The organism is Streptomyces sp. WMMC500 (assembly GCF_027497195.1).
Lineage (GTDB): Bacteria > Actinomycetota > Actinomycetes > Streptomycetales > Streptomycetaceae > Streptomyces.
On sequence record NZ_CP114905.1, the window covers coordinates 1,382,117 to 1,497,459 of the forward strand.

Genomic DNA, 115,343 nt, shown 5'->3' on the forward strand with positions numbered 1-115,343 from the left:
CGACGCCACAAACCGATGCCCGCCGATCCCCCGCGCCTCATGCGTAAGCCGGCCCTCACCATCGACCACCACCGGATCCCGGCCCGGAACACTCACCAGATACCGGTCATCAAACTGCGCCAACCGCACCGCCGCACCACCGGGCACCGGCTCCCCATCCACCGCCCGCACCACCAGCGGCAGATCATCCACATCCTCCGGAATCACCAGCCGTACATCACCCCACCCCTCATCCAGCCGACCACCCGACAACACCCACGACTCCCCCACCAACAACCCGTCGCCCGCATAGAAACGCACACCCCCGCCCGCACCCTCCAACCGCAACCACGCATCCGCCAACCACACCCCATCCCCCGGCCCACCCACCCCAGAACCCACCAGCCGGGCGAAGACCCGCCTCCCATCCGCCATCGTGGTCAGCTCGTGCGTAACGGTCGGCGAAACACCGGCGAAGTCCACCACCCCGCTCCGGCCATCCACGTCCACCACAAACCTGCTCTCGAACGGCTCACCCCCCAGCGGAATCACTTGCGCCTCGGCGGTACTGCCGTCCGCACCGACCACCACCGACGGGTACGCGTCGTTCTCCGCGAACACCAGCCGGTTGCCGCCGCCGATCAGGCCGTCCAGCCCTCCGCCGTCAAGGACACGGCCGACGCTGGAGACGGCGGCACCAGCGCCGGAGGCGGTTGCGAGGCTCGCCGCGTCGATGGAGGTCAGGCGGGTGTCGAAGTCCGGCCTCTCCACGGCGATCAGGTCGCCGCCGATCGTGGCCCGGCCCGGCATGTGCTCGCCGGTCCACCGGTACAGTTCTCCGTACCCCCTGCCCGACTCCCCCGGGATCAGGACGAGCAGGCTCTCGCCATCGCCTTCGACCAGGTCGTAGGCGACGTGCGTGTGGAGTCCGTGGCCACGGACGACGACCGACGGCTTGTCCAGCACCATCAGTACGTAGCCCAATCCCGGCAGCGGTCTCGCGCTGATCGACATCCAAAGCCCGGCTGGATCCTGCGCCTCGGCGTGCACGAGGTGCGTTGTGCGCAGGTGGATGCGCCACCCGTTCAACGGCCCGTCCGTCATCGTGAACTCGCGGCTGACCAGCCTGCCCGTCAAGTCATACGTCGAGATACGGCCGCCGGCGTTGACGACGAGCGCGAACTCGCTGAGCCGGACGGTGCGCCCGCCGTCGACGACGGGACTCTGGGCCGACTGGCCGGTGAAGTGATACAGCGTGGGTGCTCCGTTGCCGGGGGGCACGGTGAGGATCGCGTTCTCGTACTGTCCGTACTCGTCCGTGAGCCGGATCACGTCGTGCGTGTGTTGTTCTGCCCTGTTCACCACCAGCGGGCTGCGGTCGGGCAAGTCCAGCACCAGGAAGGAGTCGTCCGCCAACCGGTATGCGTGAGCTCCGGCGAGGCGTTCTCCGTCCACCGTCGTGACGAAGGGCTGTGACCCGTCGAACCGCAGGTGGTGGCCGGCGAGCGGGCCACCGGAGGGGGCGGGCTCCGAGGCCAGGGTCTCGCCGCTCCTGTCGTAGACGGTGACCGTATCCTCCTCCCGCACGACGAACCGCCTGTGCTCCAAAGTCGCCGTCACCTGGTCCGTCACAAGCTCGCCGTCGCGCCTCAGCACTCCTGCCGAGGCGGCCCCCTGCTGGCTCTGGGGCACGTAGAGGATTCTGTCGGTCTCACGCCCGTCGGCCCGTATCAGGACGACGAACACGTCTGTGTCTTCGAACCCGCGGCCGAGCAAGATCGGATCGGCATCGGGTGGCTCTACGAGGTAGCCGCGGTGCCCCAGGTCTGTCATCCGTGCCTCATGAACGCGCCCGTCAGGGTGTTCAAGGCGAGCCGGCCCGTCTCCACGCGGCTCGTAGAGCCAGACCGAGGCCGGGTCGCCCCCATCCGACAACAGCCGTGCGGTGCCCACCTGATACCCACGCTCGTCGTAGGCCGTGGCGTGGCGATCGACTAGGTGGTCCGCGTGCCAGGGGCGGACTCGGTGGGTGCCGTCGGGGGCGACCCACACGTCCGCCCGACGGATTGACACACCGGTCGGCGAGATCTCCACCACATGCCCGGTGCCTTCACCGACCGGGGCACCGACGGCCAGGGTGACGGTGCCGTCAGCGCTCTCGACCTCCCGCAGACCAGGCCCGGTCCGCAGCCTGCCGGCCGCGTCGACAAGCCCGGCACGCCCCCCGGCGTAGATCACGAAGAGATCCGCGTCCAGCTCGACCACCGACGCATCCGCCAGGGGCCTGCCACCCGTGTCCACCGGCACCGGCCGGCCACCACCACCTCCCCGGATCACCACCGACTCCGAGAAGTAGTGCAGATCGGCCAGCAACCGGCCATCCAAGCCGTGGAACACCACCTGACCGTTCCCCACAGCGATCCACCCCGCCTGCCGGTAGACCCTCACCTCCTCCGCCAGCAACTCACCATGGCTCGCAGCAACCCGCGGATCGTCCTGCCGCGACACCGGCGCCACCGCCAGCCGCCCCTCAGACCCCAGCCACGCCTCCTCACCCACCCGGTACAGACCCGCCGCCTGCCCACCACCCACCGGCAACACGACCACCCGGTCCGTCACCGCCCCACCCTCATCCCACAACCGGATGACGTGATCGCCGCTCGACACGTCGCGCCAGTGCATCATGGTCTGCCCGTCAGCGGCCCAGTAATTGTCGACGGCGTTGCCGTCGACGGACGTCAGATGGAGGAACTCACCCTCGCGCACCACCTGTTCCGGCAGCACCTCACCGTCCTCACGGAACGCCACCGCACGCCCCTCCGCACCCCGCGGCACCGCCACCGACACACCCGTATCGACCGCGTCGTGACGGGGGCCGAACGACAGCCCAACCACGGAGTGGGTACGCATCCCCGACCCGTCCAGCACGATACGGTGACGGGCCGACTCCACCAGGAACATCCCGTCACCCAGATCCCTGACGACGACATTCGGGAATCGCTGCCCGTTGCCGTCCACCAGCCGGTGGTCCCCGTCCCGAGCTACGATCAGACGATTCCCGTCGAACGGGCCGCCGCCCCGGACGCGGGAGGCATCGTGCAGCCAGGCGCCGTCCAACTCGTGGACCGCCGCGGTGTGGGGCGTCTCGGCCCGGCGGATCTGGAAGGTGTCCCCGACGCGCTCGACTTCCGCTCCCGGGCGAACCTCGCCGCTGCCGTCCCGCAGTGTGGGGACGCCGGCGCCGGTTGGCTCGAAGATGAAGTCCCACGTGTCCGGCTCCGGCGCGCCCGCACGCGGCTCCGCGTCGACGACCCGATGGGTGAACTGTCCGGTGTCATCGACCGCGATGTGCCTGCCGTACAGCGAGACCCGGAAGCCGGCCTCGTCCACCAGCGGTGTGACAGCGTGCGGCGCGGTGTCGGTGCGACCGCCGGGTCCCGTGCGTACCAGGCTGGGAGCGGCCGTCGGGCGGCTCTCGTCGAAGCGAAGATGCATTCCGGCGAAACCCTCGGCCGTGAGCAGGACCCAGCGCTCGTTGCCCGCGTCGTGCTCGGCGGTGCGGCCACCGGCGGCAGACTCCGCCGCGCCACCCTCACCATCGGGGTCGAAGTGCCAGTCGATCCGGTCGGCCATGAACACCACGGGGTTGTACGCGCCGTCCCCGGCATCATCCGGCGCGGCCCTGACCACCGCACCCTCGCCCGCACCCACCACGAACCGATGCCCACCCGCCTCAAGAAGGAACTCCCCCCCACCCCCACGCCGCGACACCGCAACCCCCTCCACCACCCCCCCGTTCCCGTCGACCAGATACGCCCCACGCCCACCCTCACCAGCCACCACATACCAGCCATGCAACGCCTCACCCACCACCACAGAGCCATCCGCCCCGTGCACCGCCGCACTCTCACCCTCCACCACCGGCGACGCCACAAACCGATGCCCGCCAATGCCCCGCACCTCATGCGTAAGCCGGCCCTCACCATCGACCACCACCGGATCCCGGCCCGGAACACTCACCAGATACCGATCATCAAACTGCGCCAACCGCACCGCCGCACCACCGGGCACCGGCTCCCCATCCACCGCCCGCACCACCAGCGGCAGATCATCCACATCCTCCGGAATCACCAGCCGTACATCACCCCACCCCTCATCCAGCCGACCACCCGACAACACCCACGACTCCCCCACCAACAACCCGTCGCCCGCATAGAAACGCACACCCCCGCCCACACCCTCCAACCGCAACCACGCATCCGCCAACCACACCCCATCCCCCGGCCCACCCACCCCAGAACCCACCAGCCGGGCGAAGACCCGCCTCCCATCCGCCATCGTGGTCAGCTCGTGCGTAACGGTCGGCGAAACACCGGCGAAGTCCACCACCCCACCACCCCGGCCACCCACCGCCATCACCAACCTGCCCTCCGATACGTTGTCCGCCAGCGGAATCACTGGCGCCTCGGAGGTACTGCCGTCCGCACCGACCACCACCGACGGGTACGCGTCGTTCTCCGCGAACACCAGCCGGTTGCCGCCGCCGATCAGGCCGTCCAGCCCTCCGCCGTCAAGGACACGGCCGGCGATGACGCCCTCGCCCAGCCCGGCGGCGAGGGAGTACACATGGGTGGCGAAAATCTGCTCCACGGCGAGCAGGCCGCCGCCGCTTGTGGCCCGTCCCGGCACCCGCTCCCCGGTCCACCCGAAAAGCTCTCCGTACCCGCTGCCCGACTCCCCCGGGATCAGGACGAGCACGCTCTCGCCATCGCCTTCGGCCAGCTCGTAGACGACGTGCGTGTGGGCCCCGTCGGGACGGACGACGACCGACGGCTGGTTCTGCACCCTCACCACGTAGCCCACGCCCGGCAGCGGTCTCGCGCTCGCCGCTGTCCAATAGCCTTGCCCGTCCGCGCCCTCGGCTCGCTGGAATACCCGGGCCGGCCGGTCCCCGTCCGTGGGAACGTAGATGCGCCGTCCGTCCAACGGCCCGCCCTGCACGGGGAACTCGCGGCTGACCAGCCTGCCCGTCAAGTCATATGCGGCGGATATGGCGACTTGGCCGTGCACGCGTTGAGCAAGCTGGATCCCCTGCCGTCCGACTCTGACCTGGGCGTCGTCGGGGGCGGATCCCCACGGCCGGCCCGATGTCTGGTACAGCCTGGCCTCACCGTTGTCGAGGGGCACAACAAGGATCGCGTTCTCGTACTGTCCGTACTCGTCCGTGAGCAGGATCACGTCGTGCGTGTGTTGTTCTGCCCTGTTCACTACCAGCGGGCTGCGGTCGGGCAAGTCCAGCACCAGGAAGGAGTCGTCCGCCAACTGGAGTGCCTCAGCTCCGGCGAGGCGCTGTCCGTCCGCCGTCGTGACAAAGGGCTCCGACCCGTCGAACCGCAGGTGGTGGCCGGCGAGCGGGCCACCGGCGGGGGCGGGCTCCGAGGTCAGGGCATCGCCGTTCGCGTCGTAGACGGTGACCGTATCCTCCCCCCGCACAACAAACCGCCTGTGGCCCAAGGTCACCGTCACCTGGTCGGTCACCAGCTCACCGCTGCGGCTGAACACCGCCGTGGGGACAGGGGCTTCCAGGTCGTTCAGCGGGGTGAGGATGAACCTGTCGGTCTCGCGCCCCTCGGCCCGGAGGGGAACGGCCAGGACGAGTTCCAGTTCGTGCGCGGGGCTCATCAAGAACGCAGGTTTGTTCCGTGTCTCCCAAATGAGCCAGCCATGGTGCCCCAGCCCTGTCACCGGCGCGTCATGAACCTCCCCGTCGAGGTACTCCAGGTGAGGCGGCCCGTCTCCACGCGGCTCGTAGAGCCAGAGCGAATCGAGTTCGTCAGCGGTCAGGTGCACCAGGCGTGTGCTGCCCACCTGACGTCCGCGCTCGTCGTAGGCCGTGGCCTCCGGCCCGATGCGGCCGTCCTGCCGGGGTTGCACCCGGGTGGTGCCGTCGGGGGCGACCCACACGTCCGCCTGACGAATGGACACACCGGTCGGCGAGATCTCCACCACATGCCCGACGTCCTCGATCCTCGCAGCGCCGACGGCCAGGGTGACGGTGCCGTCAGCGATCTCGACCTTCTGCAGACCAGGCCCGGTCCGCAGCCTGCCGGCCGCGTCGACAAGCCCGGCACGCCCCCCGGCGTAGATCACGAAGAGATCCGCGTCCAGCTCGACCACCGACGCATCCGCCAGGGGCCTGCCACCCGTGTCCACCGGCACCGGCCGGCCACCACCACCTCCCCGGATCACCACCGACTCCGAGAAGTAGTGCAGATCGGCCAGCAACCGGCCATCCAAGCCGTGGAACATCACCTGACCGTTCCCCACAGCGATCCACCCCGCCTGCTGGTAGACCCTCACCTCCTCCGCCAGCAACTCACCATGGCTCGCAGCAACCCGCGGATCGTCCTGCCGCGACACCGGCGCCACCGCCAGCCGCCCCTCAGACCCCAGCCACGCCTCCTCACCCACCCGGTACAGCCCAGCCGACTGCCCACCACCCACCGGCAACACGACCACCCGGTCCGTCACCGCCCCACCCTCATCCCACAACCGGATGACGTGATCGCCGCTCGACACGTCGCGCCAGTGCATCATGGTCTGCCCGTCAGCGGCCCAGTAATTGTCGACGGCGTTGCCGTCGACGGACGTCAGATGGAGGAACTCACCCTCGCGCACCACCTGTTCCGGCAGCACCTCACCGTCCTCACGGAACGCCACCGCACGCCCCTCCGCACCCCGCGGCACCGCCACCGACACACCCGTATCGACCGCGTCGTAACGCGGACCCCACCACAACCTCACCACGGAGTGGGTACGCATCCCCGACCCGTCCAGCACGATACGGTGACGGGCCGACTCCACCAGGAACATCCCGTCACCCAGATCCCTGACGACGACATTCGGCAAACGCTGCCCGTTGCCGTCCACCAGCCGGTGGTCCCCGTCCCGAGCTACGATCAGACGATTCCCGTCGAATCGGCTGCCGCCCCGGATCGTGTGCTCGTTGGTGGCGTTGTCTTCGGCGGTGCGGCCACCGGCGGCAGACTCCGCCGCGCCACCCTCACCATCGGGGTCGAAGTGCCAGTCGATCCGGTCGGCCATGAACACCACGGGGTTGTACGCGCCGTCCCCGGCATCATCCGGCGCGGCCCTGACCACCGCACCCTCGCCCGCACCCACCACGAACCGATGCCCACCCGCCTCAAGAAGGAACTCCCCCCCACCCCCACGCCGCGACATCGCAACCCCCTCCACCACCCCCCCGTTCCCGTCGACCAGATACGGCCCACGCCCACCCTCACCAGCCGTCACATACCAGCCATGCAACGCCTCACCCACCACCACAGAGCCATCCGCCCCGTGCACCGCCGCACTCTCACCCTCCACCACCGGCGACGCCACAAACCGATGCCCGCCGATCCCCCGCGCCTCATGCGTAAGCCGGCCCTCACCATCGACCACCACCGGATCCCGGCCCGGAACACTCACCAGATACCGGTCATCAGCCTGCAACAACCGCACCGCCGCACCACCGGGCACCGGCTCCCCATCCACCGCCCGCACCACCAGCGGCAGATCATCCACATCCTCCGGAATCACCAGCCGTACATCACCCCACCCCTCATCCAGCCGACCACCCGACAACACCCACGACTCCCCCACCAACAACCCGTCGCCCGCATAGAAACGCACACCCCCGCCCGCACCCTCCAACCGCAACCACGCATCCGCCAACCACACCCCATCCCCCGGCCCATCCGCCCCAGAACCCACCGGAAAGGCAGCCCAGCGCAGCCCATCGCCGTCCCCTTCCGGCAACACACTCACGCGATGCGTAACCGTCGGCAAAGCACCAGCGAAGTCCACCACCCCGCGCCGGCCATCCACCTCCACCACAAACCTGCTCTCGAACGGCTCATCCCCCAGCGCAACCACGATCGAGCGGGGCGGGACCCCGTCCAGACCTGCCACCAGCGGCCGACCGGTCGTGCCGTCGGGAAGCAGGGGAGTCACCAGACGGCGCGTGTTGCCGAGCAGGGTGTCGAGCCCGGTCGCGTTCAGGAAGCGCGCGTCCGCACGGAAGTCGCCGTTCAAGCCGTGGAACCTGACGCTGTTCACGCGTTCCACTACGAACCCGCCCGAGGTGGCGGCTATCCGGCCGGGAATCTGCTGGAGCGTCCCGTCGGTGTTCTCCTGGAACACACCCCCGCCAAGAGTGCCCCGGTCCGGCACGGGCGCTGCGAGCACGAGGGACTCACCCGCAGGTCCCGTAGCGCGGACGGCGATGTGGTTGTGGAGTCCGGTCGGGCCGATGACGGTCATGCCGTGGGAGGGCACCTCCACCAGGTCGCCCAGGCCGCCCAGGGGCCGCGCAGTGGCGCCGACCGTGGTTGCGTCCCCGTCCGGCAGAAGCACACCGCGCTGCGGGGTGTCGCCGTCGCCGGACGTCGCCACACGCCAGCCGGCCAGCGGGCCGTCGACGATAGTCAGCTCACGGCTGAGCCAGCCGCCGGCGAAGTCGTGCAGGGCCTCCGACTCCCCGTCCTGGACTCGGAATGCGGTCCCGTGCAGCACAGGTGTGTCCGCAAGACGAGTCGCTTCACCGGTATCGAGGTCCAACCGGTACAGCTCAAGATCACCGGAGCCCATCGGTACGACGATGACCCGGTCTCTGTACTCGCCGTTCGCCCCCCGCAGCCGTACCGCGTCATGAGTCGGGGTCCCGTTATGGTTCACCACCCCGGGGCGGTGGTCGGGCACACCGACCAGGAGGTAGGTGTTCTCCCGCAGTCGGATCGCGTGCGCACCGGCCACTCGTTCCACGGCACCCGAATCCAGCACCCGCCCGACGAAGGGCTGCGTGCCGGCGTCGACGAGGTGGTAGTCGCCGAGCGGGCCGCCGGGGCGGGCGGTTTCCGACGCTCGCCGGATGCCGTAGCTGTCGTAGATCGTGACCGTGTTCGCCTCCAGGACCAGGATCCGCCTGCGGCCCATGGTGTACAGCACCTGGTCCGTCACCAGCCTGCCGTCGTCTTCGAAAACCGCCGCCGGGCGCGCGTCCATGCCCGGCCTCGGGTCGGCCAGGATCCTGCCGGTCCGTTGGCCCCGCGAGTCGGTGAGCTGCAGGACACGGTGGGTCCAGAGGTCCAGCGTGGGGTTGAGGATCGTCTGTGGCATCACACCCAGTTCGACGAGGACTCCGTAGTCTCCCTCCAGATCCGTCGTGGACGCGGCGCGGAGGGGTTGTCCCGTACCGTCCTCCAGCCGTGGCGGGTCGCCCTGTGTGGACACGCGGCGCCAGACGGTCGGGCCGAAGCCGTCCTGCAGGCGGTGGGACCTGGCCACGAGGTAGCCTTCCCAGTCGTGGACGGCGGCGTGCGTCGGGAGTTCCCGTTCCCTCCCCGGCTGCACGACCCGGATCGTGCCTCCGGCCTCGAAGTAGACTTCTTCAGGCAACACAAAGTCCCGGTCCGCCCGCGCCGCGGCCACGTCCATGTGGAGCCCGTGTCGTTCGTCCCACACCAGACGGACGGCGACGGTCGTGCCCGGCGTGCCGTCCTCGCCCCGCAGTCGGACAGCATCGGCCGAGTACTTCCCGCTGTCCCGGATCAGCCCCGCGGCATGGCCCGTCGGTTCCACCAGGGTTCCGTGATGCCCCATGCCGGTCCAGGTCACGTCGCCAAGGACGTTCCCGTTCATGTCCATGAGTTCGAAGGTGCCGTCGTCCATGCGGCCGATCAGCAGCGAGTCGTCATCGACCGGCCCGTCACCGAAGTGGCGGAAGCCGGGCAGCGCACTTCCCTCCAGGGTATAGAACTCGGCCTCGGCACCATGCCCGACCGCCAGCCATCCTGACTCCTCGTTGACCGTCACCGGCGCGCTGAGCCGCTGCCCCCGGCCGTCCAGGAGGGCGGCGGGAGCGTGCTGGCCCAGCGATACGTACCGCTCGCGGCCGGTGTCCGTCTGGAGCCGGATAGTCGCCATGTTGGCGATCGCCGAAGACGTCTCGGCAAGCGGTGGTAGGGAGGGGCGCGCGGCGAGCCGTTCGCTCAACTGCCGCAGGATCACGGACCTGTCCACCAGATCCAGCCGCCACACCTCCACCTCATCGACAGAACCCAAACCCGCAGGAGCGCTGTCCCCGTCATCGATGAACCGGCCCGTGTCCGCCTCGAACCGCGCACGCCACCCGTCCGGCCCGTACACCGCAAACCACCGCTCACCCCCCGGCTCCCCCTCCAACCGCACCACACGGTCATACAACCGCGAACCATCCCCAGCCCGCACCAACGGATACGGCACACCATCCCCACCAACCAGCACCTCCACATCCACATGACCCACACGCCCCGTCAACGACAACACCCGATGCGTCAACTCAGGCCGCCCCACCACCCCCGCCCCCTCACCACCCACACCACCGGAACCCACCGACACCGAACCCGCCGACACCGAACCCGCCGACGCATCCCGGCCAACCCCGCGCACCATCAGGACCGTCGGATCATCGGAGAGGCCCGGCTCTCCGGGGCTGCGCTGGGCCGTCTCCAGTTCGGATTGGAAGAGCTCCCGGTACCCCGCGTCGTGGTGATTCCTCAACCACGGCACGGCCAACGCCCGCTCCTGAGCGGAGAACATCAAAAATTCCTCCACGCTGATGCGGTCGTCTCCGGCCATGCCGGGCGCCTCAGAGCGGAGTTCGCCGGACCCGGTGTCGTAAGTGATACGGCGGCCGGCGAGCTCTCCGTCGGCCTCAAACGTCGTTACCGTGTCACCTGTGGTCCGCCGCACGACCACACCGCCCACCGGTGACCCGTCCATCCGCCTCAGCAGCGGGTACAGCCCGCGGTCCGGCCGGAACGACGCCAGCACCTCCTCCCAGCCTCCCGGGCCTCGCAGAACCAGGACGCTGTGGCTGATCACGCCGTTGCCGTTGAGCACGACGGCCCGTCCGTCGTCCTGTCTGATCAGGTAATCCCCGTTGTAGTCCAGCCGGGAGACCCCGAAGCCCAGCACGGGGTCGCCGGCCTGGTTCACCAGACGCGGCCCACCGCCCCCGGCCGGATCCGATACCCGGAACCCGACCAGCCGCTCGCCGGCCACCAGTTCCCCCCAGCCCCTGGCGGTCACCGACCCGGCCGTAGAACTCTGGGGGAGGGAGTAGTGGAAGGTGATGGCGTCACGTCTCACCGACAGCCGACCGCCCACCGCCCTCACCTCGGCGGACAACCGCACCAGTTCACCGCCCCGGCCCTCCAGGAACAGACTTCCCGCGCCCATGCCCTCGCCCGGCCAAGCCGCCAGCAGCCTGTCCTCGCCGTCCGGCTCGCGAAGAGAAACGACGTTGGGGGCATACTCACCCGCCCGGTTCACCACACCGGGCTGCCGGCCAGGCACGCGGAGAAGGAACTCGTCCCCCCCCACCTTCCGCACCAGCGCACCGTTCACCCGCCCCCCGTCTGCGGCTACCAGCCACGGCATGCCCACCTCCGGGATCACCAGACGATTCCGGGAACCGATCACAGGCTCAAGCAGTCCTGCACCTCCCTCGTGGACATCGGCGCGCGATAGGTGGGATCCGTTGAAGTGGAAGAAGTCGGCGCCGTCCCCCTCCCACTCCACCAGGATCCGGTCGCCGCGGCGTATTGCCCGGCCGGGTACCTGCGCGGAGACGGTGTGGTCGAACAGCAGCCCGGCTTCCGCGCCGCTTGGTGGCAGGGCAGCGACTACGGATCCGTGTTCCGAGCCGGTGAAGACGAGCAGGTCGTGCGTAAGCTCTCCCAGCCTGTTCACCGCCACGTTGCCGTCGGAGCCGAGCACTATCACCATGCCCTGCCATTCTGAAACGAACGAGTCTTCCGGCGCCGGCCCGTTCCAGTCCATCAGCCTGGGTGGGCCGTGGTCGGGAATTATCAGGAATTCTCCGAAATGGAGCACTTCGGTGATGTCATCGGTCTCGACGACGAGGGCCCCGGAGACGAAGCGGCCGGTGCGATCGTGGAGAGTGGCGACTCCATCCCGCTCCACCAGGATCCGTTCCCCATCGAACGCGGCCCTGCCGGCGGCGGGGTGCGCGGTGCCGTGCTGGAGCAGATGAGCGGCGTCCTCGTTCTGCGGCACGCTGACGTCGACGACATCGTCCTCGCCCAGACGGACCGGGACGATGGCGTGCGCCCAGCGGCCACGGTCATCCACGATCGCACGCCCCACGCCGGGCACGTCGACGACGATCTGCTCCTCGCGCCACTGCGTCGTTCCCGTTGCATCGGTCCAATCCTCGCGCCACCATGTCGCGGTCGCGCCAGGCACCGGCTCCCCGGTGGCCGGGTCCAGCACCAGCAGCCGCTGGAGGTCGTCAGCGGCGGGAAAGATCCTGAGGGCGTACGAGGCCGCAGCGTCGTCGAATCGACCGCCCCGCAGGGTGTAGACCGTTGCTCGTACGAAGTTCGTGACGTCGCCGTCGGGTTGGGGGAAGAAGAAGGTTGCCCGGTTGCCCGCCGCGTCGTCCAGCCGCAGCTCGGCACCGAGTGGCCAGATGTTGTCGTTCGGCCTGACCCCAGCCTGCGGCAGGCCCGCCGTCTGCGCCATCCGCATCGGCATCGCGTACAGCCTGCCGTTCCACGGATATCTCTCGGTGGCGTCCAGCTCCACTACCCGGTGCGTGACCGTTCCGCTGCCGTCCACCACCAGGCTCCGGCCGTCCCTCTCGACCACCCAGATGCGCCGGCCGTCGCCTATCGGAAACACCGTGTAGTCCAGCTCAGTGAGGCTGTTGCCCTCCAGCCGCCAGATCTGGTGGCGGAGGTTCGGCGCCATCACGAGGCGGTTGTCCTGCCCGACCAGGTCGTCCAGCGAAGCATGCCGCACGACCCGGTACTGGTCGTAGTAGTGTCTGTTGAAGAGTCCGTACTCATCCCCGCGTCTCACCAGGAAGACGCCCTCCTCGCCGAACGGCACCGCCGAAGCAACCCAACGCCCATCCTCGAAGTCGAGCACTCGGCCGGCGCCCACGCCGTCCAGCGGCATGACCGCGATCTCGCCAGGAGTCAGTGCGAAAGCCAGGGCTGTGAGACGTCCGGCATTGTCGATCACTACGCCCCGCTCGCCGATCACGACGAGCACCCCGTCGGAGTTCCGGTCGACCTGCCTGTCGAACGTGTCACCGTGCCGGGCCAGCACGCGAGCATCGAAGGCCGGGTCACCCTGCGGATCCCGCACCTGGGTCTGCCGCTCAAGGGCACTCTCCGGGATGAACACCCTGTAGCCGTCCAGCGAACTGCCGCCTATGTCCTGCCACCGGCCGAGCGGCTGGCCGGCCACGTCCCATTCGCGGAGTCCGTGGGGGGGCGACCAGACCGCGATCGTCTCCGGCCCCAGACGGCTCGGCACCAACTCCGCTCCCGGAGGGCCGCCGTACAGGCGCAACCGGCCGTCCCACATGACAAGGACACCGCTCGTCGCGCCCTCCGAATCCGTCAGCCGCACCATGTCCTCGACCGGCACCCCCTCCCCGTCCGTCACGACCCACGGACGGTTCGGCGGGATCACCAGGACAGTGCCTTCGGGCATCGGCGTCACGACGGCATCCATCGGCTGCCCGTCTCCGCCCGCCAGGAACGGCGCGCCGTCCTCGGGGAAGACGAGGTGCTCGTTGTCCGCGAACGGCGAGCCGGACGGCGTCGCCTCCGTCCCCAACCAGCCACCGCGGTTGTCGAAGATCTGGTCCGTGCCCCCGTGCCGCAGCACGAGGCGCGCCCCGCCCAGCCTGACGAGCACCTCGAACGGCAGTGGCGCGCCACCCCCGAACGAGAACACCGCCGGAGCCCCGTCACCGTCGACCGGCCGGAGCAGGAACGCTCGGGCGAGGCTGTCCGGCCCAGATCTGAGCTGGACGACGGTGTCGGCGACCCGGCCCGACTCGCTCATCGCCATCAGGTGCCGACCGGGCGCCACCAGCGCATATCCCCGCCCCTCTAGGGGCCTCACACTCGGGTACTGGAGGTGCTGCCCGGCGGGGTGTTCCAGTGTGGGGCCCTCTGTTCCGCGGTAGAGCCACCACCCGCCCATCAGATCGCTCGCGTCCTCGGGCACGCGGGCAGCCGTCGCACCCAGCGGCGCACCATCCCGCCCGTACACCTCCAGGAAGCCGTCATCCCGCGCTCCCCCCGCACGGACGGTGTCACCGACAGCCCACGCCGCCTCCCCCGTCGGCCGCAGCTCCGAACCCTCCCACAACTCCCCCCGTCCCCCACCAAACGGCACCACCGCAACCCGCTCCGACCTCTCCTGCAACCACACCACACGGTCGGTACGAAGCCCCTCACCATCCACCACCGCGACCATGTCCCCCCGCACCCGCACCAGGAACACGCCACCGCCCAGCCCGTCTACCGACACACCCTCCGGCACCCGCCCATCCATCCCCAGCACCTCGGGATCACGCCCACCACCCAGCCGACGCACCACCAACGAGCCGGCATCCACCGGCCCCTCCCCCAGCAGACGCAACTCAGACCGCAACACCCCGTCCAGACCGCGGAACTCGACATCCGCACCCTCCGCCAGCGTGATCCACCCGGCCTCCCGGTACACCCCCACCGGAGTGGTCACCTGCCGGCCGTCGCTCTCCGGGAACAGCAGCCCCGCGTCGTCCCCGGTCCGCGGCAGCACGACGAACGACCCGACGGGCTCCCCCGCCTCGTCGAGCACCCGGACCGCATCCTCGGCGTACCTTCCCGCCGGATCGAGCACAACCCTCGACTCGTCGGGCCGCCGCACGAGGTACAGGTTCTCGGCCTCCACCTTCCAGGCGGTGAAATCGTCGGCCACCCAACCGCCCGGCCCCAGCACCAAAGGCGAGCCCGTATTGCCGAAGATCACGGAATGCCGACCCAGCGGCCCGCCCGCATCGGCGCCCTGCACCTCCACCGGCACACCACGCCGATACGTCCAGACCATGCCGCCAACCTGCAACGGCCCCGTCACCTTTGTGCCGTCGAGCCTGATCGCCATGGACTGGCCGCCGGGAATGACCTGGATGGCATAGAAGGCATCGGACTCGCTGCCTGTCCTGGCGCCGATCGCGTATGCCACATGGCTTGTCTCGACAAACCAGTTCATTATCCGCGCAGGCCGACCGGGCACCTCCACGAGGAGATTCCCAGTGGCCCGCATGGGCGTCACATTCACCTCTTCCACGCGCTGTCCATCGGCGCCGATCACGTGCGCATCGCGGCCTGACATGGGCACGTAGAGGAAGGTGTCGAAGCCAGGGCCGTCATCCATGAGGTACCCGCGCCCCAGCAGACTGCCGTCCTCGTGGTAGATCCTGTACTGGACGGTACTCCTGACGTGGATGGTGTCTCCGACGATCCTGGCGTGCGTACTGGTGCCGGCATCGCCTCGGACGTCTGGGGCGTTGAACACGTAGCGAGCCTCGCCCTGCCCGTGCGCCGGCACGACGACGATCTCACCGGTGGGTGTCCGGTTCTCGTGTAGCAACGTCACTTCCCGCTGTGCCCCCGCCGCCGGGGAGTCTGCGGTCGGGGAGGTGGCGCGCTCCATGAAGGCGACGGGATCGCCGGACCCGCCAAGGGCAACCGGCGGAAGGCCGGGGCGCGCGGCGAGCCGTTCGCTCAACTGCCGCAGGATCACGGACCTGTCCACCAGATCCAGCCGCCACACCTCCACCTCATCGACAGAACCCAAACCCGCAGGAGCGCTGTCCCCGTCATCGATGAACCGGCCCGTGTCCGCCTCGAACCGCGCACGCCACCCGTCCGGCCCGTACACCGCAAACCACCGCTCACCCCCCGGCTCCCCCTCCAACCGCACCACACGGTCATACAACCGCGAACCATCCCCAGCCCGCACCAACGGATACGGCACACCATCCCCACCAACCAGCACCTCCACATCCACATGACCCACACGCCCCGTCAACGACAACACCCGATGCGTCAACTCAGGCCGCCCCACCACCCCCGCCCCCTCACCACCCACACCACCGGAACCCACCGACACCGAACCCGCCGACGCACCCCGGCCAACCCCGCGCACCATGCCGACCCAGGGTTCGCCGAACCCGTCCCACTCCTCGCCGTCACGCAGGAGCGCCGCCTCCAGCGTGGCGAAACCCTCGGGGTCGACCTCCGCCTCACGGTCGAGCTGCGCCCTCTCCAGTTCGAACTCGAAGCGGTAGCGATACCCCCCGTTGGGGTACCCCTCGTCTGGGTACCGCTCAAGCCAGAGTCGAGCCAACGCCTGCTCCTCCACGGAGAACTGCAGGTACTCACTCACATTGATCCTGCTGCCGCCCGGCAGCTCGCGGGAATCCTCGGAGTGATAGCGACCGGAAACGAGGTCGTACCGGATCAGATGGCGATCGGCGGTGAACACCGTCACGGCTTCGTCCCGGAACGCCGCCGCGCCGGCCACCGGAGTCCCGTCCATGTGCCTCAGCACCGGGAACAGCGTGCCGTCCGGCCGGAACGACGCCAGCACGTCCTCGTGGCCTTCCCGGCCCCGCAGGACAAGGACGCCGTGGGTGACGTCCCCATCGGCGTTGATCATGAAGCGCTGCCCTGCCGTCTCGAGCAGGTACTGTCCGCCGACGTCCAGCCGGGAAACCGACACGCCCTCCACCGGCTCGCCGGCCTCGTTCACCAGACGCGGCCCGCCACCCCCGGCCGGATCCCACATCCGGAACCCGACCAGCCGCTCGCCCACCACCACGCGACCGTCCGGCCCCCACAGCAACGGCGCGACGCCACCGGTCACCGGACTGCCCACGAACCGGCCCGTCTCCACCCGCATGTCCTGAATCGGCGCGACGTTATGGGTGTACTGTCCACCCTCGGTCACCACACCGTTGGGCACCCCGTCCACCTCGACGACGACACGGTTGTCCGCCAACTGCACCAAGTGCACATGCGCGAGCACAGCCCCGTCCGCCGACGCAGCCCACGGCGCGCCGCCGTCCTGCGGGTACACCAAACGGTTCCCGACACCGATCAGCCGGCCGAGCGCGTCGTCCTGGGCCACACGCTCAAAGACTTGCAGACGACCCTCCAGGTCGTAGCCGTAGATATTCGTGAACAACGGCCGCCGGTCCACCATCAGCCGGCCGCCGCTCGCGGTTACCTCACCCATCACCGCATGCACCTGACCGTCCCAGCCCTCCCGGAAGACCAGCCCGGGACCCGTACCACTCCTCGGCCAGGCCGCCAGGACCCCCGTGCCCGCACCGTCGAAGACGATGCGGCCCGTAAGAGGAGTGACGTTGTACGTGTGTTCGCCCGCCTGGTTCACCACGACGCGGCCCTGATCGGGACCCGAGAGAAGGAACTGTCCCGGCAACGCCCGCGGCATCCGCGCAGCCAACCGCTCCGTCCCGTCCGTGGCCACCAGCCGCGGCACGCCCCGTGCCGGAATCACCAGGCGATTCCCGGCGCCGATCAGGGCGCGGAGCGCATCTGTCTGCGCACCTTCCCCGACGGCAGACACCCCCGTGACGAAGACGCCGTCCCGACGGTAGAAGCCGGCGCGGCTCCCCTCCTCCTCCACCAGGAGCATGTCCCCCCGCGTGGTCACCTGGCCGGGCAGCGGAGTGCCGGTGACGCTGTGGAACAGCCTCCCGACCGCCCCGCCCCCGACAGGCAGAGCGACCGTCGTCCCGTCCTGCGGAGCGCTGAGATCGACCAGGTCGTGGGTATGCCGTCCCTCTCTGTCCACCACCAGACGCCCGCGGCTGGTGAATATCACCAGGTCGTCCCCGTTGTCCACCATCCTCCCGTCCGTGCGCCCCGGGTTCCAGGTCATCAGCCGGGCGGAGCCGCGGTCCGGAACCACCAGGAAATCCTCGGGGCCGAGCACATCGTGGAGAGCGTCGGACTCGACGATGCGGGCCGGGGAGTCGAAACTGCCGTTGAAAAGGTGCAGGGCGAGTGTTCCTCCCTGCTCCTCCACCAGGATCCGCTCGTAGTCGACCGTGGCCCTGCCGGGGGCGAGTCCCCCGGCGTCACTCCGGAGCTGCGCGACGGGGAGTACACGGTCTCCGCCAGGCCGCGGCACGGTGACGGAGAAGCCGGTGGGTTCGTTCTGGCGGCCGGTCAGCGGGACGATGTCGTGCCATTCCCTGCCGTGTTCGTTCACTACCGCGTGCCCCACGCCGGGCACGTGGACCACGATCCCGTGATCTTGCCACCACGTCGCCGTCGCACCGGGCACCGGCTGCCCGCCGAGCGCGTCCACCACCTGTGCCGACGGTTCGGCTCCGAGCCGGATCGTGAGCGCGTACCGGACCTCGCGGCCGAAGGGACCGCCCCACAGGTGGAAAACCCTTCCCAGTACGGCGTCGGAGGTGAAGAAGTCGGCACTGCGGCCCACCCTGTCGTCCACGCGCAGCCTGGCGCCCTCCATCCAGACCACATCCCGCGGCGTGACCCGCTCCCCCGGCCGGTCCACAGGAATGGCGTAGAGCCTTCCGGGCGGTTGTCCGTCCTCCGCATCCAGCTCGACGACGCGGTGGGTGATCGTGCCATCGTCGCCCAGCATGACTCCCCGGCCGTCCTCCTCGATCAGACGGATGGGCACGCCGCGCTCCCGCTCCCACGCGGTGAAGTCGACCCTGGACAGCGCCCCGTTCTCGTCCATCCGCCAGATCCCGAGGTCACGGCGTTCCGGAACCACGAGGCGGCTGTCTCGCCCGATCAGGCTCTCCAGCGAGTCATGTGCGACGACGCGCGCGGCTGTCGCGTCGTAGTGCACGTCGGCGACGATGTAGCGGCCCGCATGCTCCACCAGGAACGTGCGGTGGCTGAACGGTGTCGCCGAGCCCCGGAGCGGGTCCCCCGTCTGCACGTCGAACAACCGACCGGCGCTCGTGCCGTCCCGTGGCACGACGGCGAACACGCCCCTCGTTGCGGCATCCCCCTCGATCAGGAAGGCGTCGTCGAATCGGCGTACGGGGTAGTCGACCACCACGCCCATCCGGCCCCGGACGAGCACAGCCACCCCGGTACCTGGTCCGGCGAACTCTCGGAAGAAGCGGTGGCCGTACTGGGGCATCACGACTGCGTCGCGAACCGGGTTGCCTTCCGGGTCGAGCACCCGGGGTGCCGGCCCCTCGTCACGAACCGGGGTGAACACGCTGTGGCCGGGCAGCGGACCCTCGTCCATGTCCCACCACCGGCCGGCCAGGCGCCCGCTCACGTCCCACTCGTAGGTTGCCACGGGCGTCCGGACCGCGATCGTCTCCGGCCCGAGACGGCTCGGCACCAACTCCGCTTCCGGGGGGCCGTAGAGCCGCAACTCGCCGTCCCACATGACCAGCAGATACGGCCTTCCGCCGGCCGGGTCCGACAGCCGCACCATGTCCTCGATCGGCTCCCCCGCGGGGTCCGTCACGACCTGGGGACGATTCTCCACGCTCACCACAAGGGTGCCGTCGGGTGTCACGCTCACGCGGGAACCGGGGATCCGCTCCCCATCCGGTCCCACCAGGAGCGGCCTGCGGCCGCCCTCGAACCGCAGCGCGTTCCCCTCGAGAGGGGTGCCCGAGGGAACCGGCTCCGACCCCACCTGGACACCGGACCTGTTGTAGACCAGGTCTGCACTCGCGTCCGTGCTCTGCCAGCGCAGCACGGTCCGCAGCCCGCCCAGTTGGCTGCGTGCCTCATGCAACAGTCCCGCGCCATCCCGCCCGAGCGCAACAAGGGCCCCGTCGCCCGCGGTCGGCCGCAGCAGGAACGCCTCGGCCGACGCACCGGCATCCCGCCTGAGCGGAAGGACGACATCCTCCCCGGCGGCGTCTTGCAGTGTGGGGCCCTCTGTTCCGCGGTAGAGCCACCACCCGCCCATCAGATCGCTCGCGTCCTCGGGCACGCGGGCAGCCGTCGCACCCAGCGGCGCACCATCCCGCCCGTACACCTCCAGGAAGCCGTCATCCCGCGCTCCCCCCGCACGGACGGTGTCACCGACAGCCCACGCCGCCTCCCCCGTCGGCCGCAGCTCCGAACCCTCCCACAACTCCCCCCGTCCCCCACCAAACGGCACCACCGCAACCCGCTCCGACCTCTCCTGCAACCACACCACACGGTCGGTACGAAGCCCCTCACCATCCACCACCGCGACCATGTCCCCCCGCACCCGCACCAGGAACACGCCACCGCCCAGCCCGTCTACCGACACACCCTCCGGCACCCGCCCATCCATCCCCAGCACCTCGGGATCACGCCCACCACCCAGCCGACGCACCACCAACGAGCCGGCATCCACCGGCCCCTCCCCCAGCAGACGCAACTCAGACCGCAACACCCCGTCCAGACCGCGGAACTCGACATCCGCACCCTCCGCCAGCGTGATCCACCCGGCCTCCCGGTACACCCCCACCGAGACGGGCAGTTGCCCGCCGTCAGCCTCCCGGAACAGCAGCCCCGCGCCGTCCCCGGTCCGCGGCAGGAGGACGGACGCCCCGAGGGGGGCGCCGTCCTCTCCGGACAGACGGACCGGGACGCCGGCGTATATCCCGGCCGGGTCGAGCACGGTCCATGACTGATCGGGGAGCTGCACCGGATACAGGTTCTCGCGCGCCACTCTCACAGGGGTGAAACCCGCTGCCTCCTGCCCGTCCGGCGTCCGCACAGAGGGCGAGCCCTCGGCGTCGAAGGCCAGGCGGTTCTCACCCAGCGGCCCGCCCGCGTCGGTGCCCCGCACCTCCACCGGCACGCCATCCCGATAGGTCCAGACCTCGTTCCCCCGCCGCTCCGACTCCGTACGGACTCCGCTGCCCTGTGCCGCCGGGCCCGGGGAGTCAGCGGTCGGGGGGTCGGCGGTCGGGACGACGTCACGCTCCATGTAGACGTTCTGGTCGGTGGACGTGCCACGGGCCGCGGGCAGCGGGGGCAGACCGCCACGGGCCAGGCGCCGCTCCAGGACTCCCTGCCAGACCTCAGCCCTGTCAGCCTCATACAGCCGCCAGAACTCCCCCTCATCCACCCGGTTGAGACCGGCCGTCCTCTCGCCCTCACCCAGGAACCGACCGGAATCCGGATCGAAATGCGCCCGCCCATCCGGCCCATACACCACCAACCGCCGCTGCGACGGCGCACCCTCCAGCCGCACCACCCGGTCATACAACCGCGTACCATCCACCATCTCCACCAACGGATACGGCCCCGGCCCACCCCCATCCCGACCAACCCACACCCGCACATCCGCCTGCCCCACCCACCCCGTCAGCAACAACGGCCTGTACGTCTCCTCAAGCAACCCCACCGGCTCCGGCACACCCGCGTCCTCAAGCCACGGCAGACGACCCGCGCCAAGACCGTCCTCCCAGCCGGCGGGCAAGAGCGCGGGCATGTCCTCAGACACCCCCGCGCCCGGATCGACGTCGAACCTGACGTCGCGCGCCATCATGACCACCGGATCACCGGAGAAGGCCGAGGTCGAGGCGTCGTCCGACGAGACCGACTCCGCGCGACGGCGGAACACCTCGTGCAACTCGGAGAGGAAGCTGTCCCGGTACGCCTTGTCGTGGTGCCGCTGCACCCACGCGACGGCGAGCCGCTGCTCGGCCACGGTGGGGAATTCCATGTAGTCCGCCACGCTGATCCCGTCGCCACCGTAAGGGCCGTCGTCGCCCTGGGAACGAACACTGCCGGAGCCGGTGTCGTAGTGGGCCAGGCGGCCGCCGGCCCCGGACACCGTCAACGTGCCGTCCGGGCCCGGCCGCACCACCACGTCGTCCACCGGAGTCCCGTCCATGTGCCTCAGCAACGGGTACAGCGTGCCGTCCGGGCGGAAAGACGCCAGCAGGTGCGCCCGGCCCGACGGGCTCGGCAGCATCAGGACGCCGTATCTCACCTGACCATCGGTATTTACCAGGAAGCGCTGACCCGCCGCCTCGAACAGATACTCTCCGCCGACGTCCAGCCGGGAAACGGACACGCCCTCCACCGGCTCGCCGGCCTCGTTCACCAGACGCGGCCCGCCACCCCCGGCCGGATCCGACACCCGGAACCCGACCAGCCGCTCGCCCACCATCACACGACCGTCCGGCCCCCACAGCAACGACGCAGCGCTGCCGGCCACCGGCCGGACCACGAACCGGCCCGTTCCCACCCCGTCGGCCGTCACCGGCACGACCTCCTGGGCGTACTCACCCGTACGGGTCACCAGAACAGCGCCCGCACCCTCCGCTTCAACGACGAACAGGTCTCCCGCCAGCCGGGACAGCCGCACACGCTCGAGCGCAGCCCCGTCCGCCGATTCGGCCCGCGGCAGCCCGGTGTCCGGGAGCACCAGCCGGTTCCCGGCACCGATCAGGTCACCGAGCCGGTCGTCGCCCGCAGTCCGCTCGACGGACCTGGGCCGGCCCTCCAGGTCGTGGCGGAACGTGACACCCTCCCGCTCGACCACCAGCCGGCCACCGCTCACCGTCAGCCGGCCGGGCGCCTCCTCCAGCGCACCGTCGCCGATTTCCCGGAACAGCACTCCGGAGACGGTTTCAGCCTCACGCCTCGTCCAGACTGCCAGGACCCCCGCGCCCTCGCCGCCGACGCCTGGTTCGGCAAGCGGTACGACGTGGTAGGTGTGCTCGCCCACCCGGTTCACCACACCACGGGCTTGATCAGGCACCGAGAGAAGGAACTGCCCCTCCCCCAGCTGCGGCATCGGCACACTGTCGACCGGCACCCCGTCCGCGGTCACGACCCACGGCCGGCCCCGCTCCGGTACCACCAGGCGGCTCTCGTCACCGATGACGGCGCCGAGCGGCCATCCACGCCCGTCGAAGACATTCGCTTCCGCGAGGAGGCGGCCATCGAGGGCGTAGACGGCGAATCCGCCCGGTTCCTCCTCTTCCACCAAGATCCTGTCGCCGCTGAATGTCACGTCACGGTCTATCCGCGCACCGCTACGCCTGTCGAACAGCAGCGCCGCCCCCGTGCCGCCCCGCGGCGGTACGGCCATCGTCTCGGCATGCACATCGCCCAGATGGATCAGGGGTTGGGTTTGCCATGTCGCCAGGTCCACCGCCAATCGCCCGCGGCGCGAGAACGCGATCACCAGGTCGCCGTGGTCCACCACGCGCGCGTCCGGCACCCGGCTCCCCCACCAGGCCATCAGCCGGGGCGAGCCGTGTTCCGGAATCACCATGAACTCCCCGGTGCGTAGCACGGGGCGCATCATCTCGGGGTCGGCGAACCGAGTGACCCGGGAGTCGAATCGGCCGTGCACGTCGTGAAGAGTGTAAACTCGCGCCCGCTCCGCCAGGATCCGTTCCCCGTCGAAGGCGGCCATGCCGGGATCAGCGTCCCAGGTGTCCATCCGGAGCAGCCCGACGGGCTGCCGCGCGTACCGCGGTACGGTGACGGCGATGCCGGTGGGCTCGTCCGGGCGGACGATCGGGACGATGTTGTGCGTCACCATGCCCCATTCGTTGACCACCGCACGCCCCACGTCGGGCACGTCGACCACGATCCATCGCCGGTGCCACCACTTCGCCGTCGCACCGGGCACCTGCTCCCCGGTGGTTGCTTTCACCACCTGTGCCAGCGGGTGGTCGTCGTACTGGATCACGAGCCTGTATGCGGTCGTCTGGTCGAAGGGGCCGCCCCGCAGGACGTTGGACGCTCCGACCACCCGGTTGACGCCCGCGTCGAACCCGTAGAGGCCCAGGAAGGTGGCCCCGCCCGCCGTGTCGTCCATACGCACCCAGGCATCAAACAGCCAGACCGCGTCGGGCAGCTCGACGTCTTCGGGCGACATGTCCGCCGTCCGCTCAGCCGGCACGGCGTAGTACCTGCCGGGCAGGTGATCGATACTGTCGGCCAACTCGAAGACGTGGTGGGTGATGCGCCCCTCTCCGTTCACCAGAACACGTCCGTCGTCGGACGCGGCACTCCCGCCCTCGGTCACAGTAAGTCCGTTGTCGGACGCGGCACTTGCGTCCTCGGTCACCGTAAGTCCGTCGTCGGACGCCGCACTGCCGCCCTCCGGCACGGAACGCCCGTTGGTGGACATGTCGATCAGGCGAACGACGTTGCCGTTCACCCTCCATTCCGTGAAGTCGAGCCTGGAAAGGGCCCCGTCCCCGTCGATCCGCCACATTCCCAAGCCGAGCTCACTCGGAACCACGAGGCTGCTGTTCGGCCCGAGCAGTCTGTTCACCGCGGGCCCCTGCACGATGGATGCCTGCGGGGAGAACTGGCCATGCGGGGCGAAGAACATGTTCTCGCCCGAGCGCTCCACCAGCATCGCGCCCTCTCCGGACGCCACCGTGCCCTCAAGCCGGTCACCGGTCCGGAAGTCGAACAGTTCACCGCCGGTCCGGCCTGCTCCGCTCGGCACGACGACGAGAAACCCTCCCCATGTCCCCTCCTGAGGGCGGTAGGTCATGTAGTGGACGTCGTGGGTGTAGCGCCAGGTACCGTTCCGCCTCTCCATCACCACGCTGGTCCGGCCTGGGTCCACCACGAGCACCGCGTCGTCGGACTCGTCGAACCACCGGGTGAGACCGTCCTCACGCCGGGCGAACACAGTCGCGTTGACGCGCGGGTTGCCGTCCGGGTCGAGCAGCCGGGGCTCCGGCCCGTTCGCATGTATCGGGGCGAACACCGAGTAGCCGGCCAGCGGGCCCTCCTCCAGGTCGTGCCACCGGCCGGCGGGACGGCCCGCCGCATCCCATTCGAGGAGCCCGCGGTCGGATATCCACACCGAGAACGTGCCCGACTCCGTGCGCTCCCCCACCAACCGATGCCCCGCCGCCCCCGGTGGCGCGTACAGTTGCAACCGGCCGTCCCACATGACGAGCACGTGGGTCGTCTCGCCCGCCGGATCGGTCAGCCGCACCATGTCCTCGATCGGCGCACCCTGGTGGTTCGGGTTCGCCACGACCAGGGGACGGTCCGGCGTGAGCACCAGGAGCGGCGCACCGGGCTCCGCGATCACCGCGCTACCCCTGACAGGCCGCCCGTCCCGTCCCGCGAGGAACGGGGCGCTGCCGTCCTCGGGGAACACCAGGCGGTTGTTCTCCCCGAACGGGGCGGGGGACAGAGTCGGCTCTTCTCCTCGCAGGACGCCGAACCTGTCGTAGATCCAGTCCGTGCCGTTACTGCGCAGCACGATGCGCGCCCCGTCCAGGTGACTGCGCACGTCGAATTGCGTCAGCTCACCATCCGGCTCGTACACCTGCGGGGGCCTGTCGTCGGCGTCCGACCTGAGCAGGTACAGATAGGGGTGCGCACCGGCCTCGTCTGTGAGCGGAAGGACGACATCGGTGACCCGGCCTTCCGGATTCACGGCCACGGGCGGCTGACCGGAAGCCAGTAGCAGATATCCACGCTCAGACGTCAGATTGGTCACCGCGCCGGCGTACAGTCTCCCTCCGGTGTCCTCCAGGAAGGGTCTGCCATCAAGCCCCGTGTGGAGCCACCACCCGCCCATCGAGTGGCCCCCGTCCTCCGGCACGCGCGCAGTGGTGTCCGCCAGGATCTCCCCGTTCCGGTCGTACATGTCGAAGAAGCCGCTGGTCCGGGACTGCACCCGGATGGTGTCGTCGACCGCCCACGCCTCCAGCCCGGTCGGGCGATGCTCGGAACCCTCGACGAGTTGGCCACGCCCCCCGAGCATCGGCACGATTGCCACCCGGTCGGGAGGGCCCAGATGCGCGTCCTGCAGCCGGATGGCGTCGTGGGTACGGCGCCACGAACCGTCCACCATCCCGATCAGGTTGCCGTGCGCCCGCACCAGGAACATGTCGTCGCCCCACGCGGTCACCTCGGAGTCCGCCACCGGCCGGCCGTCCATGCCCAGCACCTCGGGATCACGCCCGTCAGCGTTGACGCGGATCACCATCGAGTGCTCGGTCACGGACTCGGGCTCGAACGGGTGCAGCTCGGGCCGCAGCCGGCCGTCTGCACTGCTGTGCACGGCGGGCGTCCCGTAGCCCTCTTGCACCGTCATCCAGCCGGCTTCCGGATGGACCGTGACCTCTGCGATCGACCGCATGCCCGTGTCCTCATGCAACAGCAGCCCGGCACCTCGTCCGGACCGGGGCAGGAGGACGGACGACCCGAGGGGAGCGCCGTCCTCTCCGGACAGACGGACCGGGTTGCTGGCGTATCTCCCGGCCGGGTCGAGCACGGCCCACGACTGGTCGGGGAGCTGCACCAGATACAGGTTCTCGGGCTCCACGCTCCGTGCGGTGAAACCCGCCGCCTCCTGCCCGTCCGGTGTCCGCACGGAGGGCGAGCCCTCGTCGTCGAAGGCCAGGCGGTTCTCACCCAGAGGCCCGCCCCGGGCGTCTTCCCGGAGACCGTCGGGGTAGGTCCAGACGGTGTCCTCCACCCTCAGCGCACCCGAGACCGGCGTGCCGTCCCACCGGAAGGCCGCGACGCTGAAGTCGAACTGCGCGTAGGTGAGGAACGCGTCGGACTCGCTGCCGCCCCCGTCGTTGACCGGCTGGACCCGGTGGGTGTCCTCCCCGGCCTCGTCCAGCACCCGCGGCATGCCGCCGTCCTCGGGAATCACCAGGCGGTTCCCCTCGCCGAGCCGCTGGACGTCCTCGACGACATGTGCAGCCGTGGTGAAGTTGCCCTGCAGGTCGTAGAGGGCGCTGTCGGTCCCCTCCCGCTCCACCAGCATCGTGCCGCGGTCGTCGTCCACCGTCGCCCGGCCGGGCACCGGCCTGCCGGAGCCGTCGAGCAGCGTCCCGATCCTCGCGCCGCTCGACGACGCGGTGAGGATCTGCCCGTCGACCATCACGTTGTCCGGCACGGCGACCACCGTGCGGGGACCCGGGCCGTTCAACTCGACCAGGTCGTAGGCGCGATCCGACTCCCTCGCGATCACGAAACGCCCGTCGGGCGAGACGACTTCCACCATGCCGTCCCCGAGTTCCCGCACGCTCGTGTGCCGCTGCCGCCCGGGCTCGGCGTCCATGAGCCGGGGCCGGCCGTGCTCGGGAATCACCAGGACTTCAGAGTCGGCGAGCACGTCGGCACGGACGATGCGGACGGGCACGGAGCTGAACTGGCCGATGAGATCGTGCAGAGAGTGGGATCCTGCATGGTGCACGAGGATCTGCCCGCCGTCGACCGCGGCGCTGCCGGAGGCGATGTCCCACGTGCCGGTCCGGAGCTGCATGACTGCGGCTCCCTCGCGCCGCGGCACGGCGACGGCGATACCGGTGGGCCCCTCGGGGCGGGCGATCTGGACGATGTCGTGTGTGTACCTGCCCGTAGCGTCCGTCATCAACCGCCCGATGCCGGGCACGTCGACCACGAACCACGACCCCCCTGCCGGAGTTGCCGTCGAGTCCGGCACCTGCCGCCCGGTGACCGCGTCCACCACCTGTGCCGACGGGCGGTCTCCCTGCCGGGCCACCACGAGCCTGTGCCCCGGCGCGGCGTCGAAGGGGCCTCCCCGCAGGTGATGAGACGTTCCCAGCACGATGTCGTCGTTCATGAAGGTCACCCCACCTCCCGCCGCGTGCTCCAGCCGGAGCAGCGCACCCTCCATCCAGACCGCGTCCGGCGGAGTGTCTGAGGCGTGCCCGACCGGCGAGGCGTACAACCCGCCTGGCCGTTGCGGCACATGGACAACGTGGTGGGTGACGGTGGCCGCGTCGTCCAGCACAGCGGTCCGGCCTTCCACCTCGACCAGACGAAGGCTCTGGTCGTCCACCGGCAACTCCACCATGGAGACCCTCGCGAGGGCCCCGTTCGCGTCCACCCGCCACGTCCCGAACTCGGCCCGGGGCGGAACCACCAGGCGGCTGCCCGGCCCGACCAGGCCATGCAGCGACTCAGCCGCCACGACGCGCACGGATGACTGGAACGAACCGCGCATGTCGAAGAGGGTGTGGTAAACCCCGCTCAGTCTTTCGCGCTCCACCAGGATCGCGCCGTCTCCGGACATCACCGAGCCCGCCAGCCGCTCACCCGTCCTGGCATCGAACAGCCCGCCGCCGCCGCCGTCCCGCGGCAGGACGGCGATTACGTCGGTCCCGGCTCGTCCCTCTCTGATGGGCAGACGAACGATCTGCCCGATGTAGTGGCCGGCGTCGCTGATCACCATGCCTGCCCGGTCCGGAAGCAGCACACCCACCCCGGTGGCCCCGTCGAACTGCTCTCCGAACCCGTCACCCTGTCGAGGCAGCACGATCGGATCATTGAACGGGCGTCCCTCGGGATCGAGTACCCGAGGCGCCGGCCCGCCGCCGCGGAGGGGGACGAACACCCGGTAGCCCGCCAGCGGGCCTTCAGCCAGGGTGCGCCACCGGCCGGCCAGGCGCCCCGCCACGTCCCACTCGAAAGGCCCCTCGGCGCCTATCCGGGCCGCGATCGTCCCTGCCCCCAGACGGCTCGGCTCCCACAGCACCTCCAAAGCGCCACTCGCCTCCGCCCCGTCCTCCGGAGAGCCGTACAGCCGCATCTGGCCGTCCCACATGACGGCCAGATACGGCCGGCCGCCGGACGGGTCCTCGAGCCGCACCATGTCCTCGATCAGCACGCCCCCGGGGTCCGTCACGACCGGCGGCCTGTCCGGCATCCCCACCAGCAGAAGTCCTTCGCCTGTCCGGATCACGTGGGATTCCGGGACAAGCTGCCCATCGCGTCCCGCCAGGAACGGAAGACGGCCGTCCGTGGGGATCACCAGGTGGTTGTTCTCGCCGAACGGATGACGGGAAGGAGTCGGCTCCCACCCCCGCTGAACGCCGAGCGTCTCGTAGATCCGGTCCGGGCCCTGCGAGCGCAGTACGATGCGTGTGCGGTCCAGTTGGCGGTGCACCGTAGCCGACACCGGCGTCCCGTCCTGCCAGCGGAAGACCAGGGGGGCCGAGTCGCCTGACTGGACCAGGAGCAGATCGGGAGATCTACCGGGCCCGGGGATGAGCGGAACGGCGGCATCGGCGACTCTGCCCGACCGGGCCAGCGCCACCGGAGGCTGACCGGGCAACCGCAGGAGGTGTCCCCACTTCGCAAGCGCCGTCACGAATGCTTCCCTGACGATGCCACCGGCGGCGTCCTCCAGGCGGGGGCTCCCGCGGCCCGGCGCGTAGATCCACATCCCGACCAGCTCGTGGCTCTCCGGCACACGGGTAGCGGTATCGCCCGTGAACGTGCCGTTCCGGTCGTACACGCGGAATATCCCGCTGACCTCGGACTCCACGCGGATGCTGTCGCGGACGGCCCATGCTTGCTCCGGCCGCAGGGTGGACCCCTCCCAGAGCCATCCGCGTCCTCCGCCCACCGGCGCGACGGCAACCCGCCCCAGGCCCTCGTCGGAGGCGCGCCCCGACTCCTGCAGCCCGACGGCGTCGTAGGTCCGCAGCCCGGAGCGATCCACCGCCCCGAGAGCCTGCCCCCGTGCCCGTACCAGGAACATGTCATCCCTCAGCAGGATCACCGAGGACTGCTCCCCCTGGGCTCCCAGTACCTCGGGAGCACGCCCATCTCCGAAGCCACGGATCACCAGCGAGTCTTCAGACACCGGCCCGGGCTCGAACGCGTGCAACTCGGGCCGCCGCACTCCGTTCAGGTCGTAGAACACGGCTTGCGGTCCTTGCCCCACCGCAATCCACCCGGCGTCGCGATGTACCGTCACCGGTCTCGACGACCACTGACCCGGTTCCCAGAGCCTGGGAGCGTCGCCCTGTCCGCCGCCGAACACCACGATCCGCTCGCCGGGTGCGCCCGCCAACCGCGCCGCGCTGTACAGGTGCAGCCACGCCATGTCCATGAACACGGCACGCCTGCCGGGCAGCTCCACCACCCATCCGACATCCCCCAACCACGTCACGGTCTGCTCGGCCACCCGGTCGGCGCTGCCCGCCGGGACGACGAACGGCCGACGACCGCCGACGGAGAGCAGCTCGACGTCCGGTGGCCCCCCGGGCAGCGCCCGCTTCAGACCGTGCCAATTCCCCATGAGCGTGAACACGTCGACCGTGCCGCTCCTCCGCGCCACCTCGAAGTGGGTGGTACGGAACTCGACCTGGTTGGGCAGCAGTTCCCCCCGCTCCGTCAGCAGCACCGCTTCCCGCCCGGGGCTGTACGTGACGAACCGGCCCGGCGTCGCCGAGGGGAGCCCGACGTCAACCGGCCCGGCCAACCGCACCACCGCGTATGCGTGCTCGCTCACCGCGTCCGGGCCGGCCGCCGCCAGCCGCGCCAGGTCCTCCTGCCCCGCCCGCACCACGGACGGGCGCGGGTCTCCGGATGAGAACACCACCGCATGCCCGGCAAGCGGACCGTCCGAGAACACCCGCACATCCCGCTGCAGAACACCCTGCCGGTCATGGACGGCGACGTGATTCCCCTGCCGCACGCTGATCACGTCGTCGCCCACCGTCACCGCAGCCGACGCCGCGCCGTACCGGTCGATCAGCCTGGGCACTCCGCCCGGCGGTACCTCGACAGACGCACCGGTCGGTACGCCGTCCCGCCCCAGCAGCTCGATCCGCGGCAGCGCACGCACGTCGACGTGCCAGTCGATGCGGTGCAACATGCGGACGATGGGGTTGTTCGCGCCACCGCCCGGCACCGGGCGGCCGGCCGGAACGGCGCCGGGGGGCACGGGATCGTCGGCGACGGCCGGGACCAGCGTGGCCAGGAACTCGTCCCTGTACCCCTCATCCGGGTGCTCCGCCACCCAAGCGCGGGCGAACCGCTGCTCCGCTGCGGAATATGTCTCGTACTCCCCCACGGGAATCCGGGTGCCGTTGTCCACCGAGTTCTGGCCGTAGAGATAGCGGCCGGTGACGGCGCTGTACCAGTCCCGGCGATCGAAGGAGTGGAACAGCCGCACCGAGCCAGGCCCGCCGAACCGCGCCACGGCGCCGGGCACGGAAGTCCCGTCCATCTGCCTCAGCAGCGGGAACAGCGTGCCGTTCGGCCGGAACGATGCCAGCATGTCCCCCATGTCCGGGCTGCCCGACAGCACCAGGACACTGTGACTGACCACGCCGTCGCCATCTACCAGGAAGCGCGGACCGGCCGCCTCGATCAGGTGGTGCCCGTCGACCGGCAAGCGCTGACCAGATACCTCGATCAGGTAGGGCCCGTCGTCGTCCAGTCGGGAGACCGAGACCTCCTCCACCACGTCCCCGGCCTCGTCCTCCAGCCGAGGCCCGCCGCTCCCGGGTGGATCCGACACCCGGAACCCGGTCAGCGGCTCGCCGACCACCACGCGCCCGTCCGGCCCCCACAACATCGGCGTAGCGCGAGCATCAACAGGCCGGCCCACGAACCGGCCCGTCTGCACCCCGTCGCGAAGCGTCACCGGCACGAAGTCATGGGTGTAATCACCTGTGCCGGACACCAGAACGCGGTTCGGCCGACCCGCCATCCCGACGGCGAACCGGCCCTCCCCCACCGGCTGCACGTGCAGGCCCCGAAGCAGAGTCCCGTCCGCCGTCTCAGCCCATGGCGCACCGCCCGCCGGCGGGAACACCAGGCGGTTCCCGACACCGATCGCCGCACCGAGCCCGCCCTCCACGGCGACCTGCTCGACGGACAGCAGATCACCCTGCAGGTCGTGGACGTACGTGAGCCCCTCCCGCTTCACCGTGAGCCGGCCACCGCCCGCGGTCACCTCGCCACTCACCGGGGTCAGCCAGTTGCGCCCGGCTCGCCTGATCAGCACACCGTCACCCGTGCCGCCCCTGGGCCAGGCCGCCAGCACCTCTGCCTCCTCGCCGCCGCCCCGGCCCGCAAGCACAACGGCGTCGTAGACGTACTCGCCCTCCCCGTTCACCAGACCAAGGCCCCGACCAGGCACCGAGATGAGATGGTGCACCCTGGGGAATGAGGGCACCGACAGCCCCACCGCCAGCACACCGTCCGCGCCCACCACCCACGGCACGCCGATCTCCGGAATCACCAGACGATTCCCGGCGCCGATCAGAAGACTGAGTTCCTCGTGCCCGGCGACCCGCCCGTTGCTGAAGAACTCGCCGCTCATGGAGTGGAAGGTGAGCTGCTCCCCGCGCTCCACCAGCATGGCCTGGCCCCTCACCAGCACCCGGCCGGGCACCGGATCGCCGGTGAAGCTGTCGAACAGCGCCCCGCCGCCGCTGCCACTCCGCGGCATCGCGGCCAGCGTCCCGGACAGCGCCAGTTCCTCACCGACGAACCTGCCCATCGGCGCCCCCGTGTGAGCCCCGGCCCCCGGCGACGAAGCCGACGGTCCGGCAGGATCCCGTACGGGATGGTTCACGTAGCCCCCGGTAGGGATTCCGGTCCCCTCCGGCACCGAGGGAGTCCTCTGCTCTTGGCCGAGACCGATCAGGTCGTAGTGCTCCCCCGACCTGTCGATCACGAGAGGCCCGGGGTTCTCGTGATCGACAGGCCGGGGGAGCGCGGAGGCCACTATCACCAGGTCGTCTCCGAGCTCCCGCACGTGCGCCGCCGCCACCTGCCTCCGGCCCAGATCCATCAGCCGGGGCGGCCCGCCGTGTTCCGGGACCACCATGACCACCCGCGGCCCGAGCAGAGCGCGCAGTTCGTCGTTCTCGATGACGCGGACGGCGGATTCGAAGCTGCCGTCGTCCAGAAGGTGCAGGGAGGCGACTCCGTTCGCCTCCACCAGCATCCGGCTGTCGTCGACCGCGGCCCTGCCCTCGGCGCGGATCGGGCGGCCCTGCATGTCGTAGCTGTAGGCGACTGCCCCGGTGTCGATCCGGCGCACCTCGGCGGGAACACCCGCGGACCGAGGCACGGCGACGGCGAAGTCCGTGCTCTGGCCGGGCCGGCTGATCGGGACGATGCGCGGGTACATACCCGTGGGGTCCACCATTGCCCGGCCGATGTCGGGCACGTCGAGGATGAAATGCCCGTCGCCCCACTGGGTCGCCCTCGAATGCGGCACCCGCCGCCCGCTGTCCGCGTGCACCACCTGTGCGGCAGGGTCGTCACCGTGGCGGACGACGAGCCGGTATCCGGGCGCGTCGGCGAAAGGACCGCTGTGGAGACGATGGGACGTCGCCAGCAAGGTGTGCGAGTTGAAGAAGGCGGCCTTGTCGCCTCCCAGGTCGTCCAGCCGCAGATGGGCGCCCGGCATCCAGACCGCGTCCGGCGGCGTGTCCGACCCCTGCCCGACCGGCGACGCGTACCATCTCCGGTGTCGCTGACCGGGCACGTCAGGCAGTTGGAAGACGTCGTGGGTGCGCTGACCCCGCCCGTTCAGCACCGCCCGGCAGTCGTCCACGGTGACCAGACGGATGTCCTGGCCGTCCGCCGGCCAGCGCGTTACCGAGAGCCTGGCCACCGCCCCGTCTGCATCCACCCGCCACATCCCGCGCACGTGCGAGATCACCAGCCGGTTGCCCTGCCCGATGAGGTCGCGCAGCGAGTCGTCCGCCACGACGTGCGCGTCCGAGTGGTGCCAGCCGTTCGCGTCGAGGATCATGTGCCGGCCGTCGTGCTCCACGACGATCACGCCCTGCCCGGACGAGACCGAGCCCTGCAGTCGTTCACCCGTCGCGTCGTGGAACAGCCGGCCGGAGCCCGCGCCGTCCCTCGGCACGGCCACGAATACGCCTCTCGTGCGCAGGTGGATGACATGGTGGGTCTCGCGCACGGCGTCATCGAGCATCTCGACGCCGTCCCCGCCGGCACCGTGCGAGTCGGAGGAGCCGGAGGCCGCCGCGCCGTCAGGTGGCTCACTCGCGTCGTACTTGATGTCGTGCACCATCATGACGGTGACGTCGGGGTCCCGCCCGGCCTCCGTTGCCGACGCGAAGTCAGTGAGGGGGCGGCCCCGCATGTCGTAGCTGTATGCGACGCCGCCGCGCTCCACGACGATCCTGAGACCGTCGGTGTTCACTCGGCCGTCCAACACCCTGGCGGCACCTTCACCGATGAGCGACCCCTCTCCCTCGCCGGACCGCGGTGTCACGGCGAGCTCACCGGTGGGAGTCCCGTCCGAGTGGAGCAGCCGAGTGACGTCGTGGGTGTACGGACCGGGTTGCTGGAACAGGACCGAGGCTCTGCGATACTCCGTTGGGCCTTGCGACAACCTGTGAACGCCTAGCGGCACGTGCTGGAACACGGCCACCTCGTCCCCCAGGCCGGGTATCCGCCTGACGATCACGTTTTCCACCCGGCGCCCCTTGACGTCTAGCACGTGGATCGAACCGTGCGGATCGGCGGGAAAACCCACGTGGTAGCCGTGGAGCTGCCCGCCGTCGATGGTGGTTCCTTGGCCGAGCGGCAGACCGTTCAGGCTGTAGTGGCGGACCAGGGGGCTGCGCGAAGACGACAGCGCCAGCATGTGCCCACTGACGCTCGGCCACCATTCCTGAGCTGGCCGGCTTCCCTCGTAGAGCACGACGTGGTCCCCACGCAGGGGAGCGATGACGAACTCCTCGGCGGCCGGGTCCTGCACGCCCCCCAGAAACACCACGTCGTGGGTGTGCTTTCCCGCCGGGTCGACCACCCCAGGGCGTTGGCCGGGCACCCGCACCAGATACCCGGGGCGCTGACCCGGACTCATCTCGGCCAACTCCGTCACCGAGGAGCCACTCACTCGCCCGCCACTCCCTGGCCGCACGAACGGCGGGCGCCCGTCGCTCGGCACGACCAGGGAGTTCCCCGCACCCAGCGGGCCGCCGGGACGAACGGGCTGCACGTCCAGCAGCCGGTGGGAGTCATAGGTCCGGGCCTCGTTCTCCGTGTGCACCACGAACCGTTTGCCGCCCATGGTGATCAGCACCTGGTCCGACAGGAGCCTGCCGTTTTCCATGTACGCGGCGGCATGGGCCCCCGGCTGGAGCGGCCTCATGAGGTGCGCCCTGTGACTCAAGTGCTGGAAGCGATCGATCTGGTGCGTGATCCGGCCCGTCTCCGTCATCAACACCGACACGTCTTCCCACACCACGTAGTAGAGGCGCTGGCCACCAGGGTTCAACATGCGGGCCGCTTGGTGAGGGACGGGCCTCACGACGGCGTCGATGTCCTCGAACGTGTGGGTCATCAGGCGCGCTTCACCGTTCAACGGGATGTAGAACCACGCGTTGCGGGCGCCGGTGATGTTGTCCCATCCCCTGAAGAGACCGTGGGATCCGCTGTATATGGCGGTTGCGTGTCCCACCAGTTCACCATTCATGTCGTAGACATCGGCGGGACCGTGCAGGTCCGATACCCGGACGTAGCTGCCGTGGAGCGAAGCCCTGTGTGTCCGGCCCCTCTCACGGCTCATGAGCCGAGCGGCCCCCGCGTCTTGCATGTCTCGCACCGGCCCGACGACCAACTCGCCGGTGGGGAGGCCGTTCCCGTCATTCAGCCGGACGATGACGATGCCTGTCACGGCACCGCTGCCGTCGACCAGGCGCGGGGAGTGGCCCGGGACACTCAACTCGAACTGGTTCGCGCCCAGCTCCGTCACGACGGTGTCCGTCCGCGGCCGTCCGTTCATGCCCAGCACCTCGGGCGCGACACCTTCGCCACGTCCGCGGAGCACCAGCAAGTCCTCTACGGTCGACCCGCCCCCGAACAGACGCTCCGGACGGACCCGGCCGTCCATGCCGTGGACGGGGTGCCCAGGGACATCCCCCACCGCGATCCAGCCGGACTCGTGATCCGCCGTCACCCGGGTCTTCAACCGCCCGCCGTCACTCTCGCGGAACAGCACCCCCTCGCCACGTCCGTTCCGGGGCACGACGGCGGACAGCCCGTGGGGCTGGTCCGTCTCGTCGAGCAGACGGACCGGGGCGTCGGCATACCTCCCGGCCGGGTCGAGGACGGCCCACGACCCGTCGCGCCAGTGCACCAGATAGAAGCCCTGGGTCCACACGTACTGCAGGGTGGGGACTCTTGCCTCCCGCCCGTCCCGCGTCACCACCGAGGGCGAGCCCGCCGCATCGAATGCGACGTGCTCATAACCCAGGGGCCCGCGCCCGTCAGCGCTCGACGCCTCTCTGGGCATGCCGTCGCGATAGGTCCAGACCGTGGATTCCTGCCGCACCATCGCCGACACCAGCGTGCCGTCCTGCCTGAACGCCACTGGCAGAACGCCTGGCCGGCGCGGGACGCCGTAGAACATCCCGGGCCCGCTCTCGTCCCGGACGCCGACCGCAATGACCCGGTGGGTCAGCTCCCCAGCCTCGTTCAACACTACGTCGGCCCGACCGGGCACGTGCACGGCGAATCCCCGATCGCCCTTGAGGGCCGTCACGGTTGCATCCGCGATGCGGCTGCCGTCGTCTGCCGTCACGTAGCCGTAGCGGCCCCAGCGGGACAGGTAGGGGACGTTCCCGTCGACGGTACGGGCCACGAGATAGGCGTGATGCAGAGGTCCCACCGGCACGAAGGCCGTCTCACCGGTGACGAGGCGCTCCGCGTTCATCACCGGGAGGCCCACGTGCGTCACCGCACCGTTGCCGTCGACCAGGCGCGGGGAGTGGCCCGGTACAGTCAACGCGAACCCGTTCGCCGACCGTTCCGCGAGGACGTCGTCCTCCCGCGGCCGTCCGTTCATGCCCAGCACCTCGGGCTCGATGCCCTCGCCACGTCCGCGGAGCACCAGCAAGTCCTCTACGGTCGACCCGCCCCCGAACAGGCGCTCCGGACGGACCCGGCCGTCCATGCCGTGGACGGGGCGCCCGGGGACATCCCCCACCGCGATCCAGCCGGACTCCTCGTCGACCATCACCCCAGTGCGCAGCAGCGTGCCGTCGTTCTCCTGGAACGCCAGCCCCTCGCCCCGGGGGCTCCGGGGTACGGCGACGATCGTCCCGAGAGGAACGTCGCCCGTGCCGAGCAGACGGACCGGGGGGACGGCGTACCTCCCGGCCGGGTCGAGCACGACCCATGCCCCGTCGCGCCGGTGCACCAAGTGCAGGTGCTCGCTCGGTACTTGCACAGCGGTGAAATCCGCCGACTCCTCCCCGTTCTGCCGGATCACCGAGGGCGCGGAGCCATCCGAGTCGAAGACCACGTGATGCGCACCCAGCAGTCCGTCCGTTCCATCGATCCGCGCCTCAACCGGGACACCGTCCACATAGCTCCAGACGGTGTCGTCCAGCCGCACCGTCCCCGAGATCAGCGTGCCGTCACCGCTGAACGCCATAGGGACACCCTCCTGGTGGTGCGGGACGGCGTAGTGAAACACGCCGGGCCCGCTCCCGGGGGCGCCGTCGACCGGAATGACGCTGTGGCTCACCTCCCCTTCCTCGTCTATCACGACCGCGGCCCGGCCGCGGCTCGCGACGACGAATCCCCGATCGTCCGGCAGGACCGTCACGGACACATCCCCGTCGCGCTTTCCGTCGATGCCGAACACGTGGGCATCGCGGCCTGTCGCCGGTGCGTAGAGGTATTTACCGGCGGCCGGACCCTCAGCCATGAGGACTCCACGGGCCAGCAGATTCCCCGCGAAGTCGTAGATCCCGTGGGTGAGGTCGTCAGGTGCCAAGACATGAATGGCGTCGGCGAGGACAGCCACCTGCTCATCCCCACGCACCATGCCGGTCAGATACGGCGGCTCATCCCAATCCGCAGGAAACACGGCGGTCACACCGACGGGTTCGCCGTCCTCGTCCAGCAGGCTCACTTCCCGGCGCACCGTCGGACCCGGGAGGTCACCGAGCGGGTCCGGCGCCGCCTCCATGTAGACGTTCTGGTCGGTGGACGTGCCACGGGCCGCGGGCAGCGGGGGCAGACCGCCACGGGCCAGGCGCCGCTCCAGGACTCCCTGCCAGACCTCAGCCCTGTCAGCCTCATACAGCCGCCAGAACTCCCCCTCATCCACCCGGTTGAGGCCCGCCGTCCTCTCGCCCTCACTCAGGAACCGACCGGAATCCGGATCGAAATGCGCCCGCCCATCCGGCCCGTACACCACCAACCGCCGCTGCGACGGCGCACCCTCCAGCCGCACCACCCGGTCATACAACCGCGTACCATCCACCGTCTCCACCAACGGATACGGCCCCGGCCCACCCCCATCCCGACCAACCCACACCCGCACATCCGCCTGCCCCGGCCGATCGGTCAACAACAACGGCCTGTACGTCTCCTCAAGCGGCCCCACCGGCTCCGGCACACCCGCGTCCTCAAGCCGCGGCAGACCGCCGCCGCGAGGACCGTCCAGCCCAGCGGCGGACGGACGGACGGCCAGGGGCACAGGCACAGCCTCGGACGCCCCCGCGCCCGGTGGTGAGGGAGCCGGCGCCCCCGACGCCGACGCGTGGGGCGCCGGGGGCGTCGGGGAAGTCGGGGGCGCCGGCGACGCCACCGCCGAGGAGGACGGCGGGGCGGTCTGGGTGTCGGGGGACGCGGCGGCTTCGCCGCGGGCGTGGGAGGGGGCGGCGGAAGCGTCGGCCCCCTCGGCCGGCCTGCCGACGACAGAACTGATCTTGACCGGGGGCATCCCCGGTGCATGCAGGGTGATGTCACCCAGCGTCCCGGTGCCGCCGGTCTCTCGGACCGGCTGAGGTACGTGGGCGGCCGCACCGCCGCCTGTGGCCTGGGTAATCGGCCGCGGCGGCGCCGCGGCGGCGGCCGCGTCCGCGCCGGTCTCCGCCCGTGTCGCGGGGGTGCCGGCCACGCCGTGGCTCAGCCCTTCACCGAGGTTGACGGACACCCGCGACATCGCGCCCAGGTCCAGCTCCAGTTGGCCGGGCGCGACCTGGTTCACGGCGACGCCCTCCGGGAGCGGTGAAGGCGACGGAGTCGGGGTGCCCTGGGTGCGCGGCGACAGGCCCGCCGCGCCGATGTCCGGGGCCAGGCGGGCGCCGGCCCCCATCTGGGCGACGTTCGGGGCGCCGATGATCATGCCCTGGTCGGCGAGGTGCAGCCGTACACCTGGGGCGCTTGCGATGTTGAGGTCGAGGGCGAGCTGTTCGACCGCGGGGGTGTTCGCCGTGGACGGGTGACCGACGGGCTGCGGCGCTGCGTGACCGGAGAGACGGGCGGGGGTGTTGAGGGCGGCGAGGTCGTGTCCGGCACGGCCTGCTCCGACGCCGGCGAGGCCCTCCAGGTTGAGCCCCTGCAGGCCGCCGAGGAGGCCGGCGTTGCGGGAGACGTCGCCGGATACCAGCTCGCCGTGGGTGAGGTTCACGCCATGCGGTGCCACCGCCGAAACGTCGCCGAGCTGCGGCATGCTCGTCACGTGCACCGGGGGCATCTGCCCAACGCCCGTCGGCGTCAGTGTCAGGCTGCCCGCGTTGTACTCCATCCGGACAGGGGCGAACGAGCCCAGGTTGATGTCCAGCGTGAGGTTGGTCATCGCTGTACCGCTGGTGCTCGCGGGTACCTGACCCGGGGCAAGAGCGTTCACCGGCACCTGGCCCGGCGCGGGGGCGTTCACGGGGACCTGCCCGGGCGCCGGGGTGTGCGCCGCCGGCTGCGTGGCAGCCGCTGCTGGTGGCGGCGGAAGCAGTGGGATCTGCACGCCGACGGTCTGGCCCTCGGGGCCCGGGACGTGCGCCACCACCGAAGGCGGCAGCGGCAGGAGGAATTCACCCTGCACGTGGGGGGCGCCCGCGGCCAGGTGGTCAGCGGAACCCAAGGAAGTGTCGGTCACCCCTACCCGCACGCCGTGGTCGGCGAAGTGCAGAGAGATCGGCGGAGCGGGGACGATCTCCGCCGGGGTGGCGATGCCTCCGCGCGAGAGGTGGGGAGGGGGGACCAGGGTGAAGGACGAGCTTGCGGACGGCAGGTTCGTCAGCGGCTCGATCCCGCTCGGCCTGACGGCCGTCTCCGGGTTTCCGTCCAGCAGGCGCGAGGCGAGAAGTGGCGAAATCGGAGCCACGCCTGCCAGGTCAAGGCCCTCCAGATTCAGGCCCCCGAGGCCGGAAGCCGGCCGGACCAGGCCGGGCGGCGGCACCCCGACGGCCCCCAGCCGGGAGAGGTCCGCCCACCTGACCACACCGGGGCGCGCCAGGGCCACCCCCGCTGCGGCCAAGAGTCGCCCGAACGCGGACGTCGCGGGGGGCTGGAAGATCAGAACACCGGCCAGCGCACTCGCGGTCGCGTCGGGCATGGGCTGATAGCGAGCCCAGTCCTTGGGGTCGATGAGAGGCCGCCCGTCGGCATCGAACCCCTTGATGGCCCTGATGTCGACGAAGCTGGTGCCGTAAGCCACGGCGCCGTACCGGTACTGGCTCAGAATGCCCCGGTTCCATAGGGAGAGCTTGAACGCCTGGGCAAGTCCTGACAGCGAGCCGACCTTGCCCAACTCGGCGGCGTTGACGGGCAGGATGAGGGCCAGCGGGCCGAAGCCCTTGAAGTGCAGCGCGACATAGCTGCCGATCATGCGCAGGAAGGGGACGGTGTTCCTGCCCAGCCAGACCATCCCCGACCCCGTCATCTTGGCAAGATGCACGGCGATCTCGCCCGGCGTCATGACCTTGAACAAGGCGTGGGTCCTCACCGCCAAGTCGCGCATTCCGGCGGCCGCCTGCCGGATGGGGAACATCCCCCGGGTGGTGGGGATCAAGATGCCCAGCAGCGAAAGGATCAGCATCTCGAGGTTCGCCTTGCCGTCTGCCAGGTCGATCGCCGACTTGATGAAGATGGCGGCGTTCATCGCATAGGCGGCCAGGGCCACCGGTCCGCCGACGGCGAACCCCACGATGCTGAGGGCCAGCGTCAACCAGAAGAAGACTTCCCAGAACTTCTCGCACGCGTCGACCATCGAGATGAGCTGTTCCCTCGCCGAGAGGATCCGGTACGTGGCGGTCTTGGCGGCTTGCTGCATGTCGACCGCGGCCCGCAGCGCCGCCCTCCGGTAGTGAACCCGCTCCGGGTCCTTCTTCTTCAAGCCCTGCGCAGCCCTCAGCGCGGTATCAGCGGTGTGCTGGTGGTTCTCCATCTCTGCCACGTACGTACCCAGCGCATAATGGACCAGGTCGTGGGCGTTCCGGAAGTTCTCGATGAACGGGAATACCACCTCATTGAGCGCTTCTCGCAGCGCGTCCGCCGCCTCGCCGACGAAGTAGGGGCTGTTCTCCTCCATCAACAGGCTGAGGCCGTCGTCGACACGTCGCGCGACCAGGACGATGTGACTCTGTGCCAGCATCAACTGATTGATCCGTTCCGGATCTCCCGGGGTGGGGTCGAAGTCCAGGTCGAGTGCACTCCAGTCGGGCGGCCGGACCATGGATACCCCCTCTCCGGGTCGTCGTGATTGATTCGGGCTCGCACATTGCTCCACGTGCCTGCCCGCTCCGGGGTTCACCGGAGATCGTCGTTCCCGTTCCGCACGCGGTCCGTGAACCTTTTCGACCGGCCGTGCGTGGAGCGATGTGACAGGCGGTCCCGGGCCGGGCCGCAACCTCACGCCTCATCGGAGGCCACCATGGCCGGTCAGCCAGATTTCGCCCTGGACTACGACAAGCTGCACGCCATGCAGAAGGGGATGCACGAGCTCATCGAACGTGCCGGCGGCGAGGCCGATACCGCGTACGACACCATGAGCACCCTGTCTACCGACGAGCACGTTTCGATCTTCGGCAACGTGGATCTCGCCATCGTCTTCGGGGTCTTCTACCGCGACTCAAGGGCGCGCTTCGCGGAGGGCGAGGAAAAGCTGACCATGTTCGGCGACATGTTCGGGGGCCTCGCCGACGCGCTCTTCCAGCAGGACGGCATGCTCGCCGCGAGCGCCGCGAGCTCGGTCGCCAACGCGAAGGCGGACGACTGGCAGGCGCAGAAGGAAGCGCACGATGACTGGGTGCAGGACAAGACCGCCTGGAACGACTATCTGGACAGCATCGGCGCCGGCGACTACTTCCGCGAGCACCCGGACGCCGACATCTACGAGGTCTGCCAGGGAGAGGACCGACCCGAGTGGTGCAAAGACTGGGAGAACGACGAGAACCCCCCGCAGCCGCCCGGTCCTGAGCCCGATGAACCGCCGGCGGAGCCGCCGAGTGAGGTGCGTTACACCGGTCCCGACGGCAGCTCGGTCAAGATCGAGCTGTCGTACGACGACCACGACAACGTCATCAAGGAGGAGACGACGGTCACCTCCGCGGGTGGGGAGGTCGTCACCTTGAGCACCGCATACGACGGACCGCCGGAGCTCCACGAGACACCCGACGGGCGCTCCTACGACAGCCGTGACTACACCGTCGTCTCCGAGAGCCCGGACGGCATCAGAACGGTGGACCACTTCGCGATCAACGACGACGGATCCGGCACCCGCACGACCACCGAGTCGTACGTCGAGGACGGCGAGCGCATCACCGACAAGGAGACGTATTTCCGCGAAGGACCGTTCGACAAGTGGCACAGCGACCACGGTGGCGGGGAGTCCGGCGAGGATGAGGACGATGGGGGCGCCGAGATTCCCGAGTCTCCGTGGACGACCAACAAAATATGATCGGGTAAGAAAAACAACGAGACCCGATGCCGACCCAGCTCATGTCATGAGAGGAAGCACTGCACCATGGCCAACGTCTCCATCACTTACCAGGACGTCGAAGATTGTGCTGCCGAGATGCGCAGCGTCAACCAGAACACGCTCATTCCCGCCAAGGACGCGGCCAAGGCCGCGATCGACGACGGCATCGGCACCGACCTGATCATGCCGAAGACGGGCGCTGCCATCGAGGACATGTACAACCGCGTCCATCACAGCCTGACCCTGCTGTGCGACCAGGTCGAGTCGTTCGCCCATCAATTCGTTCAGATCAAGAACGGCATGATGGAGTTCGACCAGAAGTACGCCGAGAACATTCGCCAGCCGGCCTAGTGACCAGCTCGAAACGAGAATGAGGGAGGGCAGATGCCCGATATATCTGCCGATTACCAGGGTATCGCCGATACCAGCCACAAGATGAGCCAGCAGTGCGACATCATCGTGCCCGCGATCTACGGTCTCATCGGCAAGGTCAGTAATTTGCTCGACAACGGGCTGTATCTGGAGCAGGCGAGCCCCGCGCTGAACACCGCCTACACGGAGTTCAGCAAGTCCCTCCAGCAGGCGGCGTCCGCGATCCAGGTCTACGCCAACCTGCTCACCCAGATCAGCGATGCGTTCAAGACCCAGGACGCCGATATGTTCGCGGCGACCCTTTCGAGCATCGACGGCAAGGGCGGCTTCGAGACGAGCGCTGAGGAGGTGCACTCCGACAAGCCCGGCGTGCCGGACTGGAATCCGCCTCCCGGTGCCGGGGACACCGGAAGCTGGAGCGACGACCACACGGTGTACACCCCGGGTATCTCCCAGTCGAACAACGGCGGACCACAGGCCGTGCAACCCTGACCCCCCATTCGTGCCCGGGTGCCCAGGACGGCGGGCACCCGGGCACTCCTGTGCGCGGCTCCGGGTCACGGCCGCCGGGATATCCCCGGTTTCTCGATTCCGCTCACTCCTGGAACACGGTGTGCGGAACCTGCACCCCCACGGGGCGGCCGGCCTGGTCTGCGATCCACGCGCGCCCTGGCGCAGCCGCCGGGAGGAGGTGCTCGGGCGTCAGCCGGGCGCCGATCAGGTCTCCTTCACCCACGTGCTTCGGCCCCAGCAGGAGACCGCGCCGACCGCGCCGGGCCAGGCCGACCCAGCCGAGCGTGGTGCTCAGACCTTCGGCCGTACCGGCCGCCAGCAGCCCGAGACCGCGCTCCCGCCCGGCCGAGGCGACCGAGCGCAGCACCTGGTCCGCGCGCCCTGCCGTCATCAACTCGGCGTCGTCGACGACGAGAACCGTGGGACGCCCCTGCGCCGCCTCCAGCGCCTCGTTCACCGCCTCGGGCGGCGGATCCGGATGGTCGATGAGCCGGGCCAGGCCATGCTGGGTGAGCGCACGCAGCGGTGATTCCCTGGGGGTGAGCACGACCAGGGCGGTGCCTGCCATTGCCAGGGACAGGCACATCGCTGCCAGCGCGGTGGACCTGCCGCTGTGCGGAGGCCCGGCGACGATGTACGCGCCGCCCTTGGCGAAGTCGTGGCCCACCGCCCGTGCGTCGTCCCCGCCGATGCCGAGCAGTGCCCAGAGCGGGCGGCGGTTCTCCTCGGGGATCAGCTCCGCGGCCTCGTTGAAGCCGATCATCGCGGGCAGTTCGTCGACCCGGAACGGCCGTCGCTCCTGCGCCACGCCGGTGTCGCGTGCCGTGGCCTGCCGGCCGATGGCAAGCAGTGCGTCGGCCTGGTCGTCGCCTTTGGCCGCGGCGTTCAGTGGCAGGGTGAGGATCTGCCCCTCCGCGCCGCCCGGCCCGTGCCAGCCCCGGCCCGGCGGCACGTGCTGCGGCACCGCCTTGCGGTTGACGCCTATGAGGCCGAAGTCCATGCGGTCGGTCTGGCGCAGCAAGATCCGCCGGTCGTTGTGCTGTCCCGCCTGGCCGCCGAGGAGCCTGCGTTCGGAGGTGGCGATGACATGGATGCCGGCCGCGGCGCCCTCGCGTAGCAGGCGCATCAGCTCGTCCATCAGCCGGCCGCCGTCGAGCTTGTCCAGCGTCTCGTTGAGCGCGTCCCAGCCGTCGAGGAGCACCAGCAGGTGGGCGGGGCGCTCCGCGGCGGGCAGCTTGGCCCGCAGTTCCGTCAGGGAGCTGACGTTGTGCGTGGCGAGCATGCTCTGGCGCTCGGTGAGTTCGCTGAGCAGCCGCCGTACCAGGCGGCCGATTCGTTCGGTGTCGTGACGCGAGACGACCGCGCCGCAGTGGGGCAGCGACTCCAGCGGGGTGAGGCCGCCGCCGGCCGCGTCGATGCCGTAGATGTGGAGTTGGTCGGCGGCCAGGTGCAGGGCGGCGGAGCCGGCGATGGTCCGCAGCGTCTGCGTGCGGCCGGACCGGGGCGCGCCGATCACGTAGAGGTGGCCGAAGGTGGCGAAGTCGATGCTCCCCGGCGCGCGTTGCTGCTCATGCGGCAGGTCGAAGAGGACGTACGGCACGGGCGGCAGCCGCAGGACCCCGGGCGGGGGGCTCACGGAGGGCTCGCGCAGGGCGATCTCCTCTTCGAGCGGCGGGAGCCAGGGGGGCGGCAGCGGCTCGAAGCCGGGGAGCGCCGCTGTGGCCGCGCGGATGGCCTCGACCAGGACGGACAGGTCCGTCGGCGGGTCCTCTGCGGCCTCCTTCTGCGCGGCCGGTTCCGGCCCGGCGGTCACGGTCTCCTCGGGGTCGCCGCCGGCGACGGGGGGCAGCAGAACGGGCCGGCCGAGCGTCGACCAGGTCAGCTCGGCGCCGCGCACTGTCCGGGAGGCCGGGACCGCCGCCTCCGTGGTGTCCTCGGACGCGCGTTCCGCACCGACGAAGGCGGTCTGGAACGGGACCGGCGCGCCGTCGTCGCGGCGGACCAGCGCACGGCCGGGGGTTGCGGGCGAGATGCCGGCGGCGTTGTTGGAGCCGAGGATGTCCTGGCTCTCGGTGCGGTCGGTGACGCGCAGGGCGATGCGCAGGTTGGTGTTGGCGCGGATGTCGTTGCTGACGGCGCCTGCGGGGCGCTGGGTGGCCAGCAGCAGGTGCAGGCCGAGCGAACGGCCGCGCTGGGCCAGGCTGATCAGTCCCGGCACGAACTCCACCAGCTCACGCACCAGGGTGGCGAATTCGTCGATGATCACCAGCATGCGGGGCAGCGGCGGCAGTTCCGGCTCCCGGGCCCGCTTGGCGCGGTACTCCAGGTGGTCCTTGACGCCGACGTCGGCGAGCACCTGTTCGCGGCGGCGCAGTTCGGCGTCGAGGGAGGCCAGGGCGCGCTGCGTCAGGTGCCCGTCCAGGTCGGTGATCATGCCCAGGGTGTGCGGGAGCTTGGCGCACTCGCGGAACGCGGCGCCGCCCTTGTAGTCGATGAGCACGAAGATGAGTTCGTCGGGCCGGTTGACGGCGGCCAGTGAGGCGATCATCGTCTGGAGCAGCTCCGACTTGCCGGCGCCGGTGGTGCCGCCGATCAGGCCGTGCGGGCCGTCGGCCGCCAGGTCCAGGTGGGCCGTTCCCTCGAAGCCTGCGCCGACCACGAAGGCTGTGCTGGCGGGGAAGACCTCCCAGGCCCGTATCAGCGCCTCGGGGTTCGGCGGCTCCTGGCCGATCAGCGGCAGCAGCCGCAGCTCGGTGGGCAGTCCGCCGTCGTCGTCCACGCTCACGTCCCGGATCGGCGCCAGGGCGCGGGCCATCTCCTCGCACCACGCCGGTTCCACCTGGTCGGCGCGGACGTCGTCCACCGTGGGGACGCCGGAGGAGCGGATGGTGAGCCGGTCGGCCGCGGCGGAGACGACGGTCGTGCACTCCTCGGGCAGCCGGTTCGCCTGTTCCTCCATGCAGATGCTGTACACCCCGACGGCCGGTCCCTGGGTGAGGATGCTCACTACCCCGGGCATGTCGCGCAGCCGGTACGCGCCGTCCAGCAGGACGAGGATCTCCGGCGCGCCGCCGGAGGGTTCCTGCCGCTCCGCCGCCGCGGCGGCTCTGTTCTGGATGTCGGCGTACAGCTCGCTGATCCGCTGCGCGGTGGACTCCTCGTCGTTGCCCAGGCAGATCAACGGCTGCCCCCCAGGCCCTGGACGGCGCGGGCGCAGGTGCGGCAGCCAGCGCACCCAGGCCCAGTCGTCCGCGTGCCGGTCCTCGGTGAGGATGACGATCTGCAGGTCGCGGGGGCTGTGCAGCACGGCGGCCTGAGCCACGACCCAACGGGCCACGCCGCGCGCCGTCCGGTCGGTGCCGGTGAGCCCGACGACGCCGAGCCGGGGCAGCTCGGTGCCGATCGGCACGTCGGCCAGCCGCCAGTGCACCGTCTTGTGGTTCTGCTCCCTGGCCTGGTCGGAGATGCGCTTGAGCGAGGCGCGAGCCACCGTGCCCAGGCGCAGCGTGAGGTAGTCGGGGTGGTGCCGGCGGCGCTCCCACAGTTGGTGCCCGGGCCCGACGGCGGTGAGCAGTACGGCCGCCGGGTCCGGGGATGCGGTGTTGCGCTGGTGGCGTTCCTCGACGGTGGCCCGGTACATGCCGCGTTCGAGCGACGCGCGGCGCAGCCGGTAGCGTCGTAGTTGCTGCTGGAATTGCTTACGGTTGGCGCGTCGGCCCGTCACCCAGTTCCCGACCGCCATCAGCGGGCTGAAGGCGATGAGGATCAGGAAGTAGAAGGAACGGAAGACCAGGATCATGGCGATGCCCATGACCATCGGAGACATCATCAGCAGGAAGGGGAACGGCCGGGGGCCGGTCGGGGAGGGCGGTCCCGGCAGGCTGAGGTTCTCGGAGTCCAGGTGCGGGGTGATGCGCGGGGGGCGGTTGTACTCCAGGGTCATGCCGTCCGCGGCGGGCTTGACGGCGGCATCCGGCTCGAACGGCGGCGTCAACCGCAGCAGATGGTCGCCAAGTGCGAGATCGGCGTGAAGCGGCCACTCCCGCGAGCCGTCGTGTGGCGGCGGAAGCTGCCCAGGGGGTAGCAGCGGTGGCGGTTCTGGCAGGCCGTCGGGCCCGGCGGGCGGCGGCTCGACGCTGTGGCCGCCGGGACCTCCGTCCTCGCGTCCGGCGGGCTCCTCCTCGGTCAGTGGGGTGCCGGTCTCCGGGTCGACCGGGGGTGGGGGGGTGAGGCTACGCAGGCCGCAGCGGTCCGGGTCGGTGTCCTCGGGCAGCAGAAAGCTGGCGGAGCCGTCGACGTGCACAGTGATCCACGTGCCGCGCTCCGGAAGCCCCCCGCCTGCTCCCCCGCGGTGCCCGGACTCGCCGGTGCCGGCTATCGCGGCGTCCCCGCCGCCGTCCGCGGCGAGCCGGATGGCGCAGCCGCGGTCGGTGCCGGCCTCGTAGCTGCCGGGGGCGAGCCGCCACACGCGGCCGGCGCCCGGCCCCGAGACGTGCCGCAGCTCCAGCAGTCCGAGGTCGCCGGCCGGTGGCCGCCACGAGCGGGCGGCGCGGGGGCGGGGCGGGACCGGGGCGCCGAGGCCGAGCAGCGCACCGTCCCGGACGCCACCTACGCCGAGCGGCGCGTCGGCGTCGAGCGGGTGCTCGCCGAGGTACAGCCGAGGGCTGTCCAGCGCCGAACCAAGCTCGCCGACGGTGGCGTGCTCGGGCAGGTCGAGCAGGTGGTCGGTGATCCGGCCCTGTGGATCCGCGGCGGTTACGGTGAGCTTCACGGAAGAGTCCTCGGGTAGACGGCAGTTGTCAGCGTGCGGACGAAGTGGGCGAGAGGCCGAAGGCCGCGGACTCGCCCGGATGCCCGGCGTGCTCGTGTTCTTCCACGGGCTCCGCTTCGCTCTCCTCGTCGAGGTCGGACTCCGCCACCGGGGGGCCGTGCACGCGGGTGGCCTGCCGGGCCGGCACGACTTCCCCGGCCTCGTCCGCCGTTTCCGTCCAGGTCTCGTCGTCGTCCTCCAGCTCCGCGAAAGCGCGGTCTGCCTCCGGCCCCGTCGCTTCGCCGCCTGGCGGCGCGGGCGGCAGTGCGGGCGGGATGGCGAAGGCGACTTGGGCGATTGCCCTTCCGAGCGCGTTGCTCATGGCCAGCAGCGGCGTCCCGGCCAGGGCTACCTGACCGTGCTGGTCGGTCAGCAGGGTGCGCCGGTACCCGCGCGCCGCCCCCGGCAGCACGATCAGCGGGCCTGCCGGATCTCCGGGTGGCTCGGCGAGTTCGCCGGGCAGGGGGTCGGGCAGTTCCGCGGTGATGAGCGCGGGCGCGATCCCGTGCCGGGATCTGATGCGCTGTGCGGTGCGGTAAGCGTGACGGACCGGCTCGCCGGGGATCTGCGCGTGCACGCCCTCGGCGACCACGGCCAGCCCTTCCGGCAGCCGGGCGTCGAGCTGGGCGGCGACCGCCTGGTACAGGGCGAGGCGGGATCGGTGATCGCCCACGATGTCCAGCAGCCGCGGGCCGGTGGCGACGTCGAGGAACGTGCAGCGGCGGTCGGTGTCGCCGAGCGCGACGAGAACCGGAGGGGACTGCCCCGGCACGGGCACCACCGGCGGCAGGTCGAGGCGGTCCACACTCCACTCGTCGGGAGCCTCGTCCCACCACCAGGGCTCCTCCTCGGGTGGCGGGACCCGCCGGCCCGCCAGCAGCACCGTCACCGTGTCCGCGTCCACCAGCGCCGCGTACGGCCTGCCGCCGACCGGGGCGGCGGCCTGGCGCGCGGCGGCCAGGGCCCGTTCGGCATCCCGCCAGGTCTCCGTCGTGCCCAGAGCCCACACCAGGAAGCGCAGCGAGCGGCGGTGGCGAAGCCAGGCGCGGACAGGCGCGGCGAAGGCATGGCCGCTGATCGCGCACTCCCGGCGCACTCGCCGCCACGCGGCGCGCCAGCCGCCCATCCGCATCGCTATGAAACGGAGGATCAGGAAGACCACCAGCAGGACACCGAAGATGCCCAGCCAGCGGAAGATGGTGTCGCGATGCCGGCTGATGAACTCGATGGGGTCGGTTGTGTTCACGCCGCAAGCTCCTCACGCAGCATGGACAGCGCATAGTGCAGGCGCGACTTGACGGTGCCCGTGGGGATGCCCAGGAGACGCCCGGTCTCTTCCCGGGAGCGATCGAACAGGTGGACGTGGATCAGGACGTCCCGGTGGTGGGGGGCCAGGCGGGCCAGCAGGCCGACGACGACGACGCGGTCGATGACACCGTCGGCCACCGTATCGGTCCCTTCCTCGACCGCGTCGTCGGCGGCGGCGGAGCGTATGGTCGCAGGCTTGCCGCCGATCGGCACGAGCCTGCGGTCGCGGCGGTAGGCGTCGATCGCAAGGTTGCGGGCGACGGTGTGCAGCCAGGCGGCGAGATGATCCTCGTCTCGGGGAAACCCACCCTCTTCGTCGAGGAACTCCTCGGCCGAGAGCCATGCACGGAGCATCGTCTCCTGCACGATGTCCTCGGCCCGGTGTGTGTCCCCGGCAGTCAGCCGGCTGACGTATCTCAGGAGTCGGCTCCGGTACTGCTCGGCGGCGGACGACCGAACCTGTCGGCCACGGCCGCCGAGCCGCGCGACGGGCGCCTGTGTGGGAACGGGCTCCGCCGCCGGCGCCGGTTGAACGGCGGCAAGGGCGTGGGCTGGCTGAGCGTGAGACATCGCTTTTGGCTCCAACGGGTGCTGACCTGGGCTCGACGTCCGGTTCGTGATCCGGCGAGACGACGGTCCATGATCTTTGGGGTATTGGCACACCAGTACGAAACCGGCACGATATCCACGCCCGTACGGGCTTCGCATGTGCACATTGTGAGCCGGGAAGGCAGGAACTCTCCGCGTCCTGCTGAGACCCGGCCCGGCAGGGCGACCCTGAGCACATAGACACACAGGCACGACTCCCACACACTGCGAACCCGATTCGGTCAGGCACGGATCGCAATGGTCACGACTGCAAATACCGTCGACTCCTGCACCGGAGACGCCCCGTCGCGCGTCCGCAACGGAGCCCGCTCCCGCGGGAGACTGCAACGTAACCGGCCACCGGTGGGCCGGGAACGAGCAAAGGCAGTGCGGTTCCCACACGTGCCGGGGCAAGAGCCCAACGGGGATCCCTCGCCGCCTGGGCCCGGAGACCCTCTCACCCCTGGAATTGGCATATGCACTTGGCGCATTCGATCGACCGCTGGGCGCCGGCCGGTTGGCGGCCGGCCGTGGCAGCACCCACCGAAGGGCCATCCGCCCGTCGCCGTCGAGGTCACCGAGCAGCGCGCAGCGCCCCGGCTGACCCCGGCGTCGGGGCCACTTAATCCGAAAAGAAGGCGAATTAGTCCAGCCTCGCACCTCTTGCCCCCTTTCTGTCCACATGCCAACGTGAGTACTGAGGGTCGATATCGACGCGGACATGTCCCAGAGCGTCGCGCCTGCCCCCGCGTGTGGAGCCCTCGGATGAATCGGCCGCGTCGATATCGACCCGCAAGTCGATTGCGTACCTGGGAAATGCGAGTGCCGCCGATTCCCCGGTGTCGTCGCGGGCACCGGCCTCACCCGCCGCCGCTCCCCCTTCACCTCACCGTCGCCCGTGGTTTCGTCATTCTCGAAGCCGGCTCGTGGCGGCTTGCGGGGACAGCGATGACGTCAACAGGCAGATTCGGCTTGTGGGGCAGGAGTTGGGCGATAGCGCCGAGGGCGCCGTTGGACTCCCCAAGGGCCGCAGGATGCAGAGAGATCGGGGTGAGTGTGCGGCAGGGGGTACTCGCGTCGAGTTCGTGACGGATCGCGTTCATCAGCACCGGGCCGGTGTGGAGGAGTTCGCCCCCGACGACGATGGCCTCAGGGGAGATGACGTGGCAGAAGGTGGCCAGGGCCTGTCCGACGCGCCTGCCTGTGTCGCGCAGAATGCTGTTGGCGGTGATATCTCCGGCGTTCGCCGCGGCGCTCAGTTCGGACAGGCTGAGGGCGGTGCCGCCGGCCCTGCGGTAGGCATCGAGCACCGCGGGGATGCCGGCGACGGTCTGCAGGCATCCGGTACGGCCGCAGTTGCAGGGCGGGCCGTCGGGAGAGACGGCGATGTGCCCGACTTCGCCCGACAGGCCGTGCACGCCGTAGTGCAGCGTGCCACCGACCAGGAGCCCGCCGCTTATGGAGTGCGAGAGGTGCACGTAGAGCACGTCCCGACGACCGCTGGCGGCGCCCCATGTGGACTCGGCCAACGCCGCCAGCCGGGCGTGGCTGTCCAGCCGGGTGGTGGTTCCGAAGCGCCGGCTGACCAGCGCGGCCACCTCCCCGGTACGACCCTGCTGCCCCGGGCGGCGCACCGGTCCTGCCAGCCCCACACCCACCGCGTGCAGGGCCCCGGGCCGCGCGAAGTCGCCGGTAAGCCGGGCCAACAGCCGCCAGGCTGTCTCCACCCGCCCTTGCCACGACGCATCTGGGCCGTGCTCTTCGCCGGCCGTTCCGATGACGGTGTGGCAAGCGGTGTCGACCGCGGCGACCCGGACTACGTGGCGTCCGAAGTCGATTCCGACGACGCGGTTGGCGGTGGGGTTGATGGCCACCTGCTCGGCCGGCCGGCCCCGCGCGCGCCGCGAGGCCCGGGGCACCGACACGCTCAGCACACCGTCAGCCACCAGCGCGGCCACCACGTCGTAGAGCCGGGTACGCGACAGCCCGCTGGACGCGACCAGTTCGGCGCGGCTGAGCGGACCGCGCCGACGGAGCAGCTCCATCACCAGTTCCTCGTGTCGCGCGCGGACCCCGCGCACCCTGCGACGTACGTTCTCCCTGCGCAATGAGTGCCCCATCGAACCTTCCTCCCCGATCAGGAGACGCCGCGCCAGCGGCACGACGGGCAGCGCACCCCCGGACATGCCGCGCGACCCTCCACACCGTCAGATGCAGTGATCCGCCGACAAGTTCGCCGGCTGCGACGACAACCCCCAACCACCGCAAACCCGGAGCGGCACGCCGGTCACCACAGAACGGGCTCGATGCAGCGCTCCGTCTGCGGCACCGGCCGCACCGAGCCTCGTTCTCGGTGCAGGTTCTGTCGTTCCTGGTCACTGGCGCTTCGTTCATGATCAGGAGTTGAACCGAACGTCAGACAGCCCCCCGGGGGGTCACCGCCGTCGCCCCGGAAGTTCCGGTCTGTCGACCGGAGCCGGTCACGTGGTGTCCGGCCACCGGCCGTTGCGGTATCCATTGGACTGTTCACTGGAACGAGTCGCCGCAGGCGCAGGAACCCTTCGCGTTCGGGTTGTCGATCGTGAATCCCGACTTCTGCAGCGTGTCCTGGTAATCGATGCATGCCCCCTGCAGATGAGGGCCGCTCTTCGGATCGATCAGCATGGCGAACCGACCAAACCACATCACCGACATCTCATCCGAAGCGAGAGAAGCGCGCTGGGCTGCCGTCTCCGGATCGTCGCCTTCCACATGCTCCTCGTCGTCATGTTCAGCCAGCGCTCTGGCGAGGGCCTTCGCATACCGCTCAGTGAAGAAAAGTTGGTAGCGCAGCCCCGAGCAGCCGCCGGGTTGCACCGAGATCTGTAGTGCCACACCGGCCTCCTCGTGTCGCAGCAGATCGGTGACCTTAGCTACCGTTGCATCCGTGAGTTCCACCAGCCACGTCGACCTACCGAACGTCTCGTGCAACATGCAAAGCCTTCCTTCGCTCGACGCTCCGAACCCGGGCATCCGTGGGAACAACGGCCTCCTCCCTTGCCCGGGTTCACCGATGAGCGTGCGTGACTTGATTTACTCAGTTCGCCAGGCCGAGTCCAGCTTCGCCAGGGTCGGCCGCGAAGCCCCAGATGCGAGAAGCCGTGAGCGGATCAGCCCACCCGGATCGGAAATGGTCCCACCCTGGGCACATTAATCCCGCCCTTGCCGTCCTGTGAGCGTCTTGCCGTCGCGTAAGCTCTTGTCGAGACGCGTTCAACCGACCGCGCACAAGCAACTGAAAATAATCGTCAACTCGTGGCAGGAGTTCTGGAGAATCACGGGAAAGCACCAGCCAAGTGCTGCCGCAAGGAGTTCACACATGCCTCCGCCTCCACCGCTGAGCGTCGTCGAGTGGCGAGATTTCCTTCGCAGTTACAGCTCCGAGTTCCTGAACTCGGAGTACCTGCGCCAAGCCGATGAGGACGGGTTCAGGGAACGGCCGCTGGTGACTGAGAGTCAACGTCGGGCCAGGTGGCTGGGCTCTGAGCCGACGAGCGAAGAAGCGATCACTGCTGCTGAGCTGCGGCTCGGGGTGCGACTGCCGCCGACTTACCGGAACTTCCTGCTGGCCAGCAATGGCTTCAGCAGGATGTCCTATTCCCTCGATCTGCTCAAGGCTGAGCAGATCGAGTGGTTCTCCACAGCCGAACCCGACCTTCTCGATGCGTGGTCCGCACCGGACTTCGCGGCTTGGATCACCACGCTTGAGCGCTGTCTGCTGGTCTCCGATGACAACGGTGGGGCCGGCGGCCGCTGGTTGCTTCACACCGGCAACGCGGAGAACCGCGAGTGGACGGCGTACGAGTGGTGGCCCGGCTACGGAGTCGATCCAGAACCTTACGACAATTTCGCTGTACTCGTAACCAGCCTCTGGAGGAAGTCCACCAAACTGTGAAGCGAGAATGCCGGTTTGGTCGCCGCGCGGGTTCTCGTGCGAGGTCCCGGACTCCTGGTACTCCATCGCGCACTGCCTCGGTTTGATGACGGGGGCATCACCGTGGGGCGGCACCCGGTCCCCACGCGGATACACCTGCCACATCTCGCTCGTCCTCAAAGACCGAGCGAACCCCTTACTCATCGGTCAGGAAGCGCCGTGACCGCGTCTCCCAGCAGCGTCTCGTAGCCACGCCCGTCAAGCCATCGTGCGGTGACGTCGGCGTGGTCCTGACCGCCGGCGTCGAGCTGCGCCCACAGTTCCACGAGACGTGGCCGCGCATCGGCGCAGTAGACGCTCGCGAGCGCGGGCTCGTCGTCGCCAGCCGCCGAACGGGCCAGCACGGACGCCATGGTGAGCAGTTCGTTGGCGATCCTGTTGAGTGTGATCACCGCGTGCTGACGCGCGAAGAGGTCCTCGCGGTCCAGGTGGCGCTGGGTCAGTTTGCGGCACTCCCTGCCCAGCCGAGCCGCCTGCTCGGTCACGAACTCCACGTGTTCGGCGTCGTACTCGGCGACGGCCCGCCGGGCCGCCACCAACGCGTCGCCCGGGACGGGGGTGTAGGTCCGGTCGTAGTAGCAGTCGGTCAGCCGGATGCGCCCGGCCAGGTAGTCCACCAGGAAGTCGACCCCGCCGAGCACGCGCAGTCCTCGGGCGTCGCGATAGAAGCGTTCGACCGGCAGGGGTGTCGTCCCGCGGCGGGCCTTGCTCGCCGCGGTCTCGAGCCCCTCACCGCCGAGCAGCCCCACCGTCCGGTCCAGGACACGCCAGCACGTCAGCGAAGCGATGTTCTTGAGTGCCGCGTGTTCGTGCAGGAGGTCCGCGCCCCGGCCCAGCATCGTCCAGCGGGTGAACGACTCGATGGCGAACGTGTCGGCCACGGACAGCGCGACGGCGCGTTCGATCGCCTCGTATGCGGCGAGTGGCCGGTCATCGACACGTCTGCGGTTGACGAACTCGCGCTGCCACGCGAGGCACAGCTTCGCGATAGCGAGTGACGGCGGGACCACGCCCAACGTCCTGGCGAGGTAAATGAACTCCTTGACCCCGCGCCCGAACCCGTCCAGTTCCGCGCCGCTGAGCATGAGCGAGCGCGGTACGCGGACGTCGGTGAGCATCAGGTTCGCGATGGGGGCGCCGCCCAACCCCATGAAGTCCTGGCGGGTCACGACCTCCAGCCCGGGTGTCGTGGTGTCGACGAAGAACGAAGCACTCGACGGCACACCGTCGTCGACGACGGTAGCGGTGACGTCGAGGAGGTCGGCGACCGTGCCGTTGCCGATGAACACCTTCTCGCCGTTGAGCAGGTAGGCGTCGCCGCCCTCGGCCGGTGTCGCCGTGGTGTTCTGGCGGCTGTTGCCCGCGCCCGCCGGCTCCGTGTCGGCACGCCCGGAGAAGTTTCCCTCTACCACGTGTTCGCGGATCACCTCCCGCAGCGGGCCCTCTGGCAGCATCCGCAGGTACGCCCCCGCGCCCCACCCGTTGCCGGTGCTCATCACGTTCGCGACGGGTATCGACCAGCTCGCGGCCGTCTCGATGAGCCGGAATGCGTTGTAAGGGGACAGGCCGAGACCGCCGTCCTTCCGGTCCACCAGCAACCGGAGGTACCCCTTGGCGCGCAGCACCTCGACCAACTCGGCGGGCAGCTCGCGGGAAGTGTCCACCTGGGTCGGATCCACGTTCGCGCGCAGATGCTCGGTGAGCTCAATGACATGCTCGTCGCCGACCCGCCGGTCGGCGTCATCCTGCGTGGGGAACGGGTGGAGCAGGTCCCAGCGCAGGGTGCCGAGGAAGAGCTCGTTGGACAGGCTGACGCCGGGGTTCCGCTCACCGGGCGGATCCGTCGGCCGTGGACTGTACATCGCGGATCGAGTCGCGGATGATCCGAAGGACGCCGTCATGGTGTTCTCTCAGGTAGAAGTGACCGCCGGGCAGGATGCGCAGGTCCAGTGGGTGTGTGCTGTGGTCGGCCCACCCCGGCAAGTGGGCGGTTTCGTCGTCGTCCAGGCCACCCAGCGCGACGACCGGGACGTCCAGCCGCGCGCCGGGCGTGGGCCGGTAGGTGTCGAGGATCTCGGCGTCCGCCCGCATGCACGTCAGGACGATCCGCAGCATCTCCGGGTCGTCCTGGACGATGGCGGGCAGGTGCCCGAAGCCGGCCGCCCCGGCCGCCATCATCTGTTCGTCGGTGAGCTCGTGCGTTGGCGTCCGTAGTGGCTGCACGTGGGGTGCTCCCAGAGCGGACACGACCAGTAACACAGGAGTCGGCCGGCCGGCGTTCCGGAGTGCGCCCGCCACCTCGTAGGCGGTCAGGGCGCCGAGGCTGTGCCCGAAGAACGCGAACGGTGCCGCGAACTCCGCCTCGGCCACGACGGCCCGGACCAGCTCCGTCATCCTCGTGAACGGCGGCTCGGTGAGCCGGCCGCCCCGGCCGGGTGCCTGTACTCCGACCACCTCGACGTCGGTCAGCTCGTCGGACCAGCGCATGTACTCGCCGGGTGAGGCACCGCTGTGCGGGAAGCAGTACAGCCTCAGCCGGACGTCCGGTCGGCGCTTCCTGCACAGCAGCCAGGGCACTGCCATCAAGCCTCCCTCGTTTCCCGTTCCTTGAGCTGGGGCAGCAGCTCGGCGACGCTCGGCGAGAGGAGGATGGTGCGTACCGTGACCGCGATGCCGAAGTCGCGCTTGATCAGCCCGGCCAGCCGGGCGGCGATCAGCGAGTCACCGCCCAGCGCGAAGAAGTTGTCGTCGACCGCTACCTCGTCGAGCCCGAGCACCTCGCAGAACGCCGCCGCGAGCCGGCGTTCGTCCTCGGTGCCGGGCGGCCACGCCGTCGCGACCGGGCTCGGGTCGAGCGGTGCCGGCGCGGGCGGGGCGGAGACCGCTTCGGCGGACGGAGCGTAGTGCTCGCGCTGCCACGGGTAGGTGGGCAGCGAGACCCGGTGGGGGCGTACGTGATGCAGCCGTTCCCACTCCAGGGGCACGCCGTGGGACCAGAGGCCGCCGGCGGCGTCGAGCACCGCGTCCCGTGCGGAGGTCTCCTCGATGGCGTGCGGCAGGCTGGCGAGCAGGCCGTGCCCGGCCGAGGTCGTCCCCTGGTGCCGGGCCAGCGTGGTGAGTGTGCGTCCTGGTCCCACCTCGAGGAGCACACCGGGCGTCCCGCTGAGCGCTGTGGACAGTGCGGCACCGAAGCGCACGGTCCGCCGGAGGTGCTCGACCCAGTACCGCGGGTCCCGTGCCTGGTCCGGGGTGACGAGCCGGCCGTGCGTGTCGGAGATCCACGGCAGCGCCGGCGCCCGCAGTTCCATGCCCCGTACGCGGTCGCCGAACTCGGTCAGCACGGAGTCGACCAGGTGGGAGTGGGCGGCGCTGAAGACCCGGAGCCTGCGGGTCTCGATCGTGCGCCCGGTCAGCTCCGCCTCGAACGCCGCTACTGCGGCCGCGGGCCCGGACACCACGCACTGCTCGGCGCCGTTGACCGCCGCGACGGACAGCTCTGCGGGCAGCACCGCCTCGATCTCGGTCTCGGACAGCGGGACCGCCAGCATCGCCCCGTCCGGGAGGCTGCCGAGTAGCCTGCCTCGGGTGACGACGAGGTCCAACGCGTCCGCCGTGGAGAGCACGCCCGCCTCGCAGGCCGCCGCGTACGCGCCGAGACTGTGTCCCAGCACGCTCGTCGGCGCCACGCCCCAGGACCGCCAGAGGCCGGCGAGCGCGTGCTCCAGTACGAAGAGCACGGGTTGCGCTAGTTCCATGGTCTCCAGGTGTTTCCGAGTTGCCTCGAACGCCCGTGGTTCATTCGGGTCCGCGAGCAGCGTCGTCCGTACCGCCGCGCCCAACTCCGCGTCGAGCAGGTCGACGCAGGTGTCGACTCTGTCGCTGAACGCGGTGGACCACGCGTACAGCTCGCGCCCCATCCCCGGGTGTTGGCCACCCTGGCCGGGGAACAGGAAGGTGACCGCTGGCGGGGAGCCACCGTCTCGGGCGCGGCCCGCCGTCGCACGCAGCGACCGGGTTGCCGCACTGGGGTCGGAGGCGACGACATGGGTTCTGTGCTCGTGCTCGCGCCGGCCGGTCTGGAGTGTCCACGCGACATCCGCGAGCACGACTCCGGGGTTCGCCGCGAGGTGGTCGGCCAGTCGTGTGACCGCGTCGGCGAGGGCCTGCCGGCTCCGCGCTGACAGCGGCAGGAGCTGCGGTCCGGCGTCGGGCATCCGCCGCCGCGGCTCGGGTGCCTGTTCCAGGACGACATGAGCGTTGGTGCCTCCAATGCCCAGCGAGTTCACCCCGGCTCTGCGCGGGGCGGCAGACTCCGGCCACGGCGTCAGCTCGCTCGCCACCACGAACGGGCTGCCGTCGATCTCCTCGTTCGGCTCCTCGACGTGCAGGCTGGCCGGGATGACGCCGTGCTCGACGGCCAATGCCGCCTTCATGAGCCCGATGACGCCGGAGGCGGTGTCGGTGTGCCCGAGGTTCGACTTGACCGACCCGACGCGGCAGTACCCGACGCGATGGGTGCCGGCGCGGAACGCCGAGTCGAGGGCACGGATCTCGATCGGGTCTCCCATGGCGGTGCCGGTGCCGTGCGCCTCTACGTATCCGACCGTGGCGACGTCTACACCGGCGACGGCGTACGCGGTCCCGATCGCCGCGGCCTGCCCGGTCACACTCGGCGCGGTGAAACCGACCTTGTCGAGGCCGTCGTTGCTCACGGCGGAGCCCCGGATCACCGCGTGGATGTGGTCACCGTCCTGAAGGGTGTCGGGCAGGTGCTTGAGGACGACGACACCCGCGCCGTCCGCGCCGACCGTGCCACGCGCCCGTGCGTCGAAAGATCGGCAGTAGCCGTCCGGCGCGAAGATCCCGCCCTCCTCCGGGATCGCGACCGGGTACGGGGCGCGGATGCTGACCCCGCCGGCCAGCGCGATGTCGCACTCGCCGGCGAGCACAGCCTGCACGGCGAGGTGGACGGCGACGAGCGAGGTGGAGCACGCCGTCTGCACCGTGACAGCCGGACCGCGCAGGCCCAGCTTGTAGGCCGCCCGTGTGGTCAGGAAGTCGGCTCCGGTCGCGAGCTGCACGTGCCACTCCGGCACCGTCCCGCCCACGGCGTGGTCCCTCCTCACCCGGTCCGCGTGGGAGCTTGCGCCACTCCCCCCGTACACACCGATCAGGCCGGTGTACCGCACCGGGTCACAGCCTGCGCACTCCAGTGCCTCCACGCAGCACTCGAGGAACACCCGCTGCTGAGGGTCGAGCAGCAGCGCCTCCGCCGGGGAGTAGCCGAAGAAGCCGGCGTCGAACCACTCCGCCTCCGGGGTGACGCCGTAGGCGGGCACCGCGTGCCCGTCACCCGCCTCGGGGAATCTGGTGATCAGGTCGTCCCCGGCGAGGAGGTGTCGCCAGAGATCGTCGACGTCCCTTGTCATGGGGAAGCGCCCCGCCATCGCGATGATCGCGACCGACGTGCTTTCAAACTCCGGGTCGCTCACGAGTGATCGACCGCCTCACGGAGACTTCTCGGGCGCATGTCCTTCCAGACCTCGTCGATGTGCGCCAGGCAGTGAGCCCTCGACCCGCGGACCGGCTCGTCGGTCCAACCCGGCGGCCTGGGCAGTTCGGCCGGCCAGATCGAGTACTGGTCCTCGTGGTTGCGCACCACGACGAAGTCCGTGCGCTCGTCGAAGGGCATGGTCAGTTCCCCCTCTCCCGGGCTGCCCTGCGCCGCTCGCGGGAGCGGGCCCGGCGTGTGCCGCCCCGCTGCGTCGGCCGCCGTTCGTTGCGCCGGTCGCCAAAGAGCTGGGCGGCCAGCGCCACGATGCTGGGATGCTCGTAGAACGCGACCAGCGGAAGCTCCTGTCCCAACGCTTGTTCGGCGCGGGCGTGGACGACCGCGAGTGTCAGGGACTGGCCGCCCACGTCGAAGAAGTTGTCGTGCACAGTGATCCGGTCGATCTTCAGTACCTCCCGCCAGATGTCGGCCAGCAGATCCTCCAGTGCCGCCCGCGACGGTAGGTTCGGGACCAGGGCAGGACCGCGCCTGCCCGTTACCGCCGCCCGCCGGCCGCCCGCCGGTGGCAACTGCGGGAGCAGCCGCCACATCCCGCTCTCCGGCGCGGCGAGGGCACTGGAGAGGAGCTCCCGGTAACGGCCTGCCAGCCGGCCTGCGTCCCTCTCCCCGAGCACCCCGGTGTCGTAGGTGAGGGTGACCTCGTGTTCGTCGCTGTCCGATCGCGGCGTCACCGACATGCTCAGGTCGAACTTCGTGGTCACCGGGGCGACGGAGACGAGTTCCACCGTCAGTCCGGTCAGCTCGGGCGGCGACTGCGGCGCGGTCTGTGCGGTGAAGCCGGTCTGCACCAGAGGCATCCGACCCGCTGTCCTTTCCGGACGTACGGCCTCGACGATGCGGTCGAAGGGCACGTGATCGTGGGTCAGAGCGTCCAGCGTGGACTCTCGGACGTGTGCCACGAGCTCCCTGAAGTCCCGAGGCCGGCTGAGGTCGATCCGGATGGGGATGGTGTTGGCGAACAGGCCGACGGTGTCGTAGAGCGCAAGGCGGGGCCGTCCGGCGACCTGGGTGCCGACCAGCAGCTCCCGGCTGCCGATGTGGTGGGCAAGCAGGAGGGAGTACGCCGCGAGCTGCACGGCGAAGGTGGTCGTTGACAGCATGCGGGCCAGCGCCGCGACACCGGCGACGGTACTCGCCGGCAGGTGACACAGGACCTGGGCGCCACGCGCCGACCGATCGCCGGACATGGCGAGTGTGGTCGGCGCACCGTCGAGGTACTCGCGCCACCAGTTGAGCTGGCGCTCATCTGACGGCAGGTCGCGTTGCCTCCTGGCGTGGTCGGCGTACCGCACGGCTGGTTCCGGCAGCGGCGCGGGTTCGCCCTCAGGCGTGTAGTAGTGCGCCAGCTCCCGAAAGATCACATCGACGGACCAGCCGTCGCAGACGGCGTGGTGCAGGAACAACCCGACGACGTGCTCCTGCTCGTCGACGTGGATGACGCGAAGGCGGACCAGCGGGCCGGCCGCCAGGTCGAACGGTTCGGCCGCCCACTCCCGCACCAGGGCGTCAGCCACCGTCCTGCTCGCGGCCGGGGGAAGCGGGGTGAGGTGGACCGCATCAAGGGGGAGCGAGAAACCCGGGATGACACGTTGCCAGGGAATTCCGTCGGGACCTTCGGAAAAAGTCGTGCGCAACACATCGTGCCGATCGACAACTCGTTGAAAAGCGCTGTGGAGTGCCTTTACATCGAGTTCGCCATACAGGCGCAGCACCACGTCGAAGTTGTAGGTGGAACCGCCCGGGTCGAGGCGGTCAAGAAACCATAATTGTTGCTGCGCGCACGAAAGGGGCGCACCTCCAGTGGCTCCGGCTATCACAGTCACAGCATGTTCAGCGGCCTGCGGGGTGTCAACGGTAATGGTCTCAACGGTTCCCAAACCTGGGCTATACACAAACGAGAACCGGGGCCGGCAGAATGGCGGTGTGACGCATACCTCGGAGAACACCGTCACCGTGGTGAAGGCGGTTTGGGCCGACGCACTGGGCATCGACCACATAGCACCCGACGACGACTTCCTGGAACTGGGGGGGCATTCGCTGCTGGCCATGCGCATCACCGCCAGGGTGAGCGAGGAGTTCGACATCGACCTGCCCATGCCGGTCCTCCTCCGGCACCCTACGCTCAGCCGGTTCACGGCCGCGGTGGAGCGGGCGGTGCGGGAAAAGCACGGCGAGGGGACGTGATGACGGCCGACACCAACGAGTTGGTGATACACCGTGTCTTCGCGGAGCAGGTCGCCAGGACCCCCCATGCCCCGGCACTCGTGTGTGGTCGCACCCACCTCAGCTACGCCGAGGTCAACGGCCGGGCCAACCGGATAGCCCGGCTCCTGATCTCCCGGGGAGTCGGCGACGAGCACCGGGTGGCGCTTCTGCTCGAGCCGTCCACGGACTACGTGCTCGCGATCCTGGCCGTCCTCAAGGCGGGTGGCTGCTACGTGCCGCTGGACACGAACCACCCGCCCGCGCGGGTGGCTGCCGTCCTGGCCGACACCGAGCCCGCGGTCGTCGTCACCACCCGTGCGCTCGCGGAGCAGGCCGCCCCGTACCCGACGGTGTGCCTCGACGACCTGGCACTGCTCGCCGAGCAGGACAAGCGCGACCCCGACCCGCGTGGCGACCCCGACAGCCTCGCCTACGTGGTGCACACCTCCGGCTCGACGGGCAGGCCCAAGGGCGTGATGGTGCGCCACCGCAGCGTGGTCCGCCTCGTCCGGAACGCGACCTGGGTCCGGCTGGGCGACCGAGAGGTCATCCCGCTCCTCACCTCGATCTGCTTCGATGTCTCGATGTTCGAGATCTGGGGCGCACTGCTCAACGGCGGGCAGTTGGTCGTAGCACCCGGCGCCACCAGGTCGCTGCGTACCCTCGGAAAGGTGGTCTCCGACCACGGCGTGACCACCATGTGGCTCACCGCGGGGCTCTTCCACGTGGTGGTCGACGAGGGCATCCAGCACCTCGCCGGGGTAAAGCAGCTCCTCGCCGGCGGGGAGGCCCCGTCGGCCAAACACGTGCGCAAGCTCCTGGACGCGTATCCAGGCATGCGGTTCGTGAACGGCTACGGGCCCACGGAGGCGGGGATTTTCGCCGCCACGCACACCGTGCTGACCGGCGCTGAGGCGGGCGAGTCGGTTCCCATCGGGAGCCCCGTGCCCGGCGCGTATCTGCGCGTCCTCGACGACATGCTCCACCCGGTGCCCGACGGGATCACCGGGGCGCTGTACATCGGGGGCACGGGCCTGGCCCGTGGCTACCTCGGACGCCCCGGACTTTCCGCGGAGCGCTTCGTACCCGACCCGTTCGCCGCCGAGCCCGGCAGCAGGCTGTACGCGACGGGCGACCTTGTCCTGCGCCGCGGGGACGGGTTGATCGAGTACCTCGACCGCATCGACCGGCAGGTCAAGATCCGCGGTTTCCGGGTCGAGCTCGGGGAGATCGAAGCCACCGTCCGCCGCCATACCACCGTGCGGGACGTGGTGGTGGCCACGCACGGCGACACGCCGGAGACCCGGATACTCGTCGCCTACCCCGTGCTGGAGCCGGCCGGGGACGATGCACTGGCCGCGGTGCGGTCCTGGCTGCTCGACGAGCTGCCGGGCCACCTGATACCCCACGTGTGGCGGCCGTTGTCCAGACTCCCCCTGACCGCGAACGGCAAGGTCGACCGGCGTGCGCTCCCCGCGCCCTTCCCGAGGTGACCGCTCTTCACATGCACCGGGAGCCCTCGACCGGCTGCCAGCTCCGTGCCAGCTCCCTGGCGAAGTCCCTGAGCAGCAGCGGTTGCCGGTAGCGCGGCCGGCCAGCGCGGTCACGGCCGACCAGCCGCGCGAGGTGCGCGGACACGAGCGCGTCCACCGCCATGTCCACGGCGGCCGATGGCTGCCCCGTCATCGCGGCAAGCCCTTCGACCGTCGTACCGGTCGGCTCCGCCGACGCCAGGCAGCGGAAGAGGGACTGTTCGACACGGCCGAGTCGTTCGTAGCCGCGCCGGTACCGTCGGCGCAGGTCCAGGTCGCCAACCCGGAACTGGCCGAGCCTGCCGTCGTCGTCGGCGAGTTGCCCTGCGAACTCGGACAGTGTGAGCTCGCGGCGGATGGCGAGCCGGGTCCCCAGGATGTGCAGTGCGAGCGGGACACCGTCACACATCCGCACGATCCGTCCCGCCGCACCTGGGTCGCCGCCAGCCCGGTCGCGCCCGAGAAGCCTGTGGAGGAAGAGCGTTCCCGACTCCTCGTCGAGCCCTTCGACGTCCAGGACGTGGGTGAACCCGACGCCGGGCAACCTGGTGTCCGACGCCGCGACGAGCGCACCGCCCGCCGACGTGGGGGTCAGCTCGACGATCTGGGACTCGGCGACCACGTTGTCGAGAACCACCAGGACCCGCCGACCGGCGGTCGCACTCCGGTAGAGCGCGAGACGGCGGGCGGGGTGCGCCGGTATGTCGACCGGGTCCACGCCCAGGGCGATCAGGAAGTCCTTGCGGGCCTCGTGCACCGACGTCTCGGCGAGGTCCGCGTACAGCTCCCCTTCCGGGAAGATGTCCCGGGCCTCACGTGCGGCACCGAACAGGAGCGCGCTCTTGCCCACCCCGGGCGGCCCGGAGATCAGCAAGGTACGGCCGGACGCGTGCGCGGACGCCGTGCCGGCTGCCAGGAACTCCCGTGTCTCCCGCAGCTCTCCGGCACGGCCGACCAGGTCGTCCGCGCCGGCCGGCACCTGACGGGGTACGGGCTGCGCCGGCCTGACGGACTGCGGTGCTGTGGAGCGGTCCGCCACGGAGCGGAGGCTTGCGTCGTCGCTGAGGATCGCCTGCACCAGCTCATGCAGCTCCCTGCCGGGTTCGACCCCCACCTCGGACACGAGGAACGCGCGTGTCCGACGGAAGGCCGCCAGCGCCTCGACCTTCCTGCCCCGGCGGTGGAGCGCGAGCATCAACAACCTGAGCAGCCGCTCCCGGTGCGGGTGACGGTCGGCCAACGGGCACAGCCGGTCGACCATGTCGAGGCCGTCTCCCATGGCCAGCTCCGACTCGGCCAGGTCCTCCACCGCGGAAAGCCGCATGTCCTCCAGACGCGGCCCGCGCAGTCGTTCGACCAGCGGCGAGTTGGCGCACACGGCGAACGGCTCCGGCCACAGCGCGAGCGCCGTGCGGAACCGTGTGGCGGCCTGCGTGAGGTCACCGGTCGTCATGGCGCGCCGCGCCTGCCGCGTCTCGCGTTCAAAGACCTGGATATCCAGCTCCCCCTCACCGACCCGGATCATGTAGCCGCCCGACTCGGTCAGGACGTCGGCGCCCGCGGTGCCCATCCGCTTTCGCAACTGGTGCACGTACAACCGGACGAGGTCCTGTGCGCTCCTGGGCCGGTCGTGCTCCCACAACGACTCGGCGATGCGGTCGACGGACTGGAACTCGTTGGCTCCGAGGAGCAGCGTGGCCAGCAGCGTACGGTGCTTTGGCCCGCCTACGTCGATCTTCTTCCCGTCCCACAGCTCGACCCTGCCGAGCAGCCGGTACCTCACGGGAGCGCCTCGCCCGCAGCGGCCCGCTCCTCGACCAGCGTGGCGACGTGGCGCAGGTCCGGCTGGCGGAGCAGCCGCGATGCGCGCAGCCGCACGCCGTAACGCTGTTCGAGGGCCGCCAGCAATCGCGCCCCCGCCACGGAGTTGCCGCCGGCGGCGAGGAAGTTGTCGTCGAGCCCGATGTCGGGCGAGCCGAGGAACTCGCGGCACAGTCGCAGCACGACCTGCTCGACCGGTGACACACCGCCGACGCCGACCGCGTCGCCCGGCACGGCGTGCGCGGCGAGCAACGCCGCCTTGTCGACCTTCCCGTTGGCGGTCAAGGGGAACGTGTCGACCGCCGTGATCGACACCGGTAGGGCCTGCGCCGGCAGCCAGTCCCGTGCGTTGGCTCGCAGGAGGCTTGCGGACGGCACGACCTCGCCCGGCACCGCCTGGACGAACGCGGCGAGCCGTATCGTGCCCGCCTCGTCCCGGGGGGCGACGACGGCGGCCCGCCTGATGCTCGGTTCCTGCTCGAACGCCGTCTCGATCTCGGCGGGCTCGATGCGTACACCGTCGATCTTGACCTGGTCGTCGAGCCTGCCGAGGAACTCCAGCACCCCGTCGGTCCTCATCACCACGCGGTCGCCGGTCCGGTAGAACCTGTCCCCCGCATCGGGCGCCGCGACGAACCGCCGCGCGGTGAGCTGGTCATCCACGTAGCCGAGCGCGAGGCACCGCCCGCCGATCCGCAGCTCGCCGGGCTCGCCGCGCGGTACCGCGCGGCCGGCCGCGTCGGCGACCACGACGGTGGCGCCGGGGATCGGCCGGCCGATCGGCGGCACACCCTTGGCCTCGCGCGTCGTGCCGGGCGGGATCGGGTACGCGGTCGTCACGACGGTGGCCTCGGCAGGACCATAGGCGTTGTACACGTGGGCGGTCACGTCCGGTCCCGGCCAGCGCCGCAGCCGGTCACCGCCGATGCCGAGGTGGCGCAGCACCAGACCGTCCGGCCACGGGCGGTCGAGCACCGGCTCAGCCATCGGCGTCGGTAAGAAGCTGGCCGTGATCGCCGCGTCGCGCCACCAGTCGGTGAGCGCGCGCGGGTCCCAGCGGACCTCCCTCGGCGCGACGCTCAACGCCGCACCCGAGGTGAGCGCAGCCCACATCTCCATCACGTGCGCGTCGAACGGGACCCCCATCAGCAAACTGTGGCGCGCCCCGGGCGCCAACTCCATCAGGTCGCGGTACCAGTGCAGCAGGGCGCCGAGTGAGGCAGTGCCCACCGCGACCGCCTTCGGTCGCCCGGTGGAGCCGGAGGTGAGCACCGCGTAGTGGGTGCCGGGTGGCGTGCTGGTGGCCTCCGGCGGCGGCTCCGTCATCGCGGCCACCACCTGTCCGGCTGTCCCGCGGCCGTCGGTCGGTACCGCGAGCGGCACGATCTCGGCCGCCGGCGCATGGACAGCCGTCCGATCCCCCACCAGGCAGGGGATCCGGAGGGTGCGGGTCGCGGCGTGCAGCCGCCGGGGCCCGGACTCCTGACCGAACGGGAGGTAGACGGCACCAAGCCGCGCCACCGCGAGTGCGGTCGCGATGAGTGCCGCCGAGTGGTCTAGGCACACGCCAACGACGTCACCACGCCCGACACGGCCACGCAGCGTGACCGCGACCTCGTCCGCCAGGTGGTCGAGTTCGCCGTAGGTCCAGCGGGAAGCGCCGTCCTCCAGCGCGAGCGTGTCCGGTGTGCGGCGCACCCGGCCGCGGAACAGGTCGTGTACCGCGCCTTCCCGTGGCGCCCCACCGGTTTCGATGCTGAGAGAGTTCACTGTCGCCTCCACGGTTCACTCCAGTCCCATTGCCTTGGCGACGATCACCTTCTGGATCTCGGTGGTCCCTTCGATGATCGTCATCATCCGGACGTGGCGGTACAGGAACTCCAGCGGGTGGCCACGGATCCACCCCGTGGCGCCGTGTATCTGGAGCGCGCGGTCCACCACGCGCACCGCCGTCTGTGTCGCCGTCAGTTTGGCGAGCGCGGCGTTCTCCGGTACCGCCGCTCCACCGTCGACGAGCCGGGCGCAGGCGAGCGTGAGCAGCTTCGAGCCCTCCACCTCGGCCCGGCTCGTCACCAGGTGTTCCTGGATGTGCTGGAAGCCGCCGATCCGCTCGCCGAACACCGTGCGGCTCCTGGCGTACTCCACGCCGAGCCGCAACGCGTGGTCGGCGATGCCGTTGCTCTGGGCGGCGACGATCAGCCGGCCCCAGGACAGGTTGTCCATCGCCAGCGCGGCGGCGGCGCCGACGCCCTCGTCGCCACCGATGACCGCGTCGGGCGGCACCTCGACCCGCTCCAGCAGCAGCTCGAACAGCGGCTCGCCCGACATCCCCTCGTAGCGCTGCCCGATCCGCAGCCCCGGACAGTCCATGGGGACAACGAACGCGGACGCGCCGGCCGTCGGCCCTTCCCCGAGGTCCGTTGCCGCGACGACGATCGCGATGTCGGCACGATCGGCGTTGCTGACGAACGTCTTCCTGCCCTCGATCACCCACCCGTCCACGGTCCTGGTCGCCACGGTGGTCAGCCGGAACGCGTCCGAGCCGGCGTGCGGTTCGGTCAGTGCGAGGCAGCGGGTCGTCTCGCCACGCACCAGTGGCACCAGGTACCGCTCGACCTGATCCGGTGTGCCGTGCCGGAGCAGCGGGCTCGGTCCGTCGGAACCGCCCAGCGCATACGGCGCGAGAGCGCACCCGCTGCCGCCCGCGGCGTGGTGGAGCAGCACGACGGCCGTCAGCGGCGTGCCGGCGCCGCCCCACTCCTGCGGGTACTCGCCGGCGTAGAAGCCGAGTGCGGCGGACCGCTTCCGCACGTACGACCGCAATTCGGCGGGCGGCGGACTGCCGGTGTCCGTGATCTCGGTGGCCAGGGGCACCAGCTCACGCCGGACGAAGCTCTGGAACGAGGACACGAGGTCGGCGTGGTCGTCGGAGAGGATGATGGAGGGATCAACCGGCATCGTTGGTGCTCCCCGGCGAGGTCAGCGCCTTGGCCTGGTCCGCGAGCACCGGATGCTGGAAGAACGTGCGCAGCGCCGGGCGCGCGCCCAGGTGGGGTTCGAGCCAGGCCGCGAGCTGTGCCGCGAGCAGCGAGTGGCCGCCGACCTCGAAGAAATGGGAGTCCTCCGCGAACCCGTCGTGCCCGAGGACGGCCCGCCAGCCCCGTGCGACGAGGGACTGTCCCGGGGCGGTGAAACCGGCTTGTGAACGCTGAGGGGCCACCGCGGTGTGCTCGGCCGCGAGCCGGGTGAGCGCGTCACGGTCCGGCTTCCCGCCGGGCAAGGTGGGAAGCTCCGCCAGCGCGATCCAGGTGCCGGGGACGAGGGCGCCCGGCAGGTGCCAGCCGAGCACCGCCTGGTTGGGCCGCTTCCCCTGGACGAAGCCGACCAGCCGGGGACCGGTTTCCGCGTCCTGGTCGAGCACCACCGCGCACGGCCGGCCGCCGAGCGTGGCCGACACCACCGACTCGATCTCCTCCAGTTCGATGCGGTGACCACGCAGCTTGACCTGGTTGTCGCGGCGGCCGAGGAACCACAACCGGCCGCCGAGGTCGCGGTAGCCCTGGTCACCCGTCAGGTACACCCGCTCCCCGCCGGCGGTGACGAACCTGGCCGCAGTGGCCTCGTCGTCACCGACGTAGCCGTCGGCGAGCATCGGACCGCCGACTGCGAGTTCGCCCACGGCGCCGTCCGGCAGCGGCCGTGCCCCGTCGTCGAGGACGTGCACCCGCACGCCGGGCAGCTCGACCCCGAGCGGTACGTCCCCGGCCAAGGCCGCATTCGCCTCGGTAACCGTGTGCACGATGGAGGTCACTACGGCCTCGGTCACCCCGTACGCGTTGCACACGACCGCGCCGGTGTCGGCGAGCAGGCCGCGAAGCGCCCGGGCCGGCAGCCGTTCCCCGCCGAGCACGACCAACCGCGGTGACCAGCGGCCGTCACGCGCCACCTCCCGCAACGACTCCCGCGTGGCGAGGAAGTAGCTTGTGGGCAGGTTCGCCACGGTGACACCGCGAAGCGCGAGTACGGCTGCGAGCTCGGGCCCGGTGGGTACCTCGCGCCGGGGGAACACGAGACAGGCGCCGGCGGCCAGGGACGGCAGCACCTCCTCGATCGCGACGTCGAACGACGGCTGGGCGAATGCGAGCACACGGTCCTCGTCGCCCAGCCCGTACCGCGCGGCGATTGCATCGAGGTACCCCGCGAGTGCCGGCCTGCTGACCAGTACGGGCTTGGGCACGCCGGTAGAGCCGGAGGTGTGGATGACATACGCGCCGCCAGCCAGTACACGTGCCGGTGCCGCGGTGGGGAAGGCCGGGTCTTCGAGGTATGCGGCAGTGCCGCCGGGCGGCGCGAGTGCGCTGTGCCGCGTCGCCAGCACCAACGCGGGTCGGAGCCGGGCCAAGAGCTGGGCGAGCCGTGCGGCCGGGTCGCTTGGGGACAGCGGGGCGTACACCGCGCCGAGCCGCAGGCAGGCGAGCAGGGCTACCACGGAGTCGACGCCCCTCGGCAGCAGGGTGGCCACGGGCTGGCCCTCGGTCACCCCCGCGGCGCGGAGCCGGTCGACGAGGGTTGCGACCAGCTTGTCGAGCTCGCCGTAGCTCAACTGCTGCTCGCCGGCGAGCACGGCGAGGGCGTCGGGATCACCGGTACTGAGCGGGTCTGCCAGTGTCGGAGCCCGCGCGGGGACGGGGGGCCCGGCGGAGGGGGGTACGGCCAGGGCGTCCAACGAGGCCCAGGGGTACGACACGTAGGAGTCGACGAGCGCCAGGAACCGCTCGGACATCAGCCTGACCACGTTCGGGCCGAGCAAGTCGCTGTCGTAGTCCCAGATCAGCGTCATCCCGGACGCGCCGTTGCGCTGCCCGACGATCCTGCGGTCGTCGGGCAGGAGCACCAGGTCCAGGTCGAAGCGGGTCGTTCCGGTGTTGTGCCCCTCGTACAGTGAGATGTCCAGGCCGGGTACGTCGAGCTCCGGCAGCGGGGCGTCGTGCGCGCTGAACATTACGTTGAACAGCGGGTTGTCGGCGCCGCTCGTGTGCAGTCCCTGGGACCGGGTGAGCTGCTGCACCGGCAGTTCCTGGTGCGGCAACGCGCGCAGCAGCGCGTCGGTGACGTCGTCGACGGCGTCTGCGGCCGTCGCGTCTGGCCGCAGGCGCAGCCCGAGCGGGATCGTGTTGACGAACATGCCGATGGTGCGGTCGAAATCGTCCGGCCGGTTGCCAACGGCGGTGCCCACGACCAGCTCCCGTTGCCCGCTGTGCCGACGCAGCAGCTCGCCGAACAGGGTGAGCAGGGTGCTGAACGGGGTGTATCCGCAGGTGCGACACCATGTGCGCAGGCGTTCGGCGAGGTCGGCGTCGATGTGCTGGCGGAGTTGCCCGCCGCGGTTGCGCCGCACCGCACCGGGTGCGCTCAGGCCGGGGAGTGGCACGGTCAACGGCATGCCGCGCAGCTCGTCCTGCCAGTAAGCCAGGCTGGCGGCGCGGGCCGACGTGTCGACACCGCCGAGGACGTGCTCCTCGTAGGACCGCGTGGGCGCCAGGTCCGGCCGTTGGCCGGTGAGGTGGGCGCGGTAGGCGATGACGGCGTCGTGCAGCAGGATCGCGAACGAGTGCCCGTCGTGGGTCAGGTGGTGCTCGACCTGCACCAGCCGGTGGTGCCGCTCGCCCAGCCTCACCAGGTGCCAGCGCAGCAGCGGCGCATGGCCGGTGTCGATCGGCTCCTCCGCCTCGGCGGCCAGCAACTCCAGGAAGGCGGCCTCCTGGTTGGTCGCGGGCGACAGGTCGGTGACGCGCCACCGCGGCTCCGCCTCCTCCCGGATCCGCTGGCGAGCCACCTGTCCCGCCGTGTCGACCAGTTCGAGCCGCAGCCCGGGATGGTGGGCCACGACGGTGGCGAACGCGGCTCGCAGCGCGTCGGGATCGAGCACGCCGCGCAGGTTGAGCACCGCGGTGAAGTTGTAGCTGCGGCTGCCCGGAAGCAGTTGTTCGTGCAGCCACACGATCTCCTGCGACGGGGAGAGGTCGAACATGGGCACCTCCTCGGCATGGCGGCAGAACCGTGCGGACACGGACGTCGGCACGGCTTGTGCGGGTGTGTGGTCAGCAAGCACGGTCCACCGGTGCGGTGGCCGCGGCGAGATGGCAGCGGAGGCCGTCCAGCAGCGTCTGGAAGGCCGTCTCAGCGTCGCCGTCCGGCAGGTGCGCGCGGTTCCACACCAGGCGCAGCAGCAGGTCCTCGCCGTGCGATGCCGAGACCGCGAGCGGTGCCGCGAACCGGCGGGGCACCGCGAGGTAGGTCTCCCGACCGGTTCTGCCGCCGAGGCGCAGGGGCGGGCGACGTCCCAGTTCCTCGAAGGTGAGGAGGCCGGCCAGCGCCCCGGACCAGGGGGTGCCGGTGCGGCGGGCGGCCCGTACGACTTCGTCGTACGGGGTGTCGGCATGATCGAGGTCGTCCCACCACCGTGCGGTGAGCTCGGCGAGGGTGTCCCGCCCGGTGACGGGGTGGACCACCGTGTTGAGGAAGCAGCCGAGGACCGGGGGTGTCCCCGCCGGGCGGCCACCCCACGGGTAGCCGAGCGCGGGCACCGCACGGGGCCTGCGCAGAACCGCCGAGAATGCGTCCAGCAACGTCGGGAACAGCGTCCCGCGGGCGCGTGGAGGCACCGAGGGCAGCCGGTGGCTCAGCATGCCGCGGTCGGGGTTGCCGGTCTCGTTCGGCAGCAACGTGCCCGCCGGTGCGCCGGAGAGGCCCCTCAGGCGCTTGGCCCAGTAGGCGAGCGCGGCTGGCCGGGACGCCCGCTCCTCGGCCGCGAGTTGGCGGATCACCGCTTCCCGGTACGCGGTGGCGTCCGCGGCCGCTGCCCGCCGGGGCGGAGAGCCGGGATCCGCCGCGTACGCCTCGGTGAGACCCGCGGTCACCGTGCCGAGCGCCTGCTCGTCGCACGCCACATGGTCCAGCACGATCGCGAGCAGCTCGTCCTCCTCGTGCCCGCCACGGGCCACGAGGAGCCGGAGGGCCGGCCCATTCGAACGCCAAACCCGCAGTTCCTCGCGGAGGGTTTGCGCCGCGGTTCGGCCGGCCGGTAACGGCACCTCGCGGACCTCGACCAACGGCCGTCCGGCACGCAGTACGGGAGTGCCCCGCACGACGACGAGGTGACCGCGCAGGACCGTGTGCCGGGCCGCGAGGTGGACCGCGGCCCGGCGCAGGCGCGGCAGTTCCACCGTCCCTCTCGGGAACGTGAAGAACAGCGGCACGATGTCGGGGCTTGCCCGCGGGCCATGGCTGCGGGCGAGCACGAATCGGCGTTGTGCGCCGGTGAGCGGGAACAGGTCTGCCGGTTCGCTCGAGTTCTCGGTGACCGCCCGGAACTGGGCCAGGTAGCTCTCGCTGATGGTGTGCGGCACGGGTATCGGCAGCTTTCGTGTCGGGGGACGGAGTCCGGTCAGCCGTCGGGCGCCACCCCCTCGGTCACGTCACCGGCCGCCTCGTCCCGGCTCCCCTCGTCGGGCTCCGCCGGCGAGTCCCGCAAGCGGCGGAACGGTGACAGCAGCAGGGGAACCGGCCCCGACAGGAACCCGACCGCGCAGATCCACAGCGCCGCCCTCGGGCCGGCGGCGGTCGCGAGCGCGCCACCCGCGACCGCGCCGAGCGGCATGACGGCGGATGCCACGAACCGCATGGTGGCGTTCATCCGCCCCAGCAGCTCGTTCGGGCAGACCAGTTGCCGGAAGGTCAGTTGGGCGATGTTGTAGACGATCGCACCGAACCAGACCACTGCCAGTCCCACGGCGAACGTCACGGATCCCCACGCACCGGACGACAACGGCCACAGCAACGCGAAAGGCGAGGTCACCACGAGCGACAACAGGATCAGCCTGACCTGGCCGACGCGGGCGGCGAGCCGCTGCACCAGCAGCGCACCGGCGAGCCCCCCAAGGGCCGACGCGGAGAGCACCAGGCCGATGGACAGCGGGGACAGCAGCAGCACCTTCGTCCAGAACACCACCTGGACGACGAACAGGAACGCGGTGAATAAGTTCGCCAGGCCGGTGGTGACGGCGATGACCCTCAGCAGGGGATGACGGAGGACGAAGCCGACGCCTTCGGTGATTTCCTTGCGCAGCGACCGTCGTGTGGCCGTCTTCACCACGGTCTCACGCACCTTGATGCGCAGGAGTAGGACGGCGGACACCAGGTAGCTGATGGAGTCAGCGAGCAGCGCCAGGGGCGCACCGACGACCTGCACCAGCCCGCCGCCGAAACCCGGGCCCATGACCTCCGCGGAGGACTGCACGCCCGCGACGGCCCCGTTTCCGCCGATCAGCCGTTCCCTCGGCAGGATGGTGGGCACGGCGGACTGGTTGGCGACGTCGTAGAGGACCGTCGCGGCGCCGGTCACCGAGGCCACCACGTACAACTGTGCCATCGACAGGTACTCGAACGCCGCGGTGACCGGAATGGAGCTGATTGCGGCGAACCGCAGCAGATCGGTGTGCACGAGGACGGGGAGTCGCGGTATTCGGTCCACCCACACGCCGGCGGGGAGGCCGGCAACCACGAGGGTGGCGGTCTCCGTCGCGGTCAACAGTCCGAGTTCGAACGGGGACGCGTCCAGTTCCAGAACCGCTACGAGCGGCAAGGCGACTAACGTCACCTGGCTGCCTACCTTGCTCACCGCGAACCCGACCAACAAAAGACGAAAATCTCGAACTTCCATGAGCGGACCACGAAAGAACCGCCGCACCACGTTAATACCGCTCAACACACCTCCTGCGAGCGCGTCCGGAACGATCGGCGACAGCGTTGCCCTGAAGAGTCCGCTGCAATGATCCCAGGCACCGAGCCGGAGGCCCTCTCGGGCTGACAGCGGTCACAGCAGCCGGCGGCGGTGAGGCAGCGAGCAAGTAGGTGTCACACGCGGCCGAATCTTTTCGGCGTTTTTCGTTAGCGGAGTCTGATGAGGGGGGTTTTCGCCGACTGCCTCGACGCTTCTGCTGGAGAGATTATTGGTAGTTGAAACCGATCGCCCATTGGTGGGGAACGGCCCTGCAAGAAGCCGTGGGGACTGCCCACGCGCTACGACTTGCGCATGCTGATCACCTCCACACTCACTACGATGCAGCCGACGAGCGGACAGTTCAGATGAATCTTCCCAAGGGAGTCATTGCGCGATGGTCCGCGCCTGATGGTGGTTGCGCCCGTGGAGGTGGTGGAGGGGTTCGACCTGCTCCGAGGCTTTGCATCGGTGTCGTGGTGTGGGCCGCCTGATTGCAGGGTCCCCGGCTGATCTTCGAGATGCCGAGGGCACGAAAGGTGAGCACGACGGCAGAGCCTGTGTGCCCCTGAACGCTCTGACCGGAGACGCCCTCCATGCCGCTGGTCCCGATCTACGGGATGCCCTTCGTCGAAGTGCTGGTCTCGTCCGCCAGCTCGCGACATGCAGCGCACGGGTGCGTGATGGGACTCAGGCCGAGGACGCGCGCATGGTGAACCCATTCGCTACGCGCAAACGTCGTGGAGATGCGGGGGTGTCGCTCCACCACCGATCCGACGCAAGCCTGGACTTGAGAGGCAACTTCCATGCGCGTGAGATCACTTCCAGTGTTCAGATGGCCCTTGATCCCGCTCCTACTCATCGTCGTCGCCGCGTCCCTCGTGACATCGGCGGCGTTTCAGGGCTCTTCGACCAACCGTCAGGACCACGTCACCGGCGTCGCCCGAGGGCTCGCCGAGCACACCGTCACGGTCCGGAACGAGACGGGCAGCCGCATCTGGGTCGGCAGCGTAGCCAGCACCGACGGCTCGGTCCCGCTCACCGGGCTGCCGACCCTGGATCCGGGCGAGTCCGCCAAGATCCCCATCCCCGAGCGCACGGACGCCGGGCACTGGCGGGGCACGATCTTCCCCCGCCAAGGATGCAGGGGGGAGGAGGGCACGACGTTCTATTGTGACGTCGGCGACTGTGGACGGTTCATCCACCGTTGCTCCACCGGGGAACAGCCGGTCAGCCTGGCCGAGTTCAACTTCGACACCGCCGATCAGGCGGCTCCCTGGTACGACGTCAGTTACGTCAATGCCGTCTCGGTGCCTATCACCATCACCCCCAAGGGCACGGGACTGCCCAAAAAAGGCGGAGAGTGCGATCAGGTGGGCTGCGACGTCGACCTGCTTGCCTCCTGCCCGCCCAAAGACCTGATCAAGCACAGAGGTACAGGCAAACCGCTGTACTGTCTCAACCCGAACCGGGACGCGAAGACCCCTTACAGCAACGCGATCGCCGAACGCTGCCCCAAGGCGTACGCCTGGTCCAAGCAGGATGCCGAGGCCGGCAACCAGGTCATGCGTCAGTGCAGCCAGTGCAGTGACCTGACGGTCACCTTCCACGGATCCGGCTCTTCCGGCAAGCCCAAGCCCGGCAAGCCGGACCCGGAGAAGCCCGGCAAGCCTGACAAGCCGAAGCCCGGCAAGCCCAAGCCGGGCAAGCCGGCGCCCGACAAGCCCAGGCCCGGAGACAACGGGGACCCATCACACAGTTCCCAGAAGGGCGTGGCCCTCAACCCCGTCGACGGCGCCGGCAAGGCGCTGACCGACTCCGGCGTGTCTTGGTTCCACAACTGGACCACCTCCACCGGGCGCCTCGACAAGCCGAAGAACGTCGAGTACGTCCCGACGATCTGGGGGCCCCGTTCGGTCACCCGCATCGAGTTGCGCAATGCCACCCGGGGGGGCACGCACCTGCTCACGTTCAACGAACCCGACCTCCCCACACAGGCCGACATGACGGTGAAGCAGGCCCTCGGCCTGTGGCCGCGGCTGGAGAGGACCGGCCTGCGCCTGGGTGCTCCGGCGGTTGCCACCGACGCCGACAAGCCCGGCGGATGGCTGGACCGCTTCATGAAGGGATCCAAGAAACGCGGCCTACGCGTCGATTTCATCCCGGTGCATTGGTACGGCTCCGATTTCAGCTCCGAGGCCACCTCTCATCTGGCCGGCTACCTGAAGCGCGTCCACAAGCGGTATCACAAGCCGGTCTGGCTGACCGAGTACGCCCTCATCGACTTCACCAAGGGCACTCCCCGGTACCCGAGCATGAAGAAGCAGACCCGATTCGTTCAGGCATCGACTGAAATGCTGGCGGATCTGGATTTCGTGAAACGCTATGCATGGAACTCCCTCTCCACTGAGACCAGCCCGACCGGCCTCTACGACGGTGCCAACCCGAACGCCAGCGGTCGCGCCTACCGCAAGGCGGACTGACGGGAATCGGTCCCTCTTGAACGGCCAGCGGTGCGGGAGCCGAACCGCTTTGGCCGGCGCCCATATCACGGGAGTACTCGCCGTGGCCCCATCGGGGCCACGGCGAGTCCATCGCTGGAGCGGCCCGCCCAAGCTCAGTTGCCGTCGGACGTTCGGTCGTTCGGTGCGGCAGGAGCGACCTGTCTCGGAACTGATCGCCTGCCGGAACGGCGGCGAAGTCGATGACATCGACCAGCAGCGCGATGAAGCCCTGCACGGTGCCGTAGCGGGCGACCAGCTCCGCCCGCTCTCCGTCTCGTCGTCCCCGTCGCCGTGCGGAACCACCGCGGCGTTGGTGGTCAGCGCGCGCCTTCGACACCAGCCCGTAGCGGGCCAGCCCTGTCATCCTCACAGCCGGCACCGCCCCGTACACCAACGCGTGCAGCCGGTCGTTCTCCTCTGCGCGCCGCCGCGACCATCCGGGCCAGCGTGCAGATACCCGGCAGCAGCGCCCGGTCGGACGATGCCCGCGGCCCTTCCAACGACGGCCACACCCGCGAGGCCAGGAACGTTCGCAGCTCCGCCTCCCCGGGCGCGAAGTCCCGGCACCCGTGCACGTCGCGGATCTCCCACTCATGCTCCTACGCCGTCTGCCCGCGCCCGCCGTACTCGGCGAAGTACGCGCCGTCCACGTCTGGCTGCTCGGCGACCAACCACACCGCGGCGGCCCGGCACCGCCGTCGGGACCCGGTCAGGAAGATGCCCAGCATGCGCACCGTGCCCCACTGCACCGCCCACCCCCAGACGAGTTGCCGGGCGACGCTTCACCCGCGCCAACTCCTGTGCCTCCGTCGACAGCCGGAAGAACTCCTCCAACTCCCGGGCGTCGGCTCCGCAGCGAACCGGCCGTAGTGGCCCTCTTGATCCTCAGACAATCAGAGACCCAGGCGTCAACCGTGATCGTCAGTTTTAGATTGACAGATCAGGTTGACACGTTGGCGCTGAAGGGCAACACTGCGCCGTGATCAGGGGGTTGGCATGTGCTCTGCTGTCCCGTTGTCTCGCAGCGCTCCTGTGGTGTGCTCCGCCTCTGCCGTGAGGGAGTTCGGCCGCCGTTACGTGGCTGAGTACCTGGCGCGGCATAGGGAAACAGACTATCCCGACGACTTGGTGGCTCGGATGAGGGCGCTAGGGGTGTTCGGGGCCACCGTGCCGGTCGGGTTCGGTGGCTCGGGCCTACCCAGCGGCGAGGTCCTGGAGATCATCTACGAACTGGCCCGGGCCTGGCAGCCCCTGGCTGGGATGGCTGGTACTCATCTCAAGCTGTGCCGAGACGTGGAGCGGCACGGCACGGCGGTGCAGAAGCAGACGCTGCTGCCCGCGATGGCGAGTGGAGAGATGATCTGCGCCCGCGGCTACACCGAACAAGGCCGCACCGATCCCGAGCGTCTGGCCGCCACCATCACCCTCAAGGAGGCACACGGGATCCTCAACGGGCGCAAGAACTGGGTCACCAACGCTCTGCATGCTGACCGGATCCTGGTCGTCGCCCGCCGCGACGAGATCGCCCAGTGCGTGATCGTCGACCCGGCCCGGCCGGGCGTAGAGGTGGGCGCTGACCTGCCCCGGCCCGGCATGCTGGGGGTGTCGCTGGCCGAGGTCCGGCTCAGTGGCTACGAGTTCGATCCGGAACTGGAGCTGTTGGGTGGCCCGGAATGCGACGTCACCACCTCGCTGCGCGGCCATGACGTGACGCGGTATCTGACACGGGCGATCGGCTCGGCCGACGCGGTGCTGGCCTGGTTGTGCGCCTTCGTGGAGTCAACCCTGGAGCAGCGGGCGCCGGAGGTGGGCAGCGTGATGGCCGCGCGGGTCGGGCAGATCGCCATCCAGGTCGCGGCGATGCGTGCTGTGTGGCGGGACGCCATCAGTACCGCCCCCGGTGTCACCGCCGACGAAGCGAAGGTGTTCTGCACAACCGTCCTGCACGGTGTGATGAGCGAGGCGATCGGTGTGTGTGGAGGGACCGGATACGCCAGCGAGGACGCGACGCTGACCCGTCACTATCGCGACGCGGTGGCCCTGCAGGTGTTCGGGGCACCGAACGACGCCCTGCTCACCCAGATCGGCGAGCGCACCCTTGCGGTAGAACGCCAGGCTGCCGGGCAGTGCTTAGATGGATATCTACCGTGAAGACACCAGTGTCGTCGCACGCTACGCGGATCGGCTGAGTGACGTCTACCGCCGGCACCTGCAGCGCACCACCTTGCGCGAGGGGGCGCACGTGGTGCCACTGCCCGCCTACCGCGGCGTCGCCCTCGACGTGCTCGACCTGTCCTCGCTCGGCACGACGGGTACGTTCAAGGACTGGCTTGCCGCGGTGGCCATCGCCGAGTCGCTGACCCAGGGCCATCGGACCGTCCTCGCCCAGAGTTCGGGTAACACCGCCAACGCCGTCGCCCGGTATGCCGCTCATGCCGGGATCCGGTGCGTGATCCTCTACCCGCCCGCGTCCCGGCGGCGCATCCTGCCCCACCTTGCCGATGCACCAGGCGTTGACTTCGTCGAAGTCGACGCACCCGAAGAGCGCATCAAGCAGGTCCTGGCAGCGGCTTCCGCACAGTTGGAACTGCCCGTCGTGCCGACGCTGGAGACACAACTGGAGGCGAACAAGCTGCGCGCCTATCTCCTGCGCGACGCGGTGCTGGCGATCGGCCGCCACTGGGACTGGCATGTCCAGGCTGTGTCCAGCGGTTTCGGACCTATGGGCTTGTACCGGGGCCTTCGCGAGATCCGGCAGGACGACCCGGGCATGCCATGGCCCAGGTTCCTGGGCGTGCAGCAGGAAGCGATCGCCCCCTACGCCGCCGCGCTGACCGGGACGGCGGTCAATGAGGCGGCTCCGATGATCGAGCCGACCCTCTTCCGCCGGGCGCCGGGGCCGGGCCTGCTGGCTCGGATGGAGAGCCTGTGCACCGACTCGGGCGGGACCGTGCGGGCCCTGTCCAACGAGCGCTACCACGCTCTGGAGTCGAAAGCGATTGCGGACCTGAAAGCGGCCGGCGTGAGGGTGACGCACGACGTCGACGGCCAGGTGCGCGAGCGAGCCGGACTGTACTCCCTGGCTGGAACCTACGATGCCGTTGACGGTGGCCTGATCGAGGAAGGCGCGCGCGTGCTGGCCGCCTACACCGGCGGCTCAGGACCCCGCGCACCCCTGTTTGAACCCGAACACCGTGCCCGCGCCCAGGACGTGATCGACCTCGTCGCCGCGCTCACGGGTCTCAGCCGCCCCACCGACGCATCGTTAGACCTGACCCCCCGGGCCGCCTCATCCCGAGCGGACAAGCCCTGGAACACACCCCATCCCATCTCCGGGGAGCTCCCAGTGAACGCCAACGCCCATACCGTGATCGCGCCCGACGATGGGCTCGCTCAGGTCCTTGCCGCAATCATGGAACGGTACGCGCAGCGGCCCGCGGTCGGCGAGCGGGTCCGGGAGATGACGACGGACCCGGCTACTGGCCGACGCACGCTGCGGTTGCTGCCCCGCTACGCCACCCTCACCTACCGGCAACTGTGGCAGCGGATCAGTGCTGTCGCCGCCGACTGGCATCACCATCCCACTCACCCGATCCACCCCGGCGACCGGGTGTGCATCCTCGGCTTCACCAGCATCGACTACCTCACCCTCGACCTCGCGTGCGTCCACCTCGGCGCGGTGACCGTCCCGCTGCAGTCCAGCGCCTCAGCCGCACAACTGGAAGGAGTGGTCTCCGAGACAGCGCCGAAGATACTTGCCACCACCATCGAACGCCTGGACAGCGCCGTGACCGCGGCCCAGCTCACACCGTCTGTCGAGCGCGTCGTGGTCTTCGACCACAGCCCGGGCGCCACCCTGGAAGCAACCGAACTGCGCGATGCACACCGCCAACTGGCCTCCGCCGGACGAATAGTGGAGGTGGTACCGATGGCCACGGTTCTCGAACGAGGCAGGACCCTGGATGCCGCGCCTTTGTTCGCTGCCCCGCAGGGCGAGGACCCCCTCGCTCTGCTGATCTACACCTCCGGCAGCACCGGCACACCCAAGGGTGCGGTCTACACTCAGAGCCTGGTCGGTACCGCCTGGCTCGGCTTCTTCCCCCGCGACGATGCGGATGCCCCCGAGACGTCGCTGCACTATCTACCCCTGAGCCATCTCATCGGCCGCTACGCGCTGATGGGCTCGCTGGCCCGTGGCGGCCTCGCCCAGTTCACCGCCCGCAGCGACCTTTCCACCCTGTTCGCCGACCTGGCTCTGGTCCGGCCAACCGAACTCGCTCTCGTCCCGCGGGTATGCGACCTGCTTTTCGAGCGGTATCAGCACGAGATGGCCTGCCGTGCCGACCAGCCAGGCGATCTCGATGCGCGGGTGAAACAGGAGCTGCGCGACAACGTGCTAGGCGGTCGGGTCGCTCACGCCGTCGTCGGCGCGGCACCTCTGTCCGCGGCGATGACCGCGTTCATGCAGTCCTTGCTTAGCCTCCCCGTGCACAGCGGTTACGGCACCACCGAGATCGGCCGGGTCATGCTCGACAACAGGATCCTGCGCCCTCCGGTCACGGACTACAAGCTCATCGACGTCCCCGAGCTCGGCTACCTCACCAGCGACATCCCTCATCCCCGCGGCGAACTCCTCATCAAGACCATCAGCGCCATCGGCGGCTACTACAACCGCCCCGATCTCAACGCCGTCATGTTCGACGAGGAGGGCTATTACCGCACCGGGGACATCGTGGCCGAGATCGCCCCCGACTACCTGCACTATGTCGACCGTCGGAACAACGTGCTCAAGCTTTCCCAAGGCGAGTTCGTCGCCGTCTCCCGCCTGGAGACCCTCTTCACCGCCAGCCCCGAGGTACGTCAGATCTTCGTGTACGCCAACAGCCAACGCGCACACCTCCTGGCCGTTGTCGTACCCTCCGCCACCCTGCTGACCCGGACCGGCTCCGACACCGAAGCACTCAGGCGGCACATCCTGGACTCCTTGCACGAGATCGGCCGCCAGTCACAGCTTCAGCCCTACGAGATCCCCCGCGGCGTCCTGATCGAGACCGAGCCTTTCAGTACCGAAAACGGGCTGCTCTCCGACATGCGTAAACCCCTGCGTCCCCAGCTCACGGCACGCTACGGCGAACGCCTCGAACAACTCTACGCTGCCGACTTCGACAACCGGGAACAGCGCCTGAAGCAGCTACACGCCGACGCCCCCAACCAGCCGCTGCTCGACACGATCCGCCAGGGCGCGGGCCTCGTGCTCGGCCAGGCAGCCGACGCCATCCAACCGAGCGCACGCTTCGCCGACCTAGGCGGCGACTCCCTGTCCGCGCTGTCCTTCGCCGCGCTGCTCGGCGACGTGTGCGGCATCGATGTACCGGTTACTCACCTCATCAGCCCCACCACGGACCTCGCCGCACTCGCACGCCATATCGAGCAGCGCCGGACCGCCACCACCGGACACCCGTCCCCCACCTGCGTCCACGCCCTGGACCACAACGACGTACACGCAGCCGAACTGACCCTGGACAAGTTCCTCGACGTCGACCTCCTCGACCGCGCGCCCTACCTGCCCGAACCTGCTCCGCGCGCCACCAAGGTCCTCATCACTGGAGCCACCGGCTACCTCGGCCGCTTCGTGTGCCTGGAATGGATGAAACGGATGGCCGCCACGGGCGGCACTGTCGTTTGCCTCGTGCGCGCCGCGAACGACACAGAGGCGGCCCGCCGACTGGAGAGCGCCTACGACAGCGGCGGCAGCGAACTCCTCGACCGCTACCGGCACCTGGCGAAGACCGCCCTCCAGGTGCACGCCGGCGACCTCGGCCAGGACCGCATGGGCCTGGGCCATGAAACCTGGACCGGCCTGGCCAACTCCACAGACCTCATCGTGCACACCGCTGCACTGGTCAACCACGTCCTGCCCTACCAACAGCTGTTCGGCCCCAACGTCACCGGCACCGCCGAAGTGATCCGCCTGGCCCTCACCACCCGCCTCAAGCCCATCACCTACCTGTCCACCATCAGCATCGCCGGACAGAGCGGCCCCTCTGCTCTCCACGAAGACGCAGACATCCGCCTCACCTGCCCCACCCTCCACCTCGACGACAGCTACGCCAACGGCTACGCCATCAGCAAGTGGGCAGGAGAAGTCCTCCTACGCGAAGCACACGAACACTTCGCACTCCCTGTCACCACCTTCCGCTCGAGCATGCTCCTTGCGCACCAGGACCACCCCGGACAGGTGAACGTCCCCGACCTCTTCACCCGCTTGCTCCTCAGCCTTACCGCCACCCGGCTCGCGCCCACGTCGTTCTACCGCCAAGACCCCCATCCCCACCCCGATACCGACCCGCGGCCCCACTACGACGGCCTCCCGGTGGACTTCAGCGCCGCTGCCATCACCGCCATAGGCGACCACACAATGACCGGCTACCGTAGCCTCAACCTCGTCAACCCCCACGACGACGGCATCAGCCTCGACACCATCGTCGACTGGCTCCGGCAGGCGGGGCACCCCATCCGCCGCGTCCCCAACTACATTGACTGGCTGTATCAGTTCGACACCGCCCTGCGCGCTCTACCCGACGGCCAGCGTCGCAACTCCCTGCTCCCACTCCTGCACGCCTTCGCCCAACCCGCTGAACCCACGGCAGGATCACTCCTCTCCACCATTCGATTCCAGCCGGCGGTCAAGGCGGCCCTTCCCCACCTGGACAACGGCATCCCGCACTTGACAAGCGCACTCATCGGCAAGTACCTGGCCGATCTCGTCCACCTGAAGCTGCTGTGACCTCACGCGGCTCTGACACCAGCATCTGGCTCTGCCAAGACCTCCGCCGCTGCATCCCTTCGCGCCGTCCAACGATCAACCATGACGGCGTCCCCACGACAGCCCGCCGTGCCAAGGCGATCGGGCGTGTACACCAGACGGTGAAATGGATCATGAAGTGACCCCATGACCGGAACGTCTCGGCACGCGAGTCGCAGCCCCGAAGCTCCGCCATCACGGCTCAAGGCGCGCGCATAGAACGAGGCCGGAACGCCGATGGTGCGACTTGTCAATACCCCCTCACCCGTACGAGTGGTTTCAGGTTCCCTGCTGCGGTTGTGCGTGCGACGGTCACAATGACATACCCGGGCTTTCCGATCGCCAGCGTGGTCGGGTAGCGTCTGCAGGGAGGTTGAGCATGGCTTCGACGGGCACATTGCCGCTTTTCGACCCGCCTGCCGAACCTGACGCGTTGGGCACGTGGGTGAGCAGCCGGGCATCCGAGCCGCCCACACTGGGCGGATTGCGGTTCGCTTTCTACGGGCGGGTGTCGACGGAGGATTTCCAGGACCCGGCCACCTCGCGGGGGTGGCAGTTGATGCGTGCGCAGGCGCTGGTCGCCGGGCACGGGCGGGTCACCGCCGAGTTCTTCGATGTCGGGCACAGTCGGGTGCTGCCCTGGCCCCGCCGCCCGGAAGCCGCCCGCCTGATCGACGCGCTGGCGGATCCGGAACGGCACTTCGATGCGGTGGTGATCGGCTCCAGCGAGCGGGCCTTCTACGGCAGCCAGTTCGCCGCCATGGCCCCGCTGTTCGAGCATCACGGGGTGCGGTTGTGGCTACCCGAGTTGGGCGGCCCGGTCGACCCGGGCCTGGCCGGGCACGAGGAGTTGATGATCCTGCTGGGGATCCTGTCCAAACGGGAGATCGCCCGCGCCCGGCTGCGCGCCCGGACCGCGATGACCGTCCAGGCCCGCGAACAGGGCCGCTACCTCGGCGGCCGGCCACCCTACGGCTACCGTCTCGCCGATGCCGGCCCGCACCCGAACCGGGCCTGGGCCCGCCGCGGCGCCCGCGCCCAGCGCCTCGAAGCCGACCCCACCACCGCACCCATCGTCTCCTGGATGTTCGCGCAACGCCGGGCCGGCAAGAGCCAGGCGCGTATCGCCCGCGCCCTCAACGATGCGGCGGTGCCGTGCCCGTCGGCCGCCGACCCGGAGCGCAACGCGCACCGGAGCGGCAGCCAGTGGACGCTGACGGCGGTGCGGGCGATCCTGGCCAACCCCCGCTACACCGGCCGCCAGGTCTGGAACCGCCAGCGCACCGACCACGAACTCATAGACCCCGCCAATACCGCCCTCGGCCACCGCGACATCGCCCGCTGGAACCCGCCGCAGGACTGGATCATCTCCCGCGAGAAGGCCCATCCGGCTCTGGTCAGCGAGGCCGACTTCGTCGCCGTCCAGAGCATGCGCGCCACCACCGTCACACCGGGACGCACCTACCTGCTCGCCGGGCTGCTGCGCTGCGGCATCTGCGGGCGGCGGATGGAGTCCTGCTGGACCAACGGCCGCCCTTCCTACCGCTGCCGGCACGGCCACACCAGCGCCACCGGCCCCGGCACGGACCGACCACGCAACGCCTACATCCGCGAGGACCGCATCCTGGCCCATCTGCCCGCTCTCCTGCTGCGCCTCGGCCACCCCCGAACCGGGGACCACTCCCCCGGCGCCCTCCCCGCACAGGCAACGGCGGACTGGCTGCGCACCCGGGGCATCACCCTGACCTACGACCCGGCGGACAGCTCCCTGACCGCCGACACCCCGACACGAGAAAGGACCCGCATCGGCTGACCTTCACGCCCGCTGACCAGCACCGGGACCGGCCACGACGCAAACGCCCGTCCCTCGCCTGGGCGAGACACGGGCGCCAAGCCGGCATGCCAAGATTTCCACAGATATGTACAGATAGTGTGTCCGAGGGGGGACTTGAACCCCCACGCCCTTTACGGGCACTAGCACCTCAAGCTAGCGCGTCTGCCATTCCGCCACCCGGACCGGGTTGCCATCGCCGCGGCAGAGGGCCGCGGGGCACGGCCAACGATACCAAGGATCCGGGGGCGCTTCGCACCCGTATTTGGTTACGGAACGCGTCCGAAGGCCACGCGTGGTGACGGGTGAGGGACCCCGGCCCGCCGGTGGGGCGGCGGGCCGGGGGGTTCGGGCGCGTGCGGGCACGGGGGTGGGTCAGGGGCGGAGGCGGTGGAGGTGGGTGGCCGAGCGGCGGGCGGTGGTGAAAGAGCCGGCCGGGTTGGTGGCGGGGTCCACCGCGTCGTCGCGTTCGACGAGCCAGTTGTGGTACTTGCGGTACCGGCCGCCGGTGACGGTGCCGATGAAGCGCTGGTAGTCGATGTCGCCGTCCCCCACGTCCACCATGTGGTAGCCGTCCTGGGACGCCTCGTCGTGTTCGCCGTCCTTGACGTGGAACAGCGGGAAGCGCTGCGGGTCGGCCGTGACGTAGTCCAGCGGGTCGAAGGGCGCCGGGGTGCCGTCCGGGCGGACGCTGAAGCGGTGGACGCCGGTGTAGGCCCAGTAGATGTCCATCTCCATGAACACCAGGTCCGGGTCGGTCTCGGCGAGCATCAGGTCGTAGATGCGCACCGTGGGGTCGTCGGTGCAGAAGCCGAACTCGTTGCCGTGGTTGTGCTGGTAGAACCGCATGCCGCGGCGCCGGGCCGCCGCGCCGTAGGCGTTGAACTCCGCCGACGCGCGCTTGACCCCGTCGACCGTGCTGCCGTAGCGGAACGGGCCGTCCCAGGTGCCGACGTGCGGCAGGTCCAGGGCCTCGGCGTCGTCGAGGACCTGCTCCAGGCTGGTGGCGAAGGAGTAGCCGGCCGGGTCGGCGACGTGGTACGCGACGTGGCTGCCGATGGCGCGCAGGCCGTGGTCGCGGGCCAGGCGGCGGAGCTGAGGCAGGGTGATGGGGCCGTTGCCCTGGGTGTAGCCGGCGTATTCGACCTGGTCGTAGCCGTAGCGCTCCAGGGCGTCGAAGACCTTGCCGAAGCCGACCGTGCCGACCTGGTCGCGCAGCGTGTAGAGCTGGATGCCGAGGCGGCCGGGGGGCACGGCGGGGCGGCACCAGCGGGCCCGTTCCCAGTCGGCGTCCGGGGCGGCGGCGGCGCCCGGGGCGGCCGCGGTGCCGGCGATGGCCGCCGCGGTGGTGCCGGCGGCCACGCCGAGGAACCTGCGTCTGTTGAGGGCGTGGGCCAGTTCTTCGCTGGGTCTGGTGGACATGGCATCGCTCCTTGGGCGGGGGTGGGGCTAGTCGAGGCCGGCTAGCGACAGCAGCAGGGACTTCACGTCGGTGGCCGGTACGGGACCCGCGGTGGCCCCCGGCCGGGTGGTGATCAGCACGGGGCCGTCGCGCTCGTCCTCCGGGAGGCGGCCGTGGGTGCCGCGGACCGGGGCGGGGTCGAGCGGGACGACGGCCAGGCGGTAGCGCAGCCCGGCCTTCTTGCGGGCGATGGCGGAGACGGCCCGCAGGCGTACGTACGGGTCGGTGGGGTCCATGAACAGTTCGGCGGGGTCGTAGCCGGGCTTGCGGTGGATCTCGACGAGCTGGGCGAAGTCCGGGGCGCGGTCGTCGTCGAGCCAGTAGTAGTACGTGAACCAGGCGTCCTGCTCCGCCACCGCGACCAGTTCCCCGGCGCGCGGGTGGTCCAGGCCCTGGGCCTTCTTGCCGGTCTCGGAGAGCACGTCGGCGACGCCGGGGAGCTTGGCGAGGATCTCCCGGGTCGCCTCGACGTCGGCCGGGTCGCGGACGTAGACGTGGGCGATCTGGTGGTCCGAGACCGCGAAGGCGCGCGACGCCCACGGGTCCAGGTACTCCATCCCGTCCTGCGTGTAGACCTCCAGCAGCCCGGCCTTGCGCAGCGCGCGGTTGACGTCGACGGGCCTGGCCGCCTGCGTGATGCCGTACTCCGAGAGCACCACGGTCTCCGCGTCCGCCGCCCGCGCGTCCGCCAGCAGCGGTGCCAGCGCGTCGTCCAGCTCGCGCGCGGCGGCGTGCGAGCGGGGGTCGTCCGGGCCGTAGCGCTGCAGGTCGTAGTCGAGGTGGGGGAGGTAGACGAGGGTGAGGTCAGGGCTGTACGCGTCGAGGATGTGCCGCGAGGCGTCGATGATCCACTGCGAGGAGACGATGCTCGCCGTCGGGCCCCAGTAGTTGAAGAGGGGGAACGTGCCGAAGGCGGCGGTCAGTTCGTCGCGCAGCTCCGGCGGCCGGGTGTAGCAGTCGGGCTCCTTGCGGCCGTCGGCGTAGTAGATGGGCCGCGGGGTGACGACGTAGTCGGTGTCCATGCCCATCGCGTACCACCAGCAGACGTTGGCCACGGTGTAGCCGGGGTACGCGCGCCGGGCGGCGTCCCACAGCTTGTCGCCGCCGACGAGCGCGTTGTGCTGGCGCCACAGGAAGATCTCGCCCAGCTCGCGGAAGTACCAGCCGTTGGCGACGATCCCGTGCTCCGCCGGCGGCGCGCCGGTGAGGATCGTCGACTGCACGGTGCAGGTGACGGCGGGCAGCGGCGGCGTCAGCGCGCTGTGGGAGCCCGCGTCGGCGAGCGCGCGCAGGTTCGGCATGTGATCGAGGAGGCGCGGCGTGAGGCCGACGACGTCGACGACGACCAGCCGCTTCGGGGGCGTCATGGCAGCTCCTTCAGGCCGAGCGAGGTGAGCAGGTCGCGGGCGACGGACAGTTCGGCGGCGATGCCGTCGGCGAGCTGTGCGCGGCTGCGCGGCCGCAGGTGTGCGGGGAGAGCCTGCCAGGTGTACGTCTCCACCTCCAGGTGCCGCGTCAGCGGCGCGGGGCCGCCGACGAGGCGCGCCAGCGTCTCTTCGAGCACCGGCGTCGTCGCCGTCAGCGGCGGCTCCAGCGGCGCGTGCAGCGGCACGTGGAAGTGGGCGCGCCACGGGCCGTCGTCGGGGAGGCCGCCGGCCAGGGCCTCGTCGAGGTCGTCGGTGGCGCGTACGGAGCCGTCGGCGGCGCGGATACGGGTCTGGTGCAGGAACCGCGGCTCCGCGAAGGCGGCGAGCGCGGTCCGTACGCCCGGCTCGTCGGGCCGGTCCGCCACCAGGGCCGCCGAGAGCTGTGACTTGACGATGGGCAGGCCCGCGCCGGTGATGCCGGCGATGGCGGTGGCCGGGTCCTCGAAGGACGTGGCCAGGTGGCAGGTGTCGACGCAGACGCCGATGCGCTCGGCGGGCGGCGCGCCCTCCGCGGTGAGCGCGGCGACGGCGTCGGCGGTGGTCTCCACGGTGCAGCCGGGCTCCGGCTCCAGGCCGACGCGGATGGAGCGGCCGGTCAGCTCCTCGATGGCGTCGAGGCGGGCCGCCAGGGTGCCCAGAGCCGTCAGCGACGCCTTGCGGGCGGCCTCGTCGAAGCCTGTGCGCCAGGCGAGCGGGAGGGTGGAGATGGTGCCCTCGGTGACGTCGTCGGGCAGCAGGACGGCGAGCAGCCGGGCCAGCTCGACGGTATGGTCCAGGCGCTCGGGCTCGGTCCAGTCGGGGCGGTAGACGCGGTACTTGACCACCTCCTCGCCGAACCCCTGGTAGGGGAAGCCGTTGAGGGTGACGGCCTCCAGGCCGCGCTCGTCGAGCGCCTTCTTCAGCCGGCGCAGCGCGGCGGGGTCGGAGCCGAGGGTGCGGACGGCGTCGCGGGCGAGCCACAGGCCGATGCCCAGCCGGTCGCGGCCGAGCCGGCGGCGCACCGGCTCGGCGTGGTCGCGCAGTTGCGCCATCACCCCGTCGAGATCCTCGGCGGGGTGCACGTTGGTGCAGTACGCGAGATGGACGAGGGAGCCGTCGGGGTGTCTGAAGCGCATGGCTCAGCTTCCCCCTCGCAGGATGGAGTTCCCTTCGTACGTGGCCCCGCCGGCCTCCGGCTTCTCCGGCTCCAGCTCCAGCCGGCCGCTCTGGCCGTAGAACTCCACCGGGTTCTGCCACAGCACCTTGTCGACGTCGGCGTCGGTGAAGCCGGCGGCGAGCATGGCGTCGGCGGTCCTGCGGGTCTTGAGCGGGTCGCTCCTGCCCCAGTCGGCGGCCGAGTTGACGAGCATCCGCTCGGTGCCGTACTCGCGCAGGATGCGGACCATGCGGTCCTCGTCCATCTTGGTGTCGGGGTAGATGGAGAAGGCCGCCCAGCAGCCGCTGTCCCGGGCGGCGGCGACCGTCGTCTCGTTGAGGTGGTCGAGGATGACGCGCTCGGGCGCCAGCCGGGACTCGCGGACGACGTCGAGCGTGCGGGCGAGCCCCGCGGCCTTGTCGCGGTGGGGCGTGTGCACCATGGCGGGCAGCCCGTGGTCGGCGGCCAGCTCCAACTGGGCGGCCAGCGCGTGGTCCTCCTCGGGGGTCATGGAGTCGTAGCCGATCTCGCCGACGGCGACGACGTGGTCCTTCAGCAGGTAGCGCGGCAGTTCCTCCAGCACCGGCAGGAGGCGCGGGTCGTTGGCCTCCTTGGGGTTGAGGGCGAGGGTGCAGTGGTGCGCGATGCCGTACTGGGCGGCGCGGAAGGGCTCCCAGCCGAGCAGGGAGTCGAAGTAGTCGTAGAAGCTCTCCGGGGAGGTACGCGGCTGCCCCAGCCAGAAGGAGGGCTCGACGAGGGCGCGCACGCCCGCGTCGTACATGGCCGCGTAGTCATCGGTCGTGCGGGACGTCATGTGGATGTGCGGGTCGAAGATGCGCATCACACCTCCTTGCGGGTCAGGGCGAGAATCCGGTCGAGGTCCGCCGGTACGGCGCGGCCGGCGGCCGTCCGCTCGCGGGCGTAGTCGGTGAGCATGCGGGCGAGTTCGCCGTCGCCGGCGGCGCGGTCGGCCAGGCCCGCGATCTCGTCGGCGGGCACGCCGGTGAACAGGCACTTGAGGACGGCCTGCCGCCAGGCGTGGTCACCCAGGTGTGCGGCGGCGTACGGGCCGAGGGCGGCGGCGACGAGGCGGGTGTCGTTGGTCCGCAGCGCGTCCTCCACCAGCGGCACGGCGCCGGAGCCCAGATCCAGGTGCGGCAGCGCGCGCAGCACGGCGCGGCGTTCCGCCGCGTCCCCGCGGTCGTAGACGCGGGTGGCGACCTGCTCGTCGGCGCGGGCGGCGTGCAGGATCAGCACGCGTACGGCGTCGGCGGCCCCCGCGCCGCAGCGGCGGCGCGCGGCGGCGAAGTGGGCCTCCCAGGCGAGCAGTCCGGCGCTGGGGCCCGGGGTGTCCGCGGCGGCGTCCGCGAGCGCGGCGGCGAGCCACGCGCGGGCCTCGGGGGCGAGGCCGGCGTCGACGGACGCGCGCAGGGCGGCCACCGTTGCGGAGGAGGCGGATGCGGCGGAGGCGGCAGAGGAGGCGGCGGAGGCGGGTGCGGCGGGGTCGGGAGTCACCACTGCGCGGCTCCTTTCACTCGGGGATTCACTCGGGGATTCGCTCGGGGTTCACTCGGGTCACGGGTGTGGCACGCGCGGCGCCCGGGCCGGGTGCGTACGACGGGCTCAGCACGGCACCGTTCCCCTCGCCCGCGCCTCTTCCTCCGCCGCGCGCAGGAAGCGGATGGAACTGCCCGCCAGCTCGGGCCCGGCGTGCGAGTGCCGGGGCAGCTCGACGCTGATCAGGCCCTGGTAGCCGGTGGTCTGCAGGGCTTCGAGCACCGCGGGGAAGCCGATCTCGCCCTCGCCGAACGGCAGGTGTTCGTGCACGCCCCGGCACATGTCCTCGATCTGCACGTGCGCGAGCCAGGGCGCGGCGGCCCGTACGCAGTCGGCGGGCAGCGCATCCTCCAGGCACTGGCAGTGCCCGATGTCGAGGGTCAGCGCCAGCGCCGGCGCGTCGCCCAGTTCCTCGCGCAACCGGTGGAACCCGGCCAGGTCGTACAGCAGATGACCGGGCTCCGGTTCGACGGCGAGCGGCACGCCGGCCGCGTCCGCGGCCTGGAGCACCGGGGCCAGCTCCGCGCCCAGCCGCTTCCAGGCGTCCGGCTCCGACACCCCGTACGGCCGCGTGCCGCTGAAGCAGTGCACGGCGTTGGCGCCCAGCTCCGACGCGACGTTCACGGCGGTGCGCAGCAGCCGGGAGCGTACGGCCCGCGCCTCGGGGTCGGGGTCGAGCAGGGTGGGGTGGTGCTTGCGGCGCGGGTCGAGGACGTAGCGGGCGCCGGTCTCGATCGTCACCGCGAGCCCGTGCCTGGCCAGCAGCCGGCGCACGGTGGCCGTGCGGGCGGGCAGGTCGGGCGCGAGCGGGTCGAGGTGCATGTGGTCGAGGGTGAGCGCGATGCCGTCGTAGCCGAGGTCGGCGAGGAGCGCGACGGCGTCGGTCAGCCGCAGGTCGGTGAGGCCGTTGGTGCCGTAGGCCAGGCGCAGCCGGGTCATGTGGGGCTCACCTTCCTCGCGAGCCGGCGGGCGACGGGTACGAGGGCCAGCAGCGCGGCGGCGCTGCCGGGCGCGCCGGCGCGGGCGGCGAGGGCGGACTGCAGCGGGATCATGGCGCGGATCCCGCCGCCGACGGCGCGCTGGGTGAGCTGCGGGCTGGGGTTGAGGGCGGCGTGCAGGTACGGGCGGACGGCGGTGTAGGCGTAGGCGCCGGCGAGCAGGTCGCCGGGGGTGAGCGCCAGCCGTGGCCCGCCTGGCGGCGGTGCGGCGGTGCCGGCCCGCGGGTGCGGATCGGGGTGCGGATACGGGTCGTTGCCGCGGCGCAGGGTGGCCGCGACGGCCGTGGTGACGGCGAGGCCGACGAGCGGGACGGCCGTCGACCCGCCCTCCACCTCGCGGCGCGAGATGACGGTGACCGCGTAGGTGTGGATCCCGAGGAGCACGGCGGCGAGCGGCGGGCCGTCGGCGGCCCACCAGGTGCGGTCGCCGCCGCGCGGGCTCGGCAGGGCGGACGAGTTGGCGGCCGGTACGGACGCGTCGCGCGCGGACGCGGTGCGTGCGTACCCGCCGTCCACGAGCCCGGCACGGCGGCCGGCGGCCGGCGGCGCCGCCTTCCGTGCCGCGCGGGCCTCGGTGGCCGCGGCGCCGAGGAGCAGGTCCAGGGTGCGGGCGGTGGCCATCGCTGCGGGGCCCGCGGGGGTGTTCTTCAGCTTCAGGTCGTACGCCCACACCGTCCCCGCGAGCGCGGTCGCCAGCGCGAGCGGCCGGCGGCCCGCCGCGGCGGCCAGACCGAGGCTCGCCGCGGTCAGGGCGGCGGCAGCGGTCAGCGCGGCGCGGGGGGTGATCCGCCCGGAGGGCAGCGGGCGGTGCGGGCGCTCGACGGCGTCGACGTCGCGGTCGGCGTAGTCGTTGAGCGCCATACCCGCCTCGTAGAGGCAGAGGGAGGAGCCGATGGCCAGCGCGGTGCCGCGGTTGGGGCGCAGCCCGGCGGCGGCGGCGCCGGCCAGGGCGTCGCCGGGGATCGTGAACAGCGCGGAGACGCGGAGGAGTTCGGCCCAGGCGCGCGCCTGGGCGGCCTTCGACGCCGGCTGCCGGCGCCCCTGGGCGCTGCGCGCCTCCGGCGCGGTCGGCCCGGCGGTACGCGGCGGGCGCAGCACGGCGCCGGAGACGGCGGCGGCGAGCAGCCCCGCTCCCCCGGCCACGGCGGCGACGGGCCCGCGGCCCGCAGACGGCGCGCCACGGCGCCGCCGTACGCGCGCGGCCACCCCCGCGGCAGCCGCGCCCAGCACGGCGCCGGAGACGACGGCGGCGGCCGGCCCGCGGCCCGTGCCCCGCCGGTGCCGCGCCGCGGCGCCGAGGCTCACCGCGACCAGCCCGGTGCCGCCGACCACCGCGGCAACCGACGGCGACCCGGCACTCGCTCCCGCCGTACGCCCGGACCGTACCGGCGCGAACGCGCGCGCGGCCCCCGCGCCCAGCGCGAGCAGCCCGGCGCCGCCCAGTACCGCCACGGTCGCCGGGCGGCGGGTGCGGGCGAGTCCCGTACGGCGCGCTCCGTCCGGCAGCCGGGCGGACCGGCCGCCCGCTCCCGCGGCTTCCGCGGTCATCGCGGCACCCGCAGGCGCTCCGCGACCGACAGCAGCTCGCGCCACTGGTCGGCGAGCCCGGGCGGGCCGCCGTCCGGGTCCTTGAAGAAGAACCCGAGGCCCGGCACCGGCCCCGACATCCCGGCCTCGTGGGCGCGGGCGACGATCCGGACGAGGTCGAGGACCAGCGGCGCGGCGAGCGCGGAGTCGCAGCCCTGCCAGATGGTCTGCAGCACCATGCGGGTGCCGAGGAAGCCGTCGAAGACGACGTGGTCCCAGGCGGTCTTCCAGTCGCCGAGTGCGGGCACGTCGTCGATGTGCACCTCGCCGTCGACGCCGGCGCCGAGGGAGTCGGCGAGCACCCGCTCCTTGCCGACGTTCTTGGCCGCCGCGGCGGCCGGGTCGCCGGCGAGGTTGGCGCCGTCGCCGCCGCCGAGGAGGTTGGTGCCGGACCAGGCGCGTACCTCCAGGGCCCGCTGCAGGAACATCGGCGCCAGCACCGAGCGCAGCAGCGTCTGGCCGGTCTTGCCGTCGCGGCCCGCGTACGGCACGCCGAAGGCGGCGGCGGTCTCGCGCAGCCGCGGGTGGTGCAGGCCGGTGGAGGGGGTGAAGTTGACGTACGCGCAGCCGGCCCTGAGGGCCGCCGCGGCGTAGCAGGACGAGGCGGGCAGCGCGTCGCCCTTGGCGACCGGCTCGGTGGAGGCGACGTTGACGACGACGGCGCGGGCGAGGTTGCGGCGGCGTACGAAGTCGGTGATGTCGGCGGCGTACGCGTCGATCACCGCCTCCTCGTCGTACGGCTCGCCGGGCTCCGGGCCGCCGGTCCGTATCTCCTCGTCGGCGGCGGTCAGTTCGGCGCCGACGGCGGCGGGCAGCCCGTGCGGGAGCACGCCGCCGGCGGCGAGTTCGTCCGCACGCTTGGGCAGTGGGGTGCAGGCCACGTCGTGGCCGCCGAAGACCAGCCGGCCGGGTGCCGGCAGCCCGCAGTCGGCGAACGGCGGGGTCTCGGTGACCATGCCGACCGGCGGGTGGAGTCCGGCGGCCAGCGCGGCGCAGCCGGTGATCACGGTCGTGGCGACGGAGCCGCGGGCGCCGATGAGCCAGACGCCGGTATCGGCCGTCGCCGGGTTCCCCGGTTGCGGCGCTGTGTCTTGCGAATGGACCGTCACGGCTGCTGCCTCCCACGTGTGTTCAGTTCAGATACACGGTGCACCCGCGGGCGGGAGGTGTCGTCACCTCCCGCCCGCGGCGCTCACGGAAGATCCTTCACCCGGATGTCCCGGAACGACACCTGGTCGTCGGCACCGTGGTTCTGGATTCCGATATGTCCGTCCGCCAGGCTGCGGGCGGGATCGGTGTTGGTGAAGTCGTTGATCTTCACGTCATTGAGGTAGATCTGCAAGTGCTCACCCTCGACGCGCAGCTCGAAGGTGTTCCACTCCCCCGGCGGGTTGAGGGCCTCGTCGCGCGCCGCGATGTCCGCGGACTGGAAGCCGTAGACGGCACCCGTGGTCCGGTCCGGGGAGTCGGTGGCGTCGATCTGGATCTCGTAGCCGTTGTTCACGGCCGACCAGGGGTCGTCGGAGGGCGGGAACCCGATGAAGACGCCGGAGTTGTCGTCGCCCTCCATCCGCCAGTCGAGCTTGAGGGAGTACGAGGTGAACTCCCTGGCCTCGTACCACAGCATGCCCATCCCCCCTTCCGAGGTCAGGGTGCCGTCCTCCAGGCGGAACGAGCCGGGACCGGCCTGCTTCCAGCCCTCCGTGGAGGTGCCGTCGAAGATCGGAGTGTAGTCGGTCTCGGCCACACTGCAGTCGGACTCGACGGCCCCGGCGGCGTACTGGATGCCGCCGAGCAGATGGGTGCGGAACTCCGGCTCGGCGTACGACTCCTTGGTGTGCCCGCCGCCGGTGTAGAAGGACCGGCCGTTCTCGTACGTCTGGCACCAGGCGATGGGGTGGTCCTCGCCCATGTTGCCGCCGGTGTACGAGCTCTCGTCGAGGGTGGCCAGCACCCGGGCCTGGTCGCGGGGGTTGGTGCGGTAGTTGTACCACTCGTCGAAGCGCACCCAGTCGTCACCCAGGTGGGCGGTGGCGGGGTGGTCGTGGTCCTCGACCTTCACCGTGGCCTGCTGGTTGTGCGGGTGCGAGTGGAAGTACGCGCCGACGAGGCCGCCGTAGAACGGCCAGTCGTACTCGGTGTCGGCGGCGGCGTGTACACCGACGTAGCCGCCGCCGGCGGCGACGTAGTCCTCGAACGCCTGTTGCTGGGCGGCGTCGAGCACGTCTCCGGTGGTGGAGAGGAAGACGACGGCGTCGTACTGCTCGAGGTTGCCGGCCGTGAACGCGCCGGCGTCCTCGGTGGCGTCGACGGTGAAGCCGTTGTCGGCGCCGAGCTGCTGGATGGCGGCGATGCCGTCGGGGATGGAGTCGTGGCGGAAGCCCGCGGTCTTGGAGAAGACGAGCACGTGCTCGCCCTCCGCCTTCTTCGCGGGCTTCTCCGCGACGGCGGAGGTGTTCATGGCCAGGCTGGTCACGATGACGGCCGCCGCCGCGAGGGCGAGGCGTCGGGGAGCTTTCATGGGGGTGCTCCTTGAGGGTGGTCGGGTGGACGCCCCGCCGGCCGGAGCCGGCGGGGCGGTGGGGGGAGCTATCCGGTGGTGAGAGTGAAGTCGTCGACGTCGTACAGCGCGTCCGTGCCGCTGCCGGCGAAGACGAGGTAGAGCTTGGTGGTGCCGTCCGGGGCGCCCGACACGGGTGCCGTGACGTCCTGGAACGTGTCCCATCCGCCGGTGACCGGCACCTCGGTGGAGCCGAGGAGCGTCCCGTCGGGGGCGCCCGCCCGCACTTCCAGGGTGCCGCCGGCGCCGGCGGAGGAGATCCGGGCGGTCAACTGGGTGACGTCGGACAGGACCCAGGGCTCGAAGGCGATCCAGTCGCCGGCGTTGATGTCGCCGACCGTCTTGCCGCCGTTGGCCGCGGGCTTGTTCTGCGGCGCGACGCCCTGGGAGCTGTCGTAGTGCTCGGCCTGGCGGTGCTTGGGCTGCAGCTTGGCCTGGTCGGTCCCGGTCAGGGCGCCCTGGCCGCCGCCTCCGCCGTCGGTGTACGTGGCGGTGAAGCCGCCGTAGAGGTTGGCGTTGGGGTCGTGCTCGCCGTCGGCCGCGGTCTTCAGCGTGCCGCTGCAGCCGTTGGCGCTGGTCATCTCGTGGCCGTGGGAGTCGTGGCCGAGGATGTAGGCGACCCGGACGGCGGCGCAGTCGACGGTCTCGTCCTCCGGGTCGGTGACGGTGACCTCGAACGGCACCTCGTCGCCGAAGTCGAAGGACTGGCCGTCCTGCGGCAGGTCCAGGGTCACGGTGGGTGCGGTGTTGCCGACGGTGATCTGCACGTTGGCGCTGCCGGTGAGGCCGTCGGAGTCGGTGGCGGTGAGGGTGACGTTGTACGTGCCGTTCTCGGTGTACGTGTGCGCGGGGTCGGCCTGGTCGGAGGTGGCGCCGTCGCCGAAGTCCCAGGAGTACGTCAGCTCGGTGCCGTCGGGGTCGGTGGTGCCCTCGGAGGAGAACTGCACGGCCAGGGGTGCCTGTCCGGAGGTCTTGTCGGCGCCGGCCTCGGCGACCGGGGAGGCGCCGCCGGTCATGTTCTCGATGCGGTAGAGGGCGGAGTTCTCGTCGCCGCCGAAGTAGCCGGTGCCGTAGTCGAGGACGTAGAGGGCGCCGTCGGGGCCGAAGTCCATGTCCATGACCTGGGTGCCGGACCAGGGGAAGTCGTTGATGGCGGAGACGGTGCCGTCGCTGCCCTGCTCGATCCGCTTGATCCACTTGCGGCCGAACTCGCCGGCGAAGAAGTTCCCTTCGTACTCGGCGGGGAAGGCGACGGCGGAGCCGGCGTCGACCTCGTCCTGGCGGTAGACGGGGCCGCCCATCGGGGACTCGGAGCCGTTGCCGAACTCGGGGACGGAGTTGCCGTCGTAGGGGATCCAGGCGGCCTGGGCCGGCGGCAGCTCGGTCAGGCCGGTGTTGTGCGGCGAGTTGTTGACCGGAGCGCCGCAGTTGAAGGCGCCGCCGGAGGAGCCGTTGCCGAAGTCGTAGTCGACGTAGGCGTCGTTGTCGCCGGTGCAGTACGGCCAGCCGAAGTTGCCCGGCTCGGTGATGCGGTTGAACTCGACCTGGCCGCCGGGTCCCCGGGTGCCGCTCGCGGTGCCGGCGTCGGGGCCGTAGTCGCCGAGGTAGACGACTCCGGTGGCCTTGTCGACGCTCATCCGGAACGGGTTGCGAAAGCCCATGGCGTAGATCTCGGGCTTGGTCTTCTCCGTGCCGGGGGCGAAGAGGTTGCCGTCGGGGATGTCGTACGAGCCGTCCGCGTTGACCTTGATCCGCAGCACCTTGCCGCGCAGGTCGTTGGTGTTGGCGGAGGAACGCTGGGCGTCGAACGCGGGGTTGCGGTTGCCGCGCTCGTCGATGGGCGTGTAGCCGTCCGAGGCGAACGGGTTGGTGTCGTCGCCCGTGGACAGGTAGAGATTGCCCTCGGCGTCGAAGTCGATGTCACCGCCCACGTGGCAGCACAGGCCGCGGGAGGCGGGCACGTCCAGGACCGCCTTCTCGCTGCCGGTGTCGAGGGTGCCGTCCTCGTTCAGCACGAACCGGGAGAGCCGGTTGACGCCGTCGAAGGGCGCGAAGTCGGCGGGGGTGCCCGTCTCGGGGGCGCCGCCGCCGGGGGTGCTCAGGGGCGGGGCGTAGTAGAGGTAGACGAACCGGTTCTGCGCGAAGCCCGGGTCGACCCCGACGCCCTGCAGGCCCTCCTCGTCGTGGTTGTACACGGCCAGCTTGCCGGCGACCTTGGTCGTACCGGCGGCGTCCGTCAGCCGTACCGTGCCGTCGCGCGAGGTGTGCAGCACCGACCGGTCGGGCAGCACGGCCATGGTCATGGGCTCGCCCATCTCCGGCTCGCCCTTGGCCAGCGTCACCTGCTGGAACTCCGCCGCCGCGGGATCGGGATGCTCGTGGCCGGGGTGGGCGGCGCCGGTGACGGACGTGCTCAGCACGATGGCGGGCACGGCCAGCAGGGCGGCCGCCGCCATCGCGATGGTTCTCCGGATCTTTCTGGTGTGCACCTGATCTCTCCTGCCGAGGGTGGGGGGTTTATGTCAGGGACATCACAGGAACGTAACCGTCTTTTGCGGGATGGAGAAGCCCTTTGACAGGACTTCAGTTATCTTCATCCTTGATGCGGACAAAGTGCCCCTCTGACATGCCGGAGCGGCCCGGCGGCAGGTGCCACCGCCGGGCTGCGCTCCCCGCCGCGGCGGCGGTCAGTCGCCGCCGAAGGCGGCGTCGAACGACGCCTGCGGAGGCTCGAAGTCGAGCGCCTTGAGCGCCCGCAGCGCCTCCGGCGCGCCCTGCAGCCGGTCCATGCCGGCGTCCTCCCACTCCACCGAGATCGGCCCCTCGTAGCCGATCGAGCGGAGCATCCGGAAGACGTCCTCCCACGGCACGTCGCCGTGGCCGGCCGAGACGAAGTCCCAGCCGCGGCGCGGGTCGCCCCAGGGCAGGTGCGAGCCGAGCCGGCCGTTGCGGCCGTCGAGGCGCTTGCGGGCCTCCTTGCAGTCCACGTGGTAGATGCGGTCCTTGAAGTCCCACAGGAATCCGACCGGGTCGAGGTCCTGCCAGACGAAGTGGCTGGGGTCGAAGTTCAGCCCGAAGGCGGGCCGGTGGCCGACCGCCTCCATCGCCCGGTGCGTCGTCCAGTAGTCGTACGCGATCTCCGACGGGTGCACCTCGTGCGCGAAGCGCACGCCCTCGGCGTCGAACACGTCGAGAATCGGGTTCCAGCGGTCGGCGAAGTCCTGGTAGCCGCGCTCGATCATGTGCGGCGGCACCGGCGGGAACATCGCCACCAGATGCCAGATCGACGACCCGGTGAAGCCGATGACGGTGTCGACGCCGAAGGCCGCCGCCGCCCGCGCGGTGTCGGCGATCTCGGCGGCGGCCCGCTGCCGGACGCCCTCGGGCTCGCCGTCGCCCCAGATCCGGGCCGGGAGGATGGCCTGGTGGCGCTCGTCGATGGGATGGTCGCAGACCGCCTGGCCCACCAGGTGGTTGGAGATCGCCCAGCACTTCAGGCCGTACTTCTCCAGCAACTGATGGCGGCCGTCGAGATAGCCGGGCTCGTTCAGGGCCTTGTCCACCTCGAAGTGGTCGCCCCAGCAGGCGAGTTCGAGGCCGTCGTAGCCGAAGTCGCGGGCCAGCCGGCAGACCTCCTCCAGGGGGAGGTCCGCCCACTGGCCGGTGAACAGGGTGAAGGACCGGGGCATCGTGCGCTGCCTCTTTCTCCGGAGTGCCTCCGGGGGTGGTCGGCTGATCCGGGTGGTCAGGGGGCTTGGTCGGCTTGTGCTACGGGCGTGTAGACGGCGTTCTTCTCCGCGCTCTCCTCGACGGCCGCCAGCACCCGCTGCACCTGCAGCCCGTCCGCGAAGGACGGCGCCGGCTGGGTGCCGCTCGCGACGGCGTGGACGAGGTCGCGGACCTGGTGCACGAAGGTGTGCTCGTACCCGAGGCCGTGGCCCGGCGGCCACCACGCCTCCAGGTACGGGTGCTCCGGCTCGGTGACCAGGACCCGCCGGAAACCGGCGGTCTCGGCCGGCTCCGCGTGGTCGTGCAACTGCAGCTCGTTCAGCCGCTCCAGGTCGAAGGAGAGCGAGCCGGCCTCGCCGTTCAGCTCCACCGACAGGGCGTTCTTGCGCCCCGCGGCCATCCGGCTGACCTCGAAGGACGCCAGCGCCCCCGAGGCCATCCGGCCGGTGAACAGGGCGGCGTCGTCGACCGTGACCGGACCGCGCTCGCCGCCGCCGGCCGCCGCGCCGGAGAGCCCGGCCGCCGCGGACGGCAGCGGACGCTCCCTGACGAACGTCTCGGTCTGCGCCGAGACGCCCACCAGCGCCTCACCGGTCAGGTACTGCGCCAGGTCAACGATGTGCGCGCCGAGGTCGCCGAGCGCCCCGGAGCCCGCCTTCTCCCGCTGCATCCGCCAGGCGAGGGGGAACTCCGGGTCGACGAGCCAGTCCTGCAGGTACGTCACACGCACGTGCCGCAGCGCTCCCAGCCGGCCGCGGGCGATCAGCTCGCGCGCGTAGGCCAGGGCCGGCACCCGGCGGTAGTTGAAGCCGACCATGGCGAGCTGCCCGCGCTCCCGCGCCCGCGCCGCGGCGTCGGCCATCGCCTCCGCCTCGGCGACGGTGTTGGCGAGCGGCTTCTCGCACAGCACGTGCTTGCCCGCCTCCAGCGCGGCGATGGCGATCTCCGCGTGGCTGTCGCCCGGCGTGCACACGTCGACGAGCTGCACGTCGTCCCGGGTGATGAGCCGGCGCCAGTCGGTCTCCGCGGCGGCCCACCCCATCCGGCGGGCCGCGGTGGCCACCTTCTCCTCGTCCCGGCCGCAGATCGCGGCCATGACGGGAGTCAGCGGAAGGTCGAAGACCCGGGCGGCGGTCCGCCAGCCCTGCGAATGGGCCGCCCCCATGAACGCGTAGCCGACCATGCCGACGCCGAGCGCGGCTGCGGTCGTGTCGTGGGACATAGAACTCCTTGTCAGTAGGCTGCTTCCGGCGCGCCGCAGGGTCGTTCCGGGATCTGCCGGACGTGCGGCTCCTGGCGCTGGATTCCCGTCAGTTGAAGCCGGTCGGCAGGTACTGGTCGATGTTGTCCTTGCTCACGACGGCGGAGTACAACGTGATCGACGCCGGGATCTCGAACTCGGCCATGCCCGAGACGCCCTTCTGCTGGCCCAGGGCGCGCGCGAGGTCGATCGCGGAGGCGGCCATCGTCGGCGGGTACAGGACGGTGGCCTTGATCACCGAGTCGTCCGCCTTGATGGAATCCATCACCGCCTTGGACCCGGCACCGCCCACCATGATGAACTCGTCGCGGCCCGACTGGTCGATGGCCCGCTTGACGCCCACGCCCTGGTCGTCGTCGTGGTTCCACAGCGCGTCGAACTCCGGCACGGCCTGCAGCAGGTCGGACATCTTGCGCTGGCCCGACTCGACGGTGAACTCGGCGGCCTGCCGGGCCACCTTCTCGATGTTGGGGTAGTTCTTCAGCGCGTCGTCGAAGCCCGCCGTGCGCTGCTGGGTCAGCTCCAGGTTGTCCAGCCCGGCCAGCTCGACGACCTTCGCGCCCTCCTTGCCCTTGAGCTGCTCGCCGATGAAGCGGCCGGCGTTCAGGCCCATGCCGTAGTTGTCGCCGCCGATCCAGCAGCGGTACGCCTGCGGGTCGTCGAAGATCCGGTCCAGGTTGATGACGGGGATGCCGGCCCGCATGGCCTTGAGCCCCGCCTGCGTCATCGCCTTGCCGTCGGCCGGCAGGATGACCAGGACGTCGACCTTCTTGTTGATCAGCGAGTCGACCTGGCCTATCTGGGTGGCCGTGTCGTTCGACCCCTCGGTGATGTCGAGGGTGACGTCCTCGTACGTCTCCGCGCGCGAGCGCGCGTTGTCGTTGATGGCGTTGAGCCAGCCGTGGTCGGCCTCGGGACCGGCGAAGCCGATGGTGACCGGCTTGCCGGGCTTGTCGTCCGAGACGTTCGCCTGCTGCTGCTCCGAGCCGCCGTCGTCGTCGCTGTCGTCGTTACTGGTGCAACTGGTGAGGAAGGCGGCGGCCGAGACACCGGCGGCGCCGAAAAGCATGTTTCTACGGCTGAAAGGTGATTCGGGCATGTGGATACGACCCTTCATTGCGTCGAGGACTTGCGCGAGGTCTGGTGCTGGATAAGGACGGCGGCGACGATGATCGCCCCCTTGGCGATGTCCTGAACCGCGCTCTGTACGTTGTTGAGGGCGAACAGGTTCGTGATGGTGGTGAAGACGAGCACGCCCAGCACCGAGCCGGTGATGGTGCCCCGGCCGCCGCTGAGCAGGGTCCCGCCGATGATCGCGGCGGCGATGGCGTCCAGTTCGTACAGGTTGCCGTTGGTGTTCTGGCCGGAGCCGCTGAGCGCGATGAGCATGAACGCCGCGATGCCGCAGCACAGGCCGGACACGACGTACAGCAGCAGCCGCTGCCGCTTGATGTCGATGCCGGCGAGCCGGGCGGCCTCGGGGTTGCCGCCGACCGCCACGGTGCGCCGGCCGAAGGTGGTGCGGTTGAGTACCACCCAGCCCAGGGCGGCGACGCCCAGGAATATGAGCACCAGCGGCGGGATGCCGAGGATGCGGTTGTCCGCCGCCATGAGGTCCAGCACCGAGTCGACCTCGACGATCTGCGTCCCGCCGTCGCTCATCTGCTCGGCGAAGCCGCGCGCGGACGCGAGCATGGCGAGCGTGGCGATGAAGGGCACCAGGTTGCCGAACGCGATGAGCACGCCGTTGACGAGCCCGCAGCCGACACCCACGGCGACAGAACAGAAGAGCATGCCGGCCAGGCCGTAGTCCTGGGTGGCCTGCGTCGTCGCCCAGACCGAGGCGAGGGCGACGATGGCGCCGACCGAGAGGTCGATGCCGCCGCCGATGATGACCAGCGTCATCCCGATCGTGACGACGCCGATCGCCGACGACTGGACGAGGATGAGCCGGACGTTGTCGATGTCCAGGAACTGGTCGGGCTTGGTGATGGCACCCACGGCGACCAGGAGGCCGAGCACGCCGAGCAGCGCCACCAGTCTCACGTCCACGTAGGTCTGCCAGCCGGCGGCGGGGCCGTTCCCCTTCGGCTTCTCCGGCGCCGGGGCGGGAAGCGAGTCCGATTTGCTCAACACTTACGAGGTCCCTTCCATGACGAGGTCGAGCACCCGGTGCTCGTCGAGATCCCGGGCCGGGGCGGTGTGCACGACCTGGCCCTCGCGCAGCACGAGGACGCGGTCGGCGAGGCCGAGGACCTCGGGGAGTTCGCTGGAGACGAGCAGGACCGCGACGCCTTCGTCGGCGAGCCTGCGGATGAGCGCGTACAACTCGGCGCGGGCACCGACGTCCACGCCGCGGGTCGGCTCGTCCAGCAGCAGCACCCGGCAGTCGCGCAGCAGCCAGCGCGCGAGCACCGCCTTCTGCTGGTTGCCGCCGGAGAGCGTACGGACGGGGGCGTCCGGGTTGTCGGGGCGCAGCGACAGGTCGCGTACGGCGTCCCGGGTCGCGGAGCGCTCCCCCGACCGGTCCAGCCAGCCGCCGGTGGAGAAGCGGGTGAGGGAGGAGATGGAGACGTTACGGCTGACGGACTCCGTCATGAGCAGCGCCTGGGACTTGCGCTCCTCGGGGGCCAGCCCGATGCCGGCCTTGACGGCGGCGGTGACGCTGCCGGGGCGCAGCGGGCGGCCGTCGATCAGCACCCGTCCCGCGGTCGCCTTGCGCGCGCCGAAGACGGTCTCGAGGATCTCCGAGCGGCCGGAGCCGACCAGGCCCGCCAGGCCCACGATCTCGCCGGGGGCCAGGCGCAGGTCCACCGGCGCGAACTCGCCCTTCCTGGCCAGCCCTTCGAGGACGAGCACGGGCTCCTTGCCCGCGGCCGGCGCCTCCGGCCGCTCGGGGAAGACGTGCGCGACGTTGCGGCCGGTCATCAGGGTGACGATCTCGTTGGTCGACGTGCTCTGCGCCGGCAGCCCGCGGGCGACGGCGCGGCCGTCCTTCAGGACGGTGACGCGGTCGCCGATGCGGCGGATCTCCTCCAGCCGGTGGGATATGTAGACGACGGCGACGCCCTGCGCGGTGAGGTCGGCGACGATGCGGAAGAGGTTGTTGACCTCGTCGGGGTCGAGGGCGGCGGACGGCTCGTCCATGACGATCAGCTTCACGTCGTGGGAGAGCGCCCGGGCCATGGAGACGACCTGCTGGCCGGCGGCGGAGAGGTTGCCGACGATGGTGGCGGCGGAGATCTCCGGGTGGCCGAGCCGGCCGAGCAGGTCCTGGGCCGCGGTCTGCGCCTCGCGGGCCTTGATGAACCCGCCGGAGGAGCGCTCGTGGCCGAGGAAGACGTTCTCGGCGACCGACACGTGCATCACCAGGTCGAGTTCCTGGTAGATGGTGGCGATGCCCAGGCGCATGGCTGCCACGGGGGACTTCAGCGAGGTCTCCTCGCCCTGCCAGACGATGGTGCCCTCGTCGGGCTGGTGGGCGCCGGCCAGGACCTTGATGAGGGTCGACTTGCCGGCGCCGTTCTGGCCGAGCAGGCAGTGCACCTCGCCGGCCACGACGTCGAGGTCGACGCCGTCGAGGGCGCGGACGCCGGGGAACGACTTGGTGATCCCCGTCATGGTGAGCAGGGGTGTGGCGGGGGCGGGCGGCGTATCGGGCGTGGGCGCCATGTACGGATCTCCTCGGCGGTGCTCCCTCTGCGCCTGCTCGGGGGCAGGTTGGGCAGGGTGGAGCGCAAACGGGCGGGTTCACCGGGCGGTGCGGGTGTCACGGGCGGGGTGGTGCGGGGGCCTGCGCGGGTGGTGCCGCGGTCGGCCGGGGGTGCTGCGGAGTGCTGCGGTGGTACGGCGGTGCCGGTGTTACGGGTGGGACGAGTGGTGCTGCTGGTGCTTCTGGTGTTGTGGTGGTGCCTGGGTCGTACGGGTGATGCGCGGGTGGTGCGAGGGTCGGGCGGGGGTGGTGCGGGCCGTACGGGTGGTGCGCGACTGTCCGCGCCCGGCGTCAGGCGGGCGAGAACAGGTGGTCGCTGGTGAGCCGGGCGGCGCCGATCACGCCCGCGGTGGGGCCCAGCTCGCCCAGCACGATGGGCAGGTTGCCGGTCGCCAGCGGCAGTGACTGGCGGTAGACCTGGGTGCGGATGGCGGCGAGCAGTGTGTGACCGAGGCCGGTGACACCGCCGCCGATGACCACGAGCCCCGGGTTGAAGAAGCTGACCAGGCCGGCGATGACCTGGCCGGTGCGGGTGCCGCCCTCGCGGATGAGTTCCAGCGCGACCGCGTCGCCTGCGGTCGCCGCCACGGCGACGTCCTTGGCCTCCAGCTCGCCGCTCTCCTCCAGCCGGGCGGCCAACTGCGCGGAGCGGCCGTCGCGGGCGGCGTTCTCGGCGTCCCGGGCGAGGGCCGAGCCGCCGAAGTACGCCTCCAGGCAGCCGCGGTTACCGCAGGCGCACGGGCGCCCGTCCACCTCCACCTGGATGTGGCCGATGTCGCCGGCGCTGCCGTTCGTCCCGCGGTAGACCTCGCCGCCGACGAGGATGCCGCAGCCTATGCCGGTGCCGATCTTGACGTAGAGGAAGTCCCGCACGGCGCGGGCGACGCCGGCGTGCTGCTCGCCCTGGGCCATGATGTTCACGTCGTTGTCGACCATGACGGGGCAGCCCAGCTCCTGGCTGAGCGCCTCGCGGACCGGGAAGCCGTCCCAGCCGGGCATGATCGGCGGCGCGACCGGCACGCCCTCGGGGAAGCGGACGGGGCCCGGGACGCCGATGCCGGCGCCGTCGAAGCCCTCCGCCACCCCGGAGGCGCGGAGCTTGGCCGCCATCGCCAGCGCCTGCTCGAAGACCGCGACCGGGCCCTCGCGCACGTCCATGGGCTGGGTCAGATGGCCGAGCACCTCCAACTCCGCGTTGGTGACCGCCACGTCGATGGAGGTGGCACCGATGTCGACGCCGAGGAAACGCAGCGAGGGCGCGAGGCGGATGTTGTGCGACCTGCGTCCGCCCCGGGAGGCGGCGAGACCGTCGGCGACCACGAGCCCGGTCTGCAGCAGCCGGTCGATCTCGACCGCCAGCTTGGAGCGGGACAGTTCCACCTGGTCGCCGAGTTGCGCCCGAGAGTTCGGACCGCCGTCACGCAGCAGGCGGAGCAGTCGCGCCTGGTGCGCGTTCGCGGGCCGAGCTGTCATGCGCCTCACGCCACTCCTCCCCGGCCTCGCGTACGTCGTTCTCGTACGCCGTTGTCGGCTTTCAACGGGGAACGTAGCAGTGCTTGGCCACTGAGGGAAGAAGTTCTGCAGGAATCGGTATCTACTTTCTCCACCTCCAGGACAAAGCTCGGTCACAAACGGGCGGCGTACGCTGGCCGGCATGGGTCGGGTGACGGTGCGGCGTCCGGTGACGCGGGTGCGTGGCGGGCGGGTGGAGCGGCGGCCGGACACGCTGGTGGCGGAGGAGCCGCTGGAGATCCGGGTGGGCGGTCGGGCGTTGGCGGTGACGATGCGGACGCCGGGGGACGACTTCGCGCTGGCGGCGGGTTTTCTGGTCAGTGAGGGGGTGCTGGCCCGGGGTGGGGAGTTGGCGGGGATCACGTACTGCGCGGGTGCCGTGGACGGTGCGGAGGGCGGGAACACGTACAACGTGGTGGACGTGCGGCTGGCGGCGGGGGTGCCGGTGCCGGACGTCACGCTGGAGCGCAACGTGTACACGACGTCGTCGTGCGGGCTGTGCGGCAAGGCGAGCCTGGACGCCGTCCGCACGACGACCAGGTGGCCGGTCGCCGGCCGGGACGGCGTGCGGTTGTCGCCCGAGGTGCTGGCGGCGCTGCCGGACCGGTTGCGGGCCGGGCAGCGGGTCTTCGACCGCACCGGCGGCCTGCACGCCGCCGCCCTGTTCACCTGCGCGGGTGAGCTGGTCGATCTGCGGGAGGACGTGGGCCGGCACAACGCGGTGGACAAGCTGGTCGGGCGGGCGTTGCAGCAGGACCGGCTGCCGTTGGGCGAGACCGTGCTGATGGTCTCGGGCCGGGCGTCCTTCGAGCTGGCGCAGAAGGCGGCGATGGCCGGGATCCCGGTACTGGCCGCGGTCTCCGCGCCGTCGTCGCTGGCCGTCGATCTCGCGGTGGAGACCGGGATGACGCTGGTGGGCTTCCTGCGCGGCGACACCATGAACGTGTACGCGGGCGAACACCGCATCGCGCTGTGACGCCGGGTCGGGTAGACAGTGTCCACCTCGGTGGTAGACACTGTCCACCATGACGGCGGACACCCGCGCGCGCCTGCTGCAGGCGGCGCTCGAACTCCTCGACGAGCGAGGAGTCGACGCCCTCACCCTGCGCGCCATCGCCCGGCGCTGCGGTGTCTCGCACGGCGCACCGCTCAAGCACTTCCCGCACCGCGCCGCGCTGCTGTCGGCCGTCGCCACCCAGGGGTTCCACGAACTCCAGGACTGGGCGGGCGAGGCGCTGGCCAAGCTCCCGCCGGACGCGAGCCCGGCGCTCCGGCTGCGTACGGGCACGCGCGCGTACGTGGAATACGCCGTGGCCCGGCCCGAGATGTTCGCGCTCATGTTCCGCCGCGACCTGCTCGACGCGCACGACCGCGAGCTGGGCCGCGCCTCCCTCGGCGGCTTCGAGAACCTCATGCGCCTGGTCGAGGCCCGGCAGGCCGAGGGCTGGCGGGCCGACGCCGACCCGCGGCTGCTCACCGGCGCCCTCTGGTCCGCCATGCACGGCACCGCCGAACTGTGGTCCTGGGGCTCCCTGCCGCTGGCCACCGGGGCGGCGACCATCGACGACGTTCTCGACGGCCTCTGCGGGGCGTTCGAGATCGGCCCACCCACCGCACGACGAAAGCGAACCACGCCATGACCACCACCCCTCCCCCGGACTTCGACCGGGAGACCGCCGTCCACGCGCGGCCGGGCGCGCCCGGCGCGTACGACACGGACCTGCCCGGCGCGTGGAAGGTCGGCCAGGGCATCAACGGCGGCGTGCTGCTTGCGGTGACCGCCCGCGCGCTGTCCGCCGAACTCGGCGCGCCCCGCGACGACCGCCCCGGCCACCCGGACCCGCTGTCCGTCTCCGCCTACTACCTCTCCACGGCCACCGCGGGCCCGGCGGTCGTCCGCACCGAGACCATCCGCCGCGGCAACTCCGTCTCCCACGGCGGCGCGGAACTCCTCCAGCAGGAGGACCCGGCCACCGCCCCGGTCCCCCGGCTGCGCGTCCTGGCGGCATACGGCACCCTCGCCGACCAGCCCGACGACGTCTGGACCTCCGCGAAGCCGCCTTCGCTGGCACCGGTGGAGCAGTGCATAGGCAGCGACGCGGCCCCGCCGGAGTTCCGCGCGGAGTCCCCGATGCTCGACCGCGCCGACCTCAGGCTGGACCCGTCATGCGTGGGCTGGGCGGTGGGGGCCCCGTCGGGACGGGGCGAGATGAAGGGCTGGTTCCGCCTCCCGGAATCCCGCGACCCGGACACCCTGCTGCTTCTGACGGCCGTCGACATCCTCCCCCCGGTGACCTTCGACCTGGGCATGCCCGGCTGGGCCCCGACGCTGGAACTGACCGCCCACGTACGCGCCAGCCCGGCGCCGGGATGGCTGCGGGTGATCCACACGACGCGCAACGTCGCGGGCGGCTGCATGGAGGAGGACGCGGAGATCTGGGACTCGGCGGACCGTCTGGTGGCCCAGTCCCGCCAGTTGGCCCGCCTGCCGCGACAGCCCTGAGCGCATCCGCCACGACCCCGTCCCGTTCGGTGATCGAAGGTGTGCTTGCCGTGATCTCCTGAGGCCCCCAAGTCTCGTGTGCCGCTTTGCGGTCGCCGTGACGCTTGGGGGTTGCTCGTGACGTTCCGACTGTCTCGTCCTCGGCGCCGGGGCGGGGGCGGGGTTCGGGCTGCTGGAGGTCCTGCTCGCGCGGGTCACCGACGCGCAGAAGGCGGAGGCCTTCCCCGGCGGCGGGTGGATGATCCCCGGCGGGATCAGCCTGGACCTCACCTATGTGCCCGATTTCAGCGGGGTGCTGACCACCTGGCTGCCCGCCTCGATCGGCACCGTGAGCATCGGTGCTCTCAGTCCGGAACTCGGCGCCTCCCTGCACCTGGTGTGGGGCGCGCTCGCGGGCCTGGGCGCGGGCCTGCTGCTGCGCGGACCCGGGGCGGCGCGGCGGCTGGCCGGTCTGCTACCGCTGGGGCTGGCGATCGGGGCCGCACCGGCACCGTGGCGCCGGCGAGCTTCGCGGCCTGCTGCCTGCCGTGGACCGCGACGATCGCCGTCCGCTTCGCCCGCGCCCGCCGCGCCCTCTTCTACAGCGCACCTCACGAGCCAGAGGCCCTGCACCAGACGGTCGCCGAGGTGGCCCAACGCCTCAACGAGGTCAACCACGACCAAGCCTGGGATGCCACGCGCCTACGAGCCCACCTCAAGGCCGACCCCGTCGGCCGGACCGTGCGCCGCCGGCGCTGGCTGTACCTGATACCCCTGCTGCTCGCCGCCCCGGCGGTGCTGGCGCTCGGCGTCGGCTCGTACCCCCAGACCACCGACCTGCAGAACTGGTTCACCTCCGGCACCGGCCACACCCTGCTCCTGGCCTGCGCGATAGCCGCACTGGCCTGGCTGATCCTCCAGATGGTCCTGATGCTGCGCACCCGCCGCGCCATCAGCGACCTCCCTCAGGGCGAGCCGCTGACCCTGCTGCGCCTGCGGCTGTACGGCACCGGCGGCGCCCTCGCCGTCAGCGCGCTGCTGCTGGCCCTGCGCCTGAAGGGCTACGAGGCCGACGACACCATCGTCGACCCGGTCGTGGCGGCCACACTGTTCGCGGCGCTGATGGAAGCCCTCATGTGGGCCGGCATCGCCCTCGCCTCCGGCGGCCGCGCCCTCCTCGGCGGCAGCGCCGTCGCCCTCGCCAGCGCCGCGGGCGGGGGAGGAGACGCGGCTCGCCGCCCTTCACAGGCGTCTTCGAGCGGTGAGAGCGGGAAGCAGCCGCGTTCCGACCGTGCAGGCGCGCGGGCGTATTTTGAGAAGGGCACACCAGATGCTGCCGTAAATCTGGCGAAAAGAACACTCGGTGACGGCAATGTGCGTATTTTCAGCTAACGGTGGTGCGCGGTGAGCGACGGATTCTCTTACTGGTACCGGCAGACCTGGGACGCCCCGCGAGCGCTTCATATGCTCGATCTCCTCGACCGCGAGGGACTGCGGACGGCGAACCGGCACGGGTCTCATCACCACGCTCACCAGTGGACCCGACTCCTGGGGAGAGCAGGAGCCGATCAGCATGCGGGACCTGGGCCCGGCCGCCGGCCTGGTCCATGGGGCGGCACTCAGCCTCCAGCTTTGGGTCGATGCGGGGGCTGACGTCTACGTGCGCTTTCGGGCTCTGGTCGGTGGCGGTGCCGCCGTCGAGTTCGGCCTCGACGGGCTCGGTGACCAACTGGACCGGGTGGTGGATGCCCTCACACGTGCCGTGCACGACTCCTGGCAGGAAACGGTGGGCTATGTCATCGACCGCTATGGGCGCACCGAAGACACCGACTGGGACGGAGTCGTCCTCGGCCGCGGCGAACTGATCGACACCTGGCCCGAAGCAATGGCCGTCCGGGAACCGGTCGCCGCCCGGCATCCGCAACTTGCCGGGGCGGGCGGAGTGTCGTATCCGCCGCTCGTGGTGTTCGACCAGAAAGGGCCGGTCGGCACCGCGTCAGGCTGAGAGCCGGACGCGCGGTGCGGCGGGCGTCCGGGGGCGTCGGCGGTCTCATCCGAAGGCGCCCTCGCCGGGCCCGTTCCGCGCGGCGGGGTGTGGGGGGCCTGGGGGTGGTGGTACGGATGGCGTCGTGGAGTGGTTTTCGGCGGATGGGTACGGGCTGAGCCGGCTGGTGTTTCAGCGTGGGCTCGCCCTGCTATACGTCGTCGCCTTCGTCGCCGCGGCGCGGCAGTTCCGGCCGCTCATCGGTGCCCGCGGCATGCTGCCCGTGCCGCGGTTCACCGACCGGGTGCCCTTTCGGCGCGCGCCGAGTCTGTTCCAGTGGCGCTACTCCGACCGGCTGTTCGCCGCCGTCGCCTGGGGCGGTGCGGTCCTGGCCGCCGCGGTGGCCGGTGGGGCGGCGGACGCGGTGCCGTTGTGGGCGGCGATGCTGCTGTGGGCCGTGCTGTGGGCGCTGTATCTGTCGATCGTCAACGTCGGTCAGGCGTGGTACTCGTTCGGCTGGGAGTCGCTGCTGCTGGAGGCCGGGTTCCTCGCCGTCTTCCTCGGGAACGACACCGTGGGGCCGCCGGTGCTGGTGCTCTTCCTGCTGCGCTGGCTGCTGTTCCGGGTCGAGTTCGGTGCCGGGCTGATCAAGATGCGGGGCGACCGGTGCTGGCGGAATCTCACCTGTCTCTACTTCCATCATGAGACCCAGCCCATGCCCGGCCCCCTGAGCTGGTTCTTCCACCACCTGCCCCGCCCGCTCCACCGCGTCGAGGCCGCCGCCAACCACGTCGCCCAACTCGGTCTGCCGGTGCTGCTGTTCACGCCGCAGCCCGTCGCCACCTGGGCCGCCGCCGCCATCGTCGTCACCCAGCTCTGGCTGGTGCTCTCCGGCAACTTCGCCTGGCTCAACTGGATCACCATCGTCGTCGCCCTCACCGCCGTCGACGGTCGCCTGGTCGCCGACCTGACGCCGCTGAGCGAGCCGTCCGCACCCGCCGACCCGCCGCTGTGGTTCACGGTCGCCGTCTTCGCCGTGACCGCCCTCGTGCTGGCGCTGAGCTGGTGGCCCGCCCGCAACCTGCTCTCCCGGCGGCAGCGGATGAACGCCTCGTTCAACACCCTCCACCTCGTCAACACCTACGGCGCCTTCGGCAGCATCACCCGCGTACGCCACGAGATCGTCGTCGAGGGCACGGCGGACACCCGGCCCACCGAGGCGAGCGAGTGGCGGGAGTACGGGTTCAGGGGCAAGCCCGGCGATCCGCGGCGGCTGCCGCGGCAGTTCGCGCCGTACCATCTGCGGCTCGACTGGCTGATGTGGTTCGCCGCGCTCTCCCCCGTGTACGCGGAGCGGTGGTTCGGCGGCTTCCTGCACCGGCTGCTCGACGGGGACCGCGACACGCTCCGCCTGCTGCGCCACAACCCGTTCCCCGAGCGCCCGCCCGGCAGCGTGCGCGCCCGGCTGTTCCGGTACGAGTACACCGACTGGTCCGAGCTGCGCCGCACCGGCGCGTGGTGGCGGCGGGAGTTCGTCCGCGAGTACGCGCCGCCCGTCACCGCCCGCGAACGGGGCGGTCTCAGCCCGTGAACCCCTGCGGCCCCGGGCGGTGCCCCGGGCGGCGGAGCGCGCGGCCCCACCGGACCCCCGCGCCCTCACCTCCCACTTTCGCCGTCCCCGCCCCGCACCCCCGCGCGCCGCGCCATGCTGGACCCGCCACTCGTTCCCGACGAGCCGCCGGACGTGCGCCCTTCGCAGAGGTTCCGTGCAGAGGTGATGGAGGACCGCAGTTCAGCGGCCTCTTCGGGTACGGTCGCCGCGCCGGGCGCCCCACCGTCTGAGGAGAGAAGAGCGTTGCGCGAGTTCACCGTGCCTGCCCTGGCGGATGCGCCGAAGTCGGGGGGCCTGGCGGACGCGGTCTTCCAGCGGGCCGCGCAGGACCCCGGGCAGGTCGCCTTCGCCCGCAAGGTCGACGGCCGCTGGCGGGACGTGACGATCGGCACGTTCCGCGACGAGGTGCTCGCCCTCGCCAAGGGGCTGCTGGCCGCGGGGCTGCGGTTCGGCGACCGGGTGGGGATCATGTGCAGGACCCGCTACGAGTGGACGCAACTGGACTTCGCGCTCTGGTCGATCGGCGCCCAGCCCGTGCCCGTCTACCCGACCTCCGCGCCCGACCAGGCGTACTGGATGCTGCACGACGCCGGCGCCGTGGCCTGCGTCGTCGAGCACGCGGACCACGCCATGACCGTCGGCTCGGTGATCGACAAGCTGCCCCGGCTCACGATGCTCTGGCAGATCGACGAGGGCGCCCTCGACGAGCTGACCGAGGCCGGCGCGCACCTCGACGACGACGTGGTCGAGCGGCACCGCCTCGCCGTCACCCCGGACTCCCCCGCCACCGTCATCTACACCTCCGGCACCACCGGCCTGCCCCGCGGCTGCGAGCTGACCCACGCCAACTTCATGGCCGAGGCCGACAACATCCTGCTGCGCTACGAGGCCCTCTTCCGCCCGCACCACGGCGAGCCCGCCACCACCCTGCTCTTCCTCCCCCTCGCGCACGTCTTCGGGCGGATGATCCAGGTCACCGCGGTCCGCGGCGGCGTCAAGCTCGGCCACCAGCCGGACCCGTCGGCGCCGGTGCTGCTCGCCGACCTCAAGGCGTTCCGGCCCAGCCTCATCCTGGCCGTACCCCACATCCTGGAGAAGATCTACGCCGCCGCCCGCCGCAAGGCCGAGGCGGAGGGCCGGCTCGCCGTCTTCGAGAAGGCCGCCGACGTGGCCGTCCGGCACGCCCGGGCACGCGAGGAGGCGTCCTTCGACGCGGGCCGCGGGCCGAGCCCGGCGCTGCGGCTCGAACACCAGGTGTTCGACAAGCTGGTCTACGCCAAGATGCGCGCGGCGCTCGGCGGCCGGACGCGCTTCGTGTTCTCCGGCGGCTCGGCGATGCAGCGCCGGCTCGGGCTCTTCTTCGCCGGTGCGGGCATCGCCGTCATCGAGGGCTACGGCCTGACGGAGACCACCGCCGCCGCGGTCGCCAACCCGCCCGAGCGCCCCCGCTACGGCACGGTCGGCATCCCCATCCCCGGCATCACCGTCTACCTCGCCCCGGACGACGAGGTCTGGCTGCACGGCCCGCAGGTCTTCAGCGGCTACGTCGGCGACCGCCCCGGCTCCGGGCAGGCGCTGCGCGACGGATGGCTGGCCACCGGCGACCTGGGCAGTCTCGACGCGGACGGCTATCTGACGATCACCGGCCGGAAGAAGGAACTGCTGGTGACGTCGAACGGCAAGAGCGTCTCACCGGTGCCGCTGGAGGAGCGGGTGCGCCAGCATCCGCTGGTGTCGCAGTGCCTGGCGGTCGGCAACGACCGGCCGTACGTCGCCGCGCTGGTCACCCTGGACCCGGACGGCGTCGCGCACTGGCAGCTCATGCGCGGCCGGCCGTCGATGACGCCGTCCGAGCTGGTCCGGGACGGGGAGCTGGAGGCCGAGATCCGGCGGGCGGTGGTGGCGGCGAACACCCATGTGTCGCCGCCGGAGTCGATACGGACGTTCCGGATACTGGCCGTGCAGTTCACCGAGGAGCACGGGCTGCTGACGCCCTCGCTGAAGCTGAAGCGGAAGGCCATCGAGAAGGCGTACGCGAACGAGGTCGAGGCTCTCTACCGGACGTAGGCCCGTCCGGATGGTGATCGAGGGAATGCCGCGGCGGCCGATCGCGGTTAGCGTCGGGAGGGCGAACCGCCTGTACCGCCCGTACCGACTTTCTCGACGGATCCGACGAAGAGGGACACATCCCACGTGAGCACCGTTCCGACCATCACCCTCAACAACGGCGTCGCGATGCCGCAGCTCGGCTTCGGCGTCTGGCAGGTGCCCGACTCCGAGGCGGAGGCCACCGTGCGCACCGCGCTCGACGCCGGTTACCGGAGCATCGACACCGCGGCCATCTACGGGAACGAGGAGGGCACGGGCAAGGCCCTGGCCGAGTCCGGCGTCCCGCGCGAGGAACTGTTCGTCACCACCAAGCTGTGGAACTCCGACCACGGCTACGACGCCGCGCTGCGCGCGTTCGACGAGTCGCTGGGCCGGCTGGGCCTGGACCACGTCGACCTCTACCTCATCCACTGGCCGGCGCCGGCCAAGGACAAGTACCTGGACACCTGGCGGGCCCTGGAGAAGATCTACGCGGACGGGCGCGCCCGCGCCATCGGCGTGTCCAACTTCCACCCCTCCCATCTGCAGCGCGTCCTGGACGAGGGCACCGTCCCGCCCGCGCTGAACCAGGTCGAGCTGCACCCGGACTTCGCCCAGGCCGACGTGCGCGCCTTCCACGCCGCGCACGGCATCGCCACCGAGGCGTGGTCGCCGCTGGGCCAGGGCAAGGGGCTGCTGGACGAGCCCGTGCTGCGCGAGCTGGCCGGGAAGCACGGCCGCAGCCCGGCGCAGGTCGTGCTGCGCTGGCATCTGCAACTGGGCAACGTGGTCATCCCCAAGTCCGTCACGCCCTCGCGGATCCGGGAGAACATCGACGTCTTCGGTTTCGAGCTGGACGACGCCGACATGGCCAGCGTCGCGGGCCTGGACGCGGGCAACCGCATCGGCGACAACCCCGAAGACGTGAACTGACGCGCCCGCTCACCGCTCGCCGGTCGTCCCGCTCGGAACCGTTGCACCCGCAACGGGCGTCTGAAGGGGCGACCGGAAGTCGACGGCCGAGGGGGAATCGGATGGCTGCGCCGGCCGGACGTGCGCTCGACTGGGACGGCTGCTTCAACGTACGCGACCTCGGCGGACTGCCCGCGGCCGGTGCCCGGCGCACCGTCCGGGGCGCGCTGGTGCGCGCCGACTCCCTGGACCGGCTGTCCGCGGCGGGCTGGGCCGCGGTCGCCGACCACGGCATACGGACCGTGGTGGACCTGCGCAACGCCGCCGACCACGCCCCGGCGCACCCGCGCCCCGACGGGATCGGGCTCGTGCGGGT

53 protein-coding genes and 1 tRNA gene (2 of these 54 running past the window's edge) are annotated in these 115,343 nt (G+C 70.7%); 19 read left to right on the plus strand and 35 right to left on the minus strand.

Annotated features, from left to right (window positions below; all coding sequences use genetic code 11):
- On the minus strand, nt 1-41,091 hold the 5' portion of the coding sequence (locus O7599_RS05730; protein ID WP_281620998.1) for a hypothetical protein. The gene continues 6,405 nt to the left of window position 1, outside the view; only the first 41,091 of its 47,496 coding nucleotides appear in the window; the start codon lies at nt 41,089-41,091; its stop codon lies off the left edge, out of view.
- 198 nt (nt 41,092-41,289) lie between these two features.
- Between O7599_RS05730 and O7599_RS05735 the strand changes: the two genes are divergently transcribed.
- The 3 genes from O7599_RS05735 to O7599_RS05745 all read left to right on the plus strand — a co-directional run bounded on the left by O7599_RS05735 (nt 41,290) and on the right by O7599_RS05745 (nt 43,200).
- Nucleotides 41,290-42,315 carry a serine/arginine repetitive matrix protein 2 gene (locus O7599_RS05735; RefSeq protein WP_281620999.1) on the plus strand — a complete coding sequence of 342 codons (1,026 nt, stop codon included), beginning with the start codon at nt 41,290-41,292 and terminating at the stop codon, nt 42,313-42,315.
- A gap of 66 nt (nt 42,316-42,381) precedes the next feature.
- On the plus strand, nt 42,382-42,687 hold the full coding sequence (locus O7599_RS05740) for a hypothetical protein (RefSeq protein ID WP_281621000.1): 306 nt from the start codon (nt 42,382-42,384) through the stop codon (nt 42,685-42,687).
- Between the two features lie 33 nt (nt 42,688-42,720).
- Entirely contained in the window at nt 42,721-43,200 is a 480-nt protein-coding gene (locus O7599_RS05745) for a hypothetical protein (protein WP_281621001.1), read from the plus strand.
- A 103-nt stretch (nt 43,201-43,303) separates the two neighbouring features.
- On the opposite strand, the gene O7599_RS05750 is transcribed toward O7599_RS05745, so the two are convergent.
- The 5 genes from O7599_RS05750 to O7599_RS05770 all read right to left on the minus strand — a co-directional run bounded on the left by O7599_RS05750 (nt 43,304) and on the right by O7599_RS05770 (nt 52,900).
- Nucleotides 43,304-47,992, minus strand: a complete 4,689-nt coding sequence (locus tag O7599_RS05750) for an FtsK/SpoIIIE domain-containing protein (RefSeq protein WP_281621002.1) — start codon at nt 47,990-47,992, stop codon at nt 43,304-43,306.
- 28 nt (nt 47,993-48,020) lie between these two features.
- Nucleotides 48,021-49,277: a hypothetical protein gene (locus tag O7599_RS05755; protein ID WP_281621003.1), complete on the minus strand. Its 1,257-nt coding sequence runs from the start codon at nt 49,275-49,277 to the stop codon at nt 48,021-48,023.
- A complete protein-coding gene (locus O7599_RS36875; RefSeq protein WP_348652587.1) occupies nt 49,274-50,650 on the minus strand; it encodes an RNA polymerase sigma factor in 1,377 nt (458 codons plus the stop codon). The genes O7599_RS05755 and O7599_RS36875 overlap by 4 nt, the downstream gene beginning before the upstream one ends.
- 158 nt (nt 50,651-50,808) lie before the next feature.
- Nucleotides 50,809-51,972 (minus strand): ROK family protein, encoded by a 1,164-nt coding sequence (locus O7599_RS05765; protein ID WP_281621005.1) that lies wholly within the window; start codon nt 51,970-51,972, stop codon nt 50,809-50,811.
- A gap of 481 nt (nt 51,973-52,453) precedes the next feature.
- Nucleotides 52,454-52,900, minus strand: coding sequence for an iron-sulfur cluster assembly accessory protein (locus tag O7599_RS05770; protein WP_281621006.1), 447 nt, complete (start codon nt 52,898-52,900; stop codon nt 52,454-52,456).
- Between the two features lie 385 nt (nt 52,901-53,285).
- On the opposite strand from O7599_RS05770, the gene O7599_RS05775 reads away from it, so the two are divergent.
- Complete coding sequence (locus O7599_RS05775) at nt 53,286-53,861, plus strand: SMI1/KNR4 family protein (protein ID WP_281621007.1); 576 nt, start codon at nt 53,286-53,288, stop codon at nt 53,859-53,861.
- A gap of 179 nt (nt 53,862-54,040) precedes the next feature.
- Here the strand turns inward: O7599_RS05775 and O7599_RS05780 are convergent, their stop codons facing one another.
- The 5 genes from O7599_RS05780 to O7599_RS05800 are packed head-to-tail and all read right to left on the minus strand — an operon-like array spanning nt 54,041 to nt 61,469.
- Nucleotides 54,041-55,762 carry an acyl-CoA dehydrogenase family protein gene (locus O7599_RS05780; RefSeq protein WP_281621008.1) on the minus strand — a complete coding sequence of 574 codons (1,722 nt, stop codon included), beginning with the start codon at nt 55,760-55,762 and terminating at the stop codon, nt 54,041-54,043.
- Complete coding sequence (locus O7599_RS05785; RefSeq protein ID WP_281621009.1) at nt 55,728-56,483, minus strand: alpha/beta fold hydrolase; 756 nt, start codon at nt 56,481-56,483, stop codon at nt 55,728-55,730. Before O7599_RS05785 ends, O7599_RS05780 begins: the two co-directional genes overlap by 35 nt.
- A complete protein-coding gene (locus O7599_RS05790) occupies nt 56,483-59,392 on the minus strand; it encodes a beta-ketoacyl synthase N-terminal-like domain-containing protein (protein WP_281621010.1) in 2,910 nt (969 codons plus the stop codon). The genes O7599_RS05785 and O7599_RS05790 overlap by 1 nt, the downstream gene beginning before the upstream one ends.
- On the minus strand, nt 59,389-59,592 hold the full coding sequence (locus tag O7599_RS05795; RefSeq protein WP_281621011.1) for an MbtH family protein: 204 nt from the start codon (nt 59,590-59,592) through the stop codon (nt 59,389-59,391). Before O7599_RS05795 ends, O7599_RS05790 begins: the two co-directional genes overlap by 4 nt.
- A gap of 2 nt (nt 59,593-59,594) precedes the next feature.
- Nucleotides 59,595-61,469, minus strand: a complete 1,875-nt coding sequence (locus tag O7599_RS05800; RefSeq protein WP_348652588.1) for a condensation domain-containing protein — start codon at nt 61,467-61,469, stop codon at nt 59,595-59,597.
- On the opposite strand from O7599_RS05800, the gene O7599_RS05805 reads away from it, so the two are divergent.
- Together O7599_RS05805 and O7599_RS05810 are read left to right on the plus strand one after the other, a co-directional pair.
- Nucleotides 61,396-61,656 (plus strand): acyl carrier protein, encoded by a 261-nt coding sequence (locus O7599_RS05805; protein WP_281621013.1) that lies wholly within the window; start codon nt 61,396-61,398, stop codon nt 61,654-61,656. The genes O7599_RS05800 and O7599_RS05805 overlap by 74 nt on opposite strands.
- Complete coding sequence (locus tag O7599_RS05810) at nt 61,656-63,170, plus strand: amino acid adenylation domain-containing protein (protein ID WP_281621014.1); 1,515 nt, start codon at nt 61,656-61,658, stop codon at nt 63,168-63,170. Before O7599_RS05805 ends, O7599_RS05810 begins: the two co-directional genes overlap by 1 nt.
- A 7-nt stretch (nt 63,171-63,177) precedes the next feature.
- On the opposite strand, the gene O7599_RS05815 is transcribed toward O7599_RS05810, so the two are convergent.
- From O7599_RS05815 to O7599_RS05840, 6 genes are all read right to left on the minus strand, one after another.
- Nucleotides 63,178-64,992, minus strand: a complete 1,815-nt coding sequence (locus O7599_RS05815; protein ID WP_281621015.1) for a BTAD domain-containing putative transcriptional regulator — start codon at nt 64,990-64,992, stop codon at nt 63,178-63,180.
- Nucleotides 64,989-66,800: a non-ribosomal peptide synthetase gene (locus O7599_RS05820; protein WP_281621016.1), complete on the minus strand. Its 1,812-nt coding sequence runs from the start codon at nt 66,798-66,800 to the stop codon at nt 64,989-64,991. The genes O7599_RS05815 and O7599_RS05820 overlap by 4 nt, the downstream gene beginning before the upstream one ends.
- Before the next feature lie 15 nt (nt 66,801-66,815).
- Nucleotides 66,816-67,988 carry an acyl-CoA dehydrogenase family protein gene (locus O7599_RS05825; RefSeq protein WP_281621017.1) on the minus strand — a complete coding sequence of 391 codons (1,173 nt, stop codon included), beginning with the start codon at nt 67,986-67,988 and terminating at the stop codon, nt 66,816-66,818.
- Entirely contained in the window at nt 67,978-71,061 is a 3,084-nt protein-coding gene (locus O7599_RS05830; RefSeq protein WP_281621018.1) for an amino acid adenylation domain-containing protein, read from the minus strand. The genes O7599_RS05825 and O7599_RS05830 overlap by 11 nt, the downstream gene beginning before the upstream one ends.
- Nucleotides 71,062-71,131: 70 nt before the next feature.
- Entirely contained in the window at nt 71,132-72,439 is a 1,308-nt protein-coding gene (locus tag O7599_RS05835) for a non-ribosomal peptide synthetase (RefSeq protein ID WP_281621019.1), read from the minus strand.
- Between the two features lie 38 nt (nt 72,440-72,477).
- Complete coding sequence (locus O7599_RS05840; RefSeq protein WP_281621020.1) at nt 72,478-73,797, minus strand: MFS transporter; 1,320 nt, start codon at nt 73,795-73,797, stop codon at nt 72,478-72,480.
- A gap of 854 nt (nt 73,798-74,651) precedes the next feature.
- On the opposite strand from O7599_RS05840, the gene O7599_RS05845 reads away from it, so the two are divergent.
- Entirely contained in the window at nt 74,652-76,292 is a 1,641-nt protein-coding gene (locus tag O7599_RS05845; RefSeq protein WP_281621021.1) for a glycosyl hydrolase, read from the plus strand.
- A gap of 620 nt (nt 76,293-76,912) precedes the next feature.
- On the opposite strand, the gene O7599_RS05850 is transcribed toward O7599_RS05845, so the two are convergent.
- Complete coding sequence (locus tag O7599_RS05850) at nt 76,913-77,062, minus strand: hypothetical protein (RefSeq protein WP_281621022.1); 150 nt, start codon at nt 77,060-77,062, stop codon at nt 76,913-76,915.
- Between the two features lie 247 nt (nt 77,063-77,309).
- On the opposite strand from O7599_RS05850, the gene O7599_RS05855 reads away from it, so the two are divergent.
- The 3 genes from O7599_RS05855 (at nt 77,310) to O7599_RS05865 (ending at nt 84,931) form a co-directional block, all read left to right on the plus strand.
- Nucleotides 77,310-78,464, plus strand: a complete 1,155-nt coding sequence (locus O7599_RS05855) for an acyl-CoA dehydrogenase family protein (RefSeq protein WP_281621023.1) — start codon at nt 77,310-77,312, stop codon at nt 78,462-78,464.
- A complete protein-coding gene (gene car / locus O7599_RS05860) occupies nt 78,448-83,100 on the plus strand; it encodes a carboxylic acid reductase (protein WP_281621024.1) in 4,653 nt (1,550 codons plus the stop codon). Before O7599_RS05855 ends, car begins: the two co-directional genes overlap by 17 nt.
- 502 nt (nt 83,101-83,602) lie before the next feature.
- Nucleotides 83,603-84,931, plus strand: coding sequence for a recombinase family protein (locus O7599_RS05865; RefSeq protein WP_281621025.1), 1,329 nt, complete (start codon nt 83,603-83,605; stop codon nt 84,929-84,931).
- Between the two features lie 120 nt (nt 84,932-85,051).
- Here the strand turns inward: O7599_RS05865 and O7599_RS05870 are convergent.
- The 17 genes from O7599_RS05870 to O7599_RS05950 form a co-directional block, all read right to left on the minus strand.
- Nucleotides 85,052-85,135, minus strand: a tRNA-Leu gene (locus tag O7599_RS05870).
- Between the two features lie 189 nt (nt 85,136-85,324).
- The gene (locus tag O7599_RS05875) at nt 85,325-86,371 is read right to left on the minus strand and encodes a sugar phosphate isomerase/epimerase (RefSeq protein ID WP_281621026.1); all 1,047 of its coding nucleotides are present in this window, start codon (nt 86,369-86,371) and stop codon (nt 85,325-85,327) included.
- A gap of 27 nt (nt 86,372-86,398) precedes the next feature.
- Nucleotides 86,399-87,778 (minus strand): nucleotide pyrophosphatase/phosphodiesterase family protein, encoded by a 1,380-nt coding sequence (locus O7599_RS05880; RefSeq protein WP_281621027.1) that lies wholly within the window; start codon nt 87,776-87,778, stop codon nt 86,399-86,401.
- The gene (gene eboE, locus O7599_RS05885; RefSeq protein ID WP_281621028.1) at nt 87,775-88,953 is read right to left on the minus strand and encodes a metabolite traffic protein EboE; all 1,179 of its coding nucleotides are present in this window, start codon (nt 88,951-88,953) and stop codon (nt 87,775-87,777) included. The genes O7599_RS05880 and eboE overlap by 4 nt, the downstream gene beginning before the upstream one ends.
- Before the next feature lie 3 nt (nt 88,954-88,956).
- Complete coding sequence (locus O7599_RS05890; RefSeq protein WP_281621029.1) at nt 88,957-89,814, minus strand: TatD family hydrolase; 858 nt, start codon at nt 89,812-89,814, stop codon at nt 88,957-88,959.
- On the minus strand, nt 89,814-90,491 hold the full coding sequence (locus O7599_RS05895) for an EboA domain-containing protein (protein ID WP_281621030.1): 678 nt from the start codon (nt 90,489-90,491) through the stop codon (nt 89,814-89,816). The genes O7599_RS05890 and O7599_RS05895 overlap by 1 nt, the downstream gene beginning before the upstream one ends.
- A 105-nt stretch (nt 90,492-90,596) precedes the next feature.
- A complete protein-coding gene (locus tag O7599_RS05900; RefSeq protein WP_281621031.1) occupies nt 90,597-91,469 on the minus strand; it encodes a sugar phosphate isomerase/epimerase family protein in 873 nt (290 codons plus the stop codon).
- The gene (locus O7599_RS36880) at nt 91,466-93,076 is read right to left on the minus strand and encodes an SCO3242 family prenyltransferase (protein WP_348652589.1); all 1,611 of its coding nucleotides are present in this window, start codon (nt 93,074-93,076) and stop codon (nt 91,466-91,468) included. Before O7599_RS36880 ends, O7599_RS05900 begins: the two co-directional genes overlap by 4 nt.
- Nucleotides 93,073-94,224 (minus strand): inositol-3-phosphate synthase, encoded by a 1,152-nt coding sequence (locus tag O7599_RS05910; RefSeq protein ID WP_281621032.1) that lies wholly within the window; start codon nt 94,222-94,224, stop codon nt 93,073-93,075. Before O7599_RS05910 ends, O7599_RS36880 begins: the two co-directional genes overlap by 4 nt.
- Nucleotides 94,225-94,307: 83 nt before the next feature.
- Nucleotides 94,308-95,636 carry a ThuA domain-containing protein gene (locus O7599_RS05915; RefSeq protein ID WP_281621033.1) on the minus strand — a complete coding sequence of 443 codons (1,329 nt, stop codon included), beginning with the start codon at nt 95,634-95,636 and terminating at the stop codon, nt 94,308-94,310.
- Nucleotides 95,637-95,704: 68 nt separating this feature from the next.
- Nucleotides 95,705-98,164 (minus strand): PQQ-dependent sugar dehydrogenase, encoded by a 2,460-nt coding sequence (locus tag O7599_RS05920; protein WP_281621034.1) that lies wholly within the window; start codon nt 98,162-98,164, stop codon nt 95,705-95,707.
- Between the two features lie 198 nt (nt 98,165-98,362).
- Entirely contained in the window at nt 98,363-99,364 is a 1,002-nt protein-coding gene (locus O7599_RS05925; RefSeq protein ID WP_281621035.1) for a sugar phosphate isomerase/epimerase family protein, read from the minus strand.
- A gap of 56 nt (nt 99,365-99,420) precedes the next feature.
- On the minus strand, nt 99,421-100,626 hold the full coding sequence (locus tag O7599_RS05930; RefSeq protein WP_281621036.1) for a Gfo/Idh/MocA family oxidoreductase: 1,206 nt from the start codon (nt 100,624-100,626) through the stop codon (nt 99,421-99,423).
- A gap of 88 nt (nt 100,627-100,714) precedes the next feature.
- The gene (locus O7599_RS05935; protein WP_281621037.1) at nt 100,715-101,764 is read right to left on the minus strand and encodes a substrate-binding domain-containing protein; all 1,050 of its coding nucleotides are present in this window, start codon (nt 101,762-101,764) and stop codon (nt 100,715-100,717) included.
- Between the two features lie 14 nt (nt 101,765-101,778).
- Nucleotides 101,779-102,801, minus strand: coding sequence for an ABC transporter permease (locus O7599_RS05940; protein ID WP_281621038.1), 1,023 nt, complete (start codon nt 102,799-102,801; stop codon nt 101,779-101,781).
- Nucleotides 102,802-104,337: a sugar ABC transporter ATP-binding protein gene (locus tag O7599_RS05945; RefSeq protein WP_281621039.1), complete on the minus strand. Its 1,536-nt coding sequence runs from the start codon at nt 104,335-104,337 to the stop codon at nt 102,802-102,804.
- Nucleotides 104,338-104,668: 331 nt separating this feature from the next.
- Nucleotides 104,669-105,850 carry an ROK family transcriptional regulator gene (locus tag O7599_RS05950; RefSeq protein ID WP_281621040.1) on the minus strand — a complete coding sequence of 394 codons (1,182 nt, stop codon included), beginning with the start codon at nt 105,848-105,850 and terminating at the stop codon, nt 104,669-104,671.
- Between the two features lie 181 nt (nt 105,851-106,031).
- Between O7599_RS05950 and fdhD the strand changes: the two genes are divergently transcribed.
- From fdhD to O7599_RS05995, 9 genes are all read left to right on the plus strand, one after another.
- Complete coding sequence (gene fdhD, locus O7599_RS05955; RefSeq protein WP_281621041.1) at nt 106,032-106,865, plus strand: formate dehydrogenase accessory sulfurtransferase FdhD; 834 nt, start codon at nt 106,032-106,034, stop codon at nt 106,863-106,865.
- 49 nt (nt 106,866-106,914) lie between these two features.
- Nucleotides 106,915-107,529, plus strand: coding sequence for a TetR/AcrR family transcriptional regulator (locus O7599_RS05960; protein ID WP_281621042.1), 615 nt, complete (start codon nt 106,915-106,917; stop codon nt 107,527-107,529).
- A complete protein-coding gene (locus O7599_RS05965; RefSeq protein WP_281621043.1) occupies nt 107,526-108,392 on the plus strand; it encodes a thioesterase family protein in 867 nt (288 codons plus the stop codon). Before O7599_RS05960 ends, O7599_RS05965 begins: the two co-directional genes overlap by 4 nt.
- A 492-nt stretch (nt 108,393-108,884) precedes the next feature.
- Nucleotides 108,885-109,763 (plus strand): hypothetical protein, encoded by an 879-nt coding sequence (locus tag O7599_RS05970; protein ID WP_281621044.1) that lies wholly within the window; start codon nt 108,885-108,887, stop codon nt 109,761-109,763.
- 181 nt (nt 109,764-109,944) lie between these two features.
- A complete protein-coding gene (locus O7599_RS05975) occupies nt 109,945-110,376 on the plus strand; it encodes a hypothetical protein (protein WP_281621045.1) in 432 nt (143 codons plus the stop codon).
- Nucleotides 110,377-110,500: 124 nt separating this feature from the next.
- Entirely contained in the window at nt 110,501-111,946 is a 1,446-nt protein-coding gene (locus tag O7599_RS05980; RefSeq protein WP_281621046.1) for a lipase maturation factor family protein, read from the plus strand.
- Nucleotides 111,947-112,210: 264 nt separating this feature from the next.
- A complete protein-coding gene (locus O7599_RS05985) occupies nt 112,211-114,034 on the plus strand; it encodes a long-chain fatty acid--CoA ligase (protein WP_281621047.1) in 1,824 nt (607 codons plus the stop codon).
- 126 nt (nt 114,035-114,160) lie between these two features.
- Entirely contained in the window at nt 114,161-114,988 is an 828-nt protein-coding gene (locus tag O7599_RS05990) for an aldo/keto reductase (protein ID WP_281621048.1), read from the plus strand.
- Between the two features lie 101 nt (nt 114,989-115,089).
- On the plus strand, nt 115,090-115,343 hold the 5' end (the start) of the coding sequence (locus O7599_RS05995; RefSeq protein WP_281621049.1) for a tyrosine-protein phosphatase. Its footprint extends 472 nt past the window's final position; the window shows 254 of its 726 coding nt (coding positions 1-254); it begins with the start codon at nt 115,090-115,092; its stop codon lies beyond the right edge, outside the window.

What these genes read in the sequence shown, in the direction of transcription:
- O7599_RS05735 (WP_281620999.1), top strand. Translation starts at nt 41,290, where the DNA reads ATGGCCGGTCAGCCAGATTTCGCCCTGGACTACGACAAGCTGCACGCC.
- O7599_RS05740 (WP_281621000.1), top strand. Translation starts at nt 42,382, where the DNA reads ATGGCCAACGTCTCCATCACTTACCAGGACGTCGAAGATTGTGCTGCC.
- O7599_RS05745 (WP_281621001.1), top strand. Translation starts at nt 42,721, where the DNA reads ATGCCCGATATATCTGCCGATTACCAGGGTATCGCCGATACCAGCCAC.
- O7599_RS36875 (WP_348652587.1), bottom strand. Translation starts at nt 50,650, where the DNA reads ATGTCCGCGTCGATATCGACCCTCAGTACTCACGTTGGCATGTGGACA.
- O7599_RS05765 (WP_281621005.1), bottom strand. Translation starts at nt 51,972, where the DNA reads ATGGAGCTGCTCCGTCGGCGCGGTCCGCTCAGCCGCGCCGAACTGGTC.
- O7599_RS05770 (WP_281621006.1), bottom strand. Translation starts at nt 52,900, where the DNA reads ATGTTGCACGAGACGTTCGGTAGGTCGACGTGGCTGGTGGAACTCACG.
- O7599_RS05775 (WP_281621007.1), top strand. Translation starts at nt 53,286, where the DNA reads ATGCCTCCGCCTCCACCGCTGAGCGTCGTCGAGTGGCGAGATTTCCTT.
- O7599_RS05780 (WP_281621008.1), bottom strand. Translation starts at nt 55,762, where the DNA reads ATGTACAGTCCACGGCCGACGGATCCGCCCGGTGAGCGGAACCCCGGC.
- O7599_RS05785 (WP_281621009.1), bottom strand. Translation starts at nt 56,483, where the DNA reads ATGGCAGTGCCCTGGCTGCTGTGCAGGAAGCGCCGACCGGACGTCCGG.
- O7599_RS05795 (WP_281621011.1), bottom strand. Translation starts at nt 59,592, where the DNA reads ATGCCCTTCGACGAGCGCACGGACTTCGTCGTGGTGCGCAACCACGAG.
- O7599_RS05800 (WP_348652588.1), bottom strand. Translation starts at nt 61,469, where the DNA reads ATGTGGTCGATGCCCAGTGCGTCGGCCCAAACCGCCTTCACCACGGTG.
- O7599_RS05810 (WP_281621014.1), top strand. Translation starts at nt 61,656, where the DNA reads ATGACGGCCGACACCAACGAGTTGGTGATACACCGTGTCTTCGCGGAG.
- O7599_RS05825 (WP_281621017.1), bottom strand. Translation starts at nt 67,988, where the DNA reads ATGCCGGTTGATCCCTCCATCATCCTCTCCGACGACCACGCCGACCTC.
- O7599_RS05830 (WP_281621018.1), bottom strand. Translation starts at nt 71,061, where the DNA reads ATGTTCGACCTCTCCCCGTCGCAGGAGATCGTGTGGCTGCACGAACAA.
- O7599_RS05855 (WP_281621023.1), top strand. Translation starts at nt 77,310, where the DNA reads ATGTGCTCTGCTGTCCCGTTGTCTCGCAGCGCTCCTGTGGTGTGCTCC.
- car (WP_281621024.1), top strand. Translation starts at nt 78,448, where the DNA reads ATGGATATCTACCGTGAAGACACCAGTGTCGTCGCACGCTACGCGGAT.
- O7599_RS05875 (WP_281621026.1), bottom strand. Translation starts at nt 86,371, where the DNA reads ATGTCCACCAGACCCAGCGAAGAACTGGCCCACGCCCTCAACAGACGC.
- O7599_RS05880 (WP_281621027.1), bottom strand. Translation starts at nt 87,778, where the DNA reads ATGACGCCCCCGAAGCGGCTGGTCGTCGTCGACGTCGTCGGCCTCACG.
- eboE (WP_281621028.1), bottom strand. Translation starts at nt 88,953, where the DNA reads ATGCGCTTCAGACACCCCGACGGCTCCCTCGTCCATCTCGCGTACTGC.
- O7599_RS05890 (WP_281621029.1), bottom strand. Translation starts at nt 89,814, where the DNA reads ATGCGCATCTTCGACCCGCACATCCACATGACGTCCCGCACGACCGAT.
- O7599_RS05900 (WP_281621031.1), bottom strand. Translation starts at nt 91,469, where the DNA reads ATGACCCGGCTGCGCCTGGCCTACGGCACCAACGGCCTCACCGACCTG.
- O7599_RS36880 (WP_348652589.1), bottom strand. Translation starts at nt 93,076, where the DNA reads ATGACCGCGGAAGCCGCGGGAGCGGGCGGCCGGTCCGCCCGGCTGCCG.
- O7599_RS05915 (WP_281621033.1), bottom strand. Translation starts at nt 95,636, where the DNA reads ATGAAAGCTCCCCGACGCCTCGCCCTCGCGGCGGCGGCCGTCATCGTG.
- O7599_RS05925 (WP_281621035.1), bottom strand. Translation starts at nt 99,364, where the DNA reads ATGCCCCGGTCCTTCACCCTGTTCACCGGCCAGTGGGCGGACCTCCCC.
- O7599_RS05930 (WP_281621036.1), bottom strand. Translation starts at nt 100,626, where the DNA reads ATGTCCCACGACACGACCGCAGCCGCGCTCGGCGTCGGCATGGTCGGC.
- O7599_RS05935 (WP_281621037.1), bottom strand. Translation starts at nt 101,764, where the DNA reads ATGCCCGAATCACCTTTCAGCCGTAGAAACATGCTTTTCGGCGCCGCC.
- O7599_RS05945 (WP_281621039.1), bottom strand. Translation starts at nt 104,337, where the DNA reads ATGGCGCCCACGCCCGATACGCCGCCCGCCCCCGCCACACCCCTGCTC.
- O7599_RS05950 (WP_281621040.1), bottom strand. Translation starts at nt 105,850, where the DNA reads ATGACAGCTCGGCCCGCGAACGCGCACCAGGCGCGACTGCTCCGCCTG.
- fdhD (WP_281621041.1), top strand. Translation starts at nt 106,032, where the DNA reads ATGGGTCGGGTGACGGTGCGGCGTCCGGTGACGCGGGTGCGTGGCGGG.
- O7599_RS05960 (WP_281621042.1), top strand. Translation starts at nt 106,915, where the DNA reads ATGACGGCGGACACCCGCGCGCGCCTGCTGCAGGCGGCGCTCGAACTC.
- O7599_RS05965 (WP_281621043.1), top strand. Translation starts at nt 107,526, where the DNA reads ATGACCACCACCCCTCCCCCGGACTTCGACCGGGAGACCGCCGTCCAC.
- O7599_RS05975 (WP_281621045.1), top strand. Translation starts at nt 109,945, where the DNA reads ATGCGGGACCTGGGCCCGGCCGCCGGCCTGGTCCATGGGGCGGCACTC.